105 protein-coding genes, 1 tRNA gene and 1 pseudogene (1 of these 107 cut by a window edge) are annotated in these 110,631 nt (G+C 72.6%); 48 read left to right on the top strand and 59 right to left on the bottom strand.

Annotation, left to right across the window (positions count from 1 at the left end):
- Positions 1-89 precede the first annotated feature (89 nt).
- The 3 genes from AB0J42_RS10435 to lon all read right to left on the bottom strand — a co-directional run bounded on the left by AB0J42_RS10435 (position 90) and on the right by lon (position 4,772).
- On the bottom strand, positions 90-1,040 hold the full coding sequence (locus AB0J42_RS10435; protein ID WP_364291102.1) for an ATP-binding cassette domain-containing protein: 951 nt from the start codon (positions 1,038-1,040) through the stop codon (positions 90-92).
- Positions 1,041-1,325: 285 nt separating this feature from the next.
- The gene (locus AB0J42_RS10430) at positions 1,326-2,264 is read right to left on the bottom strand and encodes a Fic family protein (protein WP_364291100.1); all 939 of its coding nucleotides are present in this window, start codon (positions 2,262-2,264) and stop codon (positions 1,326-1,328) included.
- Positions 2,265-2,411: 147 nt separating this feature from the next.
- Positions 2,412-4,772 carry an endopeptidase La gene (lon, locus tag AB0J42_RS10425; RefSeq protein ID WP_364291098.1) on the bottom strand — a complete coding sequence of 787 codons (2,361 nt, stop codon included), beginning with the start codon at positions 4,770-4,772 and terminating at the stop codon, positions 2,412-2,414.
- A gap of 175 nt (positions 4,773-4,947) precedes the next feature.
- Here lon and AB0J42_RS10420 point away from each other — a divergent pair, with 175 nt between their 5' ends.
- From AB0J42_RS10420 to AB0J42_RS10410, 3 genes are all read left to right on the top strand, one after another.
- Entirely contained in the window at positions 4,948-6,270 is a 1,323-nt protein-coding gene (locus tag AB0J42_RS10420) for a LuxR C-terminal-related transcriptional regulator (protein ID WP_364291096.1), read from the top strand.
- A gap of 31 nt (positions 6,271-6,301) precedes the next feature.
- On the top strand, positions 6,302-7,660 hold the full coding sequence (locus AB0J42_RS10415; RefSeq protein ID WP_364291094.1) for a phenylacetate--CoA ligase family protein: 1,359 nt from the start codon (positions 6,302-6,304) through the stop codon (positions 7,658-7,660).
- Between the two features lie 227 nt (positions 7,661-7,887).
- On the top strand, positions 7,888-8,637 hold the full coding sequence (locus AB0J42_RS10410; RefSeq protein WP_364291093.1) for an alpha/beta hydrolase: 750 nt from the start codon (positions 7,888-7,890) through the stop codon (positions 8,635-8,637).
- 188 nt (positions 8,638-8,825) lie between these two features.
- On the opposite strand, the gene AB0J42_RS10405 is transcribed toward AB0J42_RS10410, so the two are convergent.
- The 3 genes from AB0J42_RS10405 to AB0J42_RS10395 form a co-directional block, all read right to left on the bottom strand.
- Positions 8,826-9,284, bottom strand: a complete 459-nt coding sequence (locus AB0J42_RS10405; protein WP_364291092.1) for an SDR family NAD(P)-dependent oxidoreductase — start codon at positions 9,282-9,284, stop codon at positions 8,826-8,828.
- Positions 9,285-9,632: 348 nt separating this feature from the next.
- Complete coding sequence (locus tag AB0J42_RS10400; RefSeq protein ID WP_364291090.1) at positions 9,633-10,004, bottom strand: DUF4180 domain-containing protein; 372 nt, start codon at positions 10,002-10,004, stop codon at positions 9,633-9,635.
- A 36-nt stretch (positions 10,005-10,040) separates the two neighbouring features.
- Positions 10,041-10,442, bottom strand: a complete 402-nt coding sequence (locus tag AB0J42_RS10395; RefSeq protein ID WP_364291089.1) for a helix-turn-helix domain-containing protein — start codon at positions 10,440-10,442, stop codon at positions 10,041-10,043.
- A gap of 107 nt (positions 10,443-10,549) precedes the next feature.
- Here AB0J42_RS10395 and AB0J42_RS10390 point away from each other — a divergent pair, with 107 nt between their 5' ends.
- Entirely contained in the window at positions 10,550-11,947 is a 1,398-nt protein-coding gene (locus tag AB0J42_RS10390; RefSeq protein WP_364291087.1) for an MFS transporter, read from the top strand.
- Here AB0J42_RS10390 and AB0J42_RS10385 read toward each other — a convergent pair.
- Positions 11,929-13,158 (bottom strand): cytochrome P450, encoded by a 1,230-nt coding sequence (locus AB0J42_RS10385; protein WP_364291085.1) that lies wholly within the window; start codon positions 13,156-13,158, stop codon positions 11,929-11,931. The genes AB0J42_RS10390 and AB0J42_RS10385 overlap by 19 nt on opposite strands.
- Before the next feature lie 55 nt (positions 13,159-13,213).
- Between AB0J42_RS10385 and AB0J42_RS10380 the strand changes: the two genes are divergently transcribed.
- Positions 13,214-14,560 (top strand): FG-GAP repeat protein, encoded by a 1,347-nt coding sequence (locus tag AB0J42_RS10380; protein ID WP_364291083.1) that lies wholly within the window; start codon positions 13,214-13,216, stop codon positions 14,558-14,560.
- 72 nt (positions 14,561-14,632) lie between these two features.
- On the opposite strand, the gene AB0J42_RS10375 is transcribed toward AB0J42_RS10380, so the two are convergent.
- From AB0J42_RS10375 to AB0J42_RS10355, 5 genes are all read right to left on the bottom strand, one after another.
- Entirely contained in the window at positions 14,633-16,090 is a 1,458-nt protein-coding gene (locus AB0J42_RS10375) for a HAMP domain-containing sensor histidine kinase (protein ID WP_364291081.1), read from the bottom strand.
- Entirely contained in the window at positions 16,087-16,773 is a 687-nt protein-coding gene (locus AB0J42_RS10370; RefSeq protein ID WP_364291079.1) for a response regulator transcription factor, read from the bottom strand. The genes AB0J42_RS10375 and AB0J42_RS10370 overlap by 4 nt, the downstream gene beginning before the upstream one ends.
- Positions 16,774-16,924: 151 nt before the next feature.
- Complete coding sequence (locus AB0J42_RS10365) at positions 16,925-18,424, bottom strand: alkaline phosphatase D family protein (protein ID WP_364291077.1); 1,500 nt, start codon at positions 18,422-18,424, stop codon at positions 16,925-16,927.
- Between the two features lie 77 nt (positions 18,425-18,501).
- On the bottom strand, positions 18,502-19,086 hold the full coding sequence (locus AB0J42_RS10360) for an HAD family phosphatase (protein WP_364291075.1): 585 nt from the start codon (positions 19,084-19,086) through the stop codon (positions 18,502-18,504).
- Positions 19,083-19,898, bottom strand: coding sequence for a hypothetical protein (locus tag AB0J42_RS10355; protein WP_364291073.1), 816 nt, complete (start codon positions 19,896-19,898; stop codon positions 19,083-19,085). Before AB0J42_RS10355 ends, AB0J42_RS10360 begins: the two co-directional genes overlap by 4 nt.
- A gap of 112 nt (positions 19,899-20,010) precedes the next feature.
- Between AB0J42_RS10355 and arfB the strand changes: the two genes are divergently transcribed.
- Positions 20,011-20,418 carry an alternative ribosome rescue aminoacyl-tRNA hydrolase ArfB gene (gene arfB, locus AB0J42_RS10350; protein WP_364291071.1) on the top strand — a complete coding sequence of 136 codons (408 nt, stop codon included), beginning with the start codon at positions 20,011-20,013 and terminating at the stop codon, positions 20,416-20,418.
- 6 nt (positions 20,419-20,424) lie between these two features.
- Here the strand turns inward: arfB and AB0J42_RS10345 are convergent, their stop codons facing one another.
- Both AB0J42_RS10345 and AB0J42_RS10340 read right to left on the bottom strand, forming a co-directional pair.
- Positions 20,425-20,958, bottom strand: coding sequence for an NAD(P)H-dependent oxidoreductase (locus AB0J42_RS10345; RefSeq protein ID WP_364291069.1), 534 nt, complete (start codon positions 20,956-20,958; stop codon positions 20,425-20,427).
- Between the two features lie 286 nt (positions 20,959-21,244).
- On the bottom strand, positions 21,245-22,168 hold the full coding sequence (locus AB0J42_RS10340; protein ID WP_364291067.1) for an acyl-ACP desaturase: 924 nt from the start codon (positions 22,166-22,168) through the stop codon (positions 21,245-21,247).
- Positions 22,169-22,249: 81 nt separating this feature from the next.
- Between AB0J42_RS10340 and AB0J42_RS10335 the strand changes: the two genes are divergently transcribed.
- Positions 22,250-22,723 carry an NUDIX hydrolase gene (locus AB0J42_RS10335; RefSeq protein ID WP_364291065.1) on the top strand — a complete coding sequence of 158 codons (474 nt, stop codon included), beginning with the start codon at positions 22,250-22,252 and terminating at the stop codon, positions 22,721-22,723.
- On the opposite strand, the gene AB0J42_RS10330 is transcribed toward AB0J42_RS10335, so the two are convergent.
- Positions 22,680-23,309: a hypothetical protein gene (locus AB0J42_RS10330; protein WP_364291063.1), complete on the bottom strand. Its 630-nt coding sequence runs from the start codon at positions 23,307-23,309 to the stop codon at positions 22,680-22,682. The two genes, AB0J42_RS10335 and AB0J42_RS10330, sit on opposite strands and share 44 nt — an antisense overlap.
- A 109-nt stretch (positions 23,310-23,418) precedes the next feature.
- Positions 23,419-24,174 (bottom strand): HAD-IIA family hydrolase, encoded by a 756-nt coding sequence (locus AB0J42_RS10325; protein ID WP_364291126.1) that lies wholly within the window; start codon positions 24,172-24,174, stop codon positions 23,419-23,421.
- Positions 24,175-24,258: 84 nt separating this feature from the next.
- Between AB0J42_RS10325 and AB0J42_RS10320 the strand changes: the two genes are divergently transcribed.
- From AB0J42_RS10320 to AB0J42_RS10285, 8 genes are all read left to right on the top strand, one after another.
- Positions 24,259-25,467, top strand: coding sequence for a M20 family metallopeptidase (locus AB0J42_RS10320; protein WP_364291061.1), 1,209 nt, complete (start codon positions 24,259-24,261; stop codon positions 25,465-25,467).
- Positions 25,468-25,480: 13 nt separating this feature from the next.
- Entirely contained in the window at positions 25,481-26,425 is a 945-nt protein-coding gene (locus AB0J42_RS10315) for a zinc-dependent alcohol dehydrogenase family protein (protein WP_364291059.1), read from the top strand.
- A 161-nt stretch (positions 26,426-26,586) separates the two neighbouring features.
- Positions 26,587-28,404, top strand: a complete 1,818-nt coding sequence (locus AB0J42_RS10310) for an ABC transporter substrate-binding protein (protein WP_364291057.1) — start codon at positions 26,587-26,589, stop codon at positions 28,402-28,404.
- A 2-nt stretch (positions 28,405-28,406) separates the two neighbouring features.
- On the top strand, positions 28,407-29,417 hold the full coding sequence (locus tag AB0J42_RS10305; protein WP_364291055.1) for an ABC transporter permease: 1,011 nt from the start codon (positions 28,407-28,409) through the stop codon (positions 29,415-29,417).
- Positions 29,414-30,316 (top strand): ABC transporter permease, encoded by a 903-nt coding sequence (locus tag AB0J42_RS10300; RefSeq protein WP_364291053.1) that lies wholly within the window; start codon positions 29,414-29,416, stop codon positions 30,314-30,316. Before AB0J42_RS10305 ends, AB0J42_RS10300 begins: the two co-directional genes overlap by 4 nt.
- A gap of 2 nt (positions 30,317-30,318) precedes the next feature.
- On the top strand, positions 30,319-31,305 hold the full coding sequence (locus tag AB0J42_RS10295; protein WP_364291051.1) for an ABC transporter ATP-binding protein: 987 nt from the start codon (positions 30,319-30,321) through the stop codon (positions 31,303-31,305).
- A complete protein-coding gene (locus tag AB0J42_RS10290) occupies positions 31,302-32,312 on the top strand; it encodes an ABC transporter ATP-binding protein (protein WP_364291050.1) in 1,011 nt (336 codons plus the stop codon). Before AB0J42_RS10295 ends, AB0J42_RS10290 begins: the two co-directional genes overlap by 4 nt.
- Before the next feature lies 1 nt (position 32,313).
- Positions 32,314-33,270: a GNAT family N-acetyltransferase gene (locus AB0J42_RS10285; RefSeq protein WP_364291048.1), complete on the top strand. Its 957-nt coding sequence runs from the start codon at positions 32,314-32,316 to the stop codon at positions 33,268-33,270.
- A gap of 2 nt (positions 33,271-33,272) precedes the next feature.
- Here AB0J42_RS10285 and AB0J42_RS10280 read toward each other — a convergent pair whose 3' ends face one another.
- Positions 33,273-34,385, bottom strand: a complete 1,113-nt coding sequence (locus AB0J42_RS10280) for a DUF1343 domain-containing protein (protein WP_364291046.1) — start codon at positions 34,383-34,385, stop codon at positions 33,273-33,275.
- A gap of 57 nt (positions 34,386-34,442) precedes the next feature.
- Here AB0J42_RS10280 and murQ point away from each other — a divergent pair, with 57 nt between their 5' ends.
- Positions 34,443-35,342, top strand: coding sequence for an N-acetylmuramic acid 6-phosphate etherase (gene murQ / locus AB0J42_RS10275; protein ID WP_364291044.1), 900 nt, complete (start codon positions 34,443-34,445; stop codon positions 35,340-35,342).
- Between the two features lie 9 nt (positions 35,343-35,351).
- Positions 35,352-36,422: a serine hydrolase domain-containing protein gene (locus AB0J42_RS10270; RefSeq protein ID WP_364291042.1), complete on the top strand. Its 1,071-nt coding sequence runs from the start codon at positions 35,352-35,354 to the stop codon at positions 36,420-36,422.
- 57 nt (positions 36,423-36,479) lie between these two features.
- Here AB0J42_RS10270 and AB0J42_RS10265 read toward each other — a convergent pair whose 3' ends face one another.
- Together AB0J42_RS10265 and AB0J42_RS10260 are read right to left on the bottom strand one after the other, a co-directional pair.
- Positions 36,480-38,099 (bottom strand): lectin, encoded by a 1,620-nt coding sequence (locus AB0J42_RS10265; protein ID WP_364291040.1) that lies wholly within the window; start codon positions 38,097-38,099, stop codon positions 36,480-36,482.
- 252 nt (positions 38,100-38,351) lie between these two features.
- Positions 38,352-39,248, bottom strand: coding sequence for a TIGR03619 family F420-dependent LLM class oxidoreductase (locus AB0J42_RS10260; protein WP_364291038.1), 897 nt, complete (start codon positions 39,246-39,248; stop codon positions 38,352-38,354).
- A gap of 212 nt (positions 39,249-39,460) precedes the next feature.
- Between AB0J42_RS10260 and AB0J42_RS10255 the strand changes: the two genes are divergently transcribed.
- Both AB0J42_RS10255 and AB0J42_RS10250 read left to right on the top strand, forming a co-directional pair.
- Positions 39,461-40,435 carry a phosphotransferase gene (locus AB0J42_RS10255; RefSeq protein WP_364291036.1) on the top strand — a complete coding sequence of 325 codons (975 nt, stop codon included), beginning with the start codon at positions 39,461-39,463 and terminating at the stop codon, positions 40,433-40,435.
- Between the two features lie 56 nt (positions 40,436-40,491).
- The gene (locus AB0J42_RS10250; protein ID WP_364291034.1) at positions 40,492-40,749 is read left to right on the top strand and encodes a zf-TFIIB domain-containing protein; all 258 of its coding nucleotides are present in this window, start codon (positions 40,492-40,494) and stop codon (positions 40,747-40,749) included.
- Positions 40,750-40,794: 45 nt separating this feature from the next.
- Here the strand turns inward: AB0J42_RS10250 and AB0J42_RS10245 are convergent, their stop codons facing one another.
- On the bottom strand, positions 40,795-41,772 hold the full coding sequence (locus tag AB0J42_RS10245; RefSeq protein WP_364291032.1) for a hypothetical protein: 978 nt from the start codon (positions 41,770-41,772) through the stop codon (positions 40,795-40,797).
- Positions 41,773-41,809: 37 nt separating this feature from the next.
- Complete coding sequence (locus tag AB0J42_RS10240) at positions 41,810-42,340, bottom strand: CGNR zinc finger domain-containing protein (protein ID WP_364291030.1); 531 nt, start codon at positions 42,338-42,340, stop codon at positions 41,810-41,812.
- A gap of 25 nt (positions 42,341-42,365) precedes the next feature.
- Between AB0J42_RS10240 and AB0J42_RS10235 the strand changes: the two genes are divergently transcribed.
- Both AB0J42_RS10235 and AB0J42_RS10230 read left to right on the top strand, forming a co-directional pair.
- Positions 42,366-42,554, top strand: a complete 189-nt coding sequence (locus AB0J42_RS10235; RefSeq protein ID WP_364291028.1) for a hypothetical protein — start codon at positions 42,366-42,368, stop codon at positions 42,552-42,554.
- A 33-nt stretch (positions 42,555-42,587) separates the two neighbouring features.
- The gene (locus AB0J42_RS10230; RefSeq protein ID WP_364291026.1) at positions 42,588-44,354 is read left to right on the top strand and encodes a long-chain fatty acid--CoA ligase; all 1,767 of its coding nucleotides are present in this window, start codon (positions 42,588-42,590) and stop codon (positions 44,352-44,354) included.
- A gap of 106 nt (positions 44,355-44,460) precedes the next feature.
- On the opposite strand, the gene meaB is transcribed toward AB0J42_RS10230, so the two are convergent.
- The 5 genes from meaB to mtnA form a co-directional block, all read right to left on the bottom strand.
- Positions 44,461-45,420: a methylmalonyl Co-A mutase-associated GTPase MeaB gene (gene meaB / locus AB0J42_RS10225; RefSeq protein WP_364291024.1), complete on the bottom strand. Its 960-nt coding sequence runs from the start codon at positions 45,418-45,420 to the stop codon at positions 44,461-44,463.
- Positions 45,421-45,859: 439 nt separating this feature from the next.
- On the bottom strand, positions 45,860-48,004 hold the full coding sequence (scpA, locus tag AB0J42_RS10220) for a methylmalonyl-CoA mutase (protein ID WP_364291022.1): 2,145 nt from the start codon (positions 48,002-48,004) through the stop codon (positions 45,860-45,862).
- On the bottom strand, positions 48,001-49,734 hold the full coding sequence (locus AB0J42_RS10215; RefSeq protein WP_364291020.1) for a methylmalonyl-CoA mutase family protein: 1,734 nt from the start codon (positions 49,732-49,734) through the stop codon (positions 48,001-48,003). The genes scpA and AB0J42_RS10215 overlap by 4 nt, the downstream gene beginning before the upstream one ends.
- Positions 49,735-49,796: 62 nt before the next feature.
- Positions 49,797-50,558 (bottom strand): N-acetylmuramoyl-L-alanine amidase, encoded by a 762-nt coding sequence (locus tag AB0J42_RS10210; protein WP_364291018.1) that lies wholly within the window; start codon positions 50,556-50,558, stop codon positions 49,797-49,799.
- Positions 50,559-50,654: 96 nt separating this feature from the next.
- Entirely contained in the window at positions 50,655-51,593 is a 939-nt protein-coding gene (mtnA, locus tag AB0J42_RS10205; RefSeq protein ID WP_364291016.1) for an S-methyl-5-thioribose-1-phosphate isomerase, read from the bottom strand.
- A 98-nt stretch (positions 51,594-51,691) separates the two neighbouring features.
- Between mtnA and AB0J42_RS10200 the strand changes: the two genes are divergently transcribed.
- Genes AB0J42_RS10200 through AB0J42_RS10180 form a run of 5 tightly spaced genes read left to right on the top strand, consistent with a single transcriptional unit; the run spans position 51,692 to position 58,547 of the window.
- Positions 51,692-53,197 (top strand): serine/threonine-protein kinase, encoded by a 1,506-nt coding sequence (locus AB0J42_RS10200; RefSeq protein ID WP_364291014.1) that lies wholly within the window; start codon positions 51,692-51,694, stop codon positions 53,195-53,197.
- A gap of 41 nt (positions 53,198-53,238) precedes the next feature.
- Positions 53,239-54,351, top strand: a complete 1,113-nt coding sequence (locus AB0J42_RS10195) for a DUF5925 domain-containing protein (RefSeq protein ID WP_364291012.1) — start codon at positions 53,239-53,241, stop codon at positions 54,349-54,351.
- Between the two features lie 60 nt (positions 54,352-54,411).
- Complete coding sequence (locus tag AB0J42_RS10190) at positions 54,412-55,434, top strand: peptidase C39 family protein (RefSeq protein WP_364291010.1); 1,023 nt, start codon at positions 54,412-54,414, stop codon at positions 55,432-55,434.
- Between the two features lie 3 nt (positions 55,435-55,437).
- The gene (locus AB0J42_RS10185; protein ID WP_364291008.1) at positions 55,438-57,288 is read left to right on the top strand and encodes a prolyl oligopeptidase family serine peptidase; all 1,851 of its coding nucleotides are present in this window, start codon (positions 55,438-55,440) and stop codon (positions 57,286-57,288) included.
- Positions 57,285-58,547 carry a M20/M25/M40 family metallo-hydrolase gene (locus AB0J42_RS10180; protein WP_364291006.1) on the top strand — a complete coding sequence of 421 codons (1,263 nt, stop codon included), beginning with the start codon at positions 57,285-57,287 and terminating at the stop codon, positions 58,545-58,547. The genes AB0J42_RS10185 and AB0J42_RS10180 overlap by 4 nt, the downstream gene beginning before the upstream one ends.
- Here the strand turns inward: AB0J42_RS10180 and AB0J42_RS10175 are convergent.
- The 6 genes from AB0J42_RS10175 to AB0J42_RS10150 all read right to left on the bottom strand — a co-directional run bounded on the left by AB0J42_RS10175 (position 58,540) and on the right by AB0J42_RS10150 (position 63,045).
- Complete coding sequence (locus tag AB0J42_RS10175) at positions 58,540-59,505, bottom strand: hypothetical protein (protein ID WP_364291004.1); 966 nt, start codon at positions 59,503-59,505, stop codon at positions 58,540-58,542. The genes AB0J42_RS10180 and AB0J42_RS10175 overlap by 8 nt on opposite strands.
- Positions 59,502-60,347, bottom strand: coding sequence for an ABC transporter ATP-binding protein (locus tag AB0J42_RS10170; protein ID WP_364291002.1), 846 nt, complete (start codon positions 60,345-60,347; stop codon positions 59,502-59,504). The genes AB0J42_RS10175 and AB0J42_RS10170 overlap by 4 nt, the downstream gene beginning before the upstream one ends.
- Positions 60,344-60,736, bottom strand: a complete 393-nt coding sequence (locus AB0J42_RS10165; RefSeq protein WP_364291000.1) for a GntR family transcriptional regulator — start codon at positions 60,734-60,736, stop codon at positions 60,344-60,346. Before AB0J42_RS10165 ends, AB0J42_RS10170 begins: the two co-directional genes overlap by 4 nt.
- A gap of 53 nt (positions 60,737-60,789) precedes the next feature.
- Positions 60,790-61,530, bottom strand: a complete 741-nt coding sequence (locus AB0J42_RS10160; protein ID WP_364290998.1) for a DUF427 domain-containing protein — start codon at positions 61,528-61,530, stop codon at positions 60,790-60,792.
- 29 nt (positions 61,531-61,559) lie between these two features.
- Positions 61,560-62,147, bottom strand: a complete 588-nt coding sequence (locus AB0J42_RS10155) for a hypothetical protein (protein ID WP_364290996.1) — start codon at positions 62,145-62,147, stop codon at positions 61,560-61,562.
- 430 nt (positions 62,148-62,577) lie between these two features.
- Positions 62,578-63,045, bottom strand: coding sequence for an adenylyltransferase/cytidyltransferase family protein (locus AB0J42_RS10150; RefSeq protein WP_364290994.1), 468 nt, complete (start codon positions 63,043-63,045; stop codon positions 62,578-62,580).
- A gap of 174 nt (positions 63,046-63,219) precedes the next feature.
- On the opposite strand from AB0J42_RS10150, the gene AB0J42_RS10145 reads away from it, so the two are divergent.
- Entirely contained in the window at positions 63,220-63,657 is a 438-nt protein-coding gene (locus tag AB0J42_RS10145) for an ATP-binding protein (protein WP_364290992.1), read from the top strand.
- Here the strand turns inward: AB0J42_RS10145 and AB0J42_RS10140 are convergent.
- On the bottom strand, positions 63,654-64,625 hold the full coding sequence (locus tag AB0J42_RS10140; protein ID WP_364290990.1) for a LuxR C-terminal-related transcriptional regulator: 972 nt from the start codon (positions 64,623-64,625) through the stop codon (positions 63,654-63,656). The genes AB0J42_RS10145 and AB0J42_RS10140 overlap by 4 nt on opposite strands.
- A 63-nt stretch (positions 64,626-64,688) precedes the next feature.
- Between AB0J42_RS10140 and AB0J42_RS10135 the strand changes: the two genes are divergently transcribed.
- A complete protein-coding gene (locus tag AB0J42_RS10135; protein WP_364290988.1) occupies positions 64,689-65,597 on the top strand; it encodes an aminoacyl--tRNA ligase-related protein in 909 nt (302 codons plus the stop codon).
- A gap of 25 nt (positions 65,598-65,622) precedes the next feature.
- Here the strand turns inward: AB0J42_RS10135 and AB0J42_RS10130 are convergent, their stop codons facing one another.
- Complete coding sequence (locus AB0J42_RS10130; protein ID WP_364290986.1) at positions 65,623-66,339, bottom strand: DUF72 domain-containing protein; 717 nt, start codon at positions 66,337-66,339, stop codon at positions 65,623-65,625.
- A 74-nt stretch (positions 66,340-66,413) separates the two neighbouring features.
- Between AB0J42_RS10130 and AB0J42_RS10125 the strand changes: the two genes are divergently transcribed.
- On the top strand, positions 66,414-67,898 hold the full coding sequence (locus AB0J42_RS10125) for a YibE/F family protein (protein ID WP_364290984.1): 1,485 nt from the start codon (positions 66,414-66,416) through the stop codon (positions 67,896-67,898).
- Positions 67,899-67,929: 31 nt separating this feature from the next.
- On the opposite strand, the gene AB0J42_RS10120 is transcribed toward AB0J42_RS10125, so the two are convergent.
- The gene (locus AB0J42_RS10120) at positions 67,930-68,790 is read right to left on the bottom strand and encodes an NAD(+)/NADH kinase (protein ID WP_364290982.1); all 861 of its coding nucleotides are present in this window, start codon (positions 68,788-68,790) and stop codon (positions 67,930-67,932) included.
- Positions 68,791-68,853: 63 nt separating this feature from the next.
- Positions 68,854-68,930, bottom strand: a tRNA-Pro gene (locus tag AB0J42_RS10115).
- 148 nt (positions 68,931-69,078) lie between these two features.
- Between AB0J42_RS10115 and AB0J42_RS10110 the strand changes: the two genes are divergently transcribed.
- The 4 genes from AB0J42_RS10110 to AB0J42_RS10095 all read left to right on the top strand — a co-directional run bounded on the left by AB0J42_RS10110 (position 69,079) and on the right by AB0J42_RS10095 (position 70,892).
- Positions 69,079-69,504 carry a hypothetical protein gene (locus AB0J42_RS10110; RefSeq protein WP_364290980.1) on the top strand — a complete coding sequence of 142 codons (426 nt, stop codon included), beginning with the start codon at positions 69,079-69,081 and terminating at the stop codon, positions 69,502-69,504.
- A 67-nt stretch (positions 69,505-69,571) separates the two neighbouring features.
- A complete protein-coding gene (locus AB0J42_RS10105; RefSeq protein WP_364290978.1) occupies positions 69,572-70,117 on the top strand; it encodes a hypothetical protein in 546 nt (181 codons plus the stop codon).
- 4 nt (positions 70,118-70,121) lie between these two features.
- Positions 70,122-70,688: a hypothetical protein gene (locus tag AB0J42_RS10100; protein WP_364290976.1), complete on the top strand. Its 567-nt coding sequence runs from the start codon at positions 70,122-70,124 to the stop codon at positions 70,686-70,688.
- Between the two features lie 9 nt (positions 70,689-70,697).
- Positions 70,698-70,892 (top strand): hypothetical protein, encoded by a 195-nt coding sequence (locus tag AB0J42_RS10095; RefSeq protein ID WP_364290974.1) that lies wholly within the window; start codon positions 70,698-70,700, stop codon positions 70,890-70,892.
- Positions 70,893-70,948: 56 nt separating this feature from the next.
- On the opposite strand, the gene AB0J42_RS10090 is transcribed toward AB0J42_RS10095, so the two are convergent.
- Positions 70,949-71,368: an ATP-binding protein gene (locus AB0J42_RS10090; RefSeq protein WP_364290972.1), complete on the bottom strand. Its 420-nt coding sequence runs from the start codon at positions 71,366-71,368 to the stop codon at positions 70,949-70,951.
- 18 nt (positions 71,369-71,386) lie between these two features.
- Positions 71,387-72,160 carry a SigB/SigF/SigG family RNA polymerase sigma factor gene (locus AB0J42_RS10085; protein ID WP_364290970.1) on the bottom strand — a complete coding sequence of 258 codons (774 nt, stop codon included), beginning with the start codon at positions 72,158-72,160 and terminating at the stop codon, positions 71,387-71,389.
- A 172-nt stretch (positions 72,161-72,332) separates the two neighbouring features.
- Here AB0J42_RS10085 and AB0J42_RS10080 point away from each other — a divergent pair, with 172 nt between their 5' ends.
- Positions 72,333-72,695 (top strand): STAS domain-containing protein, encoded by a 363-nt coding sequence (locus tag AB0J42_RS10080; protein WP_364290968.1) that lies wholly within the window; start codon positions 72,333-72,335, stop codon positions 72,693-72,695.
- On the opposite strand, the gene AB0J42_RS10075 is transcribed toward AB0J42_RS10080, so the two are convergent.
- Entirely contained in the window at positions 72,692-73,411 is a 720-nt protein-coding gene (locus AB0J42_RS10075) for a GAF and ANTAR domain-containing protein (protein WP_364290966.1), read from the bottom strand. The genes AB0J42_RS10080 and AB0J42_RS10075 overlap by 4 nt on opposite strands.
- A gap of 58 nt (positions 73,412-73,469) precedes the next feature.
- Between AB0J42_RS10075 and AB0J42_RS10070 the strand changes: the two genes are divergently transcribed.
- Together AB0J42_RS10070 and AB0J42_RS10065 are read left to right on the top strand one after the other, a co-directional pair.
- Positions 73,470-75,302 (top strand): SpoIIE family protein phosphatase, encoded by a 1,833-nt coding sequence (locus AB0J42_RS10070; protein WP_364290964.1) that lies wholly within the window; start codon positions 73,470-73,472, stop codon positions 75,300-75,302.
- Between the two features lie 108 nt (positions 75,303-75,410).
- Complete coding sequence (locus AB0J42_RS10065) at positions 75,411-76,514, top strand: glycosyltransferase (RefSeq protein WP_364290962.1); 1,104 nt, start codon at positions 75,411-75,413, stop codon at positions 76,512-76,514.
- Positions 76,515-76,629: 115 nt separating this feature from the next.
- Here AB0J42_RS10065 and AB0J42_RS10060 read toward each other — a convergent pair whose 3' ends face one another.
- A complete protein-coding gene (locus tag AB0J42_RS10060) occupies positions 76,630-77,682 on the bottom strand; it encodes a helix-turn-helix domain-containing protein (protein WP_364290960.1) in 1,053 nt (350 codons plus the stop codon).
- 76 nt (positions 77,683-77,758) lie between these two features.
- On the opposite strand from AB0J42_RS10060, the gene AB0J42_RS10055 reads away from it, so the two are divergent.
- Complete coding sequence (locus AB0J42_RS10055; protein ID WP_364290958.1) at positions 77,759-78,676, top strand: proline dehydrogenase family protein; 918 nt, start codon at positions 77,759-77,761, stop codon at positions 78,674-78,676.
- A 1-nt stretch (position 78,677) separates the two neighbouring features.
- Positions 78,678-80,303, top strand: coding sequence for an L-glutamate gamma-semialdehyde dehydrogenase (gene pruA, locus AB0J42_RS10050; protein WP_364290956.1), 1,626 nt, complete (start codon positions 78,678-78,680; stop codon positions 80,301-80,303).
- Between the two features lie 110 nt (positions 80,304-80,413).
- Here pruA and AB0J42_RS10045 read toward each other — a convergent pair whose 3' ends face one another.
- From AB0J42_RS10045 to AB0J42_RS10005, 9 genes and pseudogenes are all read right to left on the bottom strand, one after another.
- Entirely contained in the window at positions 80,414-82,720 is a 2,307-nt protein-coding gene (locus AB0J42_RS10045; protein ID WP_364290954.1) for a xanthine dehydrogenase family protein molybdopterin-binding subunit, read from the bottom strand.
- Positions 82,717-83,706, bottom strand: a complete 990-nt coding sequence (locus AB0J42_RS10040; RefSeq protein ID WP_364290952.1) for a xanthine dehydrogenase family protein subunit M — start codon at positions 83,704-83,706, stop codon at positions 82,717-82,719. Before AB0J42_RS10040 ends, AB0J42_RS10045 begins: the two co-directional genes overlap by 4 nt.
- Positions 83,703-84,215 (bottom strand): 2Fe-2S iron-sulfur cluster-binding protein, encoded by a 513-nt coding sequence (locus tag AB0J42_RS10035; protein ID WP_364290950.1) that lies wholly within the window; start codon positions 84,213-84,215, stop codon positions 83,703-83,705. The genes AB0J42_RS10040 and AB0J42_RS10035 overlap by 4 nt, the downstream gene beginning before the upstream one ends.
- Positions 84,212-84,880, bottom strand: a complete 669-nt coding sequence (locus AB0J42_RS10030) for a TetR/AcrR family transcriptional regulator (protein WP_364290948.1) — start codon at positions 84,878-84,880, stop codon at positions 84,212-84,214. Before AB0J42_RS10030 ends, AB0J42_RS10035 begins: the two co-directional genes overlap by 4 nt.
- Positions 84,881-84,974: 94 nt before the next feature.
- Positions 84,975-86,321: a mannitol dehydrogenase family protein gene (locus AB0J42_RS10025; protein ID WP_364290946.1), complete on the bottom strand. Its 1,347-nt coding sequence runs from the start codon at positions 86,319-86,321 to the stop codon at positions 84,975-84,977.
- A gap of 39 nt (positions 86,322-86,360) precedes the next feature.
- A complete protein-coding gene (locus AB0J42_RS10020; protein WP_364290944.1) occupies positions 86,361-89,552 on the bottom strand; it encodes an HAD-IA family hydrolase in 3,192 nt (1,063 codons plus the stop codon).
- An 85-nt stretch (positions 89,553-89,637) separates the two neighbouring features.
- A complete protein-coding gene (locus AB0J42_RS10015) occupies positions 89,638-90,528 on the bottom strand; it encodes a siderophore-interacting protein (RefSeq protein ID WP_364290942.1) in 891 nt (296 codons plus the stop codon).
- A 71-nt stretch (positions 90,529-90,599) separates the two neighbouring features.
- A complete protein-coding gene (locus AB0J42_RS10010; RefSeq protein WP_364290940.1) occupies positions 90,600-91,334 on the bottom strand; it encodes a DUF4142 domain-containing protein in 735 nt (244 codons plus the stop codon).
- A 33-nt stretch (positions 91,335-91,367) separates the two neighbouring features.
- A pseudogene (locus AB0J42_RS10005) lies at positions 91,368-91,802 on the bottom strand (winged helix-turn-helix domain-containing protein); the annotation flags it as partial.
- 136 nt (positions 91,803-91,938) lie between these two features.
- Between AB0J42_RS10005 and AB0J42_RS10000 the strand changes: the two are divergent.
- From AB0J42_RS10000 to AB0J42_RS09990, 3 genes are read left to right on the top strand one after another with little or no spacing between them, the layout of a single operon-like run.
- A complete protein-coding gene (locus AB0J42_RS10000; protein WP_364290938.1) occupies positions 91,939-92,298 on the top strand; it encodes a hypothetical protein in 360 nt (119 codons plus the stop codon).
- Positions 92,217-92,732: a hypothetical protein gene (locus AB0J42_RS09995; RefSeq protein ID WP_364290936.1), complete on the top strand. Its 516-nt coding sequence runs from the start codon at positions 92,217-92,219 to the stop codon at positions 92,730-92,732. The genes AB0J42_RS10000 and AB0J42_RS09995 overlap by 82 nt, the downstream gene beginning before the upstream one ends.
- A 56-nt stretch (positions 92,733-92,788) precedes the next feature.
- Positions 92,789-93,598: a serine/threonine-protein kinase gene (locus AB0J42_RS09990; protein WP_364290934.1), complete on the top strand. Its 810-nt coding sequence runs from the start codon at positions 92,789-92,791 to the stop codon at positions 93,596-93,598.
- A gap of 306 nt (positions 93,599-93,904) precedes the next feature.
- Here the strand turns inward: AB0J42_RS09990 and AB0J42_RS09985 are convergent, their stop codons facing one another.
- Positions 93,905-94,690 (bottom strand): lysophospholipid acyltransferase family protein, encoded by a 786-nt coding sequence (locus AB0J42_RS09985; protein WP_364290932.1) that lies wholly within the window; start codon positions 94,688-94,690, stop codon positions 93,905-93,907.
- Between the two features lie 65 nt (positions 94,691-94,755).
- On the opposite strand from AB0J42_RS09985, the gene dhaK reads away from it, so the two are divergent.
- From dhaK to AB0J42_RS09970, 3 genes are read left to right on the top strand one after another with little or no spacing between them, the layout of a single operon-like run.
- A complete protein-coding gene (dhaK, locus tag AB0J42_RS09980) occupies positions 94,756-95,736 on the top strand; it encodes a dihydroxyacetone kinase subunit DhaK (protein ID WP_364290930.1) in 981 nt (326 codons plus the stop codon).
- Positions 95,736-96,365 carry a dihydroxyacetone kinase subunit DhaL gene (gene dhaL / locus AB0J42_RS09975; protein WP_364290928.1) on the top strand — a complete coding sequence of 210 codons (630 nt, stop codon included), beginning with the start codon at positions 95,736-95,738 and terminating at the stop codon, positions 96,363-96,365. Before dhaK ends, dhaL begins: the two co-directional genes overlap by 1 nt.
- The gene (locus AB0J42_RS09970; protein WP_364291124.1) at positions 96,365-96,739 is read left to right on the top strand and encodes a phosphoenolpyruvate--protein phosphotransferase; all 375 of its coding nucleotides are present in this window, start codon (positions 96,365-96,367) and stop codon (positions 96,737-96,739) included. The genes dhaL and AB0J42_RS09970 overlap by 1 nt, the downstream gene beginning before the upstream one ends.
- Positions 96,740-96,747: 8 nt before the next feature.
- Here the strand turns inward: AB0J42_RS09970 and AB0J42_RS09965 are convergent, their stop codons facing one another.
- The 4 genes from AB0J42_RS09965 to AB0J42_RS09950 form a co-directional block, all read right to left on the bottom strand.
- Entirely contained in the window at positions 96,748-98,529 is a 1,782-nt protein-coding gene (locus tag AB0J42_RS09965) for a thiamine pyrophosphate-binding protein (RefSeq protein WP_364290926.1), read from the bottom strand.
- Positions 98,526-99,311 carry a cyclase family protein gene (locus tag AB0J42_RS09960; protein ID WP_364290924.1) on the bottom strand — a complete coding sequence of 262 codons (786 nt, stop codon included), beginning with the start codon at positions 99,309-99,311 and terminating at the stop codon, positions 98,526-98,528. The genes AB0J42_RS09965 and AB0J42_RS09960 overlap by 4 nt, the downstream gene beginning before the upstream one ends.
- An 82-nt stretch (positions 99,312-99,393) precedes the next feature.
- Complete coding sequence (locus tag AB0J42_RS09955) at positions 99,394-99,957, bottom strand: hypothetical protein (protein ID WP_364290922.1); 564 nt, start codon at positions 99,955-99,957, stop codon at positions 99,394-99,396.
- Between the two features lie 21 nt (positions 99,958-99,978).
- Entirely contained in the window at positions 99,979-100,407 is a 429-nt protein-coding gene (locus AB0J42_RS09950; protein ID WP_364290920.1) for a CBS domain-containing protein, read from the bottom strand.
- A 123-nt stretch (positions 100,408-100,530) separates the two neighbouring features.
- Here AB0J42_RS09950 and AB0J42_RS09945 point away from each other — a divergent pair, with 123 nt between their 5' ends.
- Complete coding sequence (locus AB0J42_RS09945; protein ID WP_364290919.1) at positions 100,531-101,925, top strand: aminopeptidase P family protein; 1,395 nt, start codon at positions 100,531-100,533, stop codon at positions 101,923-101,925.
- A gap of 103 nt (positions 101,926-102,028) precedes the next feature.
- Here the strand turns inward: AB0J42_RS09945 and AB0J42_RS09940 are convergent, their stop codons facing one another.
- On the bottom strand, positions 102,029-103,429 hold the full coding sequence (locus tag AB0J42_RS09940; protein ID WP_364290917.1) for an FAD-binding oxidoreductase: 1,401 nt from the start codon (positions 103,427-103,429) through the stop codon (positions 102,029-102,031).
- 251 nt (positions 103,430-103,680) lie between these two features.
- On the opposite strand from AB0J42_RS09940, the gene AB0J42_RS09935 reads away from it, so the two are divergent.
- From AB0J42_RS09935 to AB0J42_RS09925, 3 genes are read left to right on the top strand one after another with little or no spacing between them, the layout of a single operon-like run.
- The gene (locus AB0J42_RS09935; protein ID WP_364290915.1) at positions 103,681-104,139 is read left to right on the top strand and encodes a MarR family transcriptional regulator; all 459 of its coding nucleotides are present in this window, start codon (positions 103,681-103,683) and stop codon (positions 104,137-104,139) included.
- Between the two features lie 60 nt (positions 104,140-104,199).
- A complete protein-coding gene (locus tag AB0J42_RS09930; protein ID WP_364290913.1) occupies positions 104,200-104,850 on the top strand; it encodes an LppX_LprAFG lipoprotein in 651 nt (216 codons plus the stop codon).
- Positions 104,847-106,631 (top strand): MFS transporter, encoded by a 1,785-nt coding sequence (locus AB0J42_RS09925; RefSeq protein ID WP_364290911.1) that lies wholly within the window; start codon positions 104,847-104,849, stop codon positions 106,629-106,631. Before AB0J42_RS09930 ends, AB0J42_RS09925 begins: the two co-directional genes overlap by 4 nt.
- A 166-nt stretch (positions 106,632-106,797) precedes the next feature.
- On the opposite strand, the gene aspS is transcribed toward AB0J42_RS09925, so the two are convergent.
- The 4 genes from aspS to AB0J42_RS09905 all read right to left on the bottom strand — a co-directional run.
- A complete protein-coding gene (gene aspS, locus AB0J42_RS09920; protein WP_364290909.1) occupies positions 106,798-108,060 on the bottom strand; it encodes an aspartate--tRNA(Asn) ligase in 1,263 nt (420 codons plus the stop codon).
- Positions 108,061-108,322: 262 nt separating this feature from the next.
- A complete protein-coding gene (gene der / locus AB0J42_RS09915) occupies positions 108,323-109,714 on the bottom strand; it encodes a ribosome biogenesis GTPase Der (RefSeq protein ID WP_364290907.1) in 1,392 nt (463 codons plus the stop codon).
- Positions 109,715-109,744: 30 nt separating this feature from the next.
- Positions 109,745-110,401 carry a (d)CMP kinase gene (cmk, locus tag AB0J42_RS09910; RefSeq protein WP_364290905.1) on the bottom strand — a complete coding sequence of 219 codons (657 nt, stop codon included), beginning with the start codon at positions 110,399-110,401 and terminating at the stop codon, positions 109,745-109,747.
- A gap of 71 nt (positions 110,402-110,472) precedes the next feature.
- Positions 110,473-110,631, bottom strand: the end of a protein-coding gene (locus AB0J42_RS09905; RefSeq protein ID WP_364290903.1) for a carotenoid oxygenase family protein. The gene runs 1,200 nt beyond the window's last position; 159 of the gene's 1,359 nt are visible here — the last part of the coding sequence; its start codon lies beyond the right edge, outside the window — the gene reads right to left on this strand; its stop codon occupies positions 110,473-110,475.

Raw genomic sequence — 110,631 nt, 5'->3', positions numbered from 1 at the left:
GACGGCGTCGCCTACGACCCCGCCAAACACGGAGCCCTTCAGGCTCTGATCCAGCAAGATCAACAAGCAGCAGCTTGACACAGGGCTACTCATGACACCTCCACCAGGAGCCCGCGCTCGCGCAGGTAGTCCAGCGCGGCCGGGGCCTCGTCACCGGTCAGCGCCACCCGCAGCCGCCCGGCCGAGCCTCCCCCGATCTCCTCGATCGCGCCGCCCAGAATGCTCACGTCCACGTCGAACTTGCGCACCACCTCCGACACCAGCGGCCGGTGCGGGTCGCCGGTGAAAGTGAGCGTCACCGAACCCTCCGGCGCGGGGCCCGGCAGGGGGAAGATCTCCCGGGTGAGCCGCGAGCCCGGCGTCCTGATCAGGTCCGCGATCGCGCCGGACTCCTCGATGCGCCCGCCCGACATGATGGCGGCCGAGTCGCAGACGTTCTTCACCACGTCCATCTCGTGCGTGATGAGCAGGATCGTCAGCCCCAGCTCGGTGTTGAGCCGCTTCAGCAGGTCCAGGATCGACAGCGTGGTGGCGGGGTCGAGCGCCGAGGTCGCCTCGTCCGACAGCAGCACGGCCGGGTTGCCAGCCAGCGCCCTGGCGATGCCGACCCGCTGCTTCTGCCCGCCCGAGAGCTGGTGCGGGTGGTCCCGCTCGCGCCCGGCCAGCCCCACCAGCTCCAGCAGCTCGCCGACGCGGCGGCGGCGCTCGGCCCGCGGCACGCCCATGACCTCCAGCGGGAAGGCCACGTTACCCGCGACCGTGCGCGAGGAGAGCAGCGCGAAATGCTGATGGATCATGCCGATGCGGCGGCGGGCCCGGTTCAGGTCACGCTCGCCCAGCCCGGTCAGCTCCTGACCCGCCACCCGCACCGAGCCGGAGTCGGGCCGCTCCAGCAGGTTGACGCAGCGCAGCAGGGTGCTCTTGCCGGCGCCGCTGCGCCCGACCACCCCGTACACCTCGCCCTCGCGCACGCGCAGATCCACACCGTCCAGCGCGACGGTGCGGCCGTACGCCTTGCGCAGGCCGGAAACCTCGATCACGAACTCTTCCCCATGACTGACGGGCGGCCGCCGGCCGCCGAACTGGCAACGATCCGGTACGAACCCGGCCTGCCTATCGGGAGCCGGGGTGGAAAGGCAGGTGGCTGAGCCTGCGCAGCACGAAATGGGGGGTGATCATGAAGAGACCTTCGGGGGAGAGTCTTGGGCGGTCAGCTGGCCTGGCGAGCGTTCATACACAGGCGACAGCACCGGCCGGATCGGTGATGCGCGCGTCCCTCGGTCATGCTCATGCCAACACCACCCCGTACCGCGGCTATTCCTGCCCTAGACAGTGACGTCGCTCACGCTGTACGGATCGCGTAGCGGCTCCGCCCGCCGGGCGAAGTCCGCCTTGATCTCCCGCATGCGCGGACCCGGCTCGTAGAAGCGTCCCTTGGTCTCCCCGTACGGCTGGAGCCACCCCTTCGCGGCCAGCTCCCGCAGATCGCGGGCGGCCTGCCCCTGGCTCAGCCCCTCGTCGGCCTGGTAGCGGCTCCGGCGCAGCCTGCGGTTGACGAACACCTCGTAGAGCGCGGAGACGGACCGCGTGTTGAGGCCGTCGGCGTCCACCCGCTCTTCGAGCAGCATCCAGACCTCCCCGGCCTCGGCGAGCCGCCGCCGCACGCGCTGCGCCTGGAGGTGGTGGGCCCGCAGACAGAACCGGACCCAGGAAAGGGTCGCACCGTGCGGCTTCCAGCCTCCCTGCTGGACCGCGCGGAGCGCGCGACAGTAGTCGGTAGTGTTCTCGCCGATCCCGAGCCACTCCTCGATCGAGGAGAACTCGGGCGTGAGAATCTGGTCCCGGCCCAGCAGCAGGGTCTGCAGGGCTCGCGACATCCGGCCGTTGCCGTCGCGCCACGGGTGGATGGCCACCAGGTTGAAGTGCGCCATGGCCGCCCGCACATAGCTCGGCGCGTCCAGATCACCCGCATTGAGCCAGGCGATGAGCTCGTCGAGCAGACCGGGCACCGCTTCGGCGTCCGGCCCTTCGTACACCACCTCCCCCGTCGCCGCGTTGCGGACGTAGATGCTGCCAGGCCGCACGACACCGGGAGTCTTGTCGCGGTGATGGCCGATCATCATGAAGTTGAGGGCGTTGAGCAGGCCGACGTCGTAGCGGAACCGCGGTGCCCTGGACAGCACCTGGATGTAGGTGAGCGCCTGCTGGTAACCGGCGATCTCCCGGGCCACCCGCCCGGAGGCCTCCAGCGGCTCCCCCTCCATGATCGTCGATGTCCTCGACGCTGGCGTAGTAGCCCTCGATCGAGTTGGAGCCCGGATCACCCTGGCCTGATTCGGTCATTTTGGAGATTTCGTCCTCGTTCGTACAGCCAAACGCCCCGCGCGGAGCGGGGCGTTTGCTCGTACGGGTCAGGCCGCGACGCTGCCGGCCACCTTGGCCGGGGTGAGCGCGATGTCCAGGACCTCGCGGACGTCGCTGACCGTGTGGATGGTCAGCTCGTCGCGGACCTCCTGGGGCACGTCGTCCAGGTCGGGCTCGTTGCGGGCCGGGATGAGCACCGTGGAGATGCCCGCCCGGTGCGCCGCCAGGAGCTTCTGCTTGACGCCGCCGATCGGGAGGACCCGGCCGGTGAGCGAGATCTCGCCGGTCATCGCCACGTCGCCGCGGACCTGACGGCCCGACAGCAGGGAGGCCAGGGCGGTGGTGAGCGTGACGCCCGCCGACGGGCCGTCCTTGGGCACGGCGCCGGCCGGGAAGTGGACGTGCACCGAGCGGTCCTTGAGCGCCGTCACCGGCAGTTCCAGCTCCGCGCCGTGGGAGCGGAGGTAGGACAGCGCGATCCTGGCCGACTCCTTCATCACGTCGCCGAGCTGACCGGTGAGGGTCAGACCGGTCTCGCCGGTCTCGGGATCGGCCAGCGACGCCTCCACGTAGAGCACGTCGCCGCCCGCGCCGGTGACCGCCAGGCCGGTCGCGACGCCCGGCACCGAGGTGCGCTGGGCGTTCTCCGGCAGCGCCGACTCCGGCACGAACCGGGGCCTGCCCAGGTAGTCCGTCAGGCCGTCGGCGCGGACCGTGACCGGCAGCTCGTCACCCGCCGCGATCTTGCGCAGGACGCGGGCGATCGAGCGCTCCAGCGACCGGACGCCGGCCTCGCGGGTGTACTCGGTGGCCAGGCGGCGCAGCGCCGCGTCCTCGACGGCGACCTCCTCGGCCGTCAGGCCGGCCAGCTCCAGCTGGCGGGGCACCAGGTGGTCGCGGGCGATGGCGACCTTCTCGTCCTCGGTGTAGCCGTCGAGCGTGACGACCTCCATCCGGTCCAGCAGCGGGCCGGGGATGGCCTCCAGGACGTTGGCGGTGGCCAGGAAGAGGACGTCGCTCAGGTCGAGCTCGACCTCCAGGTAGTGGTCGCGGAAGGTGTGGTTCTGCGCCGGGTCGAGCACCTCCAGCAGCGCGGCCGTCGGGTCGCCGCGGTAGTCGGCGCCGACCTTGTCGATCTCGTCGAGCAGCACGACCGGGTTCATCGACCCGGCCTCGCGGATGGCGCGGACGATCCGGCCGGGCAGCGCGCCCACGTAGGTGCGCCGGTGGCCGCGGATCTCCGCCTCGTCGCGGACGCCGCCCAGCGCCACGCGGACGAACTTGCGGCCCATGGCGCGGGCGACGGACTCGCCCAGCGAGGTCTTGCCGACGCCGGGAGGGCCGGCCAGGGCGAGCACGGCGCCGCTGCGGCGGCCGCCGACGACGCCGAGGCCCCGGTCCTGGCGGCGCTTGCGCACGGCCAGGTGCTCGATGATGCGGTCCTTCACGTCGGACAGGCCCGTGTGGTCGGCGTCCAGCACCTCGCGGGCGCCGGTGGTGTCGTAGTTGTCGTCGGTACGGACGTTCCACGGCATGTCGAGGACCGTGTCGAGCCAGGTGCGGATCCAGCCGGTCTCCGGGGACTGGTCGGAGGTCCGCTCCAGCTTGTCGACCTCCTTGAGCGCGGCCTCGCGCACCTTCTCGGGCAGGTCGGCCGCCTCGACGCGGGCGCGGTAGTCCTCCTCCTCGGTCTCGGCCGGCTCGCCGTTGAGCTCCTTCAGCTCCTTGCGGATGGCGGCGAGCTGCTGGCGCAGCAGGAACTCGCGCTGCTGCTTCTCCATGCCCTCCTGGACGTCCTTGCGGATCGTCTCGGCGACGTCCAGCTCGGCCAGGTGCTCGCGGGACCACTCGACGAGCTTGGCCAGCCGGTCGGCGGGGTCGGGGGCCTCCAGCAGCTCGATCTTCTGGGCGGTGGACAGCCAGGGCGTGTAGCCGGAGCTGTCGGCCAGCACGGAGGGGTCGTCGATCTGGTTGACCTGGTCGACGACCTGCCAGGCGCCGCGCTTCTGCAGGATCGTGGTGGCCAGGGCCTTGTACTCCCTGGCCAGCTCGTGGGCGCGCTCCCCCGCCGGCACGGGGTCGACGGTCGTGACCTCCACCCACAGCGCCGCGCCCGGGCCTGTGGTGCCGGCGCCCACCCGCACCCGGTCGACGCCGCGGACCACGGCGGCGGGCTCGCCGCCCGGCAGCCGCCCGACCTGCTCGACCACGGCCCGCACGCCGAGCGCGCCGTAGCGGCCGTCGACGCGGGGAACGAGGAGCACCTGCGGCTTGTTACGACCGGAAGCCTGAGCCGCGTCGATGGCGGCGCGCACCTCGGAGTCGGACAGGTCCAGCGGAACCACCATGCCCGGCAGCACGACGGCGTCGTCCAGCGGCAGAACCGGCAGGATCAAGCTCTCACTCATGCGAACTCCAAAGGGTTGAGTTATACCGACTCAATTCATCGGAGCCTCGTAATGTTCCCTTGCTTGATGATGTTCGCTCACAGCGATCGTAATCGTGTAAGCAATACCTGGGGTTGAGTACGGATCAGACCTTGGTCCGACGCGCGGCCCGTACGCCGCTCGTAGGCTTCTCTTCGTGATCACGGCCGTGCTGCGCTCCTTCCCCCTCGCGCTCTACGAGGGGGTCGCCGACGCGCCCGCGCCCAGGTCCCGGGCGGTCGTGCGGGTGCCCCGCCGGCTCGGGCCGCTGCCGTTCCGCACGGTCGACCTGGTGCAGGCGGCCGACGTGCTGCTGGCCGTCGTCCTGTTCATGAGCACCTTCAGCCGCGTGGCCGACGGGCTCCTCCGGCCGGGCGCCGCGTACCTGGCCGGGCTGGCGGTCGCGCTCCCGATCGTCCTGCGCGACCGGTGGCCGCTGGCGGCGTGGCGCGTCTCGGTGGCGCTGCTCCCGGCCGGGCTCTGGGTCCTGTTCCAGCTCGGCGTCTCGTACGAGAGCAGTCCCTTCACGCCCGACATGGTGATCTCCTACCTGCTGGTGGCCTACGCGGTGGCGGTGCGCTGCGACCGGCGGATCACCGGCGCGGCCTGGGTGGTCAGCGTGCTGGCGGTCTGGATCGCCTTCCCCAATCGCGTGCCGCTCGGCGCGATCCTGGTCGGCGGCGTCATGCTGTTCGGCTACAACGTGCGGCTGCGGCGCAGCGCGACCGAGCGGCTGGTGCAGGAGGAGCGGCGCAGCCAGGAGGCGATGGGCGCGCAGGCCGTGCTGGAGGAGCGCGCCCGCATCGCCCGCGAGCTGCACGATGTGGTGGCCCACCACATGTCGGTGATCGCGATCCAGGCCGAGGCGGTGCCGCTCAAGGCGGCGGGCGATCCGGCCCGGCTGGCGGCGGGGCTGGCCGGCATCCGCACGCTGTCGCTGGAGGCGATCGCCCAGCTCCGCCAGGTGCTGGGCGTGCTGCGCGACGAGGAGGGCCGCACCGACACCACCCCCCAGCCGGGCCTGGAGCAGGTGGCCGACCTGGTCGGCAACGCGCGGGCGGCCGGGCTGTCGGTGGTGGTCAAGCTGCCGGAGTCGCTGGAAGGGGTCCCTCCGGCAGTGGGGCTGTCGGCCTACCGGATCGTGCAGGAGTCGCTGAGCAACGCGATGCGCCACGCCCCCGGAGCGACCGTCGTGCTCGACGTGGCCGTGACCAGGCGGCTCATCCGCGAGTTCGCCCGGATGGGGCCGCGGCGGGCGCCCGCGGCCCACCGGCTGAGCGAGCTGACCGAGCGGGAGAGCGAGGTGCTCACGCTCGTCGCGCAGGCGCTGTCCAACCAGGAGATCGCGCAGAAGCTGGTGCTGGCCGAGCAGACGGTCAAGACGCACGTGGGGCGGGTGCTGATGAAGCTGGGGCTGCGCGACCGGGCGCAGGCGATCGTGTACGCCTACGAGACGGGGCTGGTGCGGCCGGGCGAGTGACGGCCACGGGTTCCGGCCGTACAGTCGGCTGATGGACCTGGTCAAGCTGTTCCACGACGTGGTGGAGACGGTGCCCGCGTACCGGGCGTTCCTGGCGGAGCGCGGCATCGACCCCGCCCAGATCCAGACTTTTCAGGATTTCGTGGGCTTGCCGATGACGAGCAAGGACACGTACATCCGGCGCCACCCGCTGCCCGACCTGTGCCGTCACGGCGTGATCGGCGACATCGTCGCCGTGTCGTCCGGGTCGACGGGTGAGCCCGCGTTCTGGCCTCGTACCGCCGCCGACGAGCACGCCGTCGCGGCCCGCTTCGAGGAGGTGTTCCGCGACTCCTTCGCCGCCCGCGAGCGGCGCACGCTGGCCGTGGTCTGCTTCGCGCTCGGCACCTGGGTGGGCGGGCTGTTCACCCTCGCGTGCTGCCGCCGGCTGGCCGAGCTCGGCTACCCGGTGACGGTGGTGGCGCCGGGCAGCGACAAGCGGGAGATCCTGCGGGTCGTGCCCGAGCTGGCGCCGCACTTCGACCAGGTGGTGCTGCTCGGCTACCCGCCCTTCCTCAAGGACGTGATCGACGCCGGGCTGCCCTGGTCCCGCTGGAACGTCCGGCTGGTCACCGCCGGCGAGGTCTTCAGCGAGGAGTGGCGCACGCTGGTGGCGTCCCGGGCCGGCATCGCCGACCCGGTGCGCGGCATCGCCTCCCTGTACGGGACCGCGGACGCGGGCGTGCTGGGCAACGAGACGCCGCTGTCGGTGGAGATCCGCCGCTTCCTGGCCGGGCGGCCGGAGCTCGCGCGGGAGCTGTTCGGCGAGTCGCGGCTGCCGACTCTGGTCCAGTACGACCCGGAGGCGCGCTTCTTCGAGGAGCACGAGGGGACGCTGCTGTTCACCGGCGACAACGGCATCCCGCTGATCCGCTACCACATCGCCGACGACGGCGGCCTGATCCCGTACGAGCGGATGCTGGCCTTCGCCCGCGACCACGGGCTGGAGCCGCCGGCGCCCGGCCCCGAACGGCCCTTCGCGTACGTCTTCGGCCGCAGCCGCTTCACCGTGTCGTACTACGGGGCGAACGTGTACCCCGAGAACATCTCGGTGGGGCTGGAGCAGCCGGAGGTGGCCGGGCTGGTCACGGGCAAGTTCGTGATGGAGGTGGCGGAGGACTCGCGGCGCGACCGGCACCTGACGGTGACGGTGGAGCTGGCCCCCGGCGAGCAGCCGTCGGACGGCACCGCCGAGGCCGTGGGCGCGTCGATCCTGGCCCAGCTGCGGCGGCTCAACAGCGAGTTCGCCCACTACGTCCCGGAGGCCCGCCAGAGCCCGGTGATCCGGCTGCGGAAGACCGGCGACCCGGACTACTTCCCCCCGGGCGCCAAGCACCGCTACACCCGCTGACGGTCGACCTCCCGGCCGCGAACTCCGCGCAGCCGCATTCCCGCCTCCCCGAGCTGGGGGAGGCGCTGGGCGTATCGGCGGGCGGCCGGGCTGGCAGCCCGCCTTCGTGCCTGGTAGTGGCGCCGGGTCGGTCACCCCGCCGAGCCGAGATCCCACTCAGGTACTACCCGCGAGATCAACCCGTGCGGTCACGCGGGATCGGGGGCCGGATCCGTACCGTCGTCGCCATGCGATTCAGGCACGGGATCCTCGGCATGATGGCGCTCGCGGCGCTGCTCGTCCCGCCCGCCCAGTCGAGCGGACGGCTCGTCCGGGTCTACGGCGACGTGGCGGCGGCCGACCGGGTGGCGGTCATCGTGCCGGGCGCCGACATCACCCTGGACACCTTCGACACCGGCAGCCACCGCCCGGGCGGCGCGGCCCGCGCCCTGCTGGCGGAGGCGTCCCGGCAGTCCCCCGGCACGCGCCTGGCGGTCGTGGCCTGGCTGGGCTACGAGTCGCCGCCGACCTGGAGCCTCGACGTCCTGACGGACGCCACGGCCCGCGAAGGCGCCCGCGCTCTGCGCCGTACGGTCACCGGCCTCCGCCGGGAGACCCGGGCGCCCATCGCGCTCCTGTGCCACAGCTACGGCTCGGTGGTCTGCGCCAAGGCCGCCGCCACCGGCCTCCCCGTCGCGGACCTGGTCCTCACGGCCAGCCCAGGTTCGGAGTTCCCCACCGCCGCCTTCACCACCGCACGGGTCTGGGCAGCCCTGGGTACGAACGACTGGATGAGATTCGTCCCCAAGACGCGCCTGGGCCCCCTGGGCTTCGGCCACGACCCCACCCACCCCGCCTTCGGCGCCAGACTCTTCGACGCGGGCCAGGCCGGCCACAGCGACTACTTCCGCCCGGACACCTCGTCCCTGCGCAACCTCGCCCGCATCGCGTTAGGCCACGCCGACCAGGTCACCGCCCCGAACCGGACGCCGCCGTAGCCACCGTTCACGGGCCACCGCCCCGAGCCGAACATCGACGTAGCTACTGTTCGCGGGCCGCCGCCCCGAGCCTGACGCCGACGTCGCTGCCGTTCGCGGGCCGCCGCCCCGAACCGGACGCCGCCGTAGCTGCCGCCTGGCGGGATCATCACGGTGCGGGCACGACGGACAACTCGCAGGGATAGGCGTCAGCCGGTGCGTCCAACACCCATACGATCATGCGGGCCAGGCTCTGCGGACCACCGGGCCACACCGGTCAGCCCCGGCGAAGCGTTGACGAGGATCACGTGTCCTTTGCCTCGTCTCAGCGAGGGCAGGGTCAAGCGGACCAGTTCCGCGGCGGAGGCCACGTTCACCGCCGGCGTCCGCGACCAGGTGTCCGGGGTGGCGTCGGCGACGGCCACGACCGGCGAGATGCCCGCGCAGTGAACCAGTGCCCGCAACTCGTCGAGATCCCCGGCCGCCCTGAGCGCTCCCACGGCGGCGGCCAGGGTCTCGGGCCGGGCCAGGTCCGCCTCGATCCCGCGCACGTCGAGCCGCCCGATGTCCCGCCCCACGGCGATCACCCGATGCCCGGCCTCCGCCAGTGCGGCGACCACCGCGCTCCCGATGCCGCCGGTGACTCCGCTGACCAGCACCTCACCCATGGGCCGCTCCTTCCCTCTCGCGGGACCCTGCACGGCAGGCGCGGGATTGTGCTCCCGCCACCGTGACAGACCCCGCACGGCAGGCGCGGGTTCCGCTCCCACAACCGACGCGGGCCCACACAACAGGCGCAGGCTCTGCTCCCGCCGCCCTCACGGACCCCGTACCGCAGGTGCGGGTTCTACTCCCCCACCGTCACGGTTCCGGCACGGCAGGCGCAGGTCCTACTCCCCCACTGTCAGGAGACCTGCAGCGGGCGCGACTTCTACTCCCGTCACCTCACACGGCGGGTGGACTCTGCTCCCTCCCACCACTGACCATGCTCCAGAGTCGGGCGCGATCCCGGTGTCCTACGGGGTGGGGAGGCGGTCGCGGAGGGCGTCCAGGTCGGGGAGGAACCAGAGGTCGGAGCCGCGGTTGGCTTCGCGGACCCAGTCCTGGAGGGCGGTGCTGGTGGCGAGGTGGTGGGAGATGTCGCCGAGGACGGCGACCTTGAGCCGGTAGTTGACGAACTTCTGGATGATCTCGCCGGCGACGCGGGTGCTGAGGCGCCAGAAGTCGTCGTGGAGTCGCTCGGCGGGGATGGCGACGAACTCGGCGCGGTAGTACCAGGCGTCGCCGATCAGGTCGAGGGCGTCGCGTTCGGTCCGCACCGGGGGTCCGTCGGCGTCGCAGAGCAGGACGCCGGGCAGCGGCATGGCGGGGGCGGCGGAGTCGGTCATGGTAAACCTCCGAAAGGGGGAAAGCTGGACATGCGTCTACTCCTTGACCAGGGCGTCGATGAGCCTGAGCACCTGGGCTCCGGCTTCCAGCCCGCCCAGCACGATGACTTTCAGCCGGCCCTGTTCCTCGTCGTAGGCGAACTCGGCGCGGACGCCGCTGGGCTCGCCGCCGAGCCCGGCCAGGACCAGGGTGCTGATCCGGTCGAGCAGGGCCCGGTCGACGCCCTCGACGTCGACGATGATCGACGCCTCGGCCCGGCGGGGCGTCCGGGGCGGCGCGAGCGGCAGGCCGGCGAACGCCTCCAGGTCCTCGCGGGCGATCCGGTACCGCTTGCCGACTTTGACGGCCTTCAGCCGGCCGTCGCGGACGTAGCCGCGGACGGTTTTGACGTGCAGCCCGAGGAGGGAGGCCGCCTGCTCGACGGTATAGTGTTCCATGTCCTTCCCTAAACTACCCCATGGAAGGGAGCGATAGGGAATACGTGCTCTGATCTGCGGGGAATGCGGGGCGACGGTCGGCTGCTGCTTCCCCAGGGGAGGTGCGCATGCGCGGCGATCACATCGGGCTCCGGTCGGCTCGCGGCCGGTGGGTGCTGGCGGCGACGGTGCTGGGGTCGGCCCTCGCGATGCTCGACAGCACGGTGGTCAACGTCGCACTGCCTTTCCTCGGCACCGAGCTGGAGGCCGGTATGGCGGGCCTGCAGTGGACGGTGAACGCCTACACGCTGACGCTCGCGGGCCTGATCCTGCTGGGCGGCTCGCTGGGTGACCGGTTCGGCAGGCGGCGGATCTTCATGGCCGGCACGGTCTGGTTCGCGCTGGCGTCGGCGCTCTGCGCGGTGGCCCCGACGATCGAGTTCCTGATCGGGGCCCGCGCGCTGCAGGGGGTGGGCGGGGCGCTGCTCACGCCGGGCTCGCTGGCGATCATTCAGGCGTCGTTCGCGAAGGCCGACCGGCCGCGGGCGATCGGCGTCTGGTCGGGGCTGGGCGGGGTGGCGAGCGCGGTGGGGCCGCTGCTGGGCGGGGCGATGGTGCAGACGGTCGGCTGGCGGTGGGCGTTCCTGATCAACCTGCCGTTCGCGGCGCTGGTGCTGCTGGTGGCGGCCCGGCACGTGCCGGAGAGCCGGAACGAGCAGGCGGCGGGCCGTTTCGACGTGCTGGGCTCGGCGCTGGCGGCGCTGTCGCTGGCCGGCGTCACCTACGGGCTGATCGGGCTGGACGCGCCGCTGCCGCTGGTCGCGGGCGTGCTGCTGGGCGCGGCGTTCGTGGTGGTGGAGCGGCGCCGGTCGCCGGACGCGCTGGTGCCGGTCGGGCTCTTCGCCGACCGGGTGTTCTCGGCGGTGAACGCGGTGACGCTCCTCATGTACGGGGCGATGGGCGTGGTGTTCTTCCTGCTCGCGGTGCAGCTTCAGGTGGTGTCGGGGTTCTCGCCGGTGGCGGCGGCGTCGGCGCTGCTGCCGGTGACGGGCCTGATGCTGCTGCTGTCGCCGTCCGCGGGCGAGCTGGCCAAGAGGCACGGGCCGCGCGGGCCGATGACGCTCGGCATCCTGGTGGCGGGCGCGGGGTTCCTGCTCATGAGCACGATCGGTCCCGGCTCCTCGTACGTGCTGCACGTCCTTCCGGCGGTCACCGTGTTCGGGCTGGGACTGTCGGCGGTGGTGGCGCCGCTGACCTCGACGGTGCTGGCCAGCGCCGACGACTGGTACGCGGGCACGGCGAGCGGCGTGAACAACGCGGTGGCGCGCAGCGGCACGCTGCTGGCGGTGGCCGCGGTGCCGCCGCTGGCGGGGCTGACCGGGGACGCCTTCCAGGACCCCGCGGTGTTCGACGCCGGGTTCCGCCTGGCGATGCTGGTCAGCGCGGCGGTGATGGCGGTGGCGGCGCTGATCGCGGCGGTCGCCGTCAGGGAGAACGTGCTCGACCCTCAGAAGGTGAAGGCCTGACGGCGGACGCTGTTGTCGAAGTTGGAGACCAGCAGTTCGGGCTCGCCGACGGTGCGGATGTCCGGCAGCCTCGTCAGCAGCTCCTTGAACATGGTGCGCAGCTCCTGCCTGGCCAGGTTGGCGCCGAGGCAGAAGTGCGGGCCGGGGCCGCCGAAGCCGACGTGCGGCTTGGTGTCGCGGGTGATGTCGAACCGGTCGGGGTCGGGGAAGACGGACTCGTCGCGGTTGGCGGAGCCGTAGAAGAGCACGACCTTGTCGCCCTTCTTCAGCTCCAGCCCGCGCAGCGAGTAGTCCTGCGTGACCGTGCGCCGGAACTGCATGATCGGTGAGACGTAGCGGACCATCTCCTCGATCGCGTTGCCGATGTGGCGGTCGAAGTCGCTCATGAGCAGCTCGCGCTGGGCCGGGTTGTCGGTGAGCAGCTTGATGCCGTGGGCCATCGTGTTGCGCGCGGTCTCGTTCCCGGCGACCAGCAGCAGCGAGAAGAACGAGCCGAGCTCGCGGTAGGTGAGCTTCTCCCCGTCGGGGTTGGCGGTGACCAGGAGCGAGACGAGGTCGCCCTTGGGGTCGGCGGCCCGCTCCTGGCCCAGTTTGATCACCATGCGCTGGAGGGCGAGCAGGGCCAGCATGTTCTGCCCGGCCAGCTGCACCGAACGGGCCAGGCTGGGGCGGACGCCGGTGTAGGCGGTGGAGATGTCGACGTGCCGGTGGACCCGCTCGCGCCATTCGTGCGGGATGTCGAGCATGTCGCAGATGACGTGGATGGGGAGCCGGGCGGCGACCTGGCTCACGAAGTCGCGCGGCCCCTCCGCGACGACGTCGTCGACGATGCGCGCGCACGCGGCCTCGATGTCGGACTGCAGCCCGGCGAGCATCCGGGGGCTGAACGAGCGGGTGACGATGCGGCGCAGCCGGGCGTGCCGCGGGTCGTCCATGTTGACCATGGACTCGCCGAACACCTGCTTGACCCAGCCGGGCGGCTCCGGGTTGGTGACGGCCGGCTCGCTGGAGAACACCTTGGCGTTCCGGCTGGCCTCGACCACGTCGGCGTGGCGTACGAGAGCGTAGAAACCGGAACCGGAACGGAGGAACGGGACCTTCTTCTCGGGGAAGAACACCGGGTGCTCAAGCTGCCGGAGCCGGGCGAACGCCTCGTGACGCTCCTTGAGCGGTCTGCGCCAGAAGTCGAGATCAGCGAGGTCGATGTTCACGCGCCTATCCTGGCATGTTCCCGCCACGTTGCGTCACGGTTCGAATTGGCGGGAGATGACGGGAAGAGTGAACGTGCTGCTCACCCTCTTCCTGCTGCTCCCCCTCGCTACGGGCGCGACGGCGGCCACGGCGTGCTCCGGGGCCCCGTCCGACTTCGACGGCGACGGCCGCCCGGATCTCGCGGTCGCCGCCCCGTACGACGACCGGCGCGCCGGATCGGTGACCATCCTGTACGGGTCGGGCCGCGAGCAACGGCTGACCCAGGACGAACCGGAGCCGGGCGACGCCTTCGGGGCCGCGCTGGCGGTGGGCCACTTCGACGGCGACGGCTGCGCCGACCTGGCCGTGGGGGTGCCGGACGAGTTCACCGGGGCGCGCGTGCCGGGCGCGGACGGGAACGGGGTCGTGCAGCTCTACCACGGCTCCCCCGGCGGGCTGCGGCCCGGCAGGGAGCTGTCGCTGCCCGAGCCGTCGAGCGACCGGTTCGGGGCCTCGCTGGCCGCCGGTGACTTCGACGGCGACGGCCGGGACGAGCTGGCCGTGGGCGCCCCCGGTCTGCGGCGTGGCGGCGGGGTGACGGTCTTCTGGATGAAGGGGCGCGAACCGTACCGGATCACCCAGCGCACCGGCTGGGTGCGGCAGGCGGCGCGCTTCACCGACGGGTGGGGCGAGACGCTCGCCGCCGGCGACTTCGACGGCGACGGGCGCGACGAGCTGGTGGTGGGCGCGCCCGCCGACAGCGTGCGCCAGGACGGGCAGGGCTCGGTGACCGTGCTCGACCTGGCGCGGCGGCGGGCGCTCCGGCTCACCCAGGACTCCCCCGGGGTGGCGGGGACGGCGGAGAAGTGGGACGGGTTCGGCGCGGCGCTGGCGACCGGCGACTTCGACGCCGACGGCCGCGACGACCTGGCCATCGGCGTCCCCGGCGAGGGGCTGACCCCCGGGCAGCGGGCGATGGACTACGGCGACGGCGCCCTGCACGTGGTGTACGGGACCCGGAACGGGCTGCGTGGGGCGCGGTCGGAGATGTGGACGCAGCGGCTGCTGAAGGGCGAGCCGCGCTACTACGACCGGTTCGGGGCGTCGCTGGCGGCGGGTGACCTCGACGGCGACGGCGACGCAGATCTTGCGGTGGGGGTGCCGGGCGAGAACTCGGTCCAGGTGATGCCCGGCTCCCCTCGCGGCGGCCTGTCCCGTCACGGCGACGTCCGGATCAAGAAGCAAGGCAGCGTGGTGGCGATCCTCCCGTCCCGGGGCAAGCGCCCCGCCACCCTCGTGATCGCCGCCCCCGACAAGGGCACCGTCACGTACGTCCCGGGCTCACGGAACCTCCGCCTCGGTAAGCCCCGCCTGAAAGCCTCCGGCGAAGGACTCTTCGGGCATGCCTTGGCCGCCGGCTGACCACCCGCCACGCCGAGGTGAGGTTCGGGGCTGCCAAAGAGGGTGAAGGCGTCGCTGTTGACTCACCCCCGCCTACGCCGAGGTCAGCTCCGGGGCCGCCAAGGGGAGGGTGAGGGTGAAGGTGGCGCCCTGGCCGGGGGTGGCGGTGGCGGTGATGGTGCCGCCGTGCGCCTCGGCGAGGGTGGCCGCGATGGCCAGGCCGAGGCCGGAGCCGCCGCTGCTGCGGGCCGGGTCGGCGCGGTAGAAGCGTTCGAAGACGCGCTCGGCCACCTCGGGGCCGAAGCCGGGGCCTTCGTCGGAGACCTCCAGCACCGCCTGGCCGTCGCGGACTCCGGCGCCGATCCGGAAGGGGGTGCCCGGCGGGGTGTGGGTGAGGGCGTTCGAGACGAGGTTGCCGATGACTTGGGCCAGCCGCGACTCGTCGCCGGTCACGGTGACGGGGCCGTCGCCGCCGAGCCGGACCAGTTCGATGCGCCGGTCCGGGGCGAGCGTCTGGGCGTCGAGGACGGCGGTGGCGGCCAGGCTGAGCAGGTCGACGGGCCGCCGGGCGAGCCCGCGCCGCTGGTCGAGCCGGGCCAGCAGCAGCATGTCCTCCACCAGCAGCCCCATCCGGGCGGCCTGGCCCTCGATCCGGTCGAGCAGCCGCATCGCCTCGTCCAGGTCCCGTTCCTCGCTCAGCCGGAACAGCTCGGCGAAGCCCCGGATGGAGGTGAGCGGGGTGCGCAGCTCGTGGGAGGCGTCGGCCATGAAGCGGCGCATCACCTCCTCGGAGCGGCGCGCGGCCGTGGCGGAGCGGCGGGCCGACTCGGCGGCGGCCTCCCGTTCGCGCACCGCCTTCTCGATCTGGCCGAGCATGCCGTTGAGGGCGCGGCCGAGCTTGCCGACCTCGGTGGTGCCGGCCCAGAGCGGCACCCGGCGGGACAGGTCGCCGCCCGCGATGTGGCGGGCGGTCCGCTCTATGGCGCCGAGCGGGCGCAGGCTCCGCCGTACGAGCCAGTAGCAGGCGACGCCGACCACGGCGAGGGTGCCGCCGCCGGCCATGGCGACGATGAGGACGAGCTGGGTGACGGTGCCTTCCACGGAGCTCATGCTGATGGCGACGACGCGGCTGTGGCCGTCGCGGCGCGGCACGGCCACCACCCGCCAGTTGGGGCCGGTGGGTTCCTCGGAGCCGACGGTGAACGGCCGGCTTTCCAGCTGTTCGACCCGGGCGTGGGTGAGCCGGGGCAGGTCCGGGGTGTGCGGGTCGGTGGAGACGGAGAAGGTCCGCACGACGGTGCCGCCGCCGTCGACGAGCACCATGTGGAACAGGCCGTAGAAGCGCTGGGGGCGGGGCTGTGGGTCGGCGGGCGGCAGCACTCCCCACGGCCCGCTCGCGGCGCGCAGCTGCTGGTCGACGCGGGCGACCAGGTAGCCGTTGAGCAGCCGGACCGCGACCAGCCCCGTCACGGTGATGGCCAAAGTGACCAGCAGCAGCGTGACAGAGACCAGGCGCAGCCACAGGGGCGTGCGGGCGAGGTGCTTCCTCATTCTTTCGGCGGGCGCAGGATGTAGCCGACCCCGCGCAGGGTGTGGAGGTAGCGCGGCTCGCTCGCGTCGATCTTGCGGCGCAGGTAGGACACGTACGACTCGACGAGCCCGACGTCGGTGCGCCAGTCCTCGCTCCAGACGTGCTCCAGGATCTGCCTCTTGGACAGCACGCGGCCGGCGTTGAGCATGAAGTGGCGCAGCAGCCGGTACTCGGTGGGCGACAGCCGCACCAGGACTCCGTCGCGCCACACCTCGTGGGTCTCCTCGTCCAGCTCCAGCTCGCCGACGCGGAGCCGGTTGGGCGGCGGGGCGCCGCGCCTGGTGCGGCGGAGCACCGCCCGGATGCGGGCGATGACCTCCTCCAGGCTGAACGGCTTGGTCACGTAGTCCTCGCCGAGGCTGAGCCCGGCGAGGGTGTCCTCGGGGCTGTCCTTGGCGGTCACGAACAGCACCGGGACGCGCCTGCCGCGCGAGCGCAGCCGCCCGGCGACGGCCAGCCCGTCGACGTCGGGCAGCATGATGTCGAGCATGACCAGGTCGGGCGCGCTCTCCTCGGCGACCCTGATCGCCTCCTGGCCGTCGGCCGCGGTCAGCACCTCGAACCCGGCCATCCGCAGGCTGGCCGAGAACAGCTCCCGGATGTTGGGCTCGTCGTCCACCACCAGGAGCCTGGCCTCGCTCACCTCCGGCTCCGGGTCCGGAAGGCGCGCGCGGGGGTCTTGACCGTGGATTCTTCCATGGTCAGACATATACCGTGCCTTGCCGTCCTCCGGGGGCGAAGCACCGTCCCACAGGCCGGTTTGAGCGGATTCGAGGGGAACTCCCAGGCGGCGTTCAGGTGCCGGGGGCGGCCGGGATGGTGGCCCGGTGTGCGGTGCGGGCGGGGGCGCCGCGGCGGGAGACGTACTCGAGCGTACGGAAGTCCACGGTCAGTCCGTCGCCGGTGAGCCGGGCCATGAGGTAGCCGCGCCGCTGGTCCAGGTAGGAGAGGTGCGGGTTCTCCGCGAGCGAGTCCGCGATCCAGCGGCGGTCGCGGTAGCCGTCGCCGTCGCTGGCGATGGAGGTGGCGACCAGTTCGCGGGCCACCACGGGCGAGTCGGGGTCGTCGAAGTCGGTCTTGAGGTCGGCCAGGTGGTGCATGTGGGCGTCGCCGGTGAGGACGACAGGATTGGCGGTGCGGGACATGGCGTCCAGGACGCGGGTGCGCTCGGCGGCGTAGCCGTCCCAGGAGTCCAGGTTGACCTCCCGGCCGGGGCCGGTGCGGTAGTCGCGGTGGGCCATCATGATCTGCTGGCCGAGCAGGTTCCAGCGGGCCGGGGAGTCGCGCAGCCCCTCCTCCAGCCAGCGCCACTGGCGGTCGCCGAGCAGGGTGCGGCGGGTTGACAGGCGCTCGTCGCAGCCGGAGCGGACGCCGTCGCGGCAGGCCTGGTCGTCGCGGAACTGCCGGGTGTCGAGCAGGTGGAAGCGGGCCAGCGCGCCCCAGGAGACGCGCCGGTTGACCCGCAGGGCGGCACCGCGCAGGCTGCCCCGGCGCAGCGGCATGTTCTCGTAGTAGGCGCGGAAGGCGGCGGCCCGGCGGGCGGCGAAGGCCGGGGCGCCGGTGCTGGAGACGGGGCCGGCCCAGTTGTTCTCCACCTCGTGGTCGTCGAAGGCCGCCAGCCAGGGGGCGGCGGCGTGCGCGGCCTGCAGGTCGCGGTCGCTCTTGTACTGGGCGTGGCGCAGGCGGTAGTCGGCGAGGGTGGCGCACTTGCCGGGGGTATGGGTGCGGACCCGCTTCCCGGACAGCGCCGTGTAGCCGCCCGGCGCGTACTCGTACAGGTAGTCGCCGAGGAAGACCACCAGGTCGGGCTCCTGCTCGGCCAGGCGGCGGTAGGCGGTGTAGTAGCCGTGCTCGAAGTGGGCGCAGGCGGCCACGGCGAAGGTCAGCGGCGTCTCGGCGTGCGCGGCGGGGGCGGTCCTGGTGCGGCCCTCGGGTGAGACGCGGCCCTCGGCGCGGAAGCGGTAGAAGTACTCCCGGCCCGGGTCGAGGCCCTCGACCTCGACGTGGACGCTGTGGGCGTCGCGGGCGCGGGCGGTGACCGTACCGGATCGGACGATCTTCGAGAAGCGCTCGTCGGCGGCGAGCTGCCAGCCGACCTCCACGTCGCGGGGCGGCATGCCGCCCCGCCCGGCGCCGCCGAGCGGGTCTACGGCCAGGCGGGTCCAGAGCACGAACCCGTCGGCGGACGGGTCGCCGGAGGCCACGCCGAGCGTGAAGGGGTCGGCTCTGAGCGTCCTGGCCCGCGGGGCGAAGAGGCCCGCGGCGGCTGTGGCGAGGAAGGATCTGCGGTCCACGCCCCAGGTATCTCCGCGCCCGCTGGCCGGGCCGTGAAAGCCGGGTCAAAGGGGGATGAACAGCGCCGGTCGCCTCGTCAGCCGGCGTCCAGGTGGGCGCGGAGCGCGGTCGCGCCGGTGTATCGGACGGCCCGCATGCCGGCCGCGCGGGCGCCCTCGACGTTGTCCTCGCGGTCGTCGATGAAGAGCATGTCGGCGGGGTCGGCGCCGAGCTCGGCGGCGACGTGCTCGTAGATCCGCCGGTCGGGCTTGGCCAGGCCGAGCCGGGCGCTGTAGAAGCGGTGCGGGATGGCGGCGATCCAGGGCAGCTCGTCCAGGGCGTCGGCGAAGCACCCGGGCGCGTTCGACAGCAGGGCGACGTCGCGGCCCTGCTCCAGCAGCTCATGCAGGATGGCCAGGGAGCCCTCGTCGGGGTGCGCCCAGCTGGCCACGTCCATCGCGACCAGCCTGCCGACCTCGGCCGGGGACAGCGGCCGGCCCGCGGCCTTCTCCCAGTACGCGGCCGGGCCGAGGGTGCCCCGGTCGAACTCCCGCCGGTGCGCCCAGTATTCACGCCGGAAGGCGCCGGGGTCGGCGCCGGCCGCGCGGGCCATGCCCGCCACCTCGTCGGCGGGCTGCGGAAGGGACAGGACGTTGCCGTAGTCGAAGAGAATCCAAGTCACCCGAGGAATGGTCGCAGATGCGGGTGGAGCGCCGGGCAGCCCAGATACTTCTCGGCGGTGTGGAAGTCGATCCAGTCCAAGTCGACCAGCTCCTCGGCGTCGACGCCGGTGAAGCAGCCGGCCAGTTCGGGAGGGATGGCGGCGATGTCGTGCCGGTCGGCGATGTTCACCCAGCGGCGCACGCCCTTGGGCCGCTCGCCCCGCCCGTTGACCGGGGCGGGCAGCAGGCGCTCGAAGATGACGTCGCGCATGCCGAGCGGGCTGCCGAGCGTGATGAGCAGGTCCGCCTCCAGGTCGGGATGCGCCCAGAAGGTCTCGTACGTGACGACGCTGCCGAGAGAGTGGGCGATGACCACCTTGGGGCGGTTGCGGCGGATCGTGTCGGCGACGGCCCGCCGGACGCGCTCGCGCCTGGCCTCGTCGGTGAGATAGGCGGCGACCTCGGGGGCGAACAGCTCGGCGAAGGCGGCCGCCCGGCTGTCGAGCCGGGCCAGCAGCCAGGCGGTGAACGACCGGAGCGCGCCGGTGAGGTGCTCGCCCAAGCCCAGGTTCCGGGCCCAGCCGGCCAGCACGTCGTGGCGCGCGGCCTCCAGCGCGGCGGCGCGCGCCGCCGCGGGCTCGGGGTCGCGCAGCAGGTGGGAGAAGTACGCGACCTCGCTGAAATACGTCGTGGCCGGGCCGCCCAGGGAGGCGTGCAGGTAGCGGTCCCACTTCTGGCGCATGGCCGTGGCCGCCCCGGAGGGGTCGTTGCCCGCCCTGAGGTAGTAGTCGTACTTGCCGATGCCGTGCACGCCGACGATGCCCGCAGTCATGGCTAGTGGCTTACGCCGCTCGCGGTCGGCCGTCAACCCGGGTATGACGGATATATCGTTGGCCATCGTCTTCGCCGCTTTATACGCTGAGTGGTCGAAGGAAGGAATCGTCATGCCCGCCGAACTGGTCGTCAACGACTCGGTCGTCATCCCCGACGCCGAGCTCGTCTGGCGTTTCTCCCGGTCCTCCGGGCCCGGCGGGCAGGGGGTCAACACCACCGACAGCCGGGTGGAGCTGACCTTCGACGTGGCGGCGTCCACCGCGCTCTCCCCCGCGCAGAAGGCCCGCGCCCTGGACCGCCTCGGCTCCGCCGAGATCACGATCGCCGCCTCCGAGCACCGCTCCCAGCTCCGCAACCGGGAGGCCGCGCGGCAGCGGCTCGCCCAGCGCATCCGCGAGGCCATCGCGCCGCCGCCCAAGCGCAGGCGGCCCACCAAGCCCACCCGCGGCTCCGTCGAGCGCCGCCTGGCGGGCAAGAAGCGGCGCTCCGAGGTCAAGCGGCTGCGCCGCGAGATCTGACGGGACTCAGACCGACAAGACCGGCTCGCGCAGATGCGACTGGCAGAGCTGGCCCACCATCTCGCACACCTGGGCGCGCAGGTCACGGGCCCACAACCGGCCGTCCTCGTCGAAGTGCGGGCAGACCGGCGAGATCACCAGCTCCGAGCCGAGCGCCACCGCGCCCGCGCCCAGCAGCTCCTTGTACAGCTCGGCCTGCGCCCACATGGCGCCGCAGGCGCGGGCGCTGGCGCACATCACCGCCACCCGCTTGCCGTCCAGCACGTCCGCCCGCCCCATCCACTCCAGCGCGTGCTCCAGCTCCGCCGGCAGCAGGCTGTGCTCGGGCGCGGTGAGCACCAGCGCGTCCGCCCCCGCCACCCGGCTCAGCAGCTCGCGGACCACCTGGGGTGCGGGTCCCGGAGTGTACGGAGGGATCTCGTCCAATCGGGACCACGCCTCGAAGTCGACGCCCGGCGGCAGTTCGCTCCGGATGGCCTTCAGGAGCCGGTTGACGTACGAACCCGCGTGAGGGCTGGCGGCGATCCCGATGACTTTCACCCACTACTCCCCAAGGGGTCTTGTGTACGGTGCGTAGTCACGAACCTGCCCGATGCCGTGGATGTCCAAGACCATCCACAAGTCAAGAGGAGGATGCTCTTTTAGGAGAGGTGTCCCGAGGACGGCGAAAGATCATGATCGGTCCGGCTGATGCCGCCGAGTTGCGGCAGCCGCATGACCAGGACCCGCTCGGTGCGGAGCGCGCCGAGCGGGAAAGAGATGACACGATCACCGGCCGGCGCCGTGAGTGGCCCGGCCGGGGGGAGCGGAGATCCCCGCGGAGAGGTCAGCGCCGGGCGCGGGCGCGGCGCTCCTCGCGGCGGGCGACGAAGCGGGCGGCCGTCTCCTCGGTCCTCTTCAGGTACGCGGCCAGTTCCTCACGGGCCTTCTCCCCCTCCGGGCCCAGGCCGGTCTTGTCGAAGACGGCCCACTGGCGCAGGACCGGCATGAGCACGTCGTCGAGGTGGAGCTGAAGGTCGTAGATGCCCTCGTGGGCGATGGTCATGGCCATCCGGGAGAAGCCGGCGATGTTGGAGCCGGGCATCTGGAAGGTGGTCACCACGTCGGTGACGGCCCGCATGGTCTGGTCGGGGTCCAGGTCGAAGGCCGCCCGCAGCAGGTTGCGGTAGAAGAGCATGTGGAGGTTCTCGTCGGCGGCGATGCGGGCGAGCAGCCGCTCGCAGCCCTCGTCGCCGGAGGCGGTGCCGGTGTTGCGGTGCGCGATGCGGGTCGCCAGCTCCTGGAAGGAGACGTAGGCGAGCTGCTGCAGCATCGTGTCGTACTCGGTGATGAAGCCGCTCTGCATGTGGGCCATGCGGGCGCGCTCCAGCTTGACCGGGTCGACCGCGCGGGTGACGGTCAGGTAGTCGCGGATCGCGGTGCCGTGGCGGTCCTCCTCGGCCGTCCAGCGGTGGACCCAGGTGCCCCAGGCGCCGTCGCGGCCGAACGTGGTGGCGATCTCGTGGTGGTAGCTCGGCAGGTTGTCCTCGGTCAGGAGGTTGACGATGAGCGACACGCGGGCCGGCTCGGGAAGTTTGGAGTCGCTCTCCTGCCAGGGCTCGCCGCCGTAGGGGCCGTCGAAATCGCGGCCCTCGCTCCACGGGATGTACTCGTGGGGGAACCACTCTTTCGCCAGCTTCTCGTGACGGTTGAGCTCGTCGGCCACGACCGGTTCCAGCTCGTGGAGCAGCTGCGTCTGCGACATCGTCATCTAGGAATCTCCTCCCCCTCAAGGTTACGGGACCGTAGGTTACGGTACCCCAAGAGCGTCGAGGTCATTTAGGCTGGGGGCATGCGACCCAGCGTCCGGGGCCTGCTCCTCGACGACGACGAGCGCCTGGTCATCTTCCGCCGCACGGTGCCTGGCCGCGCGGTCTACTGGTCGGTGCCCGGCGGCCACGTCGAGCCCGGCGACGCCACGCTCGAACACACGCTCCGCCGCGAGCTGCTGGAGGAGCTGGGGGCGACGGTCTCGGCCGTGACGCCGCTGACCACGGTCAGCTATCCGTGGGAGGACGGGGTGAAGACCCAGCACGTGTACGGGTGCCGCCTGGTGGCGATGGACCCGGCGCTGCGTCACGGGCCCGAGCTGGAGGACCCGGCGCGGGGCGTCTACGAGGTGGAGCGGCTGCCGCTGGAGAGCACGCAGATCGCCTCGCGCCACGTGGTCCCGGAGGCGGTGGCCGACTATCTGCGGGGCATCATCGAGGCGCTGCCCCGGCTCATCGATCGCGACGGTCCTCGATCTCCCACAGGTGATCGATGACGTGCCAGGCGAGGCGGCGGCGGGCGTAGGCGGGCGGCCAGGCGGTCGTCTGCGGCGGCCGCCAGGGGCGGGAGAGCACCTCGGCCAGCTCGGCGCGGAGCGCGTCCACATCGGCCCGTGACCGGTAGGGCGGGTGCCGCACACCGACCTGGCGGGCGTAGGAGCGCTCGGCGTCCTGGACATGGCCGATCATCTTGGTCAGGTCGCGCCCGCCGCCGCGCGGCCCTTTACGCAGTTCCTCGGGCGAGGCGGCGGCCACCTCGTCGAACAGCTCCCAGGCGGCCCGGAGCAGCGCCACCTCCCGCCGGGCCGTGTCCTCGCCGACCGGCTCCAGGTCCTGCGGGGGGACGGCCTGGGGCGCGCCGAAGTCGGTGGTCGTGCCGCCGGGCACCCGGGCGACGATCTCGGGCGGGCCGGGCTCGAACGCCATCCCGGCCCGTTCGGCGATCAGGCGATAGCGGGGGGCGTACGCCGTGAGCCGGTCGATCGCCGCCTCCTCGCCCTTGGCGACCCGGCACCAGCCGGGCCAGTCGAGCGAGCAGGCGAAGACCTTCTTCGGGCCGTTCTCCAGATAGATACGGGTCATGGCGCCGAGCCTGCCATCCGTACCTGTCAGTCTCCGGCAGGTTCGACCGGGTCGGCGATGAGCGAGGGACGGTAACGGGTCATGGCGCCGGGCCTGCCACCCGTACCTGTCAGTCTCCGGCGGGTTCGACCAGGTCGAGGAGGTCGGCGATCGAGTCGACGATGAGCGAGGGACGGAAGGGGAAGCGGTCGACCTCGTGGCGCTGGGTGACGCCGGTGAGCACGAGGATGGTGAACAGGCCGGCCTCCATGCCGGACACGATGTCGGTGTCCATCCGGTCGCCGATCATCGCGGTGGCCTCGCTGTGGCCGCCGATGTCGTTGAGCGCGCTGCGCATCATCCGCGGGTTCGGCTTGCCGACGAAGTACGGCTCGACGCCGGTGGCGCGGGTGATCATGGCGGCGACGGCGCCGCAGGCGGGCAGCGAGCCCTCGGTGGACGGGCCGATCGGGTCGGGGTTGGTGGCGATGAACCGGGCGCCGCCCTCGATGAGCCGGATGGCGCTGGTGATCTGGGTGAAGCTGTAGGTGCGGGTCTCGCCCAGCACGACGTAGTCGGGGTCGAGGTCGGTGAGCACGTAGCCGGCCTCGTGCAGGGCGGTGGTCAGCCCGGCCTCGCCGATGACGTAGGCGGAGCCGCCGGGCCGCTGGGTGTCGAGGAACTGGGCGGTGGCAAGGGCGGAGGTGTAGATGGACTCGGCGGGCACGTCCAGGCCGGCCGCGGACAGCCGCACCGACAGGTCGCGCTGGGTGTAGATCGAGTTGTTGGTCAGGATCCGGAACCGTTTGCCCGACTCGCTGAGCCGCTTGATGAAGGCTTCGGCGCCGGGCACCGGCCGCCCCTCGTGTACGAGAACCCCGTCCATGTCGGACAGCCAGTAGTCGATCCGCTTGCGCTCGGTCACTCGATCATCCTAGCTAGCGCGCCCCGGTGCTGAAGAATGGCCTCCATGTCGTTCACCGAATCCGCACAGGACATGCGGGATGAGCTCGTCAGGCTGCGTCACTCCTTACACCGCGATCCGGAGGTCGGCCTCAAGCTGCCGCGCACGCAGGAGAAGGTGCTGGCGGCCCTGGACGGGCTGCCCCTGGAGATCACTCTCGGCAAGGCGCTCACCTCGGTGACCGCGGTGCTGCGGGGCGGTCGGCCCGGACCGGCCGTGCTGCTGCGCGGCGACATGGACGCGCTGCCCGTGACCGAGCGCAACGATCTCCCGTACGCCTCGCGGATCGAGGGACGGATGCACGCGTGCGGGCACGACCTGCACACGGCCATGCTGGCGGGCGCGGCGCACCTGCTGAGCGCCCGACGCGAGGAGCTGGCCGGGGACGTGATCTTCATGTTCCAGCCGGGCGAGGAGGGCTACGAGGGCGCCAGGCACATGATCGCCGAGGGCGTGCTGGAGGCGGCGGGCGGGCGGCCCGTCGCCGCGTACGGGATACACGTGGTTTCGGTCCTGCCGCTGGGGGCATTCTCCTCGCGGCCGGGGCCGATGATGGCGGCGGCGGACGTCTTCGCGGTGACGGTGAAGGGGCACGGCGGGCACGGCTCCAGCCCGCACACGGCCCGCGACCCGATTCAGGCGGGATGCGAGATGGTGACGGCGATCCAGACCATGGTCACCCGGACCTTCGACGTGTTCGACCCGGTGGTGGTGACGGTCGGCAGCTTCCACGGCGGGTCGGCGGATAACGTGATCCCGGACGAGGCGCGGTTCGAGGCGACGGTCCGGACGTTCAGCGCGGACCACCGGGCCCTGGTGAAGCGGCGCCTGGTCGAGGTGGTGGAGGGCGTCGCGGCGGCGCACGGGGTGCGGGCCGAGGCGTCGTTCGGCATGGGCTACCCGGTGACGGTCAACGACCCGGCCGAGACGGCGTTCGCGCACGCGACGGTGGACTCCCTGTTCGGGCCGGGCCGCTATCTCGCCGCGCCGCGGCCCATCACCGCGTCGGAGGACTTCTCGTACGTGCTGCGGGAGGTTCCGGGGGCGTTCCTGATGCTGGGTGCCTGCCCGCCCGGCCGCGACCCGGCGACCGCGCCCTACAACCACTCCCCCGACGCGGTGTTCGACGACGGCGCGCTGCCCGACGGCGCGGCCCTGTACGCGGCGCTCGCGCACGAGCGGCTGGCCTCGGCCGATGCGGGCCTGGGCGGTTGACAGGCCGGGGCCGATGGAGTCCCGGCCGCTGGTCATGGTGGAGCGCCCGGTGCCCGAGCCGGGGCCCGGCGAGGTGCTGATCCGGGTGGAGGTGTGCGGGGCCTGCCGCACCGACCTGCACCTGGCCGAGGGCGACCTGCCGCCGCACCGGTCGCTGACGACGCCCGGCCACCAGGTGGTCGGGCGGGTGGTGCGGCCCGACGGCGGCGACGGGGAGCGGGTCGGGGTGGCCTGGCTCCGCTCGACCTGCGGGCGCTGCCGCTACTGCCGGCGCGGCCTGGAGAACCTCTGCCCGGAGTCCACGTACACGGGCTGGGACGCCGACGGCGGGTTCGCCGAGTACCTGACGGCGCCGCGCGACTACGTCTACCCGCTGCCGGAGGAGGTGCCGGCCGTGCGGCTGGCGCCGCTGCTGTGCGCGGGCATCATCGGCTACCGGGCGCTGCTCCGCTGCGACCTGCCGGAGGGCGGGCGGCTGGGCATCTACGGGTTCGGCGCGTCGGCCCACCTGACCGCGCAGGCGGCCATCGCCATGGGCGCGGTCGTGCACGTCGTCACCCGGGCGGCCCGCCACCGGGAGCTGGCGCTGGAGCTGGGCGCGGCCTCGGCGGGCGACCGGCCGCCGGAGCCGCTGGACTCGGCGATCCTGTTCGCGCCGGCGGGCGAGCTGGTGCCGCCCGCCCTGGAGGCGCTGGACCGGGGCGGCACGCTCGCCGTCGCCGGGATCCACCTGAGCGACATCCCGTCGTTGAACTACGACCGGCACCTCTTCCGGGAGCGGACGCTGCGCAGCGTCACCGCCAACACCCGGGCGGACGGGCGCGCGTACCTGGAGCTGGCGCGCGCGCACCCGCCGCGGGTGAGCAGCGTCGAGTACGCGTTCGAGGAGGCGGACCGGGCGCTGCGGGACATCGCGCGCGACCAGGTCAAGGGCGCCGCCGTCATTCTCGTACGCTGAGATCCCCCGCGGGTGGAGAGAAACGCCATCGGCACCACTGATGAAGGAAAGTTACATTAGCCTCACAACCACTGGAGATTATTGACGCATACTCCGGGCGACCGTAGGGTCCGGTCAATCCCACAGATCCTCATCAGGTCCGAACTTCCCCGGAGCGGTACATGAAGCGACTAGCAGCGGTAGTGGCGTTGCTGGGCCTTACCGCCGTCACAGCCTGCAGTGGCGGCGGCACCACCAATGAGTCCTCTTCGGGCGGCGGTGGCGGCGGGCTCTTCACCACGATCGACGTGAACAGGCCGGGCATCGACCCGAACGGCCCCGCGAACCCGTACAACCCGAAGGGCAACTCCTTCCTCGGGTACAACGCGATGAAGCTCGCATGGGTCAAGAACCACCTGACCGACCCGAACCAGTTCTACCCCGGCATCGCCGAGAGCTGGGAGATCGCCGAGGACAACTCCTCGATCACCATCAAGCTGCACGCGGGCAACAAGTGGTCCGACGGCCGGCCGGTGACGGCCGAGGACGTCCGCCTGTCCATCGGCGTCGCCTACACGCAGGGCAGCACCGCCTTCGCGCTGACCCCCGGCGCGGCGGGCGCGGCGGCCGACGTCGAGGTCGTCGACGACCTGACGGTCAAGGTCACGCAGGACATGACCAACCCCAGCAGCAAGTTCGCCCGCGGCGTGCTCGACACCTTCGTGGCCCCCGCGCACATCTGGGGCAGTGTGCTGCCGGACGACTTCTGGGACAAGCTGAAGGCCTCGCGCGGCGAGGGTGAGGACGCCGAGAAGGCCCGCGAGGAGATCACCGCGCTGGGCGAGAAGATCATCGCCTTCGCTCCGGAGAAGGACGTCTCGGCCGGCCCCTTCACCCTTGAGCGGGTGAACCCCGGCGAGGCGCTGCTGGTCAAGAACCCGAACTTCTACAACGCCGCCAACGTCGCCCCCGACCAGGTGAAGTTCCTCAACTACACCGGCAACGAGCAGATCTGGAACTACCTGATCTCCGGCAAGCTGGACCACGCGGGCTTCACCGCGGCCCCGGCCGACGTGATGAACCGGATCAAGCAGGCTCCGGGCACCAACATCATCAAGGGCTACTCGCCGGTGGCCGTCGGCATGGCGTTCAACCAGACCAAGAAGCCGTACGACAACGTGCACGTGCGCCGCGGCCTGGCCTACCTGATCGACCGCGCCGAGGTCACCAAGGTCGCCTCTCCTGAGGGCGGCACCGCCGCGGTGACCACCTCCGGCATCCACCAGAAGCCCGCGCAGGAGTGGCTGGGCGCCGAGCTGAACAACCTGGAGCCGTACAACCCCGACCCGGCCAAGGCCGAGGAGGAGTTCGAGGCGGCCGGGCTGCAGAAGAAGGACGGCAAGTGGGCGCTGCCCGACGGCAGCCCCTGGAAGGTCACCATGACCGCGCCCTCCGGCTTCTCCGACTGGATCGCCGCGCAGGAGAACATCAAGGGCCAGCTCGTCGAGGCGGGCGTGGACGCCGAGGTCGTCACCGTCGCCGACTACCCGCTCTACCTGGAGGAGATCGCGGCCGGCAAGTACGACGTCGGCTTCTGGCTGATCGCGCTCGGTCCCGCCCCGTACGACATCTTCCAGCGTCTCTACGGCGCCTCGAACGGCTGGACCAACGTGGCCGGCAAGATCACGCACTCCGCGCCGGGCAAGAACGGCAACTGGATGGGCGGCGCCGAGGAGGTCGAGGTCGACGGCACCAAGATCAACCCGGGTGAGCTCACCGGCAAGCTGAACTCGGTCGGCGCCGAGGAGGCCAAGCCGATCATGCTCCAGCTCGCCAAGGCCGCCAACCAGGACCTGCCGGTCATCCAGCTCTGGGACTACGTGAACACCCAGTTCACCAACACCAGCAGGTTCACCGGCTTCCCCGAGCAGGACAGCGACCTGCTGCGCCTTCCCGCAGGAGTCTGGATCCAGCTCGGCATGGTGAAGAAGACTTCGTAAGCATGACGGTCATCGCACGGCGTCTCGCGGGCCACCTGGCCCGCGGGATCGTCATGATTCTCGTCGTCGCCACGATCAGTTTCTTCATCGTCCGCAACATCCCCGGCGACCCCGTGGCGGCGCGCTACCAGAAGCTCCTGGAGCAGGGCATGTCCCCCGAGGCGGCGGAGCGGGCCACCGCGGTGATGTACGGGTTCCTGCCCCAAGGCTCCATGTGGGAGCAGTACGTCGACTACATGACGGGCCTGTTCCGCCTCGACCTCGGCGTGTCCGTCACCCACCCCGGCTCCCCCGTGACGTCGGTGCTGCTGGGGGCGGCCAAGTGGACCGTTCTACCGGTGCTGGCCGGCACGCTGCTGAGCTTCCTGGTCGGCGTGATCATGGGCGTGTACGCGGCCATCAAGCGCTCCGGCAAGCTCGGCGACTTCCTGGCGGTCTCCGGCTCGCTGCTGCACGGCGTGCCGCAGTACGTGCTGGCGCTGCTGATGGGCGCGATCTTCACGACGCTGATCCCGATCCTGCCGCAGGGCGGCACCGCCGACATCCTGTACGAGCCCGGCTTCAACGCCGGATACATCGGCTCGCTGATCGAGCACGCCACCCTGCCGGTCGTGACCTACGCGCTGGCCAGCTACGGCGGCTGGATCCTGGCCATGAAGTCGAGCGTCGTCACCGTGCTCGGCGACGACTTCATCCTGGCGGCCGAGCTGCGCGGGATGAAACGGACCATCGTCTTCCGTTACGTCGCGCGCAACGCGATCCTGCCGCTCTTCACGATCCTGGCGCTCTCGCTGGGCCTGCTGTTCGGCGGCGCCATCTTCATCGAGAAGATCTTCAACTATCCGGGGCTCGGGTTCCTGCTCATCGACAGCGTCGTCAACCGTGACTACGCGCTGATGGGCGGCGCGTTCCTGCTCATCACGGCGGCGATCATCGTGGCCAACATCCTGGCCGACCTGTTCTATTCGGTCATCGACCCGCGGGTCCGCTCCGGCGAGGAGGTGTCGGCGTGAGCAGCGCGATCCTGGAGACCACCGGCACCGCGGCGACCATGCGCCGCAACTTCTGGCGCGGCGTGTGGCGGGTGATGAGGCGCAAGCCCTCCCGCCTGTTCGGCGCGGTCATCCTGCTGGGCTTCGTGTTCATGGGCGTGTTCGGGCCGATGTTCTACCCCGAGGTGCTGCCGCGCGACACGAGCAAGCTGTACGCGCCGATGAGCGCCGAGCACTGGTTCGGCACCGACGGCCAGGGCCGCGACGTGCTCGCCCAGGTCATCACGGGCTCCCGGTACGTGCTGCTGAGCGCGTTGGTCACCGCCGTGATCACGGTGGTGCTGGGCACCGCGATCGGGCTGTTCTCCGGCTTCAAGCGGGGCCGCTGGGACACCGTGCTCATGCGGCTGACCGACATGAAGCTGACCATTCCCGGGCTGCCGCTGCTGCTCGTGCTCTCCACCGTCTGGTCGTTCGGCAGCGCGCTGGAGATGGGGCTGCTGCTGGGCCTGCTCGGCTGGGGCGGCGTGGCGCGGGCGGTGCGGTCGCAGACGCTGTCGCTGCGCGAGCGCGGCTTCATCGAGGCGGCGCGCGGGCTTGGCCTGTCCACCAGCCACATCGTGGGCAAGGAACTGCTGCCGAGCATGGCCCCGTACATCGCGATGAACATGCTCATCGCGGTCACCGGCGCCGTGTACGCGCAGGTGGGCCTGTTCTTCCTGGGCGTGCTCCCGTACGAGGCGGACAACTGGGGCGTCATGCTCAACCTGTCCGTGTTCGGCGGCGGCGCGCTGACCACGACCGCCGCGCTGCCGTACATGCTGGCGCCGCTGCTGGCGATCCTGCTGCTCACGCTCGCGATCGTGCTCGTGGTGGACGCCATGGACGAGATCTTCAACCCCCGGCTGCGTGAGGAGTAGGAGTGCCAGGACAAGCGCCGGGAGTGCGCATCGACGGCCTGACGGTCGTCTACAAGACGCCGGCGGGCGAGCTTCCCGCCGTACGGGACGTCTCGCTGACGCTGGAGCCCGGCTCGATCACCGGCATCGTCGGCGAGTCCGGCTCGGGCAAGTCGACGCTGGCGCTGTCGCTGCTGAACGCGGTGCAGCCGCCGGGCCGCATCGCCGCGGGCAGCGTGCACGTCGACGGGCTGGGGGACGTGGCCGGGCTGCGCGGCGAGGAGCTGCGCAGGGCGCGCGGCAAGCACGTCGGGTACGTGTTCCAGGCCGCCCAGAACTCCCTCAACCCGCTCAAGACGGTCGGCAAGCAGGTGCTCGACCTGGGCCGCTCGCACGGCGTGGACGACCTGCGCGGGCTCATCCGGGACGCCAGGGAGCTGCTCGGGCGGATGGGCCTGGACGGGGCCCGGGTGCTCGACTCGCACCAGCACGAGCTGTCGGGCGGGATGCGCCAGCGGGTCGGCATCATGCTGGCGCTGGTGCTCAACGCCCACCTGGTGGTGCTGGACGAGCCGACCACCGCGCTCGACATGATCACCCAGGCGAACATCCTGAGGATCATCCGGGAGGTGCACGCCGAGCGCGGCCTCACCACGCTGGTGATCACGCACGACATCGGGGTGGTGGCCGAGGTCGCCGACCGGCTCGCGGTCATGTACGGCGGGAGGCTGGTCGAGCAGGGGCCGACCAGGCAGGTGCTCGGCGATCCCCGCCACCCCTACACCAAGGGCCTGATCCGGGCCATCCCGAGGCTGACCGGCGACATCTCCGAGGCGCGGGCGCTGCCCGGCCGCCCGCCGACGCTGGCGACGGTGCCCGAGCGGGGCTGTGTGTTCCGGGAGCGGTGCGAGCTGCGCATGGACGTCTGCGACACCGACGACCCGGCCGCAGTCGAGCACGGGGACCGGATCGTGGCCTGCCACGCGGTGAAGGTGAGGGAGCACGCATGATCACCGGAGAAGGCATCGTCAAGACCTTCAAGCAGCGCGGCAACATGCTCGCCGGGCGCGAGGTGCGGGCGCTGCGCGGGGTGGACTTCGCCGTCCCCAAGGGCGGCGCGGCCTCGTTCATCGGCGAGTCCGGGTGCGGCAAGACGACGCTGGGGCGGATCATCGCCGGGCTGGAGAGCTACGACGAGGGCGAGCTGACGCTGGACGGCGTCCGGATGTCGTCGCTCAAGCCGAAGCAGCGCCAGCCGCACTTCCGCAAGATCCAGCTGATCCACCAGGACCCGTACTCGGCGCTGAACCCCACCCGGACCATCCACCAGACGCTGCACGCGCCGCTGACGCTGCGGGCCAGGCAGACGGGGCGGTCCAAGGCGTGGATCGAGGAGCGGGCCGCCGAGGTGCTGTCGCTGGTCGGGCTGGACCCGGGCAGCGTGCTGGCCCGCTACCCGCACCAGCTGTCGGGCGGCATGCGGCAGCGGGTGGTCATCGCGCGGGCGCTGACCGTCGACCCGGAGATGCTGGTCGCCGACGAGGCCGTGTCGATGATCGACGTGTCGCTCCGGCTGGGCATCCTGGCGCTGCTGAAGGACCTGCGCGAGCGGCTCGGGGTGGCGGTGCTGTTCATCACGCACGACGTGGCCACCGCGCGCTACATCGGCGACGACGGCGAGCTGTACGTGATCTACCGGGGTCAGGTCGTGGAGCGGGGGCCGGTCGACACGGTCATCGCCGACCCGGTCCATCCGTACACGCAGTCGCTGCTGTCGGCGATCCCGGTGCTGCACGGCCTGGAGCGGCCGGGCGAGCAGCCGGTGACGCCGGTGGAGACGATGGACGGCGGCGAGGAGGAGTCCGGCTGCCTGTTCGCGCCGCGCTGCCCGTTCCGCGGCGAGCGCTGCGCCGGCGAGCGTCCCGTGCTGCAGGTGACGGAGGGGTTCCCGCAGGAGCACGCCTGCTTCTACCCGGAGCGGCGCAGCGTCGTGGCCCGGCCGATGAGCGAGGTGTGACGTGACCCTCCCCCAGGAGATCAGGCGTACGAGCGAGCCAGGACACTCCGGCGCCCGGACAAGACAGGCGGCTTCTCGTGAGGCTGCCGAGCATGAGGTCCGGGTGCTGCGGAGGCTGCGGGGCGCCGATCTGGCGCGGGCCGCCGAGGTGGCGCGGGCGGCGCTGACCTACGACGCCGAGGACGCGGGTTCGCTGGTGGAACGGCTGGCCACGCCGCCGGGCAACCGCCGCTGGGCCGCGCTGGTGACCGAGGGGGGCCTGGCGATGGCGTCGATGTCCACCGCCGACCCGGCCGTCGGTCATGTCGACCTGCTCGCCGTACACCCTGACCACCAGGGCGGGGGCCGCGGCCGGGCGCTGGTGCGCGCGGCCGAGGAGTGGCTGCGGCGGGAGGGCGCCCGCCGGGTCCGCCTGGCCGGGAACCCGCCCTGCTACGCCTGGCCCGGCGTCGACGTGCGCTACACGCCCGCCGCCTGCCTGGCCGAGAGCCTCGGCTACGCGCTCGACCGCACGGCCTGGAACATGACCGCGCCCCTGGACATCGATCTGGACGTGGGCGAGGACCTGAAGCGCCTGGCCGCGACCGGGATCGAGGTCCGCGCGGTGGGTGAGGACCGGCGGCGGGTGGCGGAGTTCGCGCGGGAGCACTGGAACGACGCCTGGGCCTGGGAGGCCGCCAACGCCTCCGGCGTGCACTACGCCGAGCGCGACGGCCGGGTGCTGGCCTTCGCCGCCTGGGGCGCCCGCCCGTCCTGGTTCGGGCCGATGGGCACCGCGCCCGAGGCCCGCGGGACCGGCCTGGGCCGGGTGCTGCTCCGGCGCTGCCTGGCCGACATGCGCGCGGCCGGGCAGCGGACCGCCCAGATCGGCTGGGTCGGCCCGCTGGGGTTCTACGCGCGCGCCGTCGGCGCCCGCGCCGAGCGTGTCTTCTGGCTGTACGGGCGCGAACTGGCGTGATGTCAGCCGTAGAGGAGAGGCCCATCGGGGGGAGCGGGTTCGGCGCACAGGCCGCGCGGGTCCTCCCCGGCTTCCAGGCACCGGGTCAGGGTGCCGGAGCCCCACAGGTGGTCCAGGAAGTGCCCGGGCCCCCACCATTCCAGGTGCTCGGGGTAGAGGGTGCGGGCCACGTGCAGCATGCTCACGCCGGTCAGCACCGGCCGGAACGCCTGCGGATCGTGGACGTGCAGCTGCACGCCTCGTACGGGGACGCCGGTGTGCTTGTGGAAGGTGGGCGTGAACCAGGTCTCCCGGAACCGCACGCCGGGCAGGCCGAGCGCGGCCAGCGCGGGCGCGAACCGCTCGTCGGCGTAGGGGGCGCCGATGAGTTCGAAGGGCCGGGTGGTGCCGCGGCCCTCGGAGAAGTTGGTGCCCTCGAACAGCCCGGTCCCGGGGTAGACGAGCGCGGTGTCGGTGGTGGGCATGTTGACGGAGGGCATCACCCAGGGCAGGCCGGTGTCGGCGAAGGTCATGTCGCGCCGCCAGCCCCGCATGGTGATCACGCGCAGGTCGGCGTCGAAGCCGAAGAGCGTGGCGAGTTCGCCGGCGGTCCTGCCGTGGCGCAGCGGCAGCGGGAAGCGGCCGACGAAGCTGGCGAAGGCGGGGTCGAGCGGCGGGCCTTCGGTGACGGCGCCGCCGAGCGGGTTGGGCCGGTCCAGCACCACGAACCGCAGCCCCAGCCGGGCGGCGGAGGCCAGCAGGTCGTACATGGTCCACACGTAGGTGTAGAAGCGGGCGCCGACGTCGGCGATGTCGAACACCAGCGTGTCCACTCCGGAGCGTTCCACCAGCTCGTCCAGCGCGTCGCCGTCGTGCTTGTGGGTGTCGTACACCGGCAGGCCCGTCCTGGCGTCCACCGCGTCCCCTTCGGCGTAGCCGGCCTGCGCGGTGCCGCGGATGCCGTGCTCGGGGCCGAACAGCGCGGTCAGCGGCACGCCCGCCGCGAGCAGCGCGTCGGCGGTGGGGGTCAGGTCGGGAAGGACTCCGGTGGGGTTGGTGATCAGGCCGGCGCGCCCCGCGGGGGCCAGAGACGGATCCGCGGCCAGCCGCTCGGCTCCGGTTCGTACGTAAGACATGAAACCATTGTCTGAAAGATATTTACAAGAGAGAAGTAGAGGGTGGAAATTAGCGTCATGACTGATCCGCTATCCGAGCCGTCCACCGAGCAGAGCGATCCCCGCTACAGCCAGATCGACCGGCTGCCCACGCTGGAGATCGCCCGGCTGATGAACGAGGCCGACGCCGGGGTGCCGGCGGCCGTGGCCCTGGCCCTCCCGGCCATCTCCGACGCGATCGACGCGATCGCCGACCGGATGGGCGGGGGCGGCAGGCTGCTGTACGTCGGCGCGGGCACGTCGGGCCGGCTGGCCGTGCTGGACGCCTCGGAGTGCCCGCCGACCTTCGGCACCGACCCGGAGCTGGTGCAGGGCATCATCGCGGGCGGCCGGGAGGCGCTGACCCGCTCGGTCGAGGGCGCCGAGGACGACGCGGACGCGGGCGCCGCCGCCCTGGCGGAGCTGGAGGTGGGCCCGCTCGACTCGGTGGTGGGCGTCTCGGCCAGCGGGCGCGCCCCGTTCGTGCTCGGGGCGCTGGCGGAGGCGGGCCGCCGGGAGGCGCTGACGGTCAGCCTGTCGTGCAACGAGGACGCGCCGCTGTCGGCCGCCGCCCAGCACCCGATCGAGGTGGTGGTCGGCCCCGAGGTGGTGACGGGCTCCACCCGGCTGAAGGCGGGCACCGCCCAGAAGCTGGTGCTCAACATGATCTCGACGATCTCGATGGTCCGGCTCGGCCGCACGTACGGCAACAAGATGATCGAGATGTCGGCGATGAACAGCAAGCTGGCCTCCCGCGCGGTGCGGATGGTCCGCGACATCACCGGCGCCGGGCCCGAGGAGGCGGGGCGCGCCCTGGCCGAGGCGGGCGGGCAGGCCAAGGTGGCGGTGCTGATGATCCGGCACAACCTGGACGCGGAGGGCGCCCGCGCCCTGCTGCGTTCCCACGGGGAGCGGCTCAGCGACGCGCTGAGCGGCTGAGGGGGCTCTTTGACGTACGGGGGGAAGGCGACGATGTCCGACCGGCTGGACGCGATCCTGGCGGACGCCGTGCCCGGGGTGTGCCCGGCGGCGGTCGCGATGATCGCCGTGGACGGCGCCGTCGCGGCGGCTTCGGCCGCCGGCGAGCTGGTGCGCTACCAGGACGCCGGACTCACGCTCGCGGAGCAGAGGCCGCCCGCGAGCCGCGGGTCCGTCTTCGACCTCGCCTCGATCAGCAAGCTGTTCACCACGGCCGCCATCCTGTCGCTCGCGGAGGACGGGGTGCTGGGCCTGGACGAGCCCGTGGCGGCCTGGCTGCCGGGCACCGACCCGCGGATCACCCTGCGCCGCCTGCTGACGCACACCGCGGGCTTCCGGCCCACCCGGCGCATCGACCTGGAGCTGCCGGACGCCGATCCGGCGGCGCGCCTGGCGGCCATGACCCGCACGCCGGTGACCGGGCCGGTGGGCGGGCCCTATGTGTACTCGGACGTGGGCCTGGTGATGGCGGGCCGGGTGGCGGAGCTGGCCTCCGGCGCATCCCTGGACGGGCTGGTCCGTGCCCGGGTCACCGGCCCGCTGGGGCTGGCCGCGACCGGCTACCGTCCCGCGGACCCCTCGCGCGTCGCCGCCACCGAGTGGAAGCCCGAGCGGCCCGGGCCGGGCTGCGTGCGGGGCGAGGTGCACGACGAGACCGCGTACGCGCTCGGCGGGGTGGCTGGGCACGCCGGGGTCTTCGGCACCGCCCGCGACGTGCTGAAACTCGGCGAGGCGCTCCGGCTCGGCGGCGGGCCGGCGCTGCGCCCCGAGACGGTGGCCGAGATGCTGCGCGACCAGGGCGTGACCGGGGCGCCGTTCCGGCACGGGCTCGGGGTCCGCATCGGCGACCCGGGCATCTGCGGGCCGCTGGACGACGCGTTCGGCCACTCCGGGTTCACCGGCACCTCGCTGGTCGTCTCGCCGTCCCGCCGGGTGACGGCGGTCCTGCTGACCAACGCCGTCCACCCGGTGCGGGGCCGTCCGGGCATCCGCGAGCTGCGCGCCGCGGTCGCGGCCGAGGCCCTGCGCCTGGCGTCCTGAACCCGGCCGGTGCCCGCCTCGCGGGACGAGCCCCGGCAGGGTTCCCGGGTGGACGGGTCAGAGGCGGTTCCACCGCTGGTTGGCGCCGCCGTTGCAGGTCCAGATGTTGAGTGCGACGCCGTTGGCCGTGGCGTTCTCGGGCACGTCCAGGCACTTGCCCGCGCCGACGGCGGTGATGCTGCCGTCCTGGTTGAAGCGCCACTTCTGGTTGTCCTGGCCGTTGCAGTCCCAGATGATCACGCTGGTGCCGTCGGCCGTGCCGTTGTTGTTCACGTCGAGGCACTTGCTGCCGTAGACACGCAGCTCCCCGGCGGCCGTGGCGGTCCACTGCTGGTTGCTCTGCCCGTGGCAGTCCCAGATCTGCACCGGGGCCCCGTTGGCCTGGGACACTCCGGCGACGTCGAGGCACCGTCCCGACCCCACGCCCTGGATGCGGTTGGCGGGGATCGGCGTTCCGCCGCTGACGCGGAAGACGACGGTGCCGTGGGGCGGCACGCTCGCCGAGATGGCGCCGCTGGTGGAGGTGACGGCGTCCGTCCAGGCCTCGCGCAGGCTGAAGGAGCTGCCGGACAGGCCGATCGCCGAGGCGGTGGTGCTGATCGTCGTCGTGCTGCCGCCCTGGTTGAACAGGGCGACCGCGACGTCGCCGCCGCTCAGCCGCTTGGCCAGGACGCGCCGGGTGCCGTCGTTGCTGACCTGGACGGCCTGGAGTCCGAGCGGGTCCTGGTTGATGTCGATCAGGTTCCGGTTCTTCATGATCGTGGCGGTCGCGGAGTTCATGTTCCGGATGTCGTTGCCCGCGATCAGCGGCGCGGCCATGATCGCCCAGAGGGCGAAGTGGCTGCGCATCTCGGTGTCCGTCATGCCGCCCCGGCCGACCACCATCATGTCGGGGTCGTTGAACTGCCCGGGGGCGGCGTAGCCCGCCAGGGGCACGTTGACGTCGACGATGTTCTGGATGCCCATCGGGTAGCCGTTGGTCTGCCCGGAGTTCCAGACGTTGGTGATGTCCTCGGTCGTGCGCCAGATGTTGGCGACGTCGCCCCAGTTCCGCTGCGGGCCGGTCTTCTCGTGGATGCTGTTGGGGTTGATGCTGTAGAGGATCGGCCGGCCGGTGGCCGCCAGGGCGTCCCGCATCTTGGCGAAGGTGCGGACCTGGTCGTCGATGCTGCCGGTGGGCGAGCACCAGTCGTACTTGAGGTAGTCGACGCCCCACGCGGCGAACTGCTGAGCGTCCTGGACCTCGTGGCCGAGGCTGCCGGTGGCGCCCGGGTAGGAGCCGAAGTACTGGGCGCAGGTGCGGTCCAGGGGCGCCTGGTAGAGGCCGAACTTCAGGCCCCGGGCGTGCAGGTAGTCGCCGAGCGCCTTCATCCCGCTCGGGAACCTCGACGCGTTGGCCCGCAGGTTGCCGTTGGAGTCGCGGACCGGGTCGAACCAGCAGTCGTCGACGACCACGTACTCGTATCCGAGGTCGCGCATGCCCGAGCTGACGATCGCGTCGGCCGTCTGGTGGATCAGCGTCTCATCGATGTTGCAGCCGAAGGTGTTCCAGGTGTTCCACCCCATCGGCGGGGTGCGGCCCACGCCGTTCTCCAGCGCCTGGGCCTGCTGGGCGGGGGCGAGCGCCAGGGCCAGCGCCGCCAGGGTCAGCAGCGTGCGGGTTCGTCTCCTGCTCATGACGACCACTCCTCAGCTGCGGTCGGGCTGCTGCCGGCTTCTTCCGTGTGGCGGGTTCGCCCTGGTGTTATCGCTAACATTTCTGACCTCAGCTCACCGGTAGTGCTTCCGCGGGCATGTCGGGCCGAGTACATCCGACGGCCCGATCATCGTCAACGAGCCGCGCGCCCGGCACCTGCCCCGCCCGGACGTCCGCCCAAGCCAGGACCGCGTCCGGCCGCCCTGCCAGCTGAAAGTTTCACCGCCGGCCGGTCACTCCGCCGGGGCGAGGGCCTCCAGAAGCTCCTCGGCGTGGCGCAGCGCCTCGTCCGGGGCAGCGGTGACGACCTGCGGGTCGAAGTTGAGGTCGTGGAAGAGATCTGTCACGCCCTGCTCGGCCAGCCAGGCCACGTCCTCCCTGATCTCCTCCAGGGAGCCCGTCAGCAGCCGCCGCTCCTCCCCCGGCTCCCGGCGCACCCGGGTGACGCCCCGGCAGACGAACCGGAGCGCCCCGGAGTCCCGCCCGGCCTCCTCGGCCGCCGCCTTCACCAGCGCGATGCGGGCCGCGATCTTCGACAGGTCCTCGCGGCTGGAGCTCACCCACCCGTCGGCCAGCCGCCCGGCCCGGCGCAGCGCCACCTCGGCGGTGCCGCCCAGCAGGATCGGCGGGGCCGGCGACGGCTTCGGGTCCGCGTACGAGGGCGAGATCCGGTAGAACTCACCCCGGTGCTCCACCACCTCGTCGTGCCACATCTTCCGCAGCACCTCGACGAACTCCTCGCCCCGGCGCCCGCGCCGCGCCTGGTCGACCCCGGCCGCCTCGAACTCCTCGGGAACCCAGCCGAGCCCCAGCCCGGCCGTCAGCCGGCCGCCGGAGACGGTCTGCAGGGTGGTGAGCTGCTTGGCCAGCAGCACCGGCTGCACGAAGGCGTTGACCACCGCCACCCCGAGCCGGATCCGCTCGGTGACGCCGGCCAGGTAGGACAGGGTGATCAGCGGGTCGTGCACGGCGCGGTAGGTCGGCCCCATCGGGTGCCCGACCGGGTAGAGGACCCGCTGGAAGGTCCACAGCTCGTGATAGCCGAGCCGCTCCGCCCGGGTCGCGATCGCGCGCATGGCCTCCGGCATCGCCCACGCCCCGGACTGGGGCACGGAGAATCCGATCCTCATGACTCCTCCGCTCCCTGGACATCGCGCCCAAGTCGATCACAGGACCCTATCAGGGCAGCGCATCCGGCGATCTCCGTCCGCGGTTCCCAGGAGTCGGCGCTCGCGGGCACGTACGGCGCATCCGGCGATCTCCGTCCGCGGCTCCGGCTGTTATGGGTGAGTAGCCGGCCGCGCGCGCATCCGGCGATCCGTCCGCGCTCTAGCCTGTACGGGTGAGTCTGGAGTCGGAGCTGGCCGCGCTCGCGGGCACGTACGGGGGCAGCGGCGAACCGGTGCGCCACCAGACCCGCTCCGACTCGGTGGTGGTGCGGCGCGGCGAGGTGGTGGTGAAGGCGCACGCCGTCCGCGAGGACGTGTCCGAGCTGCGCGCCCGGTTACGCGCCTGCGCGTCCGCCGCGCTGGCTGGGGTGATGCTGGCGCCGCTGGTGCCCGAGGTGCTGACGGTGGCGGGCCGGGCCGTGACGGTGTGGCCGGCGGGCCGCCCGATCAGCGAGGAGGAGGCGGAGCACGCCCCCTGGGAGGAGGGCGCCAGGCTGCTGGCCCGGCTGCACGCGGTGCCGCCTGACCTGCTGCCGCCGCTGCCTCCGGCCGGGGGCCCGGAGCGGGCGGCCCGGGCGGTGCGGCGGCTGGAGGGCGACGGACCGGCGGAGCGGCTGGTCCGGCGGGCGTTCGAGGAGCTGCCCGAGCCGAAGGTGGGGCGTTCCAGGCTGCCCGAGCCGAAGGTGGGGCGTCCCAGGCTGCCCGAGCCGAACGTGGGGCGTCCCGGGCTGCCCGAACCGGACGTGGGGCATCCCGGGCTGCCCGAACCGGAGACGGGGCGGCCCGGGCTGCTCACGCACGGCGACTGGCATCTGGGCCAGCTCGTGCTCCGCGACCGGTGGCTGCTCATCGACGCCGACGACCTGGGGGTGGGCGACCCGGCCTGGGATCTGGCCAGACCCGCCGCCTGGTACGCGGCCGGGCTGCTGGACCAGGAGGTCTGGGACCGCTTCCTGGGCGCCTACCTCGCGGCGGGCGGCCCGGCACTGGACGGGGAGGACCCGTGGCGAAGGCTCGACCTGCCCGCCCGGGCGATGACCGCGCAGCTGGCGGCGACGGCACTGAGCCGGGCCCGCCGGGAGGGCCGGGAACCCGACGAGGCCGAGCAGTCGTTGATCGAGTCGTGCGCGCGCATCGTCGCGGCGTGACGGCGGCGCGCGCGGTAGGTTTCAGGCCAGGAATCACAACGCCTAGGAGCGTGCAGATGCAATGTCCGAAATGCCGCGGCAACATGCGGACCTACGAGCGCAACGGGATCCACATCGAGCAGTGTGACAACTGCCGCGGGATCTTCCTGGACTACGGCGAGCTGGAGACGCTGACCCAGATGGAGTCGGCCTACTACGCCGCTCCCCCGCCCCCGGCGCCCGGGCCGGCCTGGGGCGCTCCGCCGCACGGCGGTCACTACGGCCACAAGCGCCACCGCCAGCGCAGCTGGGTGGGCATGCTCTTCTCCAGCTGACCGTGCGGCGAGGGCCGTGCGGCTGCCGCGCGGCCCCGCGGTTGGTCAGGCGGGGAAGTCGCCGGGGTCGACCTTGGCGGTGCGGGCGTTGCCGCCGGAGATCGCGTGCAGCGTGATCCGCCAGTCGTGCCAGCGGATCTGGGTGGCGGTGTAGGTGGTCTTGAAGCTCACCGACTTCTGGAAGCGCTCGAAGCTGCACTCCCGGCTGAACGCCTTGCGCTTGCCGTCCCAGTCGACGCCGTGCGTGAAGTAGATGCGGTAGTTGCCGTCCCGCACCCCGTTGATCTTGAATTTGCCCTTCTTCCGCACGTACACGCTGTAGACCTTGGTCTTGCCGCGCATCAGGCTGACCACCGCGTCGCGGGTGCCGCCGTTGTGGATCTGCAGCGAGCTGCGGCCGCCGGAGCCGCCGTTGCGCAGGAACTGGCCGTTGCGCAGGCGCCGGTTCTTCTTGCCCGCGGCCTTGACCGAGACGATGTCCGCCTTGTAGTCGCCGGCGTCCTCCAGCGCCTTGCCGGCGCGGCCGAGCGCGGTCAGCGAGTCGCCCAGGTCGGTGAGGACGGCGCCGGAGGTGCACAGGTCCCTGCTGCCGACCTTGGTCGCCGACTCGCCGAGCTGGAGCGCCACCTCGCGCAGGCTCTCCACGTACGCCTGGTGCTGGGTCTGGACCTCGGGCGGCGGATCGAGCGCGGCCAGCTCGTCGGCGGCGCTCTGCAGGGTCTCCTGGGCCTTGACGACGCGCTGGTCGAGCGCCTTCAGCGAGCGCGCGCCGGCCAGGTTCTTGACGGCCTTGCTCATGGCTCCGTGACGGCTGTCGAGCTCGCCCTTGTAGGCCTCGGCGGTCAGGGAGGCGGGGGCCTGGGGCGCCGGGTCCGCCGGGTCCGCCTGGCCGCGGTCCGCGCCGCCGCCCGCGACGCCGCTGGCCCGGGGTTCTCCGCCGGTCACGGGAGGAGCCGCGCTGCAGGCGCCGACCGCGAGCACCGCGGCGGCGAGCAGGCAGGTGAAGATCCGAGGGGCAGCCACCTGCCACACTATTGCCCGCTTCGTCCCCCCACGTCAATCACGTTCCAGCCAGTCTCCTCTGCCGGGTCCGGTGCGCCGCCACGTTGACCCGGTTGGCGCACGCGAGCGAGCAGAAGCGCCTGCGCCCGTTGCGCGAGGTGTCCACGTAGACGGTGCGGCAGCCCTCGCGGGCGCAGCGGCCGAGCCTGCGCCCGTCGGAGAAGCAGATGGCCATGGCCAGGCCGCCCGCGGTGGTGTCCTTGGCCCTGGCCACGATGTCGCCGTCGAGCGAGGAGAAGTGCAGGTGGGGTTCCTTGCCGTCGTGGGCGCTCACGAAGGGCTTCGCCGCGGTGATCTCCAGCAGGTCGTTGACGAGGGCGATCTGCTTGCCGGTCGAGGGCTCGCCGAAGACCGGGTCCAGCCGGCGCGCCCAGGCTTCCAGCTGGGCGGCCTGGGCAGAGGTCATCTCCATGCGCAGCATCTCGTGCTCGGCCAGCAGCGCGGCGAGCGGCCCCGGCCGGAAGTCGGCGGTGTTGACCAGGGCGGCCGAGAGCGCGGCGCCGTTGCCGCCGTAAGCGTTGAAATGCACAAGACCATTACATCAGGTTGGAGACATGGACACCGGACATCTCCACGACCCGCTCGCGCTGACCCTCGTCTCCACGCACGCCACCTCCGGCGGAGTGGTGTCCTACCTCCGGTGCGCCTGCGGCGCCTGGGAGGTCCGCTCGTCGAACCTGGTGGGAGCCACCTCGGGAGGCCGCGGGCCGCACCCGTCGACTGGAGGCGCGCGATCGGCCTAGAGTCTCCCCCAACACCCCCACAGGAGGTCAGGTATGTCCAGCATTCCCGCTCTGCTCCGCGACCGGATCGCGGCCACCCCCGACGCCGAGGCGTACCGGACGCCGTCAGGTGAAGGCTGGACGTCGCTGTCCTGGCGTGCGACCGGGGAGCGGGTCCGCGAGCTGGCGCTCGGCCTGGCCGCCCTCGGCGCGGGGCCGGACCGCCGGGTCTCGATACTGTGCTCCACCCGCCTGGAGTGGATCCTGTGCGACCTGGCCGTGCTGTCGACCGGGGCGGCGACGACCACCATCTATCCGTCCAACACCGCGTCCGAGTGCGCGTTCGTCGTCAACGACTCCGGCACCTCGATCGTCATCGCCGAGAACGACGAGCAGGTGGCCAAGCTCCGCTCGGTGCAGAAGGAGATGCCGGACGTCACCCACGTGATCGTGATCGACGGCACGGCGAGCGACGACGGCTGGGTGATCCGGCTCGACGACGTGCCGGGCAAGGCCGCGGCCGACGCCGACTACGACGCGATGGTGGACGCCATCGCCGCCGACCACCTCGCCACGCTCATCTACACCTCCGGCACGACCGGCCGCCCCAAGGGCGTCGAGCTCACCCACGACAACTGGCTGTACGCGGCGAGCGCGGTCCGCGAGCTGGGCCTGATCAAGGACGACGACCTCCACTTCCTCTGGCTGCCGCTGTCGCACTCGTTCGGCAAGCTGCTGGAGGTCGTGATGATCGACATCGGCGTGCCGACCGCGATCGACGGGCGGCTCGACCGCATCGCCGACAACCTGGGCGCGCTCCGGCCCACCATGATGGCCGCCGCCCCCCGTATCTTCGAGAAGATCCACAACACGGTGGCCGCCACCCAGCAGCGCGAGGGCGGCGCGAAGCTGAAGATCTTCAACTGGGCGCGCAAGACCGGCATCCGGGTGGCCCGGGCGCGCCAGGCCGGCGCCTCGATCCCGCTGACCACCAAGATCGAGTACGCGATCGCCGACAAGCTGGTGTTCAGCAAGCTCCGCGCCCGCTTCGGCGGCCGGATCCGCTACTTCATCTCCGGCGCCGCGCCGCTGTCCCGCGAGGTCGCCGAGTTCTTCGACGGCGCCGGGCTCACGATCCTGGAGGGCTACGGCCTCACCGAGTCCTCGGCGGGCAGCTTCCTCAACCGCCCGTCGAACGTGAAGTTCGGCTCGGTCGGCCAGCCGCTGCCGGGCACGAAGGTCCGCATCGCCGACGACGGCGAGATCCTCATCAGCGGGCGCGGCATCATGCGCGGCTACCACAACCTGCCCGAGGAGACGGCGGAGGCGCTGGAGGACGGCTGGCTGCACACCGGCGACATCGGCGAGCTGGACGAGGAAGGCCGGCTCACCATCACCGACCGGAAGAAGGAGCTGATCAAGACCTCCGGCGGCAAGTACGTGGCCCCGACCCACCTGGAAGGCCGGATCAAGGCCGCGTGCCCGTACCTGTCGCACGTGTTCGTGCACGGCGACCGCCGCAACTACTGCACCGCGCTGGTCACCCTCGACATGGAGGTCGCCAAGCCGTGGGCCGAGGCCGAAGGGCTGCCGACCGACCCGGAGCAGCTGCGCACGCACCCGCGGATGCGCGAGGAGGTGCAGAAGGCGGTCGACCAGGTCAACGCCGAGCAGGCCAGCTACGCCACGGTCAAGAAGTTCGAGATCCTGGCGCAGGACTTCACGGTGGAGACCGGCGAGCTGACGCCCAGCCTGAAGATAAAGCGCAAGGCCGTCGAGGAGCGCTACGGCGAAACCCTCGACTCCTTCTACGAGGGCTAGACGCAGCCGCCTTCAGTGACGGGTGAAGTACGAGGGGTAGGCGCACTCGTACAAAGGACAGGCCTGGCCGTCGGGGACGGGAACGTACAACGGCCAGGCCCGGCCGTCAGGGGCGGGTGAAGGCCGACAGCAGGCGGTCGGCGGCGAGCGACGGGGTCAGCGTGCCCGCCAGCACCTCGCGCTCGACCTCGTCGCGGATCGCCGACACCCGCGGGTCGGCGTGCAGCTCGGCCAGCAGCCGGTCGCGGACCATCGTCCACGTCCACTGCACCTGCTGGCGGCGGCGCTTGTCCGCCAGGTCCAGCCCGTCCCGGTGGGCCAGGATGTGCCGCCACACCTCCTCCAGCCCGTCGCCGTTCAGGCCGCTGCAGGTGAGCACGGGCGGCGTCGCGTCGCCGGAACGCAGCATGCGCAGCGCGCCGGCGAGCTCGCGCGCCGCCCGGCGGGCCGCCATGGCGTGCTCGCCGTCGGCCTTGTTCACCGCGATCACGTCGGCCAGCTCCAGCACGCCCTTCTTGATGCCCTGCAGCTGGTCTCCGGTACGGGCGAGCGTGAGCAGCAGGAAGGTGTCCACCATGTCGGCGACCGCCGTCTCGGACTGGCCGACGCCGACGGTCTCCACCAGCACCACGTCGTAGCCTGCCGCCTCCACCACGACCATCGCCTCCCGGGTGGCCTTGGCGACGCCGCCGAGGGTGCCGGCCGACGGCGAGGGCCTGATGAACGCGTCCGGGTCGGCGGCCAGCCGCGACATCCGGGTCTTGTCTCCGAGGATGCTGCCGCCGGTCCTGGTCGAGGACGGGTCCACGGCCAGCACCGCGACCCGGTGGCCCTTCCCGGTGAGCAGCGTGCCGAACGCGTCGATGAACGTGGACTTGCCCACGCCCGGCACGCCCGAGATGCCCACCCGCTTGGCGTTCCCGGTGAGCGGAGTCAGCTCGACGAGCAGCTCCTGAGCCATCGCCATGTGGTCCGGCCGGGTGGACTCCACGAGCGTGATGGCCCGCGCGACCCAGACCCGCGCCCCTGCCTTGACGCCCCGTACGTAGTCCTCCAGCGAGCGCACGCCACGTCCCTTCCCTCGCTCGTCCGATCCAGCCTCATATCCTCACCCACCCCACCCCTCCCCAGGAGGGGAAAGAGTCGGTCCTCCACCCCACCTCCCCCAGAATCGGAGAAGGCGGAGCGCCATCGCGCCCCTCCCAAGAGGCTGGGAGAAAGGCGACCGGCATCCGCCCTTCCCCAGGACAGGGGAGGAAGCAGACCGACACCGCCGCTTCCACTTTCCGCGAGGGAAGAGAGGAAGACCGGCATCCCTGCCCCTCCCCTTCAAGGTGGGAGGGACAGCTCACCACCGCAAGAGGCGGGCCACTGTCCCCGCCTTCCCTCTTCGCGAGAGGAGGGCTGCGGACCCGGCTTCCTCTCCTCTCCGAAGGTGGGAGAGGAGAGGCAGACCGGCACCCGCCCCTCCCTTCACGGAAGGACGGGTGAACCCGGTCCGGTGGTCAGTGGCGCCCGCGCAGGTCCTTCAGGAGTTCCAGGGCCGCGGTGGCGATCACCGTGCCGGGCGGGAAGATGGCGGCGGCGCCGGCGGCGCGCAGCTCGTCGAAGTCGCCCGGCGGGATGACGCCGCCCGCCACGATCATGATGTCGTCGGCGCCGAGGTCGGCGAGCGCCTTCTTCAGGGCGGGCACCAGGGTGAGGTGCCCGGCGGCGAGCGTGGAGACGCCGACGATGTGCACGTCGGCCTCGACCGCCTGCCTGGCCACCTCCTCCGGCGTCTGGAACAGCGGGCCGACGTCGACGTCGAAGCCCAGGTCGGCGAAGGCGGTCGCGATCACCTTCTGGCCGCGGTCGTGGCCGTCCTGGCCCATCTTGGCGACCAGGATGCGCGGCCTGCGCCCCTCGGCGCGCTCGAACTCGGCGCACGCCTCGCGGGCGCGCTCGATGTCGGCGGCCGGTCCGGCCTCGTCGCGGTACACACCCGAGATGGTACGGACCTGCTCGGCGTGCCGGCCGAACACCTTCTCCAGCGCGTCGGAGATCTCGCCCACGGTGGCCTTGGCGCGGGCCGCGTCCACGGACAGCTTGAGCAGGTTGGAGTCGAGGCCGGGGGCGGGGTTGGCGGCGGCGTGGGTGAGCGCGTCCAGGGCCCGCCGGACCGCGTCCTCGTCCCGCTCGGCCCGCAGCCTGCGCAGCTTGTCCAGCTGCTGGGCGCGGACGGCGCTGTTGTCGACCTTGAGCACCTCGATGGGCTCGTCGGCGTCGGGCCGGTACTTGTTGACGCCGATGACGGGCTGGCGGCCGGAGTCGATGCGGGCCTGGGTGCGGGCGGCCGCCTCCTCGATGCGGAGCTTCGGCAGCCCCGCCTCGATGGCCTTGGCCATGCCGCCGGCGGCCTCGACCTCCTGGATGTGCTCCCAGGCGCGCTCGGCCAGGTCGTGGGTGAGCCGCTCGACGTAGTACGAGCCGCCCCACGGGTCGATCACCCGGGTGGTGCCGGATTCCTGCTGGAGCAGGATCTGGGTGTTGCGGGCGATCCTGGCGGAGAAGTCGGTGGGCAGCGCGAGCGCCTCGTCCAGGGCGTTGGTGTGCAGCGACTGGGTGTGGCCCTGGGTGGCGGCCATCGCCTCCACGCAGGTGCGGGCGACGTTGTTGAACACGTCCTGCGCGGTCAGCGACCAGCCGGAGGTCTGGGAGTGCGTGCGCAGGCTGAGCGACTTGGGGTTCTTCGCACCGAACCCGTCGACCAGCTTGGCCCAGAGCAGCCGGGCGGCCCGCAGCTTGGCGACCTCCATGAAGAAGTTCATGCCGATGCACCAGAAGAACGACAGCCGCGGCGCGAACCGGTCCACGTCCATCCCGGCGGCGATCCCGGCCCGCACGTACTCGACCCCGTCGGCGAGGGTGTAGGCGAGCTCCAGGTCGCAGGTGGCCCCGGCTTCCTGGATGTGGTAGCCGGAGATGCTGATGGAGTTGAACTTCGGCATCTTCTCGCTGGTGTAGGCGAAGATGTCCGAGATGATCCGCATGGACGGGGCAGGCGGATAGATGTACGTGTTCCGTACCATGAACTCCTTGAGGATGTCGTTCTGGATGGTGCCGGCCAGCTGCTCCGGCGCCACCCCCTGCTCCTCGGCGGCCACGATGTAGAGCGCCAGGATCGGCAGCACGGCGCCGTTCATGGTCATGGACACCGACATGCGGTCCAGCGGGATGCCGTCGAAGAGCTGGCGCATGTCGTAGATCGAGTCGATCGCCACCCCGGCCATGCCTACGTCGCCGGCGACGCGCGGGTGGTCGGAGTCGTAGCCGCGGTGGGTGGCCAGGTCGAAGGCGACCGACAGGCCCTTCTGGCCGGCGGCCAGGTTGCGGCGGTAGAAGGCGTTGGAGTCCTCCGCCGTGGAGAAGCCCGCGTACTGGCGGATGGTCCACGGCTGGTTGACGTACATGGTCGGGTACGGTCCGCGCAGGTAGGGCGCGGCGCCCGGGTAGGTGTCGAGGAAGTCGAGCCCTTCCAGGTCCCGGCCGGTGTAGAGCGGCTTGACCGCGATCCCTTCCGGCGTCTCCCAGGCGGGCGCGTCCGGCGCGGGGCCGTCGCCCTTGTCCGGGCGGGCGCCGAGCGGGACGGTCGAGAAGTCGGGGATCATCCGGTCACCTCCAGGTCGCGGAAGGTCTTGCGCAGGACGCCGAGCGCGTCGCAGCCGGTGTAGAGGTAGCCGTCGACGCCCTTGTAGTCCCCCTTCCCAGCCAGCCAGATCGTGCGCGCGCCGGCCTTCCTGAGTGCGGCGGCGACGGCTTCGGCGTGCTGCTCGTAGAGCTTGTCGCCGGAGCACAGGCAGGCGACGGCGGCGCCGCTGACGGCGAAGGCGGTGGCGATCTGCTCGGGGTCGGTGCCGGGGCCCGCGGTCTCGGTGGCCAGGCCGCCGGCCCGGAACAGGTTGGCGGCGAAGGTGGCCCGCGGGGTGTGCACGGCGACCGGCCCGATCGTGGCGAGGAACACCTTGGGCCGTTCGGCCTGCGCGTCGGCCAGGTCGCGCAGCTCCTCGAACTCCTGCGCGTACCGGATCTTCGGCAGTCCGGCGGCGAGCGCGGCGGGCGAGTGGGAGGCCAGGAACGGTCCATCGGCGGAGGCGCCGGTGAGCGGCTTCTCCTCCAGGTCGGGGAACTCGCTGACGCCGGTGACGGGCAGGCGGCGGTGCGCGAGGTCGTCGGCGCGGCGCTCCCGGGTGGCGGCGATCCGCTCGGCCACCAGTCCGGCGGCGGCCTGGATGCCGCCGGCCGCCTCGATCTCCTGGAACCAGGCCCAGGCCCGCTCGGCCAGGTCCTCGGTGTGGCGCTCCACGTACCAGGAGCCGCCGGCCGGGTCGATCACGCGCCCGACCCCGGACTCCTCCAGCAGCAGCGACTGGGTGTTGCGGGCGATCCGGCGGGAGAAGGCGTCGGGCCGCCGGACCACGGCGTCGAACGGCTGCACGGTCACCGCGTCGGCGCCGCCGACCCCGGCGGCGAAGCAGGCGACGGTGGTGCGCAGCATGTTCACCCACGGGTCGCGGGCGGTCATCATCGCCGAGCTGGTCACCGCGTGCTGGCGCTGCTGCCCGGAGGCGCCGGTGACCTCCAGGACCCGGTCCCACAGCCGCCTGGCAGCGCGCAGCTTGGCGATGGTGGCGAACTGGTCGTCGCTCGCGGCGTACCGGAACTCGAGCTGGTCGCAGGCCTGCTGGACGGTGAGCCCGGCGGCGGTGAGGGCGCGCAGCCCGGCCACGGCGAACGCGAGCGAGCAGCCGAGCTCCTCGGCGTCGCTGCCGCCCGCGTCGTGGTAGGGGGTGGCGTCGACCATGACCGCGCGCAGCCCGGGATGCCCGGCGGCGCACCGGGACGCCAGCGCGGCGGCGTCCGCGCTGAGCGGCGAGGCGCCCAGGTTGCCCAGCAGCGGCTTGTCGCCGGCCAGCTCGAACAGGATCCCGGCGGCCTCGGCCGTCTGCTCGCCCGCTTCGAGGACGACGGGCGCGAGGTCGAGGTGGACGCCCTTCAGCACCCGCGGCAGGTCGCCGGCCGGGATGGCGTCGTCGCCGACCACGAGCCAGAGCGAGGTCACCCCGTTCTCCAGGTCGGCCATCACCGCCTCGGAGTCGGGCAGCGCGTGCCGCTGTCTGACGTCCCAGCCGCCCGCCGGTCGCGAGCCGCGCTCGAAGGGCGCGGACGCGGGCAGGTCGGCGGCGTCGTAGAGCGGTGCGACGGCCACCCCGTCGTAGGTCGAATGGGACAGCGCCTCTTCGGGCGTCTCCGCGTCGACGCCGGACTTACGCAGCACCGCCATGGCCAGCGCTCGCCAGTCGTCGCGGGAGATGGAAGCGAACCCCGCAGCCAGATCCATGGCTCGGATAGTACGCAAAGGCAACTTCAGGGAGTAACAGGGGGTATACCCCCGCCCTACCCCTAAGGTGCTTCCCAGGTGCGCCGCCAGGTGATGGGACCGACGATCCCGTCGACGTCGATCTCCTGCTGACGCTGGAAGCTGCGACATACGTCACGCGACTGCGGCCCGTACGCGCCGTCCACGTCGATCTCCCAGCCCCGGTCGGCCATCTTGGCCTGCCAGGTGCGCACGTCGTCGCCCCGCATGATCGGCGGATACTTGAGCAGGCGGCCGGGGAAAGGCGGCGTTCCCGCGTCGTCGTTCCCGCCTTCGCCGGGCCGGGGCGCGCCCCGCCGGACCCACCGGTACAGTGGCTCGCCGGGGCAGTCGGTGGCGTAGCCGTCGCGGTGCCCCTTGATCTCGTTGCCCGCCCGGCCGTTGCGCCGCGTGTGCTCGATCGCGTCCAGGATGGCGTGGAGCATCCCGTCGGGCGGCTCCACCAGGCCCGTGTTGCCGACCAGGCCGAGCACCGCGTAGTGGCCCTGGTTGAGCCCGGCGCCGTTGGCGGCGGGCAGGCGGTGCAGGCCGCGTCCCTCGAACACCTTGGTGTGCGGACAGGCGACGAACGAGTAGCCAATATCGATCCACCCGTTGCCGTCCATGTGGGAGTTCTGGATCGAGCGGACCAGCGCGGCGCAGCGGTCGTGGTCGTCGACGATCCGGGGGTCGACCCGGCCGCCGGTGTAGTGGACCTTCACGCCCTTGGTGGAGTCGAGCCGGGTGTAGCTTCCCCGCGGCGACCGGGCACCCCAGGCTTTCCTGCTGATCAGCTCAATGGCCATTAGCGATACTCCCGCATTGCCTCTACATGGTCCCCTCTTGACCACTGAGCGTAACGTCCCACCTCTGAACAGGTGAGTAATTTCACACGAATTTACCTAAGGCCGGATCACTCGCTCTTCCGTCACGATCGCCGTGATCAGGTCATGCGGCGTCACGTCGAAGGCCGGGTTGAGCGCGTCCGTGCCCTCCGGGGCGACCCGGGCGCCGCGGAAGGCCACGACCTCGTCCGCGCCCCGGTCCTCGATCTCGATGTGCTCTCCCGACGGGGTGTCCGGGTCGATCGTGCTCTCGGGGGCGACGACGATGAACGGCACCCCGGCCCGCGCCGCGCCGAGCGCGAGCGCGTACGATCCGATCTTGTTGGCGGTGTCGCCGTTGGCGGCGATCCGGTCGGCGCCGATGAGCACCGCGTCCACGCCTCCTCTTGCCAGCAGGTACGGGCCGGCGCCGTCGGTGACGAGGCGGTGCGGCGCGCCCATCCTGCCCAGCTCCCAGGCGGTGAGCCGGGCGCCCTGCAGCAGGGGCCGGGTCTCCAGGGCGAGGACCTCGGCGAGCCTGCCCTGTTCGTGCAGGGTGTGCGCGACGCCGAGCGCGGTGCCCCGTTCGACGCAGGCCAGGCCGCCGGTGTTGCACACGGTCATGATCCGCAGCCGGTCGCCTTCGAGCAGGTCCGCACCGCGCCGGCCCATGGCGTGGCAGGCCGCGATGTCGTCGTCCCGGATCCGCAGCGCGGTCTCCAGCACCGCCTCGGGCCCCTCGGGGATGCGGGCGGCGGCCCGGTCGACGCCCCAGGCCAGGTTGACGGCGGTGGGCCGGGCGGCGCGCAGCCGGGCGACGGCGTCCCGGTCGCCGCGGGCCAGCACGACGCCGAGCGCCCCCGCCACGCCGAGCGCGGGCGCGCCCCTTACGGAGAGCCTGCGGATGGCGCCGATCAGCTCGTCCACCGTGCCGATGCGGAGCGTCACGAGCTCGTCGGGCAGCCGGGTCTGGTCGATGAGCTCGACCGCGCCGTCCACCCAGTCGATGGTCCTCACGCCTGGAACGCTAGCGCAGCCCCGCCGGAAGGCACCCGATCTCGGGCGAATCCCCGCTATATACCGGCAGACCGGAACGACCGGTAACGTAGCGGCCCATGGCGACCCCCCTGATGCCCGACGACCCGGCCGAGCTCGGCGGCTACCACCTGGCCGGGCGGCTCGGCGAGGGCGGCCAGGGCGTGGTCTACCTGGCGCACTCCGCGGCGGGCGAGCCGGTCGCGATCAAGCTGCTGAGCGCGGGCGACCGGGAGACGCGGGCGCGGCTGGCCCGCGAACTGGAGGCGCTGGAGAGCATCGCCTCGTTCTGCACCGCACGGGTGCTGGACGCCTCCACCGACGGGCCTCGGCCGTACGTGATCAGCGAGTTCATCGACGGGCCCTCGCTGGCGGAGCGGGTGCGCGGGCGGGGCCCGCTGACGGGCGGCGACCTGGAGCGGGTGGCGGTCGGCACGGCCACCGCCCTGGCGGCGATCCACGCGGCCGGGGTCGTGCACCGCGACTTCAAGCCGGCCAACGTGCTGCTGGGGCCGGACGGCCCGCGGGTGGTGGACTTCGGCATCGCCCGGGCCGAGGGGGCGGCGACCATGACGTCGGGGCTGATCGGCACCCCGGCCTACCTGGCGCCGGAGCAGATCAACGGCGCTCCGGCGTCCTTCGCCTCCGACGTGTTCGCGTGGGCGGCGACGGTGCTGTTCGCGGCGACCGGGACGAACCCGTTCGGCGCCGACACGGTCCCGGCGGTGCTCCACCGGGTCCTGCACGCCCAGCCCGACCTCGGGCCGCTGCCGCCGCGGCTGCGCGGCCCGATCGCGGCGGCCCTGGCCAAGGACCCGTCCCTGCGGCCCACGGCCGGGGCTCTCATGGTCCAGCTGGTCAACCCCAACGCGACGGGTCCGTACGCCGAACACCCGCCCGCGGGACCGGGCGGCCAGGCGGGGACGGGGCCTACGGGGCCGGTCGGCCAGGCCCTCACCACCGGGCCGTCGCGCGGACGTTCCCGGGCGATGCTGGCGGGCGTGCTGGCCGCGGTCGTGGCGCTGGCCGGGGGCGGCGCGGCGCTGCTGTGGGCGGACGGCGCCCCGTTCTCCGGCCCGCCGGGCTCCGGCGGCACGCCCACGCCGAGCGTGGTCGCCACGACCGGCGAGCCGACCCCGGCCCGGGAGACCCCCTTGGCGCAGGAGACCACGCCCGTCCAGGAGCCCACGCCGCGGGTTTCCACTCCCGCCGCCTCCTCCGGCCATGGAGACCTGCGGATCCCCGCCGCGTTCGCAGGCACGTGGGAGGGCACCGCGGACGGCGAGGTGCTGGACAAGACGTTCGAGGACGACCCCGTCGCCATCACCCTCAAGGAGGACGAGAGCACCGGCACCTGGCACTCTCCCGCAGACACCTCCTGCCCGACCGGGACGCTCCTGCTGACCGAGGTGGAGAAGGAGAAGCTGACGTTCCGGCTCACCGGGCTGGGCGGCGTCTGCGCGTTCATCGAAAGCGTCGGCGAGACGCGGGTGACGCTGGAGCTCGACGGCGACGACGAGGTGAAGTACCGGCTGACCATGCCGATGGACGGCAAGAGCGAGGGCAAGCTGAAACGCTCGGGCTAAAGCCTTCGACACGCACACCCGGGAATGTGATCATAGGCCCCATGTCTGTCATCAGGGAGGTGCCGTTCCCCAGCCGGGAACACGCCGACCCCGCACTGAGCATCTGGCTCGACGACACCGACTCCCACGTCGACGTGATCGACGCGCTGGCGCTGTCGCCGTTCGCGACCGGCCTGCAGCCGTGGTCGCGGGAGGCCAGCCTGGAGCGGGTCCGCGCCGACGCGCCGCTGCGCCCCGCCGAGGGCCGGGTGGTGCGCACCGCCGTGGTCGAGGACGGCATGGAGGCGCGGCTGGTCTGCGGCGAAGGCTGGACGCTCCGCGTGGTCAGGCACCGCAACCGCACCGCCACCCTGAGCGTGAGCGCGATCAGCGAGGAGCTGGCCCGCACGGTGCTCAAGGAGAGCGTCGACGGCGCGGAGGAGCCGGCGCCCCTGGACGACCACGTCGAGATGGGCTTCTGGTGGTGCGGCAGCCACGGCGGCAACCGGTCGGAGAAGCCGATCACCGCCCAGCCGTGGGAGCAGATCCGCGGCAACTACACCGAGCGGGTGCGCGGCGGCCTGGACGACCTGATGAAGACCGCCCCCGGCGACGTCAACGGCCGTCTCCTGCTGCTGCACGGCCCGCCGGGCACGGGCAAGACGACGCTGCTGCGCACCCTGGCCAGGCAGTGGCACGACTGGTGCCAGGTCGACTGCGTGCTCGACCCGGAGCGGCTGTTCAACGACCCGGGCTACCTGATGGAGGTCGCGGTCGGCTACGACAGCCACGAGGACGAGAAGCAGCGCTGGCGCCTGCTCGTGCTCGAAGACTGCGACGAGCTGATCAGCGCGGCGGCCAAGAGCAAGGCGGGCCAGGGGCTGTCGCGGCTGCTCAACCTGACCGACGGCCTGCTCGGCCAGGGCCGCGACGTGCTGGTGGCGATCACCACGAACGAGGACCTGGCGCGCCTGCACCCCGCCGTCGTGCGTCCCGGCCGCTGCCTGGCGCAGCTGGAGGTCGGCCCGCTGACGCAGGAGGAGGCGGTCGCCTGGCTGGGCGGCCCGGCCGGGATCGGCGCGTCGGGCGCGACCCTGGCCGAGCTGTACGCGCTGCGCAACGGCCGGCCCGTCACCCCGGCCGCCCCGGGCGACAGCACCGGGCTCTACCTCTGACGGGGCCAGTACGTAAACCATCCGATGTGTGACCTGCGGCGGCGCTCCAGAATGGGTCCGGTGCTCAACGTCGCCCTCACCCGGTTCACCGTGCCCCCGCCGGCGCCCGGTGACTGCTGGACCAGTGACGACCAGCCGACCGGCTTCCCGGCGGCGCAGCTCGTGCCGTCGTGGACCGCGCACACCCCGCCCGGCTCCTGGATCGAGGTCGAGCTGCAGGCGGTCACGGCCGACGGCCGCCGCACCCGCTGGTACGTGATGGGCCGCTGGTCGGAGCGGGGCGGGCCGCGCACGTCGGTGGCGGGCCAGGGCGACGAGGACGGCGACGTGGCGGTCGACACGTTCGTGGCCCGCCGGCCGGTCGCCGCCTACCGGGTGCGGGTGCGCGCCTGCGGGCCGGGCGTGCGCGTCGGCGGGCTCGCGGTGATGGCCTCCGCGCAGCCCCCGCCCCACCCCGAGGGCTCGCCGCCGTCCGGCCTGGGGCCGGTGGAGCTGGCCGTGCCGGAGCACTGGCAGCACGCGCACGCTGGTCATCATCCCGAGTACGACGGAGGCGGCGCCAACTGGTGCGGCCCGGCGGCGACGGCGATGGTGCTGGGCTTCTGGGGTCGCGAGCCCGGCGACCTGGGCGAGGTGGGCGGCGGCTGCCCGCACCCGGCGGTGGACCACGCCGCCCGCGGCACCTACGACAGCAGCTACCTGGGCACCGGCAACTGGCCGTTCAACGTGGCCTACGCGGGCACGTTCGGGCTGCGCGGCTTCGTGACCCGGCTGCGGTCGGCGGCGGAACTGGAGCGGCTGGTCCGGTCCGGGATCCCGGTGGTGGTGTCGCTGTCGTTCAAGGAGCGGGAGCTGCCCGGGGCGGGCTACTCCACCAGCGGCAACCTCATCGTGGTCACCGGCTTCACCGCCGAGGGCGACGTACGGGTCAACGACCCGGCCGTGCCCGACGGCCGGGTGCGCCGGGTGTACCCGCGGGCGGCGTTCGAGCACGTGTGGCTCAGGAGTTCAGGAAGCGGCGGCATCGCGTACGTCCTGCACCCACCCGAAGTGTCACTGCCCGAGTCCGATGGCAACTGGTGAGAGATGAGTATCAGAGCGATTGACGTGGCCCGCACCGACGGGGGCCCGCAGTGGGTGGAGGCCGTGGCCACGCCCGCGGGCGTGGAGGTGTGGTGGGACGAGCCGCGCCCGCACGAGAGCGGCAGGCGGTGCGTGGTGCGGCGGCTGCCCGGCGGCACGCGTGCGGACGCGCTGCCGGAGGGCTTCAATGCCCGCAACCGGCTGGTCGAGTACGGGGGGCGCTCGTGGCGGCCGTTGCCCGGCGGCGGCCTGGTGTTCACGAACTGGGCCGACCAGCGCGTCTACCGGGTGGACGGCGGCGAGCCGGTGCCGCTGACGCCGCAGGGCCCGTCCCGCTACGGGGACCTGTATCTGCCGCCGGGCCGTGACGAGGTGTGGGCGGTGCGGGAGACCGAGGACGTGCGCGATCTGGTGGCGATCCCGCTCACCGGCGGCGTCCGGGTGATCGCGAAGGCGCAGCGCTTCCTGATGAACCCGCGCCTGTCTCCGGGCGGCGGCCATGTCTCCTGGATCGGCTGGGACCACCCGGCCATGCCGTGGGACGGCACCGAGCTCTGCGTCGCCCCTCTCGGCGGCGACGGCGTGGCGGGACCGTACGAGGTGGTGGCGGGCGGCCCGCACGAGTCGGTGGTGCAGGCGGAGTGGCGCGACGACGGCACGCTGTACGCGGTCACGGACCCGACGGGCTGGTGGAACGTGCACGAGATCGGCCGCGACGGCGTGCGGGGCCGCAACCTGACGCCGATGGAGCTGGAGTTCGGCAACGCGGCGTGGAAGCCGGGGATGACCTGGATGGCGGTCGCCGGTGACCGGCTGGTGCTGGTGTACGGGACGGCAGACCGGCGGCGGCTGGGCGTGCTCGACCCGGCCACCGGGGAGCTGCGCGAGATCGGCGGCGACGCCACGCACTGGGTGTCGACCGTCTCGGCGGCCGGGGGCAAGGCCGCGGCGGTGCGGGCGACCCCGTACTCGCCGCTGGAGGTGACGCTGGCCGATCTGGACGGCGGCGGGCTGGAAACGGTGTCGGCGCCCAGGCCGCTGCCGGACCGCGCCCTGCTGCCCGAGCCGGAGGCGGTGACGATCGAGGGGGTGCACGCGCACGTGTACCCGCCGCTCGGCGTCCGTGGTCCCGCTCCGTACGTGATCTTCGTGCACGGCGGGCCGACCGGCAGCAGCCCGCTCATGCTCGACCTGGAGGTCGCCTACTTCACCAGCCGCGGGCTGGGGGTGGCGCAGGTCAACTACGGCGGCTCCGCCGGGTATGGGCGGGCCTACCGGGAGCGGCTGCGCCACCAGTGGGGCGTGGTCGACGTGCAGGACTGCGCCAAGGTGGCGCGCGGGCTGGTGGAGCGGGGCCTCGCCGACGCCTCGCGGATCGCTATCAGGGGCGGCAGCGCCGGCGGCTGGACGACGGTGGCGGCGCTGGTCCACAGCGACGTGTTCGCGGGCGGCGTCGCCCAGTACGCGATCACCGACCCGGAGAGCTGGGCGACCGAGACGCACGACTTCGAGTCGCGCTACCTGGACGGGCTGATCGGGCCGCTGCCGGAGACGCGGCAGCGCTACGCCGAGCGCTCGCCGCTGCTGCACGCGCACCGGGCGTCCGGCCCGTGCCTGATGCTGCACGGTTTGGAGGACGCGATCGTGGACGTGGGCCAGGCCGAGCGGTTCGTCGCCGAGCTGGATCGGCACGGCAAGCGGTGGGCGCTGCTCACCTTCCCCGGCGAGCAGCACGGCTGGCGGCGGGAGGAGACGATCGTCGCGGCGCTGGAGGCCGAGCTGGCCTTCTACGGGGAGCTGTTCGGGTTCGAGACGCCCGAGGTCGCGCCGCTGAAGCTGGAGGGTGGCAAGTGAAGGACGTCGCGGAGATCTGCTCGGACCTGATCAGGTTCGACACCACCAACCCGGGCTCGGGCGAGCGCCCGGCGGCCGAGTACGTCGCCACGCTGCTGGCCGACGCCGGGCTGGAGCCGGTGGTGTTCGAGTCGGCGCCCCGGCGCACCACCGTGGTGGCCCGGATGGAGGGCGACTCGCCCGACGCGCTGCTCGTCCACGGCCACCTGGACGTGGTGCCGGCCGACCCGGCGGAGTGGCGGACGCACCCGTTCTCCGGCGAGATCGACGACGGCCTCGTGCACGGCCGGGGCGCGGTCGACATGAAGGGCTCGTGCGCGATGACGCTGGCTACCGTGCTCGGCATGCGGGCGCGCGGGCAGCGGCCCAGGCGCGACCTGGTGCTGGCGTTCCTGGCCGACGAGGAGGCGACCGGCGACTACGGCTCGCGGTACGCGGTGACCGAGCACCGGGAGCTGTTCGACGGGGTGACGGAGGCGATCAGCGAGTCGGGCGGCTTCAGCGTCTCCTCCGGCGGCCACCGGGTCTACCCGGTGGCGGTGGGCGAGCGCGGCACCGCCTGGATGAAGCTGACCGCGCACGGCGTGGCCGGTCACGGCTCCAAGCCGCCGGTGGACAACCCGGTGGCGACGCTGGCGGGCGCGCTGGCGCGCCTGGCCGCCCACCAGTGGCCGGTACGGCTCACGCCGTCGGTCGCGGCGCTGATCCGGGAGCTGGGCGAGATCACCGGGCAGCCGGTGGACCTGGACCGGCTGGACGCCGAGGCGGCCCGGCTCGGCCCGCTCGGGCACCTGTTCCAGGGCCAGATCCGCAACTCGGCCAACCCGACCATGCTGAACGCCGGCTACAAGGTGAACGTCATCCCCTCCACGGCCGAGGCCCACGTCGACGGCCGCTACCTGCCGGGCCTGCGCGAGGAGTTCCTGGAGACGCTCGACGCGCTGCTCGGCCCGAAGATCACCCGCGAGTTCGTCAACCTGGAGGACGCCCCCTCGGCGCCGTACCCGTCGTCGTTCTTCGACGAGCTGGCCACCTGCCTGACGGCCGAGGACCCGCTCGCCCGGCCGGTCCCGTACGTCATGAACGGCGGCACCGACGCCAAGTCGTTCGCCAGGATCGGCATCCAGGGGTACGGGTTCGCGCCGCTCATGCTCCGGCCGGACCTCGACTACTTCGGCATGTTCCACGGCAAGGACGAGCGGGTGCCGGTGGCGGGCCTGGAGTTCGGCACCCGCGTCCTCACCCGGCTGTTCACCTGACGCGGCGGCGCAGCACCAGGCGCGCGGTGAGACCGCCCAGCAGGACGGAGGCGGCCACGAGGATGCCCGCCTCCGTCCACTGGAAGCGCCAGAACCGCTCCGGCGGGTGGTAGTCGACGGCGTAGGAGTAGCCCCGGGCGAACAGGCAGTCGTGCCACGCGTCGGCGTTCCTGCCGCTCCGCCCGGTGTCGAGGCCGCGCTCGCAGCCGGCTGGGTCGCGCACCGCCCGCCCCGCCGGGTCCACCCAGGTGGCGGCGACCAGCCGGGCGTCGGGGTCGCCGAGCACGACCGTCCCCGAGAGCACGGCCCGCTCCGGCGGGGCGTAGTGGTCGCTGAGCCCGAACAGCGTGAACATGGTCGCCGCCACCCCGGCCACGACCAGCGCCATCGCCGGGAGCGTGCGCCGGAACAGCGCCCCGGCGAAGGTGCCGAGCGCGAACGCGTACAGCCACCACGCGGCCGGTGCCACCCCGGTCATGTTGAACACCCCGAGGTTGCCGAACCCGGAGTCGATCCCCTCGCGGAACACCGGACGCCACAGGCTGACCATGAGCGACAGCAGCAGCCCGCCGGCCACCACGGCGCCGCCCAGCACGCCGAGCTTGACCGTCAGCCACCGCCGCACCGGCACCCCCTGCGTCCAGGCCAGCCGGTGGGTGCCGCGCTCGTACTCCCTGCCGAGCAGCGGCGCCCCCCAGAACGCGCCGATCAGGGCGGGCAGCACCAGCGGCATCCAGCCGAACAGCGTGTAGACGGCGTCGTACCGCTCTCCCAGCCCGGCGGCCACCTCGGGCGAGGAGCAGTGGGCGAAGCCCGCCGGGCAGCCTTCCGGGAAGTAGCGGGACACGTAGCCGCGGGCCTCGGCCGCGGAGCCGAGCAGCAGCAGCCCGAGCACGGCCAGGAAACCGGCGGTGGTCAGGAGCTGCGCCCGGTGCTGACGCCAGGTCACCCAGATCACCGCGACACCTCCACGGGACCGGGCAGCGCCGCCGCCTCGGGGCTGCGCAGGTAGCCCATGACCAGTTCGTCCAGGTTCGGGTGCCGGGCGCTCCAGCGTGCGTCAAGGGCGGGCTCGCCGCGGACGAGTAAGGTGGCGTGCCTGCCGGTGACGGCGGCGGAGACGGGTTCCAGTCCTTCGGCCGCCTCCGCCGGTCCGGACAGCACGAGATGACCGGCGAGCAGATCGTCGATGTCGCCGCTGACCTGGAGCCGGCCGCCGTTGAGCACGACCAGCCAGTCGCAGGTGTCCGCCAGCTCGGCGACCACGTGCGACGACAGCAGCACGGTGAGGCCGCGCCCGGCCACCTCGCCCATGAGCGTGCGCATCACGTCGTGCCGGGCGAGCGGGTCGAGGTTGGCCAGCGGCTCGTCCAGCACGATCAGGTCGGGCAGCCGGGCCAGCGCGAGGGTGATCGCGACCTGCGCCTGCTGCCCGCCGGACAGCCTGCCGGTCCGCGCGCCGAGGGGGACGCCCAGCGCGTCCAGCCGGGCCTGAGCCCCCTCGCCGTCCCAGCGGGGGTTCGTCCGCCGCCCGAACTCCAGCATCTCGGCGACGGTGAACGACTCGTACAGCGGCTTGTCCTGCGCCACGAAGGCGGCGGTCCCCCGTACCGTGACACTCCCCCGCACGGGGGCGAGCAGGCCGGCGGCGGCGAGCATGAGCGTGGTCTTGCCGGCCCCGTTGGGGCCGACCAGCGCGGCCACCCGCCCGGCGGGCACGGCCAGCGAGCAGTCGCGCAGCGCCCAGCCGCGCCGGTGCCGCACGCCCAGGCCCGTCGCCTCCAGGATCGGCGGGGTCACGCGGCGCCCTCCCGCCCGGCGCCGGAGAGCGCGGCGGCGAAGAGCGCCCGCAGGTCCTCGTCGTCGAGCCCGGCGTCCCTGGCCTCGCGCACCCAGGCCGCCAGCGTGCGCCGCAGCCGCGCGTGCTCGGCCAGGCCCGCCCCGCCGATGCCGCGCTGCACGAACGTGCCCTGCCCCGGGCGGCCCGCCACGAGCCCTTCGCGCTCCAGCTCCCGGTAGGCCTTGAGCACGGTGTTGGGGTTGATCGCCAGCTTCTCGACGACCTCGCGGGCGGTGGGCAGCTGGTCGCCGGGGCGGAGCGTGCCCAGCCGCAGCGCGTGCTTGACCTGGTGGACGAGCTGGAGGTACGTGGCGACGCCGGAACCGCGGTCCAGCTGGAACTCGACCATAACACCCTTTCACTATTCGAATAGTGAAAGAGTGTTGCAATGATGATGATCTGTCAACCGAAGGGGGTCTTCGGGCGGTCCTGGAGGACGCCGTCGACGTAGGTGTCGACCTTCTCGTCGTAGAAGGCGATCAGGCCGGCGACGCGCTCGCTCTCCGGCAGCGGGGTGGAATACGACCAGGCCAGGTCCTTCTCGCCGTTGACCGACCAGTACTCGGCGGTGCCCTTGTACGGGCAGCGGGTGACGGTGCCGGTGGGCTTTAGGAGGTCCAGGCGGACGTCCGGCTTGGGCAGGTAGTAGCGGGGCGGCAGGCCCGTCTCGAACAGGATGCGAGCGTGCCGCGAGTCCGCCACCGTCACGCCGCCCACCTCGACCCGGACGTGGCGGGAGCTGGGCAGGATGTCGACGCGGGTGTACGGGTCGCGCGGGTGGACGTACACCTGCTCGTCCTCCTCGAACCAGGCGTCCATCGCGTCCCAGGAGAAGCGGACGTGGCCCCGGATCGGCTCCAGCGGCGAGCCGGGGTAGGTGACGGCGGCGTCGGCCGCCTCCGCGCCGCCCGCCTTCACCGTGTGGACGATCCCGTCGCCCCGGCTCGGCGAGTGCTCGACCGCGCCCGTCGGGCTGAGCTCGGCGTCGACGTCCTCCAGCGGGAGGTAGTACGTCGGATAGTACGGTTTCTCCCACACCAGCAGGGCGCGGGTGGTGTCGGCGGCCGGGCGGCCGCCCAGATAGGTCCTGACACGCTTGGCCGAGGGTTCGACGCGGACCCGGCCACGGCTCACGGCATCCATGCCCTCCGCAACGGGCTCACCCGCCACGGCTATTCCACGCCGAACGCCGCCAGCGTCCCCCACGTGACGAGCGCGCCCACCGCCGCGCCCGCGGCCACCTGGGCGAGGGTGTGATGGGCCAGCCGCACCCTGGCCCAGCAGACCAGCGCCACCACCGCCGCCCCGGCCAGCAGCACCGGAGCGGCGGGCAGCACGTACGCCAGCACCACGACCGTGCCCGCGCAGACGGCGGCGTGGAAGGAGATCTTCCAGCGCAGCGTGACCGGGATGGTCACGGCCAGCGCGGCGAGCATCGCGACCACGACGGCCAGCAGCAGCCGGGGCGCGCCCAGCAGGGCCAGCAGCACCAGCGCGCCCAGCACGCCCGCGACGGCGGACAGCAGCGGCCCGGGACGGCTCGCCCGGTCCACGATGTGGTGGGAGTCGAGACGGCCCGAACGCACCCCGGCGGCGATCACCGCCGCGGGCACTCCCCCGCACAGCACCGACGCCACCAGCCCCCACGCGGCCCCCGCCCACCCCTGGCCGAGCAGCCCGATGACCGGCGGCATGGCGATCACCAGCACCTGGGGGGCCAGCAGGTCGGTGACCCCGCGCGCGAGCCGGTCGGGCCTCATGTCAGGAGAGATTACGGGATCATGCCCCGCGTCCCGATCACCCCGGGCCGGGTGTCCTGACCGGGGGGTCGACCCGGATCCGCTGCAGGGTCTCGCCGTCCGCGCCGGTGAAGACCATCGTCGCGCGGACCTTCCAGGGGTACCTCACCGCGTCGAGGTCGTCGGCTCTGCGCGTCCGGCGCCGGTGATCGCCGTCTGCACCAGGTCGTCGGCGCGATGCCAGTCCTGGCACAGGAGGTAGGCGATCTGCCGTAGCCATGGCGACCGCCCACCTACGTAGGCGGTGTACTCGTCATCGAGGCTGGTCGGCGCTGATTGCCCGATGCGGACCACCTTGCTCGCGCGAGCCCGCGATCAGCGCCCGCCGTGCCGATCGGTCGCCGCAGGCCAGGCAGGGACCGGGACGCAGTGGGAAAGGTCACACTCGTGGTCAGCCCTTGCCGACGGCGTTGGCGATGCGGGTGGTGGAGCGGTCGGGGATGGCCTCCATCTCCCAGCACTCCGCGCCCAGCAGCGTCGCCGCCGTGCGGCGGGCGTCGGCGTGCGGGTCGCCGGCCGTGTGGGCGAGCGCGCCCGGCCGCATCGGCGCGAGCAGGTCGATGTAGTCGTCGGGCCCGTGCGCCTCGGGCGGCCCGGCGACGATGAAGACGCCGGTCACCATGCGCAGCGCCGCCAGCACCTCGGCCCGCTCGTCGGCGGGGTTGAACGGCCGCGACGGCCCTTTCCAGGCGCGTACGCGGGGGTCGTCCTCGACGCCGACGACCAGGGGCAGCCCCCGGGCGGCGACCGCGCCGAGATAGCGCACGTGCCCCACGTGCAGGATGTCGAATACGCCGGTCACGACCGCCGCGCCCGGGTGGTCGTACCGTTGCACCCAGACGGCCTCCAGGCTGCTCACGTCGGGCACTCCTCCTAGTCGACTCGTCGATCGCAGCGTACAAGGTCCGGCCCGGCACCCCGACAAGCGATCGCCGGAAAGGCGATTCCTACCTTTTCGTGATAATCCGCCGGGGTGGGTCCGCGCGTCGAACAACGTCGCCGAAACTGGGGGGTCAGCGTGGCAGGACCGGACTTGCATCAGCCCGAGCACGACCTGGAGATCCGCCTTCCGGGTGATCCGGTGGCGGTCGCCAGGGCGCGGAGCCTCGTCACGAGCGCGCTGGGCCGCGGCCATCCGCTGCACGACGACTGCGCGCTGCTCATCAGCGAGCTGGCCACGAACGCGATCCTGCACAGCCGCTCGGGCGCGGGCGGCACGTTCACGGTCCGGCTCCGGGTGAGCGGGAGCACCACGGGGGCGATGGTGCTGGTGTGCGTGGAGGACGCGGGCTCGGACGGCCCGCCGTGCCTGTGCGGCGCCGATCCGGACGCGACGAGCGGGCGCGGGCTGCCGATCCTGGAGGCGCTCAGCCACCGCTGGGGCTACACCAGGGGCGACGGGACGACGACGGTCTGGTTCGAGCTGCTGATGGTGACGGTCCCGGCGGGCTGGGCGGCCGAGCGGGTCTAGACGTCGAGCCTGCACAGCCCTTCGGCCAGCGCCTTGGTGGTCAGCCGGGTGCGGCTGTCGCAGGCGAGCTTGGCGAAGATGTGCTCCAGGTGGGTGGTGACGGTGCGGACGCTGAGCACGAGCGCGGCGGCGATCTGCGGGTTGGAGTCGCCCGCCGCGACCCGGGTGAGCACGTCCACCTCGCGGCCGGTCAGGTCGTACGGGAGCGTACAGGACCGTTCGGCCACCACCGCGCCCTGCAGCGAGCCCTGGTAGCCGACTCCGGCGCGCACCAGCCGGGTCTCGTGCCACCCGCCGCGCCGGTCGAGCCAGAGGCCGTGGCGGCTGAGCTCGCGCGAGTCGATGAACGCGCGGGCGTACGCGCGCATCCCCGGCTCGTCGCGCAGCGCCGCGGAGAACGGCCGGCCGGGCACCTCGCGCAGGGTGCCGGCCCGGTCGAAGGCGACCGCGTTGAACCCGTCCGGCAGCCCCACCGGGTCGATCACGCACCGGTTGAGGTCGGTGACGTGCGCCAGCATCGGGCTCACGGCCGTCACCAGCGGGCCGGTCAGCTCGGGGAAGACGTCGCGGGTGGCCAGGTGGAGCAGGCCCGTGTAGCGGCCCTCGGCCAGGAACAGCGGGGCGGTGAGCGCGGCCCGCCACCCGTAGGGCGCCAGATGGCGGCGGAAGTAGCGCTCGGTGCCCGGCTCGGGCATCGGCACCGGCCTGCGGGTGGCCATCGCCCGGCGGTAGGCCTCCAGCCCGGCGTACTCCTCGGCCGCGTCGCCGTGGACCCGCCCGTGCCCGTCGGACACGACGCTCTGATGGCGCCCCGTGGCCGGATCGAAGGCGACGAATTCGTAGGCGTCGATCGGCAGCACCTCGCGGAGCGCGGTCATCGCGCCGTGCGCGCCTGCTCCCGAGGCCACCTGGTAGCCGACGTCGGCGAACGCCGCCAGCTGCCGGACGTTCAGGGTGATCTCGGCCACGGTTCTTTATATCACCGCAAATTTTCCGCAGGCGGGGGCCTGCCGGTGGGCGGCGAGGAGTTCGTGCTGCGGCCCAGTCTCTGCCCCCATCACGCCCTCGTCTACCGCTCCCGGCAGCACGCCGGCCGCGACCTGCCGCTGCGGATCGCCGAGCTGGGCGGCATGTACCGCTCCGAGCTGTCCGGCGTGCTCGGCGGCCTGACCAGGGTGCGGGCCATCCAGATCAACGACGGGCACGTGTTCTGCCGTCCCGAGCAGGCGGCCGGCGAGGTGTCGGCCGCGCTCGACCTGATCGAGGCCGCGCACGCCCAGCTCGGCATCGAGGCCGCCCGCTACCGGCTGTCGCTGCGCGGCGAGGGCGCCAAGTTCGTCGACGACGCGGGCATGTGGGAGCGCGCGGAGTCGGTCCTGCGCGAGGTGCTGGAGAGCCGGGGCCACCCCTTCGACGAGGAACGCGGCGAAGGCGCCTTCTACGGGCCCAAGATCGACATCCAGATCGCGGACCCGGCCGGGCGTGAATCGACCCTGTCGACCGTACAGGTGGACTACTTCCAGCCGGAACGCTTCGACCTGGAATGCCCGGGCGGCGGGCGGCCCGTGATGGTGCACCGCAGCGTGGTGGGCGGCCTGGAGCGGCTGGCCGCGCACCTGATCGAGGTGCACGGCGGCGCCTTCCCCGCCTGGCTGGCGCCGGTGCAGGCGGTCGTGCTGCCGGTCTCCGACGCCGAGCTGCCCGCCGCCCAGGAGCTGGTACGGAGCTGCGTGGCGGAGGGGATGCGGGCCGAGCTCGCCTCCCCCGCGCGGGGCACCCTCGGCGCCCGGATCAGGGCCAACCGGCTCGTGCCCTTCCAGCTCGTCGTGGGGCCGCGCGAGGCGGCCGGCGGAGGGGCGTCGGTACGGTTGCGCGACGGCAGCCAGGCGGGGGCGGTGCCGGTGGCGGAATTGGCCGCCCAGTGCAGACCGCGATTCTGATCCGCAGACGGTGAAGCGCTTCTTCTCAGCGAAGAAGCTCGGTGAAACGGGTGGCGTTGCGGACCGCGGCACCGCCCGGGTCGTTGTTGAAGTACACGTACGCGTCGCGCCAGCCCTCGTCGCGCACCCGCCGGGCCCAGGTTCTCAGCGCCGTCTCCCCGTACGAGAAACCGGGCGAGGCGACGCCCTCGTGCAGCCGCACGTACCCCCAGGGCGCGGTGTGCCAGAACGGGTTCTGCGGCCGGTTGCGGCGGTCGGCCCAGCAGAGCGCGGCGCCGCGGGCCTCCAGGATAGCGCGGGTCTCATCGGTCCACCAGGAGTCGTGCCGGAACTCCACGGCGAGCCGGACGTGGCCGGGGAAGCAGCTCAGGCAGCGTTCCAGCCTGCCGTGGTCGGCCTGGAGCGTGGGCGGGAGCTGCAGCAGGATCGGGCCGAGCGTGTCCCCGAGCCCCGCGACCGCCGCCATCAGCCTGGCCACCGGCTCCTCCGGCTCGCCGAGCCGTCTGATGTGGGTGAGGTAGCGGCTGGCCTTGACGGCCATGACGAAGCTGTCGGGGGTCCGCTCGCGCCAGCCGGCGAACGTCTCGCGCTTGGGCAGCCGGTAGAACGCGTTGTTGTTCTCGACGGTGGGGAACGTCTCCGCGTACGTCTCCAGCCAGAGCCGCTGCGGCACCCCCTCCGGGTAGAGGACGCCGCGCCAGTCCGCGTACTGCCACCCGGAGGTCCCCACCAGGATCGCCATGCGCGTCGCCTACCCGCCCCGTCCAGGTGCAGTACTGTCGCACTCGCCTACGGACAAGGAGGCCTGATCCAGGGATGGGCGCGAACCACGCGCACGGCCACGGGCACGGGACCGCCGTGCCCGCTTCGCGGCGGGCCGTCGTGGCCACGCTGGCCGTGCTGCTGCCGCTGGCCGCCGCCACGCTGGCGGCGCTGGTGCTGCTCTGGCCGGAGGGGCGCCCGGCGGCGGCCCCGGGGCAGGCGGGGTTCGAGCGGGTGGGCGGCACGGTCACCGCCGTCGTGCTGGAGCCCTGCGGCGAGACCCCGCCCGGCACTCCGGAGCCGCACCCGGCGACCTGCGGCAAGGCCACGATCGCCGTCGACCACGGCGGCGACGTCACGCTGCCGCTGCCGAGCGGGCCCGGTTCCCAGCGGTTCGCCGCGGGCGACGACGTGGTGCTGCTGCACAACCCGGACGCCGAGGAGGGCATGCCCGCCTACCAGCTGTCCGACCACGACCGGTCGGCGCCGCTGCTGCTGCTCGGGGCGGCGTTCGCGCTGGCGGTGATCGCGTTCGGGCGCTGGCGGGGCCTCACGGCGCTGGCCGGGCTGGCGATCACGTTCGTGCTGCTGCTGACGTTCGTGATCCCCGGCATCCTCGCGGGCGAGCCGCCGATGCTGGTAGCGATCGTGGGCTCTGCCGCGATCATGCTGTCGGTGCTGTTCCTGACGCACGGGTTCACGCTGACGACCTCGATGGCGGTGCTGGGCACGCTGGCCAGCCTCGCCGTGACGGGTGTCCTCTCGTACGGGGTCATCGGGCTCGCCAAGCTGAGCGGGATCACCGACGACAACTCGTTCACCCTCGACATGAGCATGTCCATCGACACCCAGGGGCTGCTGCTGGCCAGCATCATGATCGGCGCCCTGGGGGTGCTGGACGACGTGACGGTCACCCAGTCGGTGACCGTCTCCGAGCTGGCCGCGGCCAACCCGTCCTACGGGTTCCGCCGCCTCTACCGGGCGGGCAGCCGGATCGGGCGGGCGCACATCGCGTCGGTCATCAACACGATCGTGCTGGCGTACGCGGGGGCGTCGCTGCCGTTGCTGCTCCTGTTCAGCATCGGTGACCAGCCGCTGGGCGAGGTGCTGACGACGCCGGTCATCGCCCAGGAGGTTGCCCGCAGCGTCGTCGGCACCCTGGGCCTCATCGCCGCCGTCCCGATCACCACCGCCCTCGCCGCCCTCGTCACCTCCCGCCACGCACCCCCGGCTCCCGCGACCGGCTCCCCCGCCACGGGCTCTCCGTTCGGTGCGGCTGCTCAGCCCGCGACCGGCTCACCCCGCGGATCCGACTCGTTCGGGGCCGACTCCCACGTGGGGACCGGCTCACCCCGCGGAAGCGGGTATCCGTTCTCTCAGGACGGGACCGGCTTTCCGACCGGCTCCGTCGCTCCGTACCGTGCCGAGGCCGCGCCGCCGACCGCGGAGGAGTCGTTCTTCGGCGACGACGCCCGCGCCCGGCAGGACGCCGACCGGCCACGCTCCCGCCGCGGCCGCCGCCGCCGCGCCCGCCCCTGAACCGACTACGTGTCGCCCGCCGAGGATCAGGTCAGGTGATTTCGAGGCTGCCGCTGACCCGGAGCTTGCGGCGGGCGCGTTCGTAGAAGGTGGTGCCGAGGCGGACGACCTTGGCGGCTCCCGGCAGGGCGGTCACCTTGAGCTGGTCGCCGGGGCCGAGGCGGCCGACCACCCGGCCGTCCAGTTCGACGGCCAGCCGCCCGCTGGACGGCAGGAGTTCCAGCGTGACCTCCTCGTCCGCGGGCAGCACCAGCGCCCGGTTGAACGCCGAGTGGGCCGCGGCGGGCACCACCAGCACGGCCTCCACCCGGGGTGACACCACCGGCCCGCCCGCGGAGAAGCTGTAGGCGGTGGAGCCGGTGGAGGTGGCGACGATCACCGCGTCGGCGGCGTAGCTGACGAACGGCTGGCCTCCGGGGGCGACGGTCACCGCCGTCAGCCCGTCGCCGGGGAAGCGGACCAGCGCGATGTCGTTGAAGGCCGTCAGCTCCTCCTGCCCGTCGAGGCAGGTGCGCACGGCCATCCGCGGTTCCACGGTGTAGCGCTTGTGGTCTATGGCCGACAGCGCGTCCGCCAGCTCGCCGGCGTCGATCTCGGCGAGGAAGCCCAGCCGTCCCAGGTTGACTCCGAGCACCGGAGTGTCCCGGCCGGCTATCAGCCGCATCGTGCGCAGCATGGTGCCGTCGCCGCCGAGGCTCACCAGCAGGTCGGCCCGCTCCACCAGTGTCCTGGCGTCGACCGCCACCGCGCTGCAGGCGATCCGGTCCACCTCGTCGGGCAGCCCGAGCACGGTGACGCCGCGGCTTGCCGCCCACTGGAGGATGGTGTCGATCGCCTCTTTGGAGTCGCGCTGGGGATGCAGCACCAGCCCGACCGTCCCGACCATGCCCATAGCGCCACTCTAGGGTCAGGCGAAAACGGCAAAGGCGCCGGATCGTATGATCCGACGCCTTGATGGTCGGGACGACAGGATTTGAACCTGCGACCCCTGCACCCCCAGTGCAGTGCGCTACCAAGCTGCGCTACGTCCCGAGTGCGTTGGCGGGGACTCGGAAGTCCCTGTCACGCGGGTAAAGACTACCACGGTGGCCAGGTCCCCGATTCCACTCGCACCCGGCCCGGCCCGTGCCCGGCCGCCGGTCGCGGTGGTTAAGCTCGGGTGGACCGGGAGGTGACGCGGATGGGGCGCAGGCCCACGATCGATCGGGACGAGCTGGCCGAGCTGGTCGCCCGGGGGCTGAGCGTTCAGGAGCTGGCCGCCCACTTCGGGGTGACCGAGTCCGGGGTGCTGCAGGCCAAGCGGGCCGCCGGGCTGGTGAAGCCGATGCTCGACCACAGCCGGGCGCTGCCGTGGAAGCTGGAGCGCGCCCACTCGCAGTCCGGGCCCGCCACCAACCTGCGCAACCTGTCGGCGGCGGCGCAGGGCAGGCCGCCCGCGCGGGAGCGGCTCAACACGGCGCTGCGGTGGGCGAGACGGCTGGCCGGGGCCGGGCTCGACATCGCCTACGACCCGGCGGCGGGCTTCACGGAGATCCCTGCGGCCCCTGAGGGCTCTCACGTCGCACGGGTGCTGGAGGCGGCCGAAAAGGCGCTCGAACAGGACTGACCGGCGTTTCACAAGCCCGTCCCAGGGAAGTTCGCGGTCTCAGCAAAGGAGACCGGAGGCGAACAATATGGACACCTTAGTCTGGGTGGCCGTCGTCGTGGTCGCGATCGTGGCGGTCGCCGCGGTGGCGTACGTGGTCGTACAGCAGCAACGCCGCAACCGGCTGCGCAGCCGGTTCGGCCCCGAGTACGAGCGCACGATGGCGGAGCACGACAGCAAGCGCGAGGCGGAGCAGGAGCTGATCGCCCGCGAGCAGCGGCACAAGGAGCTGGACATCAGGCCGCTCGCCGCGGAGTCCCGGGAGAGCTACGCGAACCGGTGGGCCGAGGTGCAGGAGCGCTTCGTGGACGCCCCCGAGTCCGCCGTGACCGAGGCCGACCGGCTGGTGACGGCGGTGATGGCCGAGCGCGGCTACCCCACGGACGACTTCCGCCAGCGGATCGCGGACCTGTCGGTGGGGCACGCCGAGACGCTGACCCACTACCGCAAGGCGCACGACATCAGCGGGCGCGCGGCCCGCGAGGAAGCCACGACCGAAGAGCTGCGCCAGGCGATGGTGCACTACCGCGCGCTCTTCGAGGACCTGCTGCACGAGACGACCCGAGGACGGTGACGGGATGAACCGCGACGACGTGAACGTGCCGCAGCAGCGGGCCGACCAGCAGAACGACCACAACGACGACACCGCCTACCGGGAGCCGTACGGCGACGACGACGTGCTGGTGGCGTCGGACGCGCCCGGCGGCCGCGACACCGGCCCCCACCCGATGCCGGACCCGGCCCACGACGGGCCGGACCCCGGCCTGCGGGACGAGGCGGTGGTGGTGACCGAGGTGACCCCGGCGGGCCCGGGTCCCGCCCAGCCCGCCGGCGACCCTCCGGCGCACGCCGCTCCCCGCTCGTTCGAGCTGTTCGACAAGGACCCTGCCGAGCTGCAGTCGCGCTGGCGCGACGTGCAGGCCGCGTTCGTGGACGACCCGTCGGAGTCGGTCCAGCGGGCCGACGAGCTGGTCGGCGAGGTGGTCGAGGAGCTGACGCACACGCTGCGCTCCCGTACGGACGAGCTGCGCGAGCTCTGGAAGAGCGACGGCGGCGACACCGAGCGGCTCCGGCAGGCGCTGCGGGAGTACCGGGGCGTGCTGGAGGGACTGCTCGCCCTGTCCGGCCAGACCACGGTCAAGTAGGAGGGTGACATGCTCGCGATAGTGGCGGCGATCGTCTTCGGCTTAGGGTTCCTGCTGGAGCTGCTGGACGCGCAGATCGCCGGGAACATCTCCGGCATGGCGTTCGTCCTGCTCGGCCTGGCGCTGCTGGCCCTGCATCAGGGCGGCGTCGGGACGGCCGGCATGAAGAACTACGGCGGCTGGCGCGGCCGGGCCCGGCGGTAACCGGGCAGCAGAAGGGGCCGCGCGCGGTGCTCCGCGCGCGGCCCCGGTATGAACGGTCACGTTCCGGCTCTGCCCGGGAAACGCATGATCACGGTGCTTCCTTCGCCGCCGATGCGGAGGGTCAGGTCGGACGACAGCAGCCGCGCCACCCACAGCCCCATCCCGCCCACGGCACCGGGCATCGGGCCCGGTTTCCAGGTGCCGTCGTCGTGCACCTCTATCACGATGTCCCCGGCGTCGGGCCAGAGGCGTACCCGTGCGACGTCGTCCCCGTGGGTGACCGCGTTGGTGGCCACCTCGTTGACGGCGATGACGAAGTCGTCGACGGCTTCCCTGGCCATCCCGAGCTCTCGCGCCCCGGACGCGGCGAACTCCCGGACCCTGGGCAGGTCCGGGAGCCGGAAGCTGAGCCTGCGCACGCGCACGCCGGGCGGCGGACCCACTGCGCCCGCCCGAGGATCCAGCTCCTCTGTCATCACCCGGCGATCTCCCTACTAACCGGCCGACAGTTCGGCGCGCAGCTGGTCTAGCACCTTGCGGAGGATCCTGGAGACGTGCATCTGGGAGATGCCGAACTCCGCCGCGATCTCGGCCTGGGTCATGTTGCCGAAGAACCGCAGCAGCAGGATGTGCTTCTCGCGGGAGGGCAGCGCGTCGATGAGCGGCTTGACGGCCTCGCGGTCGACCATGGTGCTGAGCGTGTCGTCGTCCTCGGGGATGACGTCGCCGAGCGATGCGGCGTCGTCCTCGGTGCCGAGCGGCGCGTCCAGCGACAGCGTGCTGTAGGCGGCGGAGGCGTCGAGCGTGAGCAGGACGTCCTCCTCGGAGATGTTCATCTTGGCGGCCAGCTCGGCGACGGTCGGCGAGCGGCCGAGGTCCTGGCTGAGGTCGGCGACGAGCCGGTTCAGCTCCGAGCGGCGTTCCTGGTAGAGGCGGGGCACCCGGATGGCCCAGGTGCGGTCGCGGAAGTGGCGTTTGACCTCGCCGGTCATGGTGACGACGGCGTAGCCCCGGAAGGCGTGGCCGAGGGTGGGGTCGAAGCCGTTGATGGCCTTCATGAGCCCGACGTACGCGGCCTGGAGGAGGTCTTCCAGCGGCTCGCCGCGGTAGCGGTAGCGCCGGGCGATCTCCATGGCGAGCGGCCGGTGCAGCTCCACGATGCGCTCGCGGAGCCGTTCCCTGAGAGTGTCGGGGGTGCCTTCCCTGACCATCTCGGCCAGGAGCTCTTCGGCGGTCATCTCTTCGAGGACGAGTTCCTGCACAGCCATCGCTGCTCCTCATATGGGGTGGCAGGCGGCCTCTGGAGATGGGAAAAGCCCACACAGAGGCACGCCTCGCTCTACGTTCGAGACGAAAGCCCTCTGCTGGACTTCGGACACCAGTATCCCCCACACCCGAAGAAGTATTCCTCTCTTCTCGAGTGACAGTAAGGTTGCCTGCGTGACAGTGCCCGAGAACGGCGAGGGGCCCGCGGCGGCCCTGAGCCTGACGTCGTCTACCGTTGACGGGATCGCCGTGGTCAGAGTCGACGGTGTGCTCGACGCGACAACACGCGAGCAGTTCGCGGACTATCTCTCCTTGGCGGGGCCGGATCTGATCCTCGATCTGGCCGGGGTGACGTTCATGGACTCGCGCGCGCTGGGCCTGATAGTCCATCACTGGCAGACCAGCCGCAGCTCGGGGGCGAAGTTCGCGCTCATCGGGGTCGAGTACGCCAAGTCGCGGGTGATGTGGATCACCGGGCTGGCGCAGCGGCTGCCGATCTACGACACGCTCGACGACGCGCTGGCCGCGATCCGCTAGCGGCGGCGGTTCTTGCGCTGGTGCTCCTCGACCAGGAGCCGGGCCAGGTCGGCGACCTTGACCTGGTGGTGCTGGGAGATCCTGCGCAGCTCCTCGAAGGCCTCTTCGGCGGTGCAGCCGCTGGTCTGCATGATGATGCCCTTGGCCTGGTCGATGAGGGCGCGGCCGGCCAGCGCCTCCTGGAGCTGCGCGGCGTCGGTGCGGACCTCGTCGAAGTCCCACAGGTTGGCCATGGCGACGCCGATCTGCTCGGTCAGCATCCCGGCGAGCGACTGGGCGCCCTGCGGGGAGAAGGCGTGGCGTCGTACGGAGTAGAGGCCGACGACGAGATGGGCGGGCGGCACCTTGATCGGGACGGTGAGCACCGAGCGCACGCCCCAGCGGGTGGCCAGGGCGGCGTAGCGGGGCCAGCGGGTGTCGGCGAGCAGGTCGGTGACGGCCACCCGGGCGCCGGTCTGCCGGGCCTCGGTGGCGGGGCCTTCGCCGATGCGGCGCTCGCCCTCGACGAGGGTGATCAGCTCGCTGTGCGAGCCGGAGGTGAGGACGCGCCGGTCGCGCCAGTATTCGGCCGATCCGCCGGAGCAGCCGGGGACACCCGCCGCGAGCGCGGTGGTGAGGCCGCGCAGCACGGTCTCGGTGGAGGTGTCCTCTCCCAGCCTGCCCAGCGCGGCGAGGTCGCGGGCGAGCCCGGGAGTGATCATGGCGGTGGATTCCATAGCAGCAAGCTTCTACCCCTTATGGATACCATTATCCCGCGTGGCGTAGCGTCGGAGGATGACCATGCCGGATCTCGAACACGCTCTGGACGCGCTCGCCGGGCGGGTCTCGTCCCTGCGCGAGACGAGAGCGGCCTACCCCTCCGATCTCGCGCCCACCCTCGACGCGGCCCTGGCGGAGCTCGACACCGCGGTGGAGCTGCTGGCCGAGGCGCGCGAGCAGCTCAGCAGGGGGTCCAGGAGGCAGTCCGGCAAGAAGGACGGCTCCCAGCGCGAGCTGAAGCTGCTGCGGCAGGTGTTCCGGGCGTTCCCGGTGCCGGTCATCGTGCTCGACGGCGGCGGCATGGTCAGGCGGATCAACCCGGAGACCTCGCGGCTGCTGGGCAGCCCGGACGGCTACCTGGTGGGCCGGTCGTTCCCGCTGCTGGTCGACGTGTCGAGGCGGGCGGCGTTCCGGTCGCATCTGACGGCGGTGCTGAGCACCGGCCAGCCGGCGGCGTTCGAGACCAGGCTGGCCCATCAAGGCCGGGCTCACCTCGTACAGCTGGCCATGGCGCGGCTCACCATGCCGGGCGAGCCGCAGCAGATGGTCGCGGTGGTGGCGCTGCCGACCGAGGTGCAGCTGCCGCAGCCGGACGGCGAGCGGCCGGAGGAGACCGACGGCACGGCGCTGCTGGCGGCGGCCAGGCGGCAGGACCTGCTGTCCAGGATGGCCGCGCTGCTGCTGGACGAGGAGGCGCTGCGCCAGCCGGTGGCGCTGCCGCGCGCCTGCCGGCTGCTGGCGGCCGAGTGGGCCGACTGGGTGGTGGCCGACGTGGTGCGTGAGGGGCTGCCGCGCCGCTCGGTCGTGCTGGGGCCGAAGAACCTGCCGGTCGGCGAGGTGATCCGGCAGGTGGAGGCGAGCGACCCGGCCGGGGCGCAGGTGGTCGCGCAGGTGCTGGAGCGCGGCTCGGGCGTGGTGTTCGAGATGGTCGACGACGAGTCGCTGCTCGGGTTCTGCGCCGACGGCCCGGTGCTGACGGCGATGGGCGCGGGCTCGCTGCTCAGCGTGCCGATCGGCGAGGGCGACGGGGTGCTGACGCTGGTGCGTACGCACGACCGCCGGCCGTTCGCGCTGGCCGATCTGAGCGTCATGCAGGAGGTGGGGCTGCAGCTCGGGATGGCGATCCGGGCGCAGCACAGCTTCCAGAGCCGGTCGCGGGCGGCCGACGCGCTGACGGCGAGCGTGGTCCCGCGCAGCCTGCCCAACGTGCCCGGCTACGAGGCGGCGGCCGTCTACCACCCCGGCTCGTCGGTGGGGGCGGAGTTCTACGACGTGTTCCCGCTCCCCGACGGCTGGGGGTTCGCGCTGGGCGGCGCGGCCGGCAAGGGCGAGGAGGCCGCCTCGGTGAGTGCGATGGTCCGCGGCGGGCTGCGGGTGCTGAGCGTCTGGGAGCGCGACCCCGACTCGGTGGTGCGCAAGGTGAACGAGGCGCTGGTGGAGCAGAGCACCGGCCTGTTCGTGATGGCGGTGGCCGGGTTCGTGAAGGGCCGCAGGATCCGCGTGTCGTCGGCGGGTCACCATCCGGCCGCGCTGGTGCAGCCCGACGGGTCGGTGCGGTTCACGGCGGGCGGCGGGGTGCCGCTGGGCATCGCGGCCGAGGCGGAGACCAGCACCGAGGAGATCACGCTCCGCGTGGGCGAGACGATGGTGCTCTACTCCGAGGGGCTCATCTCGTCGCGGAACGAGACGGGCGAGCCGTACGGGGAGGAACGGCTGGCCGACGTGCTGACCCGGTGCGCCGGTCAGTCGCCGTCGGCCGTGGTCAAGGCCATCGAGGACGACCGGAACGCCTTCTCGGGCGGCCAGGTGTGGGACGAGATCGTGGTCCTCGCCCTCCGCGGTGTCTGATAAGCATGGGTTTGCGAATGCCGGGAATCTGGGTATTGTCCCCCTTAGACACAGACGTGCCTAAGACGCAGGCACACCTTGAAAGCTTTTTCCACGCTGGGGTGTGCCATGAATATCGCGATCGTCGCTTCAGGATCCGCTAACAAGCGTCACCACATTCTTTCCATGGCCCGCGAGCTCGGGCGCGATCACCACGTCACCGTCTACGCGCGGCGCACCAATGCCGAGGGCAAGCCCAAGACGCGGGTGGCCCCCGGTGTCACGGTGGAGCACATCGACGTGGGACCGGCAGTTGACCTCACCCCGGCCGACGTGGCCCCGTACCTGAACGACTTCGGCGAGTACCTGACCAAGCGGTGGCGGCAGGACCGCCCCGACGTGATCCACGCGCACTCCTGGACCGGCGGCCTGGCCGCCGTCGCGGGCGCGAAGGACCTGGACGTTCCGGTGGCGCACACCTTCCACACCGTGGACCCCGCGCGCGTGAACCTGGAACGGGCACTCGGCCGCCGCGCCAGGGCCGTCATCGCCGGCTCCGGAGACGAGGAGTCGGCGCTGATCCGGATCGGCGTGCCGCGCAACCATATCGCCGTGGTGCCGTACGGGGTGGACACCGAGCGCTTCCATCGCCAGGGTGTGACCGCCTCGCGCGGCACCACCAAACGGCTCGTGCACGTGGGCCCGCTCAGCCCGGAGCGCGGCGCGCTCACCATCGTGCGGGCCCTGCAAGGACTGCCCGACGTGGAGCTCGTGCTGGCCGGCGGCCCCACCCCCGAGGAGCTCGACGACGACCTGGACGCGCGGCGGCTGCGCGAGCTGGCCGAGCAGCTCGGCGTGGCCTCCCGGGTGACGCTGCTCGGGCAGGTCAAGCGGGCCGCGGTGCCCAAGCTGATGCGCAGCGCCGACGCGGTCGTGACCGTGCCGCGCGAGGCGCCCACCGGGATCGTGGCGCTGGAGGCGATGGCCTGCGGCGTGCCGGTGATCGCCTCGTCCGTCGGCGCCCACCTCGACTCCGTCATCGACGGCGTCACCGGCCTGCTGGTGCCGCCGGACCGGCCCTCGCGGACCGCCCGGCTCGCCCGCGAGCTGCTGACCGACCCGACGCTGCGCACCGCGCTCGGCTACGCCGCCGCCGACCGGGCCCGTTCCCGCTACTCCTGGGAGCGCGTCAGCCAGGAGCTGGTCCGGGTGTACGAGGCCGCCTGCGCCTAGCACCACCACGCGGACGGGCCCGCCACCGATCCGGTGGCGGGCCCGTCCGCGGCTCCGATCCCGGGGGCTTCCAGTAGAGCCGCTCCTACGGGGGCGCGGTAGGTCGAGCAGGGGATCAGCGGAGGCGGGCCGCTTTGAGTCCGAGGTGGAGGGTGAGGCGGTCGTCGCCGTCGGAGAGGTCGCGGCCGGTGAGGCGCCCGGCCTTGCCGAGCCGGTAGTAGAGGGTCTGGCGGTGGATGCCGAGCGCGGCGGCCGTCTTCTGGGCGTGGCCGCCGAGGTCCAGGTAGACCTCGACGGTCTGGGCCAGCTCCGGGTCCAGGCCCGCCACCGCCTCGGCCAGCTCGCGCAGGTCGCCGCCACCGAGCCTGGCCAGCAGCCGGTGCGCGCCCAGCTCCTCCCAGCGGGCTACCGGTCCGTAGCGGGGGAAGTTCTCCGCCACGCGCAGCGCCTGACGGGCCTCCCGCCAGCTCAGCCAGGCGTCCGCCGGGTCGGCCCGGGTGCCGCCGATGCCCGCCGCCGTCCCGTACGCCTGCTGGACGACCCCGGCGACCTCGTCGGCCAGGTGGGCGGGGGCGAGCAGGGCGACCGGCGAGCCCGTGCGGGCGAGCACCCCGCGCGGCAGCGTCCACAGGGCGGCGGCGCGCTCCGGCGACTCGCGCACCGCGACGGCGGTGACGGGGCCGGGGACCTCGGGCGCGGCGGCGTCCCGCTCCTCCGGGTCGGGTGACAGCAGCGCGTCGAGGAGGCGGCCGAGGTCCTGGCGGCTCCTGGCCTCCTGGGCGAGCGCGGCGGCGGCCCTGCTCACCAGCGCGGCGACGCGGCGCAGCCGGGCGTCGGTGAGGCTGCCGGAGTCGAGCAGCCACAGGTAGCCGTAGGTGACGTCGGTGTGGCGGAGCGGCCAGCAGATCCTGGCCAGCACCTTGAGCCGTTCGTCGGCCGGGATCCGGACGGGACCGCGGGCCCGCGCGATGCCGTAGCGCTCGAAGTAGTCGCGCACCTCCCCCGTGGCGCGCCGGCGCAGGATGGACTCCTGGCGGACGGTGTCGATGTCGCCGTGCTGCGCCCCGTACGCGAGCAGGCGGAACGAGCGGTCCTCCAGCGTCACCGAAGCGCCGAGCAGGCCCGCGATCTCGTCGACGATCTCCTGCAGATCAGCGGTGTTGTGCATCTGTATGACAGGGTGCCACAACCGGCGTTACTCACGTCCATAGACCGGTGCTGACCTGCGGTTTTACGCTGAAAACATGTTGGGTCATGTGCTGCTCGCCGCATCGCGGAGCCGGTGGGTGCGCCGGTCCGTGTCGGGTTTCCCGCTGACGCGCAAGGTCGTCGACAGGTTCGTCGCGGGAGAGAGCGCGGCCGACGCCCGCGAGGCGATCCTCCGGCTGCGCGGCGCCGGCCTGTCCGTGACCGTGGACCATCTCGGCGAGGAGACCCGCGACGCGGCCGACGCGGCCGTCATCGCCAAGGCGTACCTCACGCTCCTGGAGGAGCTGCGCCCGCTGGAGCTGGGCCCGGCCGCCGAGGTGTCGGTCAAGCTGTCGGCCGTCGGGCAGGCGCTCGACGAGGATCTGGCGCTGGAGCACGCGCGGGCCATCTGCGCCGCCGCCGCGGCGGGCGGCTCCACGGTCACGCTCGACATGGAGGACCACACCACGGTCGACTCCACGCTGCGGATCCTGCGCGAGCTGCGCCGCGACCACCCGTCCACCGGCGTGGCCATCCAGGCCTACCTGTTCCGCAGCGAGGACGACTGCCGCGCCCTGGCCCACGAGGGGTCGCGGGTGCGGCTGGTCAAGGGCGCCTACCGGGAGCCGGCCTCGGTCGCCCACCAGGGCAAGGCCGCCGTGGACAAGGCGTACGTGCGATGCCTGCGGATCCTCATGGCGGGGCAGGGGTACCCCATGGTGGCGACTCACGACGACCGGCTGATCTCGATCACGGAGCTGCTCGCCGGCCGCTACGGCCGCGCCCGTGGTGACTACGAGTACCAGATGCTGTACGGGATCCGCGCGGACCGGCAGGAGGCCCTGGCCGGAGCCGGTCACACGGTCCGCGTCTACGTGCCCTACGGCGACGACTGGTACGGCTACTTCATGCGCCGGCTCGCCGAGCGCCCCGCGAACGTCGCCTTCTTCCTTCGTGCTCTTGGAGGCAAGTGAAATGGATGCCATCAGCAACGTGCCGGTCCCGGTCAACGAGCGGGTCCTCGGGTACGCGCCCGGCAGCGCCGAACGGTCGGCGCTGGAGGCGAAGATCAAGGAGTTGTCCGGCGCCTCGCTCGACCTGACCATGACCATCGGGGGCGAGCAGCGGCTCGCCGGCGGTGCGCCCATCGACGTGGTGCAGCCGCACAACAGGAGCGCCCTGCTCGGCCGTACCCGTGAGGCGGGCGCGCAGGACGTGCGGGCCGCGATCGACGCGGCGCTGGCCGCCGCGCCGGCCTGGCGGGCGCTGCCGTTCGACGAGCGGGCGGCGATCTTCCTCAAGGCGGCCGACCTGCTGTCCGGGCCGTGGCGGCAGACGCTGAACGCCGCCACCATCCTCGGCCAGTCCAAGTCCGTCCAGCAGGCGGAGATCGACGCGGCCTGCGAGCTGATCGACTTCCTGCGGTTCAACGTGTCCTACGCCCGGAAGATCCACGCCGACCAGCCGATCTCGTCGCCCGGGGTGTGGAACCGGATGGAGTACCGCCCGCTTGAGGGCTTCGTGCTGGCGATCACGCCGTTCAACTTCACCGCCATCGCGGGCAACCTGCCGACCTCGGCCGCGCTGATGGGCAACGTGGTGGTGTGGAAGCCGTCGCCGTCGCAGCAGTTCGCCGCGCACTTCACGATGCGGCTGCTGGAGGCGGCCGGGCTGCCGCCGGGCGTGATCAACCTGGTGACCGGCTACGGCGAGGCCGTCTCCGAGGTGGCGCTCACCCACCCCGACCTGGCCGGGATCCACTTCACCGGCTCGACCGCGACCTTCCAGCACCTGTGGCGCACGGTCGGCGAGAACATCGCCTCCTACCGCGGCTACCCGCGCCTGGTCGGCGAGACCGGCGGCAAGGACTTCGTGCTGGCCCACCCGTCGGCCGACCCGGCGGTGCTGACGACGGCGCTGATCAGGGGCGCGTTCGAGTACCAGGGGCAGAAGTGCTCGGCGGCGTCGCGGGCGTACGTGCCGCGCTCGCTCTGGAACGGGATGCGCGACGACTTCGTGGCCCTGGCCGAGTCGCTGACCGTGGGCGACGTGGCCTCGGACCTGTCGGCGTTCATGGGCGCGGTGATCGACGACCGGGCCTTCGCCAAGCACAAGGCCGCGATCGACCGGGCGCGCGCGTCCGCGCACATCGACGTCCTCACGGGCTCGTACGACGACTCGACCGGATATTTCGTGAAGCCGACCATCCTGGAGTCGGCGGACCCGACGGACGAGATCTTCGTCAAGGAGTACTTCGGGCCGATCCTGGGCGTGCACGTCTACGACGACGCCGACTTCGACACGGTCCTGGCCCAGATGGAGGGCATCGCGCCGTACGCGCTCACCGGCGCCGTCATCGCGCAGGACCGGTACGCGATCGCGGCGGCGTCGGAGAAGCTCCGCTTCGCGGCGGGCAACTTCTACATCAACGACAAGCCGACTGGGGCGGTCGTGGGCCAGCAGCCGTTCGGCGGCGCCCGCGCGTCGGGCACCAACGACAAGGCGGGCTCGCTGTACAACCTGGTCCGCTGGGTCAGCGCCCGCGCCATCAAGGAGACCTTCACCCCGCCGACCGACCACCGCTACCCGCACATGGGCTGACGGCCCGGGTCCTTCCCGCGCCCCAGGCATCCCGGGGGCGCGGGGTTCGGAGAAGTTCGTCCAGGGGAACTCGCGCCCCCGGCCTCCTGTAGGGGCCGGGGGCGCGGGGTTCAAAGGAGTTTGTCCAGGGTGATGGGGAGGTCGCGGACGCGTTTGCCGGTGGCGTGGTGGACGGCGTTGGCGAGCGCGGCGGCGGCGCCGGTGATGCCGACCTCGCCCAGCCCCATCAGGCCCAGCGGCATGGTCGGGTCGGGCTCGTTCAGGTAGCAGACGTCGATCGGCGGGATGTCGGCGTGCACCGGGAGGTGGTACTCCGACAGGCTCGGGTTCATGATCCGCCCGGTGCGGGGGTCGACGAGCGTCTGCTCGCTCAGCGCCATGCCGATCCCCATGACGATGCCGCCGCGGAGCTGGCTGCCCGCGGTCTTCGGGTTGATCACGGTGCCGACGTCGAAGGCGCCGACCCAGCGGGAGACGCGCACCTCACCGGTGTCCCTGTCGACCCGTACCTCGCAGAAGTGCGCCCCGAGCGCGGCCTTGACCCAGCGCCGCCGGTCGCGCAGGAACCTGGCCATGAACCGGACCTGCCCGGCCGCCGCGCCCAGCCCGCTGTCTGACCCGACGGCGACCTCGACGGAGGGCCGCCCGGCCCGGCTGAGGATGCCGGTGTACGTCTCCCCCTGCCGGTCGGCCCGGTAGAGCCCGCCGTCGCGGGCTTCGAGCCGGTCGAGGCGCTGCCCCCGCAGCGGCGACTCCCCCGACCGCCCGGCCAGGGCGAGCAGGGACTTCTTCAGCTTCTCCGCCGCGGTCAGCAGGGCGGCGGCCACGCTCGCGGTCTGGGTGGCCCCGCCGGCCATCGGGGCGACGGGCAGCGCCGAGTCTCCGTACTCCACCCGTACGGACGAGAGCGGCACGCCGAGCGCGTCGGCGGCGATCTGCGCCGTCGCGGTCGCCCCGCCCATCCCCATCTCCTGGAAGCCGCAGCGCACCACCACGGTGCCGTCGACCGACAGCCGCAGGGTGAGGTGGGCGTCGAGCTGGAGGGGCGGGTGGTAGGCGGAGGCGACGCCCATGCCGACGAGCCAGCGGCCGTCCCGCATCGACCCCGGCTGCGGCGTCCGCTCCGACCAGCCGAACCGTTCCGCGCCGAGCGCGTACGCCTCGCGGAGCAGGCGGCGCGCGAACCGTTTGCCGTCGATGGGGTTGCGGGCGGGCTCGTTGCGCATCCGCAGCTCGATCGGGTCGATGCCGAGCTCACAGGCCAGCTCGTCGACGGCCGACTCCAGAGCGAAGGTGCCGATCGCCTCGCCGGGGGCGCGCATGAACGTGTTGGACAGCAGGTCGAGCTCGACGATGTTCTGCTGGAGCCGGATGTTGGCGGCGTCGTACAGGTGCCCGGAGACCGCGGTGACGGGTTCGGGCCGGCCGCCGACCCGGGCCACCCGGGAGACGCTGGTGTGGATCAGGGCGGTCATCCTGCCGTCCGGGCCGGCGCCGAGCGCGACCCGCTGCGCCGACGGGGTGCGCCCGCCGACCGTGTGATAGACGCCTTCGCGGGTCAGCGCGAGCCGGACCGGCCGGCCGGTCGCCCGGGCGGCCATCACGGCGAGGATGGTGCCGGGCCAGAGCAGGCCCTTGCCGCCGAAGCCGCCGCCCACGTACGGCGCGATCACCCGGACGCCCGCCACGGGCACGCCGAACCGCAGCGCGAGGTGCCTGCGCACCCAGTCGATGCTCTGCGTGGTGTCGTGGACGGTCAGCCGGTCGCCGTCCCAGGCCGCCGTGGTGGCGTGCGGCTCGATCGCGTTGTGGTGGTACGGCGGGGTGGTGTAACGCAGGTCCACCGAGACGGGCGCCGCCGCCAGTGCGGCCTCCGGGTCTCCCTTCTTGGCGGCGGCCTGGGAGAGCAGGTCGCCCTTGAGCGGCCGGGCGTTCTCCTCCTCGGCCGCGAAGTCGAGCGTGGCGGGCAGCGAGTCGTAGGTGACCCGGACGAGGAGCGCGGCGCGGCGCGCGGCCTGCGGGGTCTCGGCGACGACGACCGCGACCGGCTGCCCGTTCCAGTGCACCTCGTCGGTGTTGAGGTAGCTGACCGACGTGCCGGAGACCATGCTGCTCAGGTTGAGCGGGTTCGGCGACGGCGGCGGCTTCAACACGGGCGCGTTCTCGTGGGTGAGCACGGTGAGCACGCCCTCGACGGCGGAGGCGGCGGCCGTGTCGATGGCGGTGATCCGGCCGCGGGCGACGGTCGCGTGCACCAGCGCGGCGTGGGCGAGGTCGGGGTAGGGGTACTCGGCCGAGAACCGGGCCTCTCCGGTGGTCTTGGCCGTGCCGTCCACCCGGTCGACCGGCCTGCCGACACTGCGCTCCGACGTCGTGCTCCTGGGCGGGATCACAGTGTGGGTAGAAATCTGTGTCATACCCCGCTCCCTTCCAGCTCGCGCAGCGTCGCGACGATCGCGCGCCGGGCCAGTTCGACCTTGAAGCCGTTCTCCGGTGTCCCGGCCGCGGCGCTGAGCTCGGCGTCCGCCGCGCGCTCGTAGGACTTCTCTCCGGCGGGCGCGCCGAGCAGGACCCGCTCGGCCTCGCGGGCCCGCCACGGCTTGGCGGCGACCCCGCCGAGCGCCAGCCGGGCCTCGGCGATCACGCCGTCCTGTACGTCCAGCGCGGCGGCGACGGACACCAGGGCGAAGGCGTAGGAGGCGCGGTCCCGGACCTTGCGGTAGCGCGAGCGCGCCGCGAGCGGCAGGGCGGGCAGCTCGACCGCCGTGATCAGCTCGTCGGCGGCCAGCTCGGTCTCCAGGTGCGGGGTGCCGCCCGGCAGCCGGTGGAAGTCGGCCAGCGGGATGCGGCGCACCCCGCGCACGCTCTCCGCCTCGACGGCGGCGTCGAGCGCGGCCAGCGCGACGCTCATGTCGGACGGGTTCGTCGCGATGCACGACTCGCTCGCGCCCAGGACGGCCGAGTTGCGGTGGAACCCGCCGATCGCGTCGCATCCGCTGCCCGGCTCGCGCTTGTTGCAGGCGGCGGCCAGGTCGTAGAAGTAGGCGCAGCGGGTGCGCTGCATCAGGTTGCCGCCCACCGTGGCCATGTTCCGCAGCTGCGCCGACGCGCCGCTGAGCAGCGCCTGGGAGAGCATCGGGTAGCGGGTCCTGATCAGCGGGTGGGCCGCGAGGTGGCTGTTGCGGGTCAGCGCGCCGATGCGGACGCCGCCGCCGGGCAGTTCCTCGACGCCGGTCAGCGGCAGGCCGCTGATGTCGACGACGGTGTCCGGCCGCTCGATGTCCTCGCGCATCAGGTCGACGAGGTTGGTGCCGCCGCCGATGAACTTGGCGCCGGTGCCCGTCCCGATGGCGCTGAGGGCCGAGGGGACGTCGGTCGCTCGTACGTACGAGAAGGTCCTCATGACGCCGTCCCCGAGGCGACCTCGCGGATGGCGTCCACGATGCCGTTGTAGGCGCCGCAGCGGCAGAGGTTGCCGCTCATCCGCTCCCGGATCTCGGCGTCGATGAGCTCGCCGGGGTGCTGTCCGGTGACCGCGCTGGGCATGCCGGCGGCGTGCTCGGCCAGCATGCCGGTGGCGGAGCAGATCTGGCCGGAGGTGCAGTAGCCGCACTGGAAGCCGTCGTGGCGGACGAACGCCCGCGGCAGCTCGCCGGTGATCCCCTCGATCGTGGTGATCTCGCGGCCGGCGTACTGCACGGCCAGGGTCAGGCAGGAGTTGATCCGCTCGCCGTCGGCGAGCACCGTGCACGCCCCGCAGGCGCCCTGGTCGCAGCCCTTCTTCGTGCCGGTCAGGCCGAGGTGCTCGCGCAGCGCGTCGAGCAGGCTGACCTGCGGCGGGAGCCGGAGCGTCACGGCCTCGCCGTTGACCCGCAGCTCGAACTCGACGGTGTTCGCCTGTTCCCCCGTCACCGGGCCGGGTCCTTCGTCTGGTCGCTGAGCATGTGGTCCTCCGATGGGTGCGCGGGCGGCGGTCCCTGCCGCCGCTGCTGGTCGACGAGGGCCCGCGCGGTGCGGGCCGCCCGGTCCTCGGTCACGGACAGGGGTTCGCGGTGGCCGCCGAGGCTGCCGTGCTGCAGGAAGAGCGCCAGGCCGTGGGCGGCGGAGGCGACCCGTACGAGCAGGTCGAAGGCGGCCTCCTCGCCGGCGGCGCGGCTCGCGACCGGCAGCAGGACCCCGATGAGCTCGTGGGCGGCGGCGGCCAGCTCGGGGTGGCGGGTCTTGTCCAGGCCCGCGTTGAAGGCGATCTCGAACAGCGCCCGCTCCTCGCCGGCGAAGCGCACGTACGCGGCGGCGACCGCGGCCAGCTGCTCGCGGGGGTCCTCGCTCGCCGCGAGGGCCGCTGCGCAGCGGCGGCGCTGCTCCGCGAAGCTCCGGGCGGCCAGCGAGGCGAGCAGCGCGTCGCGGTCGGCGAAGTGCTTGTACGGAGCGGCGACGCTCACCCCGGCCCGGCGGCAGGCCCCGGCCAGCGTGAAGCCGTGCGGGCCGCCCTCGGCGACCAGCGCGAGGGCGGCTTCCTCCAGGGCGTCGCGGAGACGCCCGTGGTGCTGCCCGGTGGTCCGGCGCCTGATGATCACTCGGCCGAGGTTAACAACATTCACCTGTGAAGAACCTGAGGATCGTCAGTCAGACGCCTGGCATGGTCGAAATGAGGAACCTGAGGATCGCCGGTCAGGCGACCCTGGCGTGGTCGAAGCGGGTGGCCGCGTCGCAGACCGCCGCCACGAGCGTTTCGTCGGCGGCGAGCTCCGGGTCGAGCGCGTCCAGGGCGCGGTGCACGCCGTCGGGCAGCGGCCCGGCCGCGAGCGCGGTCAGCTCGGCCGCGCGCGGGTCGCTGACCGGGGCGCCGTGGCCGCGCAGGTGGCTGACCCAGGCGGCCAGGATGACCGCCGCCCCCTCCGGCACCCGGCCCGCCGCGCGCTCGGCCCGTACCACGGGGAAGACCCGCTCCGGCAGCTTGCGCGAGCCGTCCGCGGCGATGTGGGCGAGCCGGTGGCGGATGCGCGGGTTGTCGAACCGTTCCAGCAGCGCCTGGCAGTAGGTCTGGAGGCCGGCGGCGGCCTCGCCGAGGTGCGGCCCGGTCTCCGCCCACCACTGCGACAGCCAGCCGCGGCAGGAGTCGTCGCCGATGGCCTCCGACAGGGTGGTGTGCTCGCGGATGGAGCCCGCGTAGGCGAGCAGCGAGCAGGAGCCGTTGACCAGCCACTGCTTGCGGTGCTCGTACGGGGTGACGTCCTCGGTCAGCAGCGCCCCGGCGTCCTCCCAGCGCGGCCGGCCCGCCGGGAACCGGCCGCCGATCACCCACTCGGCGTGCGGCTCGGCCACGACCGGGACGCGGTCGTCGCGCCCGGTGGCCTCGGCGACGGCGCGCAGGTCGGACGGGCCGGTGCGCGGGGTGACCCGGTCGGCGACGGTGGGTGCCACGGACACGTTCTCGTCCAGCCAGCCGGTCATCTCGTGGTTCACCTGGTCGGCCAGCTCGTACATCAGGCGTGAGACGGCGGCGCCGTTGCCGGTCGAGTGGTGGCAGGCCACCAGCGTGATCGGGCCGGCGTCGGCGCGGCGGCGGGCCATGAGCCCGGCGATCAGCCGGCCGCAGGCGGTGCGGACCGGCGCGGACGGGTCGCCGCGCAGGGCGGCGACGTCCTCCCGCAGGTCCGGGTGGTCGCGGGCGCCCGGCTCGGTGAGGGTGACGGCGGCCACCTCGGGCATGCGGAAGCGGCGCAGCAGGGCGTCGTGGTCGTCGCTGGGGAACACCTCCGACACGGTGGCGACGATCTCGAACCCGTCGCCGTGGGAGGACCTGGTGACGAGCGTGTAGAGGCCCTGCTGGGCGGCGAGCAGCTCCGGCAGGACGTGCCCGCCGAAGGCGGCGAAACCCCAGTCCTCCGCGTCGGGCGCGTGCTCGGTGTACCAGGCCTGGTGGGCGCGGAAGAAGTCACCGAGCCCCAGGTGGATCAGCCGGACGGGCGCCGCGGGACGCGCCGCGCCGGCGCGGCGGGACAGTTCGCTGCTCATGGTGCGACCTTTCGTGAATGCGGCTGGTTGCCGGGTCGGTCAGGCGGGCCGCCGGTCGAGCCGGTGCGCCGCCAGGGCGTGCAGGTCCACCTCGTCGAGGCTGGTGACGACGAGGTCGGCGTCCGCGTCGGCGAGCATCCGCGCGTCGTCGCCCCGGGCCACGCCGAGGCCCGCCATCCCGCCGGCCTTGGCGGCCTGGACGCCGCTGACGGCGTCCTCGACCACGAAGCAGTCCTCCGGCGGCACGTGCAGCTCGGCGGCGGCGGTGACGAAGATCTCCGGGTCGGGCTTGCCGTGCGCGAAGTCGCGCCCGGACAGGTCGGCGTCGAAGAGCTCGCCGAGCGTCTCGCCGGGCCGGATGAAGTCGTAGGACAGGCCCTGCTCGGCCGCGAACGTGTCGAGCCGGATCCTGCTCAGGAACAGGTTCGCGTTCTTCGACGAGGACGCCACCGCGGCCGGGATGCCGGCCGCGCGGACGGCCAGCGCGAACCGGAGCGCGTCGGGATAGGCGGTGAACTCCCCCGCCTCGATGAGCCGGATCACCAGCCGCTGCTTGTGCTCCGCGTACTTCTGGGCCCGGCGCTCGGCGTCCGGGACCCCGAAGTGCCGCAGGGCGGCCAGCGCGCCGCTCATCCGCGGCTTGCCGGACAGGACCCGCTGGTAGACCTCGGGCGTGAACCGGCCGTCCGACCAGGTGGTCCGGTCGCGGACATCGGCCCACTCCCCCTCCATCAGCTCGCGCAGCGCGGCCTTCCAGGCGCGCTGGTGCGGCGAGTCGACGAGCACGCCGTCGACGTCGAAGATCGCCCCCCGGAATCCCGTGCGGCTCCGTTTCCGGGCGGGGATGGCGAAGACGCAGGTGCCGCCGGGGCTGAGCTCGCGGATGTCGTCGCCCACCCCGGCGTGCAGCGGGCCGCGGAAGCCCTCCGCCTGGGCGGCCAGGATGAGCTTGCCGTCCTCGATGGTGAGCCGGAGCGTGGTGCCGCGGAAGCGCATGCAGAAGGAGAGGCCGTCGAGCCGGTCGGCCAGGCGGGGCGAGACCCGCAGCACGTCGCCGGTGATGCTGGTGCCGGCGTAGCAGCGCTGGAGCAGGTCGAGGGTCCCGGACATGACGCCCATGTGGATGCCCTCCTTGGTGGTGCCGCCCTGGACATCGCCGACGTCGCTCTCCAGCGCCACCAGGAAACGCTCCCACGAGCTGTCCGGGTCGATGCCCGCCAGCACCCCGGCGTAGGTGACGAAGCTGAGCGTCGAGCCGTGCGTGGTGCGCGCGTCGTAGTACGCGATCGTCCGCCTGACCAGGTCCTCGTCGCAGGCGTAGCCGAGCCGGCCGAACAGTTCGCCGAGCTCCCGCTCGTCGAAGAGGAAGAACGGCATGACCGCGTCGGCCTGCTTGGACACCTTGTACCGGTTCGGATCCTTGCCCTCGGCCCTGAGGATGCGGTCCATGCGCTGGATGTCGTGGTAGCGGGCGCGGTAGCCGGGCCAGTCGAGCTCCTCCAGGTCCTCGTAGCCCTCGAACTGGCTGATGACGCCGTCGTGGAAGGGCACGTACATGCGGCGGCTCATGTCCTCCCAGGTGGCCAGCTCCTCGTCGGTCACCTTGAGGTGGCGGCGGATCATCGCGGCGCGGCTGCTGGGCAGCAGGTCGAGGACCTTGGGGGCGGTGGCGGCGATCCAGGCGGCCATGAGGTTGGTGTAGGCGTTGTTGCGCAGGCCGGGCTCGCCGGTGCCGGGATACTGCTCGTGGAACTCGTCGGGGCCCATCACGCCGTGGATCTCGTACCGCCGGGTCTCGGGGTTGAGGTGGGCCGCCGACTCCCAGAAGCGGGCGATCTCCAGCATCAGCTCGGCCCCGTAGTCGCGCAGGAACTCCAGGTCGTCGGTGGCCTGGAAGTACCGCCACACGTTGTAGAAGATCGCCGCGTTGACGTGCCGCTGGTGGTGGCTGAGGTCCGGGTCCCAGCGGCCGGACAGCGGGTTGAGGTGCACCTGCTGGGTCTCCTCGGTGCCGTCGCTGCCGCTCTGCCAGGGGAACATGGCGCCCCGGTAGCCCGCCTCGGCCGCGGCGGCGCGGGCCTCGGTCAGCCGCCGGTGCCGGTAGAGCAGCAGGGACCGGGTGATCTCGGGCAGGCGCAGGTTGAGGTACGGATACACGTACATCTCGTCCCAGAAGACGTGCCCGCGGTACGCCTCGCCGTTGAGCCCGCGGGCGGGCACCCCCGCGTCGTGCCGGGCGGTGTGCCGGGAGCAGACCTGCAGCACGTGCGAGATGTGCAGGCGCAGCAGCAGCTGCGCGCGCGGCTCGCGGGGCAGGCGCACGTCGCAGCTGTCCCACAGCTCGGTCCAGGCCGACTCGTGCTGCTCCAGCGCGCCGGCGAAGTCCGGGTAGCGCAGCACGTGCCGGCCCGCGGCGGCCAGCGGCTCGGTGATGGCGTTGTCGTGCGAGGTGAACATCGCGACGAGCTTCTCCACCCGGCTGGGCCTGCCCTCCTCGACGTCGAAGGTGAGCACCTGCTGGATGTAGTCGGGCAGCTGGTACAGCTGCCGCCCGATCTCGACGGGCCGGTCGCCGTGGAAGGCGCGGGTGCGGGCCGCCTGCGCGATGGAGATGTCGGACTGCCGGGTCCGCACCTTGAGCGCGATCACCTCGGGGCCGAACGTCCGCGGCGACACGGGGTCGAGGTGGCGGCCCTCCAGCTCGCTGTAGCGGGCCACGATCCGGTTCGTCATGCGGCCGTCCAGCGCGGTGACGACCTCGACCCGGCCCGACCAGTTCTCCGGGGTCAGCGTCCACTCGATGGCGGCCTGGTGGCTGTGCGCCATGCTGACGAACCGGCGGCTGAGCAGGCTCGACACGCGGCCGGCGGCGTCGCGGAAGCGCAGGTACCGCTGGACCAGCGCGAGGCGGGCGTCGTAGTCGTGCCGGTAGGCGAGCACCTCCACGTTGCCGAACCGGACCGCCGGCTCCCCCTCGATGCGCAGCTTCAGCGGCAGCCAGTTCGGCAGGTTGACCAGGTCCTCGTTGAGCACCGGGTGGCCGTCGAAGATCGTGGTCTCACGGTTGTACCCGCCGTGGGTGTAGGTGCCCGGGTAGTGGGCCTCGCCGAAGTCCTCCCACTCGGCCGTGCCCCGGGTGCAGAAGTAGCCGTTCCCGGTGGAGGTGATCGCCTCGCGCAGCTGCTCGGCCGCTGGATCGAAGCGGTCGTACGTGAGTGTGAAACCGTCCATGGCGTCCCCCGCGCTGCCGGTCCGGAACCGGCTACCCCGGCAGCGGGCGGGCAACCCTCAGCAGGGGGAACGACCAGGGGAAACTCTAGGCCGCCCAGTCCTCCGACCGGCCCAGCCGCCAGTAGCCCATGAACGCCACCGCGCGCCGGTCCACGCCGCGCTCGGCGACCAGGTGCCGCCGGAGCGTCTTGATCACCGCGGCCTCGCCCGCCAGCCAGGCGTAGAGCGGGCCGGACGGCGCCTCCGGCACCTCCCACAGCGCTCCGGCGTCGACGTCCACGTCCTCGAAGTCGCCGGGCGCCTGCCGCGCGGGCAGCAGCCGGTCGGCCGCCTCCCGCACCGCCGGGACGAGGTGGGCGCCGTGCGGCGCGCCGTCCCGGGCCAGCCAGGTGACCTTGACCGCGCTGCGGGTCTCCACGGGCAGGAAGTCGCCCCGGGTGGCGACCTCCACCAGGACCTCGCCCTCGACGCCTGCGGGCAGGCACTCCAGGATCGAGCAGATGGCGGGGGCGGCGGTCTCGTCACCGGCGATCAGCACCGCGCCGGTGCCCTGCGGGGGCCGGAACTCCAGGCCGGAGGGCGGGCCCTCGTAGCGCCCGTCGGGGCCGATCACGACGAGCTCGTCCCCCACCTCGGCCTCGGTCGCCCAGCGCGACATGGGGCCGGTGTCGCCGTGCAGCACGATGTCCACGTCCAGCTCGCGCGCCCCGGGGCGGGCGCGGCGGACGGTGTAGGTGCGCATCGGGTTGCGGTCCTCGCCGGGCATCGCCCGCCACAGGCCGTACCAGTCGGAGCCCCGGGGCAGCCGGCTCAGGCCGTGGGAGGGCACCGGCAGGATGAGCTTGATCCGCTGGTCGTAGCCGTTGTCGGCGAAGTGCTCCAGGTCGTCGCCGGTGAACGTGACGCGCAGGAACGACGGGCTCAGCCGGTCCAGCCTGCCGACGCGGACGCCGAACATGCGGTAGGGCTCGATCACGGGGGGCTCTCCCTCCTCAAGAGTTAGTCAGGTTAGGCTAACCTGACTTCCCCTGAGGGGGAAGCCCGGGGTCACACCTCCGGAGGGTCCGGGAATGCCTCCGGGCCGGCCAGGCCGGTGCTCTCCAGCAGCCGCTGATGGTTCAGCACCGCCTCGTTGCAGGCCTCCGCGAACTTGCGCACCAGCGTGTTCTGGGTGCTGCCGCGCACCTGGCCGATGAAGGCGAAGATCTGCCCGTGCGCCAGCCGCAGCCACTTCACGTAGGTGACGTCGTAGTCGCGGCCCGACCTGCCGGAGATGTCGGCCATCCACTTCTGCTGGTCCTCGGTCGGCCGCACGGGCAGCCGCACGTCCAGCTTCCCGGCGAGGTCGCGGGCCTGGTTGTCGAGGTCGTGGTGCTGCTCGGAGATCTCCCGGCTGATCTCCCGTACGCGCGCGCTGTTGCCCCGCTGGATCGCCTCCTGGGCGATCGTCATCTCCCAGAGCGTGGCGAGACGGACCTTCTTGATCAGATCCCGGTCGGCCGCGGAGAGCGGGCCCCACTTGGTCTGCCGGGTCTCCCCGTTGTCGCCGGTCTCCGCCTGCCCGGTGGGCTGCGCCTCCTCCTGGTCGTCGCCGTCCCCGGTCAGGCTCGTCGCGGGGGGCGCCATCAGCTCTTCCGGAATGTCCGTCGGCTCCGCCTCGGCCACCCGGGCCGTGTCGGGGGCCTGCGGCACGGTGGGGACCGTACAGGCCGTGATGGCGGCGACGGTGGCGAGACAGGCGGCGGCGAGAGCGAGACCGCGGTGTCCCTGACGAGATCGCACGGGCCGTCATCCCCTTCCGGTTCCTCGTACTGGTCACCCCGAGGTACGCGGCGGAGCCCGCGCGAGTTCACCCGTCTTCGCCCTGCCCCCGCACCCCCAACGGCAGGACGTCGAAGTGGACCACCACACGCCCGGAGGCCGCGTCGGGGGCACACCCGTCGGACAGGGCGCGGTAGCGCTCCAGCACCTCCAGGACCTCGTCCCGCGCTGCCTGACCAGGTCGTCCAGTAGGACCTCCAGCGCCTCGGCCGACTCCCGGTCCTTCTCGCCGTACGAGAAGCCGCCGGGCACCACCCGCCAGTACTTCTCCTTGCCCCGGCCCATCCCCTGCGCGACCTCGATCATCCGGTGCTTGGCCAGCTCACGCAGGTGGTAGCTGGTGGCGCCGGTGTTCTCCCCCACCAGGGCGGCGAGCTGGGTGGCGGTGGCCGGGCCGCGCTCCTCCAGCAGCTCGTACAGCCTCGGCCGGAGGGGGTGCGCGGCCTCGCCGACGGCGTGCTGAAGGTCGGCGCGCCCCTACTGGCGGTCTCGTTCACCCGCGCCCCCGCCCTGGTGGCGCTCACCGGGGCCGCGGCGACACTGCCGTGGGCTGCTGCTCGCCGTCGTGCTGCTCGCCTGCGTGGCCGAGGTGCCCGCCGACACCGCGGCCCAATCGGTGCTGCCGACGGTGGTGGCCGGCGAGGACCTCACGCGGGCCAACGGGCGGGTGGTCGGCGCCCAGGTGCTCGGCAACGACTTCGCCGGGGCGCCGCTGGCGGGCGTGCTGGTCACGGTCCTGCCCGCCGCCGTGCTGGGCGCGCCGGGGATCTTGTACGGGGTCGCCGGGGTGCTTCTGCTGGCATGCGCGGCCGGTTCCAGGCCAGGCGGGAGGCGCCGCGGCCGATGGCCGGGGAGATCGCCGAGTCGCTGCGTTACCTGTGGTCGCACCGTTTCCTGCGGACGCTGGCCCTGTCGGCCGGGCTGATCAACATGGGTAGTGCCGCGTACTTCGCCGTGCTGGTGCTCTGGGTGGTGGGCGACGGCTCGCGGATGGGGCTGGCGCCGAGCGGCTACGGCCTCATGCTGCCCGCGCCCTGGCTCCTGTACGTGACCGCGGTCGCTTGGGGAGTGGCCGGATCGGCGTCGAACGTCCTCGTGATCAGCACCCGGCAGCGGATCATCCCCGGCGGGCTGCTGGGCCGGGTCAACGCCGCCTACCGGCTGCTCGGAATGGGTGGCATGCCGGTGGGCGCGGCGCTCGGCGGGCTGGCCGGAGAGGTGGCCGGGCTGCCCGCGGTCTTCCTCGGGGCGACGGCCGTCCAGGTGGTCGCGGTCGCCTGGGTGGGAAGGCTCGTGTTTTCTATTTCCACGCCGGTGACCAGCGGCGTTACCATTCCCGACATAACCGGATCACGTTAGGCACCCACAAGAGTGCGCTGAGATGACATGATTACCCCTGTCAATGAGGGGATGGTATGCGGGAGATCGGCGGACGGTACCTCCTGAACGAGGAGGCCGGTCGTGGGGGCATGGGCGTCGTCTGGCGCGCGTTCGATCGGCTGCTCCACCGGGAGGTGGCGCTCAAAGAGCTGACGCTCACCGGCGAGGCCGAGATGGTGCGCCGGCGTGTGCTGCGCGAGGCCAGGATGGCGGCCCGGCTGACACACCCGAACATCGTCACGGTCCACGACCTCATCGAGGAGGGCGGCAAGCTCTGGATCGTGATGGAGTACCTCGACGGGCTCTCCATGCACCAGTTGCTCTCCCAGGTGGGCACGCTCCCCGCGCAGTCGGTGGCCGCGATCGGCCGTCACCTGCTGGCCGCGCTGCGCACCGCCCACCAGGCGGGAGTCCTCCACCGCGACGTGAAACCGGCCAACGTGATGCTGACCGGCGACCGGGTCGTGCTGACCGACTTCGGCATCGCGACCGCTGAGGGCGACATCCGCAAGACCACCACCTCCCGGCGGCTGCGCGGCACGCCCGCGTTCATGGCCCCCGAGCGGCTCTACGGCGGCCCGGCGACAAAAGAGGCCGACATGTGGTCCTTCGGCGCCACGCTCTACAGCGCCATCGAGGGCCAGCCGCCCTACCCGGGCCAGGACGCCGCGACCGTGCTCGGCATGGCCCGCAGCGGCCCCTTCCCGCCGCCCCGCCGCGCCGGAGTGCTGCGCCCGCTGATCGAGGGCCTGCTCCACCACGACCCGGCCCGCCGCTACTCCTTGTCGCAGACGGAAATGGTCCTGGCAGGCATGCGCGCCAGCGCCTACCAGACAGCCATCTGACCGCGCTCCAGCTCACGAGCGGCGGCTGTCGACGGCTTTCCGGCGGGCGGTGCTGATGCCCGCCGGGGCGAGGCTGATTCCGGCGGACGAGATCGCGACGGCTCCCTCGCGGGCTGATCACCAGACGGGTGGTCCCCCGTCGGCGACTCCCGGAGGACGGATGCGGCGCGCAGGCTTCCTGCGGGACCGATACCTCGCGGGCAGATCCGGGCAGTGCAGCGCTAACCGGGCCGATCCCCGGAGGGTGGAGCCGGAGCGCAGAATGCCCGCCGGGTTGATCCCAGCGGGCAAGTCGTGGGGCGGGTGCTAGGCGCCGGCTGCTTCTTCGCGGGTGCCGCCCTCGGCGGCTTTCTTGGCGGCGCGGGCCTCGGCTTCGGCGGCGTCGAGGGCCGCCGCCTCTTCGGGGGTGGGGGCGGTGCCGCCGAGGTGGGCGGGCTGCCACCAGACGCCCTCGGGGATCTCCGGGTAGTCGCGCTGGGCGCGGTCGACCAGGTCGGTGAGGCGGGTGCGGAGGGTGGCGGTGTGCTCGTTGACGTCCTCGCCGCGCTTGGGGTACATGGGCTCGCCGACCAGGATGGTGATCGGGACGTGGCGCTGGAAGATGCGGCGCTCCCTGCCCTTGGTCCAGAGCCGCTGGGTGCCCCAGAGCGCGACCGGGATCACCGGCACCTTGGTGGCCTGCGCCATGCGGATCGCGCCGCTCTTGATGTCCTTGACGGTGAACGACCGGCTGATGGTGGCCTCGGCGAACACGCCGACCACTTCGCCCGCCTTCAGCATGCGCAGCGCGGTCGCGTACGAGCTGGCGCCGGCGCCGCGGTCGACCGGGATGTGTTTCATGCCGCGCATCAGCGGCCCGGAGATCCGGTGCTCGAACACGTCCTGCTTGGCCATGAACCGCACCAGCCGCTTGGCGGGCAGCGCGGCGTAGCCCGCGAAGATGAAGTCGAGGTAGCTGATGTGGTTGCTCACCAGGACGGCGCCGCCCGTCGACGGCACGTGTTCGGTGCCCTCCAGGTGAAAGCGGTAGTCAAGCACGCGAAACAACGTCCGCGCGGCTGCGATCACCGGCGGGTACACGATCTCGGCCATGTGCAGACGGTAGCCTACTCCCCCCGGTGCTTGCCTCACGGGGAAAACGGGCAGATGTTCTGACCATGAAGAAGCTCATCAACTCCGCCGAGTCCGTGGTGGACGACGCGCTCGCCGGGCTGGCCGCGGCGCACCCCTCGCTGCGGGTACGCGACCGCGTGGTCTACCGGGCGGAGGGGCCGCGGCCCGGCAAGGTGGGCCTGGTTTCCGGCGGCGGGTCGGGGCACGAACCGCTGCACGCCGCCTTCGTGGGCCCCGGCATGCTCGACGCCGCCTGCCCGGGTGAGATCTTCACGTCGCCGGTGCCCGACCAGATCGTCGACGCGACCAGGGGAGCCGACGGCGGCGCGGGCGTGCTCCACATCGTGAAGAACTACACGGGCGACGTGCTGAACTTTGAGATGGCCGCCGAGCTCTGCGACGACGTGCGGGTGGAGAGTGTGCTGGTCGACGACGACGTGGCGGTGCAGGACTCGCTCTACACGGCGGGCCGGCGCGGCACCGGCGCGACGCTGTTCGTGGAGAAGATCGCGGGTGCGCTGGCCGAGGAGGGCGCGCCGCTGGAGGAGGTGGCGCGGGTGGCCCGCGAGGTGGACGAGCGCAGCCGCTCGTTCGGCATCGCGCTCACCTCGGGGGTGACGCCCGCGGCCGGGAAGCCCACCTTCGACCTGCCGGACGACCAGGTGGAGCTGGGCATCGGCATCCACGGCGAGCCGGGCAGGTCTCGGGTCCCGATGGCGCCGGCGCGCGAGCTGGCCGCGGTGGCGATGGACGCCGTCCACGGCGACCTCCCGCTGAGCGGCGACCTGCTGGTCTTGGTCAACGGCATGGGCGGCACCCCGCTGATCGAGCTGTACGTGGTCTTCGCCGAGGTGGAGGCGTACATCCGGGGCAAGGGCGCGCGGGTGGCGCGCTCGCTGGTCGGCGACTACGTGACGAGCCTCGACATGCAGGGCTTCTCGGTGACGGCCTGCCGCCTGGACGACGAGCTGACCCGCCTGTGGGACGCCCCGGTCGAGACGCCGGGCCTGCGGTGGGGGCGCTGATGGCCGGGATGCTCGACACCGGGTTCTTCCTCGCCTGGATGACGGGCGCGGCGGAGGCGGTCCGGCGGCACCGCGACCGGCTCACCGGCCTGGACGCCGCGATCGGCGACGCCGACCACGGCTCGAACCTCGACCGCGGCTTCACCGAGGTGCGCAAGGCGCTGACCGAGTGGCCGCCGACCTCGCCCGCGCAGGTGCTGGTGTCCGCGGGCACGACACTGATCCGCCGCGTGGGCGGCGCCTCCGGTCCTCTGTACGGGTCGCTCTTCCGGCAACTGGGTAAGGCGCTGGACGTGCCGGTGACGCCGGCCGGGTTCGCGGCGGCGTTCGAGTCCGGGGTGCGGGCGGTGGAGCGGCTGGGCAAGGCCGCCCAGGGAGACAAGACCATGATCGACGCGCTCGCCCCGGCCGCCCGTGCCCTGACGCAGGCCGTACAGGAGGGTGCTGGGGAGCGGAAGGCGTTCGAGCGGGCGGCGCGCGCGGCCGAGGAGGGGGCGAAGGCGACGATTCCGCTGCGCGCCCGGAAGGGGCGCGCCAGCTACCTGGGTGAGCGCAGCATCGGCCACGAGGACCCGGGGGCGGCGTCGGCGGCGCTGATCATGGCGGCGCTGGCGGAGGCGGCGGCGTGATGGTGGGCGTGGTGCTCGTCTCGCACAGCGCGGGGCTGGCCGCCGAGACGGTGGCGCTGGCGCGCGGCATCGCGGGCCAGGACGCGCCGATCGCGGCGGCCGGGGGTGACGACGACGGCGGGCTCGGCACCAGCATGGACCGGATCGAGGCGGCGGTGCGCGAGGTCGACCAGGGCGACGGCGTGGTGCTCATCCCCGACGTGGGCAGCTCCGTGATCACCGCCGGGCTGCTGGAGGAGCCCGGCCGGGTGGTGCTGGCGGACGTGCCGTTCGTGGAGGGCGCGATCGCGGCGGCCGTCGCGGCGGGCGGCGGCGCCGCCCTGGCCGGGGTGCTGGCCGCCGCCGAGGAGGCGCGCTGCCACCGCAAGCGCTGACTAGCTGACTAGTGGCCCTTGAACGCCTCCTCCAGCCACCACGACGGACGGTCGGCGGTGACCTTGGCGTGCACCAGCAGCGGCCGGTCGCGCGGCCCCGCGAGCCAGGTAGCCACGCCTTCCAGGTCGTCGCGCCGGGTGACGGTCACGGCCTCGAACCCGTACCCGCGCGCGATCGAGGCCAGGTCGGCGGGCGGGAACCGGACGGTCTCCAGCGGGTGGCCGTGCGGGCCGAAGTGGTGCACCTCGGCGCCGTAGGCCTCGTCGTCGTAGACCACGACCACCATCGGCAGCCCGAGCCGGACAACGGTCTCCAGCTCGGCGATGCCCATGAACGCGCCGCCGTCGCCGAGCGCCGCCACCGGCAGCCGGTCGGGGCGGGCCACGGCGGCGCCGATCGCGGTGGCGAGGCCGAGCCCGACCGCCTGGAACGCCTGCGTGAAGCAGAACCCCTGCTCGTCCGGCACGTCCAGGAACATCGCCGGGTAGCCCATGAAGTTGCCCGAGTCGGTGGCCACGATCCGCTCGGCGGGCAGCAGGTCGTCCAGGCCGATGGTGAGCGTCCTCGGGTCGATGCGGCCGTCGCCGCTCTCGTCCCGGTACGGAACCGCACGCCAGCGGCCTTCCTCCTGGATACGGCGGGCGAGGTCGGGCGAGCGATAACCGGACCGTTCTGCGGCCTCGGCCGCGACCGCGCGGGCGACCTCGGCCACGTCTCCCACCACGCCGAGGTCGGCGGGCACGTGCTTGCCGAAGACCGTACGGTCGAGGTCCACCTGGGCGACCTCGGCACCGGGGCCGATCAGGGAGCCGTGCCGGGTCGTCCACATGTTGAGCGCACACCCCCAGCCCACCACCAGGTCGGCGCCCTGGATCAGCTCGGCCGCGAGCGGCGTCGCGAACCCGCCGCTCACGTCCAGATCCCACGGGCTGCCCCGGAACAGCCCCTTCGCCACAGCAGAGGTGGCCAGCAGCGCACCGGTCCTTTCGGCCAGTTCCTCCAGCTCCCGCCGGGCATGCCGCGCCCCGCGCCCGGCGACGAACACCGGCCGCTCCGCCACCCCCAGCATCCGCCGCAACCCTTCGACCTCATCCGCAGAGGCCACGGGCACGCCCTCACGAACAGCGGCGTCCCCCTCCCGCGGTTCCCGGCCCGCCCCGGACTCGGCGGCTCCACCCAGCCATCCGGCACGGACGCCCTCCTCTCCCCCTTCACGGCCCGCCCCGGACTCGGCGGCTCCACCCAGCCACCCGGTGCGGACGCCCTCTTCTCCTTCTTCACGGCCTGTCCCGGGCACCGGCGACGGGCCGGGCTCGGATTGGATGTCGAGGGGGAGGTTGAGGACGACGGTGCGGCGGTCGTCGCGGGCGATGCGGAAGGCTTCCAGGGTGTTCCGGGCCGCCTCCGCCGGGTCGGTGATCCGGAGGGGGACGGCGCCCACCGAGCGGGCGGCGGCGTCCTGGTCGATGTGGAAGTTGGAGCGCGCGTCCGTGGCCTCGCCGGTGAGCACGACGAGCGGGGTGCGGCTCTTGGCGGCCTCGGCGATGCCGGTGATCGCGTTGGTCAGGCCGGGGCCCTGGTGGACGGAGAGGACCGTCACGTCGCCGGTCATCCGGGCGTAGGCGTCGGCCATGGTGGCCGCGCCGCCCTCGTGGCGGGCCGCGACGAAGCGCACGCCCTGGCCCACCAGGGCGTTGGTGACGTGGAAGTTGCCGCTGCCGACCACGCCGAACACGGTCCGGACGCCCGCCTCGGCGAGCACCCGGCCGACGACCTCGGCGACGATCACTTCGGCTGCCCGCGCTCGACCAGGGCGAGCACCCGCACCGGGCTGCCAGAGCCGCCGACGATGGGCAGCGGCGGCGCCACCACGAGCGCGCCGGTGGCCGGGAGCCGGTCGAGGTTGCGCAGCATGGTGAGCCCGTACTTGCCGGCGCCGTGCATGAAGGCGTGGCAGGGGAAGGCCGGGTCGAAGGAGTGGGCGGCGCCCGCGTCGGTGCCGACGGTCTCGACGCCCAGCCCGATGACCGGCGCCTCCTCGGCGAGCCAGCGGGCGCATTCGACCGAGATGCCGGGGGTGTGCGGGCCGTTCTCGTCGGCGTTGAGGAAGGTCTCCTGGGCTCCGGCGCGGGCGTCCCAGCCGGTGCGGTAGAGCAGCCAGCCGCCGTCGGGCAGCGGCCCGTTGGCGCGCTCCCACTCCTTGACGTGGTCGATCTCGAGGAGGAAGTCGGGGTCCGCGGCCGCCTCGGCGGTGAAGTCGAGCACCGCGGCGGGCGCGATCAGGCTGGACACCGGCACCTGGGAGACGTCCTCGCCGTCGCGGCCGGTCGCCCAGTGGATGGGCGCGTCGAAGTGGGTGCCCGTGTGTTCGCCGGTGTGGATGTCGTTCCAGTACCACCCGGGGCCGCGGTCGTCGTAGCGGCTGATCTCCTCCAGCCGGAACGGGATGGTGTTGCCGAACGGCTCGGGCAGCTGGAGGACCGGGGTCTTCTCGGACAGGGGCGCGGTGAGGTCGATCACCTCGATCGTGCCGTCGCGCAGGCTGGCTGCGAAGCTCCTCAACACCGACATGGCTTCCTCCTCGCGTGGGGCTGAGCCGCATCCTCCTATGCGTACGACAACCTCCGCAATCACACTCATCCCCGGCGGTTCGTCAGGCACGCGTCCATTCGGCGCAGCCGGCCGTCTGGAAGCTCTTGTCGGTCGCCTGGATGGTGACGGTGTCCGGCCCGGTCGGCATGCCGGCGTCGATCACGTCCGCCAGGCCGGGGCCGCTCATGCGGGCCCAGTAGCAGTTGGCGGAGCCGGGTGCGGGGCCGGCGGTGCGGTACGTGCCGGGCTGGATGTCGACGCCGACGACGAGCGTGCGCATGGTGGCGAGCAGGTCGTCCGGGTTGGACGGTACGGGGTCGTCCGGCGTGACGGGAGCGGAGGTGGCGGGGTCGGGGACGGCGGGATCAGACGCGGCGGGGTCGGGCACAGCAGGGTCGGAGGCTGCGGGGTCGGGCACGGCGGGGCCGGTGGGCGGGGTGTCCGGCGGCGGCTCCTCGACCGTCACCGTGACCCGGGGTGCGGGCGCGGCGGACGGGTCTAAGGAGCCGAGGCCGACGAGGAACCCGATGAGGAACCCCACCACCCCGGTCAGCCCGGCGACGAGCATGATGATCGTCGGGCTGCTCGACGCGCTCGGGTACTCCGGAGGGGGCCGGTACATCACCAGGACAGCGTCCCACCCCGATCAGCGGTGGAGATAGTCCACCAGCGACGCCTTCTCCGTCTCCAGCTCGTCGATGGCGCTCTTGACCACGTCGCCGATGCTCACGATGCCGGCGAGCCGGTCGTTCTCGACCACCGGCACGTGCCGGATCCGGTGCGTGGTCATGGTCTCGCGCAGCTCGTCGACCCGGTCGGCGGGGGTGACGGTGCGCACTTCGGCGGTCATGATCGACGAGACGGGCTCATCGAGGATGCCCGCGCCGCGATCGTGCAGCCGGCGCACCACGTCGCGCTCGGAGACGATCCCGTCGATGGTGACGCCGTCTTCGGAGACCACGACGGCGCCGATGTTGTGCTCGGCCAGTGCGGCCAGGAGGTCGCGAACGGTGGCCTGCGGCGCCACGGTCGCGACGTCGCTTCCCTTGTTGCGCAGGATCGTACCGATCAGCATCTGCACCACCTCGGCTAATGAGGTACCCCGACCTGATTCCAGGCAAGCAACGGGGCCCGTGGCCGTCAAGAACTCACGTAAGCTGATCCCCCTACCATGTGAAATACCACTGCGGGAGCAGCTGTGACCGAGCCTCTCAACACCGGCAGCCACGACCTGCCGATCACCGAGGAGCTGGCCGCGTTCATGCGGACCGGCTGGGCGGACACCCGGCGGGCCGACGTGCGCGCACTGCCCGTCGCCCCTTGGGCGGCCAAGCGCCGGGCCGCGCTGGCGAGCCGGTTCCCCGGGGAGCGGCTGGTCGTCCCGGCGGGCACGCTCAAGGTCCGCAGCAACGACTGCGACTACCGGTTCCGCCCGCACAGCGCCTTCTCGTACCTGACAGGCGCGGGCGAGCCGGGCGAGGTGCTCGTGATCGAGCCGTCCGGCGAGGCGGTCCTGTACGTCCGGCCGCGCTCCCCCAGGGAGGAGGGCCAGGAGTTCTACCGCGACCGCCGCTACGGCGAGTTCTGGGTGGGCCGCAGGCCCGACCTGGCGGAGGCGGCGGAGCTCTACCAGATCGACTGCGCCCACCTGCGCGAGCTGGAGCTGACGGGCCCGGCCCGGGTGCTGCGCGGGGTGGATCCGGCGGTGGACGCGGCGGTCGAGCCCGGCGACGGCGACGCCGAGCTGGAGAGCTACCTGTCGGAGGCCCGGCTGGTCAAGGACGAGTGGGAGATCGGCGAGCTGCAGGCCGCGGTCGACGCGACGGTGCGCGGCTTCGAGGACGTGGTGCGCGCCATCCCGCAGGCGCTGCGCCACGCGCGCGGCGAGCGTTACCTGGAGGGCGTGTTCGGGCTGCGCTCGCGGCTGGAGGGCAACGCGGTCGGCTACGAGAGCATCGTCGCCTCCGGCGCGCACGCCTGCGTGCTCCACTGGATCCGCAACGACGGCCGCCTCGACCCGGCCGACATGCTGCTGCTGGACGCGGGCGTCGAGACCGACACCCTCTACACCGCCGACATCACCCGGACGCTGCCGCTCTCGGGCCGGTTCAGCCCGGTGCAGCGGCAGGTGTACGAGCTGGTCTACGAGGCGCAGTCGGCCGCGATCGAGGTGCTGCGGCCGGGTGTCCGGTTCCGCGACTTCCACCTGACGGCCATGCGCGTCATCTGCGAGGGCCTGCACGAGTGGGGCCTGCTGAAGGACTCGCCCGACGCGCTCATGGAGAGCGGGCTCTACCGCCGCTACACGCTCTGCAGCAGCGGCCACATGCTGGGCCTGGACGTGCACGACTGCGCCAGGGCGCGGGCGGAGACGTATCTGGACGGCGTGCTGGAGGAGGGCCAGGTGCTGACGGTGGAGCCCGGCCTGTACCTCCAGCCGGACGACCTCACCCTGCCGGAGGAGTTCCGCGGCCTGGGCGTCCGCATCGAGGACGACCTGGTCATCACCGCCGACGGGGCGCGGCTGATGTCGGCGGCACTCCCCCGCCACCCGGACGAGGTGGAGAGCTGGATGGCGGTCCTGCTCGGCTGACCCCCCGGCCGCCTCAGCGGGCCGCCGGTTCGATGGCGCGCTCCTGCCACCCTGACGAGGCAGAGGGCTGGACGGTCCTGCTCGGCTGAACACCTCGGCCGCCTCAGCGGGCCGGTTCGATGTTCGGGTTGAGGTGGAAGACGTTGTCCGGGTCGTACTCGGCCTTGATCGCGGCCAGCCGGGCGTACTTCTCCTCGCCGTAGGAGGCGCGGACGCGCGCGGGGTCCCGGTCGGCGAGGAAGTTCACGTACGCGCCGGTGCCCCGGGAGTACGGGAGCAGCGCCGACCAGGCGTCGCGGGCCCACTCCTTCTCCCGTTCCAGGGCGTCCGGCGCGGGCGTGAGCGCGGCGACGGACATCGTGTAGTGCGGCTCGCGGGGGCCACCGAAGGCGGTGGCCTCGTCCGGGACGGAGCTGAAGGCGCCGTCGAGGCGGAACACCGGCATGAGCGACATCGGCGAGCCCTTGCGCACCGCGTGCTCGCAGAGCGCGGCGATCGCGTCCGGCCCGAGTGACGGCAGGTCGAGCGCCTTCTCGTAGGCGGCCACTCCCGGCGGCGCGCTCTCGTCCAGCAGCGACTGGAGTCGTGCGTACGACATCGGGGTGATGAACGAGAACAGCGGCGGCAGCGCGTTCCTGACGGACTCCACGACGGCCGCGTGCTGCTCGGCCGAGCCGAACCCGGCCAGCATGAGCGCGTGCCCGGGCCGCAGGCGGTACTCCTCCGGCACGAACGAGCCGGAGGGCGCGCTGGCGCCGAACCCGGCGAGCGCGCCGAAGCCGCGGGGCAGGCCGGTGACGGCCCGGTCGATCGCCTCGGCCGCCTCGCGGCCCCGTTCGGCCTCCCAGAACAGCAGCGCCACCCGCACTTCGGGCCCGACCGGATGGAGCCGGTAGGAGAAGGAGGTGACGACGCCGAAGTTGCCGCCGCCGCCGCGCAGCGCCCAGAACAGGTCGGGGTGCTCGCGCGCCGAGGCGTGCACCTGCCGCCCGTCGGCGAGTACGAGGTCGGCGGATTCCAGGTTGTCCGCGGTCAGCCCGTGGTCGTGGCTCAGCCAGCCGAACCCGCCGCCGAGGGTGTGCCCGGCGACGCCGGTGTGGCTGATCACGCCGCCGGGGGTGGCCAGCCCGTACGTCTGCGTGGCGGCGTCGAGGTCGGCCCAGGTCGCGCCGCTGTCGCAGGACACCCAGCGGCTGGCGGGGTCGACGTCGATCAGCCGCAGGCCGCTCAGGTCGATCATGAGGCCGCCGTCGGTCACGGCCGTGCCGGCGGTGCTGTGGCCGCCGCCGCGCACGGAGATCTCCAGGTTCTCCTCCCTGGCGTAGGAGATCGCGGCGGCCACGTCGTCGGCGCCGTCGCACCGTACGATCACGGCGGGGCGCCGGTCGACGGCGCCGTTCCAGACCTTCCTGATGACCTCGTACTCGGCGTCCCGCGGGGAGAGCACGCGCCCGGCGCATCTCTCGCGCAGCCCGTCGATTCCGCTTTTGAGCAGCTGAACCATGTCCGCACCCCCCGGGTGCGCGCTGACGACGGAAATACCACTTAATCCTAGGATTTGCCGTATTTGCGCTGGGTTGGTGTGAGGGCAAATCTAGGTCATAGGCGTCCATCACAGGCGAGGCGCGGAAGAACGCGCCGCAGGTTACCCGCCATAACCGATACCCCTGCCGGGGAAGGCGCGATCGCGGGCTAATCTGGAAGAGTGTTTCCACTGGCGGCGCGACCGCCGGACCGGGCCCTGGATAGGAGATCATGAGCGAGCCCCGCTGGCTTTCCCCCTTCGAGCAACGTGCCTGGCGGACCCACCTGGCCCTGCACAAGCTCCTCATGCACCGCCTGGACCGGGAACTCCAGGAGCACCAGCTGTCCCTGAACGACTACGAGATCCTGGTCAACCTCTCCGAGAGCCCCGGCCGCCGCATGCGCATGAGCGACCTGGCCGACGCCACGATCCAGTCGCGCAGCCGCCTGTCCCACCAGATCTCCCGGATGGAGGCCAAGGGGCTGGTGGTCCGCGAAGACTGCCGCGACGACCGGCGCGGCACCTTCGCCGTGCTGACCGACCAGGGCTGGGACACCATCCAGCGGGTGGCGCCCGTCCACGTGAACGGCGTGCGCGAACACTTCGTCGACCGGCTGACCGACGACCAGCTCATCGAGCTGGAGGCCGCCTTCACCCCGATAGTCGAACACCTGAAGAAGCTGCGCTGACACCCAACCGATACCCATCACCGCGCGCGGCTGTCGCCCTCGCTCGCTACGATCCGCTTCATGCTGAGAAAGCTCCTCCTCGTCCTCCTCATCGCGGGCCTGAGCGCCTGCTCGTCCGGCGGCGGCGAGGAGCTGCCCGCGGGGCCCGACCTGATGCGGAAGGCCGCGCAGGCGATGCGGTCGGTGAAGTCGGCGGCGTTCACGATCGCCACCGAGGGCAAGCCGAACGTGCCGGTCAAGAACGCCGACGGGCGACTCACCGCGGAGGGCGACGGCGACGGCACGATCACCTTGGAGGTGTTCGGCAGCCTCCAGGAGATCACGTTCGCCCTGATCGGCGACACCGTCCACTTCAAGGGCCCGACGGGCGGCTTCCAGAAGCTCACCCGCAAGGAGCTGGCCCAGATCTACGACCCGTCGCTGATCCTCGACCCCGCCAAGGGCATCGCCCAGCTGCTCGAATCCGCCTCCGACCCGCAGGTGCAGGCTGAAGAGGGCAGCGACTACCGCGTGGCGACCGGGTTCTCCGAGCAGACCCTCAGCACGCTCGTACCAGGCGTGACCGAGCCCGTGAACGCCACGATCTGGATCGACAAGGCCACCAGCAGGCTCACCAAGATCGAGCTGCCCCTCAAGGACGGCAGCGTGCGCGTGACGCTGGCCGACTACGACACGCCGGTCACGATCACGCCGCCGCCCACGGCCGGATGAGGCGCGCCCGCCGGGTCGCGCTCGGCGTCGGCGGCGCGGTCGTGCTGCTGGCCGCGCTCGACGCGTACGTGGTCGTGACCGTCCTCATCGATATCGCCGCCGACCTCGGCATCCCGCTCAACCGGCTGGAACGGGCCACGCCCGTGGTGACGGGGTTCCTGCTGGGCTACGTCGCGGCGATGCCGCTGCTCGGGCAGCTGTCCGACCGTTACGGCAGGAAGCCGCTCATCCACGCCTGCCTGGCGGCGTTCACGCTCGGCTCGGTATTGACGGCCCTGGCGGCATCCGAGGCGATGGTGGTGACGGGCCGGACCGTCCAGGGGATCGCGGGCGGTGCGCTGCTGCCCATCACGATGGCGCTCATCGGCGACCTGTGGGGCGAGCGCGAACGGCCGCTGGCGCTGGGCGCCGTCGGCGCGGCCCAGGAGCTGGGCAGCGCGCTCGGGCCCGTGTACGGCGGGGTGCTGGCGCTGATTCCCAGCTTCGCGGTGCTCGGGGTGGAGCTGGGCGACTGGCACGCCATCTTCTGGATCAACGTGCCGCTGGCCCTCGCCGCGGCCCTCGCCGTCCACTGGGGCATCCCCTCCTCCCGGCCGGTCCCCGTACACCCACTCCCCTCACCGACCCCCGCCACCCGGGAAAGCACCGCACCCGCCGGTTCTCCCGAAGACGGGCAGGCAGACCCGGAGAACGCCGCTCCCGAGCCCGCCGGTTCCACCGGAGAAGGGCGGGCCACTCCCGAGCCTGCCGGTTCCCCCGGCGCGCGGCCCGCCGAAGAGCGGCGAGTGGACTTGGCGAGCACCGCGACCGCCGGTTCTGCTGGAGAGGGGCGGGCGGACCTGGAAAGCGCCACGGGCCCCGCCCTCGGTTCTTCCCGGGAGAGGCGGGTGGACTGGGTCGGTGGGGGGTTGCTGGCGCTGGCGCTGGGGTTGCTGGTGGCGGGGCTGTACAACCCGGATCCGGCGACGGCGGTGCTGCCCGCGTGGGGGCCGCCGCTGATCGGAGCGGGGGTGCTGGCGGGGGCGGCGTTCGTGTGGTGGGAGATCCGCTCGCCGGTACGGCTGCTCGACCTCACCGGCGTGCCCAAGGGTCCGTTGCTGTCGACGCTGGGCGTGAGCTTCGTGACGGGCGCGGCGTTGCTGGTCACGATGGTGTTCGTGCAGTTCACCGCGCAGACGATGCTCGGCATGGAGGCGCTGGAGGCGTCGCTGGTGCTGGGCAGGTTCCTGGTGGCGCTGCCGGTGGGGGCGCTGCTGGGCGGGCTGCTGACGCGGCGGTTCGGCGGGCGGGAGGTCACGGTGGCGGGCCTGCTGGTGGCCGCCGCGGGCTACGTGTTCATGAGCCGCTGGCCGCTGGAGCTGGCGGAGGCGCGGCTGATGATGGACGCGACGCTGGTGGTGGCGGGTCTCGGGGTGGGCCTGGTGATCGCGCCGGTGTCGGCGGCGGCGCTGCGGGTGACCCCGGCGGCGCAGCACGGGGTGGCGTCGGCGGCGGTCGTGGTGGCCCGGATGATGGGGATGCTCATCGGCATCGCCGCGGTTTCGGCCTGGGGTTTCTACCGTTTTCAGTCGCTGACCGCGCATCTGGACACGCCGCTGCCGTTCGGGGTCGAACCGGACGAGTACGCGCGGCGGCTGTCGGAGTACACAGCCGCGGTCCAGGCAGCGCTCCATGTGGAATATACGGAAATGTTCCTGGTCACGGCCTTCATCTGCCTCATCGGGGCCGGTTTGGCGTGCTTCATTCCCCGTAGAGCTAAAATACCTGTGACGCAGGTATAAGCATTCCACAAATTACGTCATGCCGGATTAGGGTCGTCCGAAATCGACGCCTGGCGGGAGATGCAGCGGGGGCAGAAGCATCTGGACATGGCGCTGCGCGGGGTGCCGGTGCTCCCCCGTACAGGCTGACCCGCCGCCCGAAGAGCCCGGGCGGCGGGAGGTGCGGCTACGGCGTGAGGCGGTGCAGGTCGCGCGGGAACGCGGTGACCTGGCGGATGTTGGCCGCGCCTGTCAGGCGCGCCGTCCACCGCTCCAGCCCGATGGCGAACCCGCCGTGCGGCGGCATCCCGTACGCGAACGTCCGCAGGTACGCCTCGTACGGTTCCGCGTTCTCGCCCCGGGCGGCCAACGCGTCCAGGTAGTCCTGGTGCCGGTGGAGCCGCTGCCCGCCGGTCACCAGTTCCAGGCCCCGGAAGAGCAGGTCGAAGCCGTTGGTGTAGCCGGGCCTGTCCGGGTCGGGATGGGTGTAGAAGGGCCGTTTGGCCAGCGGGTAGCCGGTGACGAAGAGGAACTCCGAGCCGTGCTCGCGCAGCGCCCACTCCGACAGCCACCGCTCCTGGGCCGGTGACAGGTCCGGTTCGTCCTCGCCGGTCATCCGCTGCGCCTCGGTGAAGTGGATGGCCGGGATCTCGGCGGGCACCTCGGGCAGTTCGGCGCCGAGCCGGGCCACGGCCCGGGCGGCGCGCTCGCGGACCGATTCCACCATGCCGGCCACGGCCTCGCGGAGCACGGCCATCACGTCCCGGTGGTCGCGGACGAAGCCCAGCTCGGCGTCGAGGCTGGTGTACTGGGCCAGGTGACGGACGGTGTCGTGCGGCTCGGCGCGGAAGACCGGGCCCACCTCGTACACCCGCTCGAACACGCCGACCATCGCCTGCTTGTAGAACTGCGGCGACTGGGCGAGGTAGGCGGGGCGGCCGAAGTAGTCGATGCCGAACACGTTCGCGCCGGACTCGGTGGCCGACGCGACGATCTTCGGGGTGTGGACCTCGGTGAAGCCGAGCCGGTCCAGCGCGGCGCGGAACCCGGCCACGCTCGCGGCCGAGATCTCCAGCGGCGCCCGCAGCGCCGGGTGGCGCAGGGCGGCGGGCGCGTGGTCGAGCACCGTCGGCAGCGTCGCCGGCACCACGGGCCTGAACAGGTCGAACGGCGGCGGCTCGACCGGCCTGGACAGCACCTCGATCTCCGGTTCGGCCAGTTCGGCGCCCCCGGGCGCCTGCGGGTTGGCGGTCACGGTGCCGGTGACCGCCACGACGCTCTCCTCGGCGGGCAGGTCGCCCGCCGTGACCGCCTGGGCCAGCCCGGAGCGGTCTCTGACGATGAGGAAGGACACGGATTTCAGCAGCCGGCGGCGATGGACCCAGCCGGCGATCGTCACTCGTTGCCCGGCGTGCTCGGCGAGCTCGGCGGACAGAACACGAGAGATCATGACAGCTCCTCGGAAGGAAGATGTATGACCCCTTGGGAGTGCGGGGGAGAAGGGAACTCCCGGTGCCACCGCACTTTCACCGCCCGGAACAGGCGGCCTCTCGGACCCTGTGACGGGGGTCAGGCCGGCGGGGCATTTCCTCCCCGCACTCGGGAGTGTCTTCACCGGGGGGCGCGGGACCGCCATCACAGCACCCGGCGGCTCTCTCGGCCCGCGGGGACCCGGCTACTCGTCTCCGTCGACGCGTTGCGCCGATGGTATATCAGTGGTCCTTCTTCTGTCGCTTCTCTCTGATCTTCATGGTGACCTCGATGGGCGAGCCGGCGAAGCCGAACTCCTCGCGCAGGCGCCGCTCGATGAAGCGCCGGTAGGTCTCTTCGAGCCAGCCGGAGGTGAACAGCACGAACTTGGGCGGCTCGATCGACGCCTGGGTGGCGAAGAGGATCTTCGGCTGCTTGCCGCCGCGCACCGGGGGCGGCGTCTGCCGCACCAGCTCGGTCAGGAACGTGTTCAGCCGGGACGTCGGCACCCGGGTCGACCAGGACTCCAGCGCCCGCTCCAGGGCGGGCACCAGCCGGTCGACGTGGCGGCCGGTCTTGGCGGAGATGTTGACCCGCAGCGCCCACGGGGTGCGGGCGAGCTGGCGGTCGATCTCCTTCTCCAGGTAGTAGCGGCGGTCCTCGTCGACGAGGTCCCACTTGTTGAACGCGACCACCATCGCCCGGCCGGACTCGATCACCAGGCTGATGATGCGCAGGTCCTGCTCGGTGAGGGGCTGGCTGGCGTCGATGAGCACCACCGCGACCTCCGAGCGCTCCAGCGCGGCGCGGGTGCGCATGGCGGCGTAGAAGTCGGCGCCCTGCAGCTCGCGGTCGCGCCGCCGGATGCCGGCCGTGTCGACGAACCGCCACGTCCGGCCGCCCAGCTCGATCAGCTCGTCGACGGGGTCGCGGGTGGTGCCGGCCACCGAGTCGACCAGCACCCGCTCCTCCCCCGCCAGCTTGTTGAGCAGGGAGGACTTGCCGACGTTGGGCTTGCCGAGCAGCGCCACCCGGGCGGGGCCGCCCTCTTCGCCGAAGCTCTCGCGCGGCGTCTCGGGCAGCGCGTCGAGGACCACGTCGAGCAGGTCGCCGCTGGCGCGGCCGTGCAGCGCGGAGACGGGGTAGGGCTCGCCGAGGCCGAGCGACCAGAGCGCGGCGGCCTCCAGCTCGACCTCCTGGTTGTCGACCTTGTTGGCGGCCAGGATGACGGGCTTGCCGGACTGGCGCAGCACCGAGCCGACGATCTCGTCGGCGTCGGTGGCGCCCACGGTGGCGTCGACCACGAACACGATCACGTCGGCCAGCTCGGTGGCGACCTGCGCCTGCTCGGCGATGCGCAGCCCCATGCCGGTGGCGTCGGGGTCCCACCCGCCGGTGTCGACCACGGTGAAGCGGCGGCCCCGCCAGTTCGCCTCGTAGGCGACCCGGTCGCGGGTCACGCCGGGCACGTCCTCCACGACCGCCTCGCGGCGGCCGATGATGCGGTTGACCAGCGTGGACTTGCCGACGTTCGGCCGCCCTACGATGGCCACCACCGGCAGCTGCGGGCCGCCGCGGTCGCCGGTGACCTCGAGATCGTCGAGTTCAGCCTCGACCCAATCCCCCGTTGGCATGGTGTCTCATTCCTGTGAGTCCCGCACCGTTCAGGTGCGCTCCTTGACCAGTCTCAGCACCTCCGCGATCACCTCGTCGAGGGTGAGCGCGGTGGTGTCGAGCTCGACGGCGCCATCCGCCATCGAGAGTGGATCCGTCTTGCGTGTCGAGTCGAGCGTGTCACGCCTGGCCATCGCCGCCTGCTGCGCCTCGGCGGTGGTGCCGGTCAGCTCGGCCGACCGGCGCCGCGCGCGGGCCTCCGGGCTGGCCGTCAGGTAGATCTTGACCTGGGCGCCGGGGGCGACGACGGTGCCGATGTCGCGGCCCTCGACCACGATGTCGCCGTCGCCGATGATCTGCCGCTGCAGGTCGACGAGGCGCTTGCGGACCTCGGGCACCGCCGCGACGGCGGAGACGGCCGAGGTGACCTCGTCCTGGCGGATCGGCTCCGACACGTCGACGCCGCCGACGTGGATCGCCGGGGCGCCGGGGTCGGTGCCGGAGACGATCTCGGGCTCGCCGCAGCGGGACGCGATCGCGGCGGGATCGGCGAGGTCGACGCCCTGCCGGAGGATCCACCACGTCATCGCGCGGTACTGCGCCCCGGTGTCGAGGTAGCGCAGACCCAGCGCGCGGGCCACCCCGCGCGACACGCTCGACTTGCCCGACCCCGAAGGGCCGTCCATGGCGACGACCAGACCGGCCACGGCTCTCCCTCTTCACGTGTGCTGACCCAACCTGACGAGGTTACCGCCTCCGCGCACCCCGCCGAGCCGCGTCAGCCGGGGATCCAGTTCCCGTGGAAGCCGAGCGGCACCCGGGCCGGCAGGTGGACGACGGCCACCGGGTCGCCGGTGAAGTCCTGCGCGGCCAGGATCACCAGGTCGGCCGCGCCCCTGGCCGGGTTGTTGACGAAGGTCATCACGTACCCGTCGTC

It is taken from the genome of Nonomuraea sp. NPDC049649, assembly GCF_040675175.1.
In the GTDB taxonomy this organism is placed as follows: Bacteria; Actinomycetota; Actinomycetes; order Streptosporangiales; family Streptosporangiaceae; genus Nonomuraea.
The sequence above is the reverse complement of the archived record's forward strand: the minus strand, read 5'-3'. Positions and strand labels throughout refer to the sequence as shown.

Excerpts from the sequence above, each read along its gene's own strand:
- AB0J42_RS10430 (WP_364291100.1), bottom strand. The coding sequence starts at position 2,264 with ATGGAGGGGGAGCCGCTGGAGGCCTCCGGGCGGGTGGCCCGGGAGATC.
- lon (WP_364291098.1), bottom strand. The coding sequence starts at position 4,772 with ATGAGTGAGAGCTTGATCCTGCCGGTTCTGCCGCTGGACGACGCCGTC.
- AB0J42_RS10415 (WP_364291094.1), top strand. The coding sequence starts at position 6,302 with ATGGACCTGGTCAAGCTGTTCCACGACGTGGTGGAGACGGTGCCCGCG.
- AB0J42_RS10410 (WP_364291093.1), top strand. The coding sequence starts at position 7,888 with ATGCGATTCAGGCACGGGATCCTCGGCATGATGGCGCTCGCGGCGCTG.
- AB0J42_RS10405 (WP_364291092.1), bottom strand. The coding sequence starts at position 9,284 with ATGGGTGAGGTGCTGGTCAGCGGAGTCACCGGCGGCATCGGGAGCGCG.
- AB0J42_RS10400 (WP_364291090.1), bottom strand. The coding sequence starts at position 10,004 with ATGACCGACTCCGCCGCCCCCGCCATGCCGCTGCCCGGCGTCCTGCTC.
- AB0J42_RS10395 (WP_364291089.1), bottom strand. The coding sequence starts at position 10,442 with ATGGAACACTATACCGTCGAGCAGGCGGCCTCCCTCCTCGGGCTGCAC.
- AB0J42_RS10390 (WP_364291087.1), top strand. The coding sequence starts at position 10,550 with ATGCGCGGCGATCACATCGGGCTCCGGTCGGCTCGCGGCCGGTGGGTG.
- AB0J42_RS10380 (WP_364291083.1), top strand. The coding sequence starts at position 13,214 with ATGACGGGAAGAGTGAACGTGCTGCTCACCCTCTTCCTGCTGCTCCCC.
- AB0J42_RS10375 (WP_364291081.1), bottom strand. The coding sequence starts at position 16,090 with ATGAGGAAGCACCTCGCCCGCACGCCCCTGTGGCTGCGCCTGGTCTCT.
- AB0J42_RS10355 (WP_364291073.1), bottom strand. The coding sequence starts at position 19,898 with ATGACTGCGGGCATCGTCGGCGTGCACGGCATCGGCAAGTACGACTAC.
- arfB (WP_364291071.1), top strand. The coding sequence starts at position 20,011 with ATGCCCGCCGAACTGGTCGTCAACGACTCGGTCGTCATCCCCGACGCC.
- AB0J42_RS10340 (WP_364291067.1), bottom strand. The coding sequence starts at position 22,168 with ATGACGATGTCGCAGACGCAGCTGCTCCACGAGCTGGAACCGGTCGTG.
- AB0J42_RS10335 (WP_364291065.1), top strand. The coding sequence starts at position 22,250 with ATGCGACCCAGCGTCCGGGGCCTGCTCCTCGACGACGACGAGCGCCTG.
- AB0J42_RS10330 (WP_364291063.1), bottom strand. The coding sequence starts at position 23,309 with ATGACCCGTATCTATCTGGAGAACGGCCCGAAGAAGGTCTTCGCCTGC.
- AB0J42_RS10325 (WP_364291126.1), bottom strand. The coding sequence starts at position 24,174 with ATGGACGGGGTTCTCGTACACGAGGGGCGGCCGGTGCCCGGCGCCGAA.
- AB0J42_RS10320 (WP_364291061.1), top strand. The coding sequence starts at position 24,259 with ATGTCGTTCACCGAATCCGCACAGGACATGCGGGATGAGCTCGTCAGG.
- AB0J42_RS10315 (WP_364291059.1), top strand. The coding sequence starts at position 25,481 with ATGGAGTCCCGGCCGCTGGTCATGGTGGAGCGCCCGGTGCCCGAGCCG.
- AB0J42_RS10310 (WP_364291057.1), top strand. The coding sequence starts at position 26,587 with ATGAAGCGACTAGCAGCGGTAGTGGCGTTGCTGGGCCTTACCGCCGTC.
- AB0J42_RS10305 (WP_364291055.1), top strand. The coding sequence starts at position 28,407 with ATGACGGTCATCGCACGGCGTCTCGCGGGCCACCTGGCCCGCGGGATC.
- AB0J42_RS10290 (WP_364291050.1), top strand. The coding sequence starts at position 31,302 with ATGATCACCGGAGAAGGCATCGTCAAGACCTTCAAGCAGCGCGGCAAC.
- AB0J42_RS10280 (WP_364291046.1), bottom strand. The coding sequence starts at position 34,385 with ATGTCTTACGTACGAACCGGAGCCGAGCGGCTGGCCGCGGATCCGTCT.
- murQ (WP_364291044.1), top strand. The coding sequence starts at position 34,443 with ATGACTGATCCGCTATCCGAGCCGTCCACCGAGCAGAGCGATCCCCGC.
- AB0J42_RS10265 (WP_364291040.1), bottom strand. The coding sequence starts at position 38,099 with ATGAGCAGGAGACGAACCCGCACGCTGCTGACCCTGGCGGCGCTGGCC.
- AB0J42_RS10260 (WP_364291038.1), bottom strand. The coding sequence starts at position 39,248 with ATGAGGATCGGATTCTCCGTGCCCCAGTCCGGGGCGTGGGCGATGCCG.
- AB0J42_RS10250 (WP_364291034.1), top strand. The coding sequence starts at position 40,492 with ATGCAATGTCCGAAATGCCGCGGCAACATGCGGACCTACGAGCGCAAC.
- AB0J42_RS10235 (WP_364291028.1), top strand. The coding sequence starts at position 42,366 with ATGGACACCGGACATCTCCACGACCCGCTCGCGCTGACCCTCGTCTCC.
- AB0J42_RS10230 (WP_364291026.1), top strand. The coding sequence starts at position 42,588 with ATGTCCAGCATTCCCGCTCTGCTCCGCGACCGGATCGCGGCCACCCCC.
- scpA (WP_364291022.1), bottom strand. The coding sequence starts at position 48,004 with ATGATCCCCGACTTCTCGACCGTCCCGCTCGGCGCCCGCCCGGACAAG.
- AB0J42_RS10215 (WP_364291020.1), bottom strand. The coding sequence starts at position 49,734 with ATGGATCTGGCTGCGGGGTTCGCTTCCATCTCCCGCGACGACTGGCGA.
- AB0J42_RS10210 (WP_364291018.1), bottom strand. The coding sequence starts at position 50,558 with ATGGCCATTGAGCTGATCAGCAGGAAAGCCTGGGGTGCCCGGTCGCCG.
- AB0J42_RS10200 (WP_364291014.1), top strand. The coding sequence starts at position 51,692 with ATGGCGACCCCCCTGATGCCCGACGACCCGGCCGAGCTCGGCGGCTAC.
- AB0J42_RS10195 (WP_364291012.1), top strand. The coding sequence starts at position 53,239 with ATGTCTGTCATCAGGGAGGTGCCGTTCCCCAGCCGGGAACACGCCGAC.
- AB0J42_RS10185 (WP_364291008.1), top strand. The coding sequence starts at position 55,438 with ATGAGTATCAGAGCGATTGACGTGGCCCGCACCGACGGGGGCCCGCAG.
- AB0J42_RS10165 (WP_364291000.1), bottom strand. The coding sequence starts at position 60,736 with ATGGTCGAGTTCCAGCTGGACCGCGGTTCCGGCGTCGCCACGTACCTC.
- AB0J42_RS10160 (WP_364290998.1), bottom strand. The coding sequence starts at position 61,530 with ATGGATGCCGTGAGCCGTGGCCGGGTCCGCGTCGAACCCTCGGCCAAG.
- AB0J42_RS10155 (WP_364290996.1), bottom strand. The coding sequence starts at position 62,147 with ATGAGGCCCGACCGGCTCGCGCGCGGGGTCACCGACCTGCTGGCCCCC.
- AB0J42_RS10130 (WP_364290986.1), bottom strand. The coding sequence starts at position 66,339 with ATGGCGATCCTGGTGGGGACCTCCGGGTGGCAGTACGCGGACTGGCGC.
- AB0J42_RS10125 (WP_364290984.1), top strand. The coding sequence starts at position 66,414 with ATGGGCGCGAACCACGCGCACGGCCACGGGCACGGGACCGCCGTGCCC.
- AB0J42_RS10120 (WP_364290982.1), bottom strand. The coding sequence starts at position 68,790 with ATGGGCATGGTCGGGACGGTCGGGCTGGTGCTGCATCCCCAGCGCGAC.
- AB0J42_RS10110 (WP_364290980.1), top strand. The coding sequence starts at position 69,079 with ATGGGGCGCAGGCCCACGATCGATCGGGACGAGCTGGCCGAGCTGGTC.
- AB0J42_RS10105 (WP_364290978.1), top strand. The coding sequence starts at position 69,572 with ATGGACACCTTAGTCTGGGTGGCCGTCGTCGTGGTCGCGATCGTGGCG.
- AB0J42_RS10100 (WP_364290976.1), top strand. The coding sequence starts at position 70,122 with ATGAACCGCGACGACGTGAACGTGCCGCAGCAGCGGGCCGACCAGCAG.
- AB0J42_RS10095 (WP_364290974.1), top strand. The coding sequence starts at position 70,698 with ATGCTCGCGATAGTGGCGGCGATCGTCTTCGGCTTAGGGTTCCTGCTG.
- AB0J42_RS10090 (WP_364290972.1), bottom strand. The coding sequence starts at position 71,368 with ATGACAGAGGAGCTGGATCCTCGGGCGGGCGCAGTGGGTCCGCCGCCC.
- AB0J42_RS10085 (WP_364290970.1), bottom strand. The coding sequence starts at position 72,160 with ATGGCTGTGCAGGAACTCGTCCTCGAAGAGATGACCGCCGAAGAGCTC.
- AB0J42_RS10075 (WP_364290966.1), bottom strand. The coding sequence starts at position 73,411 with ATGGAATCCACCGCCATGATCACTCCCGGGCTCGCCCGCGACCTCGCC.
- AB0J42_RS10070 (WP_364290964.1), top strand. The coding sequence starts at position 73,470 with ATGACCATGCCGGATCTCGAACACGCTCTGGACGCGCTCGCCGGGCGG.
- AB0J42_RS10065 (WP_364290962.1), top strand. The coding sequence starts at position 75,411 with ATGAATATCGCGATCGTCGCTTCAGGATCCGCTAACAAGCGTCACCAC.
- AB0J42_RS10060 (WP_364290960.1), bottom strand. The coding sequence starts at position 77,682 with ATGCACAACACCGCTGATCTGCAGGAGATCGTCGACGAGATCGCGGGC.
- AB0J42_RS10055 (WP_364290958.1), top strand. The coding sequence starts at position 77,759 with ATGTTGGGTCATGTGCTGCTCGCCGCATCGCGGAGCCGGTGGGTGCGC.
- pruA (WP_364290956.1), top strand. The coding sequence starts at position 78,678 with ATGGATGCCATCAGCAACGTGCCGGTCCCGGTCAACGAGCGGGTCCTC.
- AB0J42_RS10045 (WP_364290954.1), bottom strand. The coding sequence starts at position 82,720 with ATGACACAGATTTCTACCCACACTGTGATCCCGCCCAGGAGCACGACG.
- AB0J42_RS10040 (WP_364290952.1), bottom strand. The coding sequence starts at position 83,706 with ATGAGGACCTTCTCGTACGTACGAGCGACCGACGTCCCCTCGGCCCTC.
- AB0J42_RS10025 (WP_364290946.1), bottom strand. The coding sequence starts at position 86,321 with ATGAGCAGCGAACTGTCCCGCCGCGCCGGCGCGGCGCGTCCCGCGGCG.
- AB0J42_RS10020 (WP_364290944.1), bottom strand. The coding sequence starts at position 89,552 with ATGGACGGTTTCACACTCACGTACGACCGCTTCGATCCAGCGGCCGAG.
- AB0J42_RS09995 (WP_364290936.1), top strand. The coding sequence starts at position 92,217 with ATGGCCGGGGAGATCGCCGAGTCGCTGCGTTACCTGTGGTCGCACCGT.
- AB0J42_RS09990 (WP_364290934.1), top strand. The coding sequence starts at position 92,789 with ATGCGGGAGATCGGCGGACGGTACCTCCTGAACGAGGAGGCCGGTCGT.
- AB0J42_RS09985 (WP_364290932.1), bottom strand. The coding sequence starts at position 94,690 with ATGGCCGAGATCGTGTACCCGCCGGTGATCGCAGCCGCGCGGACGTTG.
- dhaK (WP_364290930.1), top strand. The coding sequence starts at position 94,756 with ATGAAGAAGCTCATCAACTCCGCCGAGTCCGTGGTGGACGACGCGCTC.
- dhaL (WP_364290928.1), top strand. The coding sequence starts at position 95,736 with ATGGCCGGGATGCTCGACACCGGGTTCTTCCTCGCCTGGATGACGGGC.
- AB0J42_RS09970 (WP_364291124.1), top strand. The coding sequence starts at position 96,365 with ATGGTGGGCGTGGTGCTCGTCTCGCACAGCGCGGGGCTGGCCGCCGAG.
- AB0J42_RS09960 (WP_364290924.1), bottom strand. The coding sequence starts at position 99,311 with ATGTCGGTGTTGAGGAGCTTCGCAGCCAGCCTGCGCGACGGCACGATC.
- AB0J42_RS09950 (WP_364290920.1), bottom strand. The coding sequence starts at position 100,407 with ATGCTGATCGGTACGATCCTGCGCAACAAGGGAAGCGACGTCGCGACC.
- AB0J42_RS09940 (WP_364290917.1), bottom strand. The coding sequence starts at position 103,429 with ATGGTTCAGCTGCTCAAAAGCGGAATCGACGGGCTGCGCGAGAGATGC.
- AB0J42_RS09935 (WP_364290915.1), top strand. The coding sequence starts at position 103,681 with ATGAGCGAGCCCCGCTGGCTTTCCCCCTTCGAGCAACGTGCCTGGCGG.
- AB0J42_RS09930 (WP_364290913.1), top strand. The coding sequence starts at position 104,200 with ATGCTGAGAAAGCTCCTCCTCGTCCTCCTCATCGCGGGCCTGAGCGCC.
- AB0J42_RS09925 (WP_364290911.1), top strand. The coding sequence starts at position 104,847 with ATGAGGCGCGCCCGCCGGGTCGCGCTCGGCGTCGGCGGCGCGGTCGTG.
- aspS (WP_364290909.1), bottom strand. The coding sequence starts at position 108,060 with ATGATCTCTCGTGTTCTGTCCGCCGAGCTCGCCGAGCACGCCGGGCAA.
- der (WP_364290907.1), bottom strand. The coding sequence starts at position 109,714 with ATGCCAACGGGGGATTGGGTCGAGGCTGAACTCGACGATCTCGAGGTC.